This is a genomic window from Streptomyces sp. HPF1205 (assembly GCF_020400825.1).
In the GTDB taxonomy this organism is placed as follows: Bacteria; Actinomycetota; Actinomycetes; order Streptomycetales; family Streptomycetaceae; genus Actinacidiphila.
Genome location: NZ_JAINVH010000033.1, coordinates 1 through 89,588, shown reverse-complemented (window position 1 = coordinate 89,588; position 89,588 = coordinate 1). Strand labels below are relative to the sequence as shown.

General features: G+C 73.4%; 63 protein-coding genes and 4 pseudogenes. 30 read left to right on the top strand and 37 right to left on the bottom strand.

Going from position 1 to position 89,588, the window contains the following annotated elements; translation table 11 throughout:
- Nucleotides 1-65: 65 nt before the first annotated feature.
- The 3 genes and pseudogenes from K7G61_RS28905 to K7G61_RS28895 all read left to right on the top strand — a co-directional run.
- Nucleotides 66-611, top strand: a pseudogene (locus K7G61_RS28905) (DUF5753 domain-containing protein); the annotation flags it as partial.
- On the top strand, nucleotides 608-853 hold the full coding sequence (locus tag K7G61_RS28900; protein WP_225849964.1) for a DUF397 domain-containing protein: 246 nt from the start codon (nucleotides 608-610) through the stop codon (nucleotides 851-853). The pseudogene K7G61_RS28905 and the gene K7G61_RS28900, both read left to right, overlap by 4 nt.
- Nucleotides 854-1,617: 764 nt before the next feature.
- Nucleotides 1,618-3,843, top strand: coding sequence for a cellulose binding domain-containing protein (locus K7G61_RS28895; protein ID WP_225849969.1), 2,226 nt, complete (start codon nucleotides 1,618-1,620; stop codon nucleotides 3,841-3,843).
- A gap of 205 nt (nucleotides 3,844-4,048) precedes the next feature.
- Here the strand turns inward: K7G61_RS28895 and K7G61_RS28890 are convergent, their stop codons facing one another.
- Nucleotides 4,049-5,266 carry an ROK family transcriptional regulator gene (locus K7G61_RS28890; RefSeq protein ID WP_225849963.1) on the bottom strand — a complete coding sequence of 406 codons (1,218 nt, stop codon included), beginning with the start codon at nucleotides 5,264-5,266 and terminating at the stop codon, nucleotides 4,049-4,051.
- Nucleotides 5,267-5,734: 468 nt separating this feature from the next.
- Here K7G61_RS28890 and K7G61_RS28885 point away from each other — a divergent pair, with 468 nt between their 5' ends.
- Nucleotides 5,735-6,841 carry a hypothetical protein gene (locus tag K7G61_RS28885; protein ID WP_225849962.1) on the top strand — a complete coding sequence of 369 codons (1,107 nt, stop codon included), beginning with the start codon at nucleotides 5,735-5,737 and terminating at the stop codon, nucleotides 6,839-6,841.
- Nucleotides 6,842-7,097: 256 nt separating this feature from the next.
- On the opposite strand, the gene K7G61_RS28880 is transcribed toward K7G61_RS28885, so the two are convergent.
- Nucleotides 7,098-9,875, bottom strand: a complete 2,778-nt coding sequence (locus K7G61_RS28880) for an AAA family ATPase (protein ID WP_225849961.1) — start codon at nucleotides 9,873-9,875, stop codon at nucleotides 7,098-7,100.
- Nucleotides 9,876-10,089: 214 nt separating this feature from the next.
- On the bottom strand, nucleotides 10,090-10,551 hold the full coding sequence (locus K7G61_RS28875) for an SsgA family sporulation/cell division regulator (protein WP_225849960.1): 462 nt from the start codon (nucleotides 10,549-10,551) through the stop codon (nucleotides 10,090-10,092).
- Between the two features lie 512 nt (nucleotides 10,552-11,063).
- Between K7G61_RS28875 and K7G61_RS28870 the strand changes: the two genes are divergently transcribed.
- The gene (locus tag K7G61_RS28870; RefSeq protein WP_225849959.1) at nucleotides 11,064-12,089 is read left to right on the top strand and encodes an alcohol dehydrogenase; all 1,026 of its coding nucleotides are present in this window, start codon (nucleotides 11,064-11,066) and stop codon (nucleotides 12,087-12,089) included.
- 119 nt (nucleotides 12,090-12,208) lie between these two features.
- On the opposite strand, the gene K7G61_RS28865 is transcribed toward K7G61_RS28870, so the two are convergent.
- Nucleotides 12,209-12,562, bottom strand: a complete 354-nt coding sequence (locus K7G61_RS28865; protein WP_225849958.1) for a WhiB family transcriptional regulator — start codon at nucleotides 12,560-12,562, stop codon at nucleotides 12,209-12,211.
- Between the two features lie 263 nt (nucleotides 12,563-12,825).
- On the opposite strand from K7G61_RS28865, the gene K7G61_RS28860 reads away from it, so the two are divergent.
- On the top strand, nucleotides 12,826-15,600 hold the full coding sequence (locus tag K7G61_RS28860; protein ID WP_225849957.1) for an AAA family ATPase: 2,775 nt from the start codon (nucleotides 12,826-12,828) through the stop codon (nucleotides 15,598-15,600).
- Between the two features lie 57 nt (nucleotides 15,601-15,657).
- Here the strand turns inward: K7G61_RS28860 and K7G61_RS28855 are convergent, their stop codons facing one another.
- Entirely contained in the window at nucleotides 15,658-16,299 is a 642-nt protein-coding gene (locus K7G61_RS28855) for an MBL fold metallo-hydrolase (RefSeq protein ID WP_225849956.1), read from the bottom strand.
- Between the two features lie 134 nt (nucleotides 16,300-16,433).
- On the bottom strand, nucleotides 16,434-16,694 hold the full coding sequence (locus tag K7G61_RS28850) for a hypothetical protein (protein ID WP_225849955.1): 261 nt from the start codon (nucleotides 16,692-16,694) through the stop codon (nucleotides 16,434-16,436).
- 519 nt (nucleotides 16,695-17,213) lie between these two features.
- Here K7G61_RS28850 and K7G61_RS28845 point away from each other — a divergent pair.
- Both K7G61_RS28845 and K7G61_RS28840 read left to right on the top strand, forming a co-directional pair.
- Nucleotides 17,214-20,147, top strand: a complete 2,934-nt coding sequence (locus K7G61_RS28845) for a LuxR family transcriptional regulator (protein ID WP_225849954.1) — start codon at nucleotides 17,214-17,216, stop codon at nucleotides 20,145-20,147.
- Between the two features lie 204 nt (nucleotides 20,148-20,351).
- Nucleotides 20,352-21,119, top strand: coding sequence for an SDR family oxidoreductase (locus tag K7G61_RS28840; RefSeq protein ID WP_225849953.1), 768 nt, complete (start codon nucleotides 20,352-20,354; stop codon nucleotides 21,117-21,119).
- A 246-nt stretch (nucleotides 21,120-21,365) separates the two neighbouring features.
- On the opposite strand, the gene K7G61_RS28835 is transcribed toward K7G61_RS28840, so the two are convergent.
- From K7G61_RS28835 to K7G61_RS28825, 3 genes are all read right to left on the bottom strand, one after another.
- Nucleotides 21,366-24,185, bottom strand: coding sequence for an AAA family ATPase (locus tag K7G61_RS28835; RefSeq protein ID WP_225849952.1), 2,820 nt, complete (start codon nucleotides 24,183-24,185; stop codon nucleotides 21,366-21,368).
- A gap of 277 nt (nucleotides 24,186-24,462) precedes the next feature.
- Nucleotides 24,463-27,228, bottom strand: coding sequence for a LuxR family transcriptional regulator (locus tag K7G61_RS28830; RefSeq protein WP_225849951.1), 2,766 nt, complete (start codon nucleotides 27,226-27,228; stop codon nucleotides 24,463-24,465).
- Between the two features lie 281 nt (nucleotides 27,229-27,509).
- Nucleotides 27,510-28,127, bottom strand: a complete 618-nt coding sequence (locus K7G61_RS28825) for a VOC family protein (protein ID WP_308190727.1) — start codon at nucleotides 28,125-28,127, stop codon at nucleotides 27,510-27,512.
- A gap of 581 nt (nucleotides 28,128-28,708) precedes the next feature.
- Here K7G61_RS28825 and K7G61_RS28820 point away from each other — a divergent pair.
- Both K7G61_RS28820 and K7G61_RS28815 read left to right on the top strand, forming a co-directional pair.
- Complete coding sequence (locus K7G61_RS28820) at nucleotides 28,709-29,143, top strand: hypothetical protein (RefSeq protein WP_225849950.1); 435 nt, start codon at nucleotides 28,709-28,711, stop codon at nucleotides 29,141-29,143.
- 155 nt (nucleotides 29,144-29,298) lie between these two features.
- Nucleotides 29,299-30,657 (top strand): NAD(P)/FAD-dependent oxidoreductase, encoded by a 1,359-nt coding sequence (locus K7G61_RS28815; RefSeq protein WP_225849949.1) that lies wholly within the window; start codon nucleotides 29,299-29,301, stop codon nucleotides 30,655-30,657.
- 58 nt (nucleotides 30,658-30,715) lie between these two features.
- Here K7G61_RS28815 and K7G61_RS28810 read toward each other — a convergent pair whose 3' ends face one another.
- A complete protein-coding gene (locus K7G61_RS28810) occupies nucleotides 30,716-31,636 on the bottom strand; it encodes a helix-turn-helix transcriptional regulator (RefSeq protein WP_225849948.1) in 921 nt (306 codons plus the stop codon).
- 241 nt (nucleotides 31,637-31,877) lie between these two features.
- Between K7G61_RS28810 and K7G61_RS28805 the strand changes: the two genes are divergently transcribed.
- The gene (locus K7G61_RS28805) at nucleotides 31,878-32,852 is read left to right on the top strand and encodes an aldo/keto reductase (protein WP_225849947.1); all 975 of its coding nucleotides are present in this window, start codon (nucleotides 31,878-31,880) and stop codon (nucleotides 32,850-32,852) included.
- 61 nt (nucleotides 32,853-32,913) lie between these two features.
- Here the strand turns inward: K7G61_RS28805 and K7G61_RS28800 are convergent, their stop codons facing one another.
- The 5 genes from K7G61_RS28800 to K7G61_RS28785 form a co-directional block, all read right to left on the bottom strand.
- On the bottom strand, nucleotides 32,914-33,567 hold the full coding sequence (locus K7G61_RS28800) for a DsbA family protein (RefSeq protein ID WP_225849946.1): 654 nt from the start codon (nucleotides 33,565-33,567) through the stop codon (nucleotides 32,914-32,916).
- An 85-nt stretch (nucleotides 33,568-33,652) separates the two neighbouring features.
- Nucleotides 33,653-34,585, bottom strand: coding sequence for an oxidoreductase (locus tag K7G61_RS28795; RefSeq protein WP_263984980.1), 933 nt, complete (start codon nucleotides 34,583-34,585; stop codon nucleotides 33,653-33,655).
- Between the two features lie 17 nt (nucleotides 34,586-34,602).
- A complete protein-coding gene (locus K7G61_RS36645) occupies nucleotides 34,603-34,734 on the bottom strand; it encodes a hypothetical protein (RefSeq protein WP_263984979.1) in 132 nt (43 codons plus the stop codon).
- Between the two features lie 7 nt (nucleotides 34,735-34,741).
- Complete coding sequence (locus K7G61_RS28790; RefSeq protein WP_225849945.1) at nucleotides 34,742-35,629, bottom strand: MBL fold metallo-hydrolase; 888 nt, start codon at nucleotides 35,627-35,629, stop codon at nucleotides 34,742-34,744.
- 193 nt (nucleotides 35,630-35,822) lie between these two features.
- Nucleotides 35,823-36,851, bottom strand: coding sequence for a helix-turn-helix domain-containing protein (locus tag K7G61_RS28785; RefSeq protein ID WP_225849944.1), 1,029 nt, complete (start codon nucleotides 36,849-36,851; stop codon nucleotides 35,823-35,825).
- A gap of 765 nt (nucleotides 36,852-37,616) precedes the next feature.
- On the opposite strand from K7G61_RS28785, the gene K7G61_RS28780 reads away from it, so the two are divergent.
- Nucleotides 37,617-38,051, top strand: coding sequence for a hypothetical protein (locus K7G61_RS28780; protein ID WP_225849943.1), 435 nt, complete (start codon nucleotides 37,617-37,619; stop codon nucleotides 38,049-38,051).
- A 378-nt stretch (nucleotides 38,052-38,429) separates the two neighbouring features.
- On the top strand, nucleotides 38,430-39,959 hold the full coding sequence (locus tag K7G61_RS28775) for a hypothetical protein (protein ID WP_225849942.1): 1,530 nt from the start codon (nucleotides 38,430-38,432) through the stop codon (nucleotides 39,957-39,959).
- A gap of 218 nt (nucleotides 39,960-40,177) precedes the next feature.
- Here K7G61_RS28775 and K7G61_RS28770 read toward each other — a convergent pair whose 3' ends face one another.
- From K7G61_RS28770 to K7G61_RS28760, 3 genes are all read right to left on the bottom strand, one after another.
- Nucleotides 40,178-41,521: a DUF2252 domain-containing protein gene (locus K7G61_RS28770; protein ID WP_225849941.1), complete on the bottom strand. Its 1,344-nt coding sequence runs from the start codon at nucleotides 41,519-41,521 to the stop codon at nucleotides 40,178-40,180.
- Nucleotides 41,522-41,695: 174 nt separating this feature from the next.
- Nucleotides 41,696-42,658, bottom strand: a complete 963-nt coding sequence (locus K7G61_RS28765) for a LysR family transcriptional regulator (protein WP_225849940.1) — start codon at nucleotides 42,656-42,658, stop codon at nucleotides 41,696-41,698.
- Between the two features lie 62 nt (nucleotides 42,659-42,720).
- On the bottom strand, nucleotides 42,721-43,389 hold the full coding sequence (locus K7G61_RS28760; protein ID WP_225849939.1) for a DUF3592 domain-containing protein: 669 nt from the start codon (nucleotides 43,387-43,389) through the stop codon (nucleotides 42,721-42,723).
- A 340-nt stretch (nucleotides 43,390-43,729) separates the two neighbouring features.
- Between K7G61_RS28760 and K7G61_RS28755 the strand changes: the two genes are divergently transcribed.
- Nucleotides 43,730-45,544 (top strand): VCBS repeat-containing protein, encoded by a 1,815-nt coding sequence (locus K7G61_RS28755; protein WP_225849938.1) that lies wholly within the window; start codon nucleotides 43,730-43,732, stop codon nucleotides 45,542-45,544.
- A 161-nt stretch (nucleotides 45,545-45,705) separates the two neighbouring features.
- On the opposite strand, the gene K7G61_RS28750 is transcribed toward K7G61_RS28755, so the two are convergent.
- The 4 genes from K7G61_RS28750 to K7G61_RS28735 all read right to left on the bottom strand — a co-directional run bounded on the left by K7G61_RS28750 (nucleotide 45,706) and on the right by K7G61_RS28735 (nucleotide 48,134).
- Nucleotides 45,706-46,416, bottom strand: coding sequence for an ABC transporter permease (locus K7G61_RS28750; protein ID WP_225849937.1), 711 nt, complete (start codon nucleotides 46,414-46,416; stop codon nucleotides 45,706-45,708).
- Nucleotides 46,413-47,249 carry an ATP-binding cassette domain-containing protein gene (locus K7G61_RS28745; protein WP_308190726.1) on the bottom strand — a complete coding sequence of 279 codons (837 nt, stop codon included), beginning with the start codon at nucleotides 47,247-47,249 and terminating at the stop codon, nucleotides 46,413-46,415. The genes K7G61_RS28750 and K7G61_RS28745 overlap by 4 nt, the downstream gene beginning before the upstream one ends.
- Entirely contained in the window at nucleotides 47,246-47,596 is a 351-nt protein-coding gene (locus K7G61_RS28740) for a PadR family transcriptional regulator (RefSeq protein ID WP_225849936.1), read from the bottom strand. Before K7G61_RS28740 ends, K7G61_RS28745 begins: the two co-directional genes overlap by 4 nt.
- Before the next feature lie 115 nt (nucleotides 47,597-47,711).
- Entirely contained in the window at nucleotides 47,712-48,134 is a 423-nt protein-coding gene (locus K7G61_RS28735; protein WP_225849935.1) for a nitroreductase family deazaflavin-dependent oxidoreductase, read from the bottom strand.
- 277 nt (nucleotides 48,135-48,411) lie between these two features.
- Here K7G61_RS28735 and K7G61_RS28730 point away from each other — a divergent pair, with 277 nt between their 5' ends.
- Entirely contained in the window at nucleotides 48,412-49,644 is a 1,233-nt protein-coding gene (locus K7G61_RS28730) for an FG-GAP-like repeat-containing protein (RefSeq protein ID WP_225849934.1), read from the top strand.
- Nucleotides 49,645-49,663: 19 nt separating this feature from the next.
- Here K7G61_RS28730 and K7G61_RS28725 read toward each other — a convergent pair.
- Both K7G61_RS28725 and K7G61_RS28720 read right to left on the bottom strand, forming a co-directional pair.
- A pseudogene (locus tag K7G61_RS28725) lies at nucleotides 49,664-50,864 on the bottom strand (DUF692 domain-containing protein).
- Nucleotides 50,865-51,001: 137 nt separating this feature from the next.
- Nucleotides 51,002-52,039: a TIGR04222 domain-containing membrane protein gene (locus K7G61_RS28720; RefSeq protein WP_263984978.1), complete on the bottom strand. Its 1,038-nt coding sequence runs from the start codon at nucleotides 52,037-52,039 to the stop codon at nucleotides 51,002-51,004.
- Between the two features lie 286 nt (nucleotides 52,040-52,325).
- Here K7G61_RS28720 and K7G61_RS28715 point away from each other — a divergent pair, with 286 nt between their 5' ends.
- The 5 genes from K7G61_RS28715 (at nucleotide 52,326) to K7G61_RS28695 (ending at nucleotide 57,626) form a co-directional block, all read left to right on the top strand.
- On the top strand, nucleotides 52,326-54,044 hold the full coding sequence (locus K7G61_RS28715) for a carboxylesterase/lipase family protein (protein ID WP_225849933.1): 1,719 nt from the start codon (nucleotides 52,326-52,328) through the stop codon (nucleotides 54,042-54,044).
- Between the two features lie 394 nt (nucleotides 54,045-54,438).
- Nucleotides 54,439-55,248, top strand: coding sequence for an alpha/beta hydrolase (locus tag K7G61_RS28710; protein ID WP_225849932.1), 810 nt, complete (start codon nucleotides 54,439-54,441; stop codon nucleotides 55,246-55,248).
- A complete protein-coding gene (locus K7G61_RS28705; protein ID WP_225849931.1) occupies nucleotides 55,245-56,051 on the top strand; it encodes an SDR family NAD(P)-dependent oxidoreductase in 807 nt (268 codons plus the stop codon). The genes K7G61_RS28710 and K7G61_RS28705 overlap by 4 nt, the downstream gene beginning before the upstream one ends.
- A 65-nt stretch (nucleotides 56,052-56,116) precedes the next feature.
- The gene (locus K7G61_RS28700) at nucleotides 56,117-57,121 is read left to right on the top strand and encodes an alpha/beta fold hydrolase (protein WP_225849930.1); all 1,005 of its coding nucleotides are present in this window, start codon (nucleotides 56,117-56,119) and stop codon (nucleotides 57,119-57,121) included.
- A gap of 25 nt (nucleotides 57,122-57,146) precedes the next feature.
- Nucleotides 57,147-57,626 (top strand): cupin domain-containing protein, encoded by a 480-nt coding sequence (locus tag K7G61_RS28695; protein WP_225849929.1) that lies wholly within the window; start codon nucleotides 57,147-57,149, stop codon nucleotides 57,624-57,626.
- Between the two features lie 218 nt (nucleotides 57,627-57,844).
- Here K7G61_RS28695 and K7G61_RS28690 read toward each other — a convergent pair whose 3' ends face one another.
- From K7G61_RS28690 to K7G61_RS28670, 5 genes are all read right to left on the bottom strand, one after another.
- Nucleotides 57,845-60,619, bottom strand: coding sequence for an AAA family ATPase (locus K7G61_RS28690; RefSeq protein ID WP_225849928.1), 2,775 nt, complete (start codon nucleotides 60,617-60,619; stop codon nucleotides 57,845-57,847).
- 69 nt (nucleotides 60,620-60,688) lie between these two features.
- Nucleotides 60,689-63,520, bottom strand: coding sequence for a LuxR family transcriptional regulator (locus K7G61_RS28685; RefSeq protein WP_225849927.1), 2,832 nt, complete (start codon nucleotides 63,518-63,520; stop codon nucleotides 60,689-60,691).
- Nucleotides 63,521-63,694: 174 nt separating this feature from the next.
- On the bottom strand, nucleotides 63,695-63,976 hold the full coding sequence (locus K7G61_RS28680; RefSeq protein WP_225849926.1) for a hypothetical protein: 282 nt from the start codon (nucleotides 63,974-63,976) through the stop codon (nucleotides 63,695-63,697).
- Nucleotides 63,970-64,716: a class I SAM-dependent methyltransferase gene (locus K7G61_RS28675; protein WP_225849925.1), complete on the bottom strand. Its 747-nt coding sequence runs from the start codon at nucleotides 64,714-64,716 to the stop codon at nucleotides 63,970-63,972. The genes K7G61_RS28680 and K7G61_RS28675 overlap by 7 nt, the downstream gene beginning before the upstream one ends.
- A 100-nt stretch (nucleotides 64,717-64,816) precedes the next feature.
- Complete coding sequence (locus tag K7G61_RS28670) at nucleotides 64,817-65,314, bottom strand: hypothetical protein (RefSeq protein WP_263984977.1); 498 nt, start codon at nucleotides 65,312-65,314, stop codon at nucleotides 64,817-64,819.
- Nucleotides 65,315-65,485: 171 nt separating this feature from the next.
- On the opposite strand from K7G61_RS28670, the gene K7G61_RS28665 reads away from it, so the two are divergent.
- Nucleotides 65,486-66,745: a histidine kinase gene (locus K7G61_RS28665; RefSeq protein WP_225849923.1), complete on the top strand. Its 1,260-nt coding sequence runs from the start codon at nucleotides 65,486-65,488 to the stop codon at nucleotides 66,743-66,745.
- Nucleotides 66,733-67,383 (top strand): response regulator transcription factor, encoded by a 651-nt coding sequence (locus K7G61_RS28660; protein ID WP_225849922.1) that lies wholly within the window; start codon nucleotides 66,733-66,735, stop codon nucleotides 67,381-67,383. Before K7G61_RS28665 ends, K7G61_RS28660 begins: the two co-directional genes overlap by 13 nt.
- A gap of 350 nt (nucleotides 67,384-67,733) precedes the next feature.
- Here the strand turns inward: K7G61_RS28660 and K7G61_RS28655 are convergent, their stop codons facing one another.
- Nucleotides 67,734-68,084 (bottom strand): hypothetical protein, encoded by a 351-nt coding sequence (locus K7G61_RS28655; RefSeq protein WP_225849921.1) that lies wholly within the window; start codon nucleotides 68,082-68,084, stop codon nucleotides 67,734-67,736.
- Between the two features lie 568 nt (nucleotides 68,085-68,652).
- On the opposite strand from K7G61_RS28655, the pseudogene K7G61_RS37080 reads away from it, so the two are divergent.
- Nucleotides 68,653-68,778: pseudogene (locus K7G61_RS37080) on the top strand (integrase); the annotation flags it as partial.
- A 37-nt stretch (nucleotides 68,779-68,815) separates the two neighbouring features.
- Here K7G61_RS37080 and K7G61_RS28650 read toward each other — a convergent pair.
- The gene (locus K7G61_RS28650; protein WP_225849920.1) at nucleotides 68,816-69,532 is read right to left on the bottom strand and encodes a class I SAM-dependent methyltransferase; all 717 of its coding nucleotides are present in this window, start codon (nucleotides 69,530-69,532) and stop codon (nucleotides 68,816-68,818) included.
- A gap of 74 nt (nucleotides 69,533-69,606) precedes the next feature.
- On the opposite strand from K7G61_RS28650, the gene ilvY reads away from it, so the two are divergent.
- Nucleotides 69,607-70,488 carry an HTH-type transcriptional activator IlvY gene (gene ilvY, locus K7G61_RS28645; RefSeq protein WP_225849919.1) on the top strand — a complete coding sequence of 294 codons (882 nt, stop codon included), beginning with the start codon at nucleotides 69,607-69,609 and terminating at the stop codon, nucleotides 70,486-70,488.
- Here the strand turns inward: ilvY and K7G61_RS28640 are convergent.
- Entirely contained in the window at nucleotides 70,485-70,991 is a 507-nt protein-coding gene (locus tag K7G61_RS28640) for a DinB family protein (protein ID WP_225849918.1), read from the bottom strand. The two genes, ilvY and K7G61_RS28640, sit on opposite strands and share 4 nt — an antisense overlap.
- 289 nt (nucleotides 70,992-71,280) lie before the next feature.
- On the opposite strand from K7G61_RS28640, the gene K7G61_RS28635 reads away from it, so the two are divergent.
- From K7G61_RS28635 to K7G61_RS28625, 3 genes are all read left to right on the top strand, one after another.
- Nucleotides 71,281-73,302, top strand: coding sequence for a cellulose binding domain-containing protein (locus K7G61_RS28635; protein ID WP_225849917.1), 2,022 nt, complete (start codon nucleotides 71,281-71,283; stop codon nucleotides 73,300-73,302).
- A 222-nt stretch (nucleotides 73,303-73,524) separates the two neighbouring features.
- Entirely contained in the window at nucleotides 73,525-74,082 is a 558-nt protein-coding gene (locus tag K7G61_RS28630) for an RICIN domain-containing protein (RefSeq protein ID WP_225849916.1), read from the top strand.
- Nucleotides 74,083-74,223: 141 nt separating this feature from the next.
- Nucleotides 74,224-75,246: an LLM class flavin-dependent oxidoreductase gene (locus K7G61_RS28625; RefSeq protein WP_225849915.1), complete on the top strand. Its 1,023-nt coding sequence runs from the start codon at nucleotides 74,224-74,226 to the stop codon at nucleotides 75,244-75,246.
- A 98-nt stretch (nucleotides 75,247-75,344) separates the two neighbouring features.
- Here the strand turns inward: K7G61_RS28625 and K7G61_RS28620 are convergent, their stop codons facing one another.
- Entirely contained in the window at nucleotides 75,345-75,731 is a 387-nt protein-coding gene (locus tag K7G61_RS28620; RefSeq protein WP_225849914.1) for a hypothetical protein, read from the bottom strand.
- Nucleotides 75,732-76,084: 353 nt separating this feature from the next.
- Between K7G61_RS28620 and K7G61_RS28615 the strand changes: the two genes are divergently transcribed.
- The 3 genes from K7G61_RS28615 to K7G61_RS28605 all read left to right on the top strand — a co-directional run bounded on the left by K7G61_RS28615 (nucleotide 76,085) and on the right by K7G61_RS28605 (nucleotide 86,033).
- The gene (locus K7G61_RS28615; RefSeq protein WP_225849913.1) at nucleotides 76,085-77,341 is read left to right on the top strand and encodes a serine/threonine-protein kinase; all 1,257 of its coding nucleotides are present in this window, start codon (nucleotides 76,085-76,087) and stop codon (nucleotides 77,339-77,341) included.
- Between the two features lie 87 nt (nucleotides 77,342-77,428).
- Nucleotides 77,429-80,722 carry a DEAD/DEAH box helicase gene (locus K7G61_RS28610; protein ID WP_374204273.1) on the top strand — a complete coding sequence of 1,098 codons (3,294 nt, stop codon included), beginning with the start codon at nucleotides 77,429-77,431 and terminating at the stop codon, nucleotides 80,720-80,722.
- Nucleotides 80,723-80,756: 34 nt separating this feature from the next.
- Entirely contained in the window at nucleotides 80,757-86,033 is a 5,277-nt protein-coding gene (locus K7G61_RS28605; RefSeq protein ID WP_225849912.1) for a class I SAM-dependent DNA methyltransferase, read from the top strand.
- Between the two features lie 61 nt (nucleotides 86,034-86,094).
- On the opposite strand, the gene K7G61_RS28600 is transcribed toward K7G61_RS28605, so the two are convergent.
- The 4 genes and pseudogenes from K7G61_RS28600 to K7G61_RS28585 form a co-directional block, all read right to left on the bottom strand.
- Nucleotides 86,095-86,295 (bottom strand): DUF397 domain-containing protein, encoded by a 201-nt coding sequence (locus K7G61_RS28600; RefSeq protein WP_225849911.1) that lies wholly within the window; start codon nucleotides 86,293-86,295, stop codon nucleotides 86,095-86,097.
- Entirely contained in the window at nucleotides 86,292-87,164 is an 873-nt protein-coding gene (locus tag K7G61_RS28595; protein ID WP_225849910.1) for a helix-turn-helix transcriptional regulator, read from the bottom strand. Before K7G61_RS28595 ends, K7G61_RS28600 begins: the two co-directional genes overlap by 4 nt.
- Nucleotides 87,165-87,804: 640 nt before the next feature.
- Nucleotides 87,805-88,479 (bottom strand): hypothetical protein, encoded by a 675-nt coding sequence (locus K7G61_RS28590; RefSeq protein WP_225849909.1) that lies wholly within the window; start codon nucleotides 88,477-88,479, stop codon nucleotides 87,805-87,807.
- Nucleotides 88,480-88,801: 322 nt separating this feature from the next.
- A pseudogene (locus tag K7G61_RS28585) lies at nucleotides 88,802-89,588 on the bottom strand (hypothetical protein); the annotation flags it as partial.

Below are 89,588 nucleotides of genomic sequence, written 5' to 3'. Positions count from 1 at the left end.
ACCGCCCTACTCAGGATCGGATTCCCTCCCCGCCTGAAGGCGGGGATTCCCTCCGAAGAAGAGGGATGGAGGGCCACGCGATCAGCCTCTACACGTACGACTGCCGGGTCGTACCCGGGCTGTTGCAGACAGAGGCGTACGCGAGGGCAGTGTCGCTGAGCGTTCCACCGCTGCCCGAGGAAGCCGTCCTGAACGAGCGGGTCGCCGCACGGCTCGCGCGGCAAGAATTGCTGTCCGTCCGGCGCACGCCGCTCTGCTCGTTCAGCTTCATCATCGAGGAGGCCGTGCTGGAACGGCGTACCGGCGGTACCGAGGTCACGAGCGAGTTGCTGGACCACCTGCTCGACGTGGACGAGCGGCACTGGAACGTCGAGGTGCAGGTCATGCCGCTCCGTCGCCCCACGCACGCGGGCCTGGACGGACCCATCGCCCTCCTGGAGACCCCCGACAACCACTGGTTCGCGTACTCGGAAGGCCAGAAGAACGGCCGTCTCATCTCTGACCCGAAAGAGATCAGCGTCCTCCACCAGCGGTATGCAAAACTGCGCTCGCAGGCCCTCACCCCCGAGGACTCCAGCAGCCTGTTGAAGCGAATGCGAGGATCGCTATGACCACGACCGATCCGGCCTGGTTCAAGAGCAGCTACAGCGGCTCAGAAGGCGACAACTGCATCGAGGTGGCCGTCTCCTGGTTCAAGAGCAGCTACAGCGGTTCGGACGGCGGCGACTGCGTCGAGGTCGCGACCTGCCCCGGCACCGTCCACGTGCGCGACTCGAAGGACAAGGAGGGGCCGCGGCTCGCCTTCTCCCCCGCCGAGTGGGCCACCTTCGTGGAGTTCGCGGCCGCGCTCTGAGCCGGCCCGGCCGTGCTTCGCCGCTCACGCGGGGGCAGGGTACGGTCGTTCCCCGCCTGCCTCCCCTGAGCCGCCCGCGGCCGGCGAGCGGCCCGCGTCCCGCCGGCCGGGGCCACCGCGATGGGCCGCGGCCCACCGCTCGCACCTCACGCGCTCTTGACGATCGCGCCTCCTGTTGCCACGCTCCCCTTCGATACGACAGGTATCGGGCCTCCCCTTCCGACAACCTCCGCCCCCCACACCGGGCGCTTGAATTGTGAGCGCTCACAAGGATGGTTTGGATGCTTACGCCCCATATGACGAGTGACGCTCGCTCCCCTGGAGGCGCCGGCGGCGCCGGGCGCCGGCCACGCGGTCCGGCGGCGGCCTGACAGGTCGGGGGCCGAACCACCGCCTCACCCCCCATCCGCGGTGCGGACCCCGGCGAACGCGCCGGGCCCCGGCCGCTCCACGAGCCCGTGCCCCCCGTACACCGGCATCGGGCCACACCTGCGTGGCACCACCGACGGCTCCCGCGCGTACCGGCGCTCGTCACCGGTACGGGCACGCCGGCCGTGGTGGCCGCCCAGGCCGGCCACCGGCAAGGCGGCGTACCCCACGTGCGCCGGCGGCCCGCGCCGGCCGGATCACCGAACCCCCCACAACAGGCGTGGTCCCGCTCACCCGCCGCACGCCCGCGCAACGGCACACCCCGCGTCCACCGGGGTGCCGCGCGCGGCGCCGGCCGGGCGGGGTCCGTCCGGAAGGAGATCGACGTGCGCCCCATGGAAGGCACGAAAGGCACGACGGGCAGGAGAGGCACGAGGACGGACCGGAGACGAGGGGCGGCCCTGACGCTGGGCCTGCTCCTGACCGGCGCCGCGGCGCTCGGCGGCGTCGCCGTGACGCCCGCGGCCGCGGCGAACGCGAAGGCGGCCCCGGCCGCCAAGGCCGCCGCCGCCGCCTCGACGGCCACCGTGACCGTGAACGGCACCGCGGGGCTCGGCACCTTCCCCGCGGAAGGCGTCGGCCTGAACACCGCCGTCTACGACGGCTACATGAACGACACGCCCATCCCCGGCCTGCTCAAGGCCGCGGGGATCGGCGCGCTGCGCTACCCGGGCGGCTCGTACTCGGACATCTACAACTGGCAGACGCAGACCGCCGTGGCCGGCGGCTACATCGCGCCGGGCACGTCCTTCAGCCAGTTCGCCGCCACCGCGAAGGCCGCGAACGCCCAGTCGGTGATCACCGTCAACTACGGCAGCGGCACCACCGCGCTGGCCTCCGCGTGGGTGCAGCAGGCCGCGGCCGACAACGTCGCCGTGAAGTACTGGGAGGTCGGCAACGAGATCTACGGCAACGGCACCTACGGCGCCAACTGGGAGACCGACAGCCACTGCAAGTCCACGCTGAACGGCAGCGCGGTCACCATCGGCAACGAGCCGTCGCAGACGTACAACTGCGGCCCGACCGAGTACGCCCAGAACGTCCTCGCCTACAACTCGGCGATCAAGGCGGTCAGTTCGACCGCCCACGTCTGCGCGGTGCTCACCACACCGGGTTACTGGCCGGACAACGTGACCAACTCGGAGTACCCGCAGTCCTGGAACCAGACCGTGCTCTCGGCGCTGAAGTCCAAGACCGACTGCGTCATCGTGCACTACTACCCGGCCCAGAGCACCGATTCCGCGGCGACCATGCTGGGCAGGCCGAGCGACATCCCCGGCATCGTCTCGACCCTGCGTTCCGAGATCCAGCAGTACGCCGGCGTGAACCCCTCCAACGTGCCGATCGTGGTCACCGAGACGAACTCGTCGGTGGACTCGGACACCCAGCCCGGCGGGCTCTTCGCTGCGGACATGTACATGTCCTGGCTGGAGAACGGGGTCAGCAACGTCGACTGGTGGGACGAGCACAACGGGCCCACCACCCCGAGCACCGTGGGCGGCGCCCAGGACTACGGCGACTACGGCATGTTCGCCAACGGCGCCAACAGCAGCGGAGTCACCGAACCGGCCGTCGACACCCCGTTCGCCCCCTACTACGCCGTGGAGATGCTCTCCAAGCTCGGCGGCGCGGGCGACACGATGGTCATCGCCTCGTCCAGCAACTCGCTGGTGAAGGCGCACGCGGTGCGCCACGGCGGCAACCTCGACATCCTGATCGACAACGAGGACCCGACGAACTCGTACACCGTCAACCTCGGCTACAACAACTTCACCCCGACCGGCGGACCGACCGTCTACACCCTCGGCAACAACGCCAACAAGATCACCAGCACCACGCAGACCTCGACCTCGGCCGTCACGGTCGCCCCGTACAGCCTGACCGTCCTGCAGGTGCCGGGCAGCGGCGGCACCGGGACCACCGCCCCCGGCGCGCCCGGGCAGCCGACCGTGTCGAACCTGTCCTCCAGCACCTCGGGCGCGAACACCGGTACGGGCACCCTGAGCTGGCCCGCGTCGACGGCCGGCACCTACCCCGTCGCCAACTACCAGCTCTACCGGCTCGGCAGCGGCGGGAGCAGCACGCTGGTCGGCAGCCCGACCGGCACCACGTGGCCGCTCAGCGGCCTGACCATCGGCGCGAGCTACACCTATGACGTGGTCGCGGTCGACACGCACGGCAACCCGTCACTGCCCTCGGCGCCGCTCACCTTCACCGTACCGCCGCCCGCCGACAGCAGTTGCGCGGTCCACTACGCCATCAGCAGCAGTTGGTCGGGCGGTTTCGGCGCGAACATCACGATGACCAACAGGGCCGCCACCCCGATCAACGGCTGGAAGCTGACCTTCACCTTCCCCGCCGCCGGTGAGGCGGTGCAGTCCGGCTGGAACGGCACCTGGACCCAGAGCGGGCAGGACGTCACCGTCACCAGCGCCGACTGGAACGGCACCATCGCCGCGAACGGCGGATCGGTCAGCGTCGGCTTCAACGGCGTCGACACGGGCCTGGCAACGGCACCGACCAGCTTCTCCCTCAACGGCACCATCTGCTCGAACGTCTGACACCGGCTGACACCGTCGGACACCGGTCGGCACCGTCCGACAGGGAAGTACGGCGCGCGGGCGGGGGTGGGCGCACATGCCCGCCCCCGCCCGCACGACCTCGTACGGGTGCCGGGGCCACCACCGGTCGTGCCCGGCCGCCACCGGCCGCCCGCCACGGGCAGAGCACCTTCGCTGACCGTGCCAGCCGGCGCGAGGGCCGGCTCTAGGAAGCCGCGCGCATGCGTTCGGCGAGGGCCGCGGGGGAACGGGCCAGAATCAGGGCCGCGGCGCCCAGGACTTCGGCGCGGTCGCCGAGCACTCCGGTGATGACCTTGGCCGTGGTGGCCGCGCCGACGAGGCTGTGCCGGTGGACGGTGGCGCGGATCGGGTCCAGCAACGCCTCGCCCGCCGCGGCCAGTTCGCCGCCGACGACCACGAGTTCGGGGTTGAGGACGTTCACGACCGCCGACAGGGCGAACCCGACGGCCTCACCGGCGTCGGCCACGGCCCGCAGCGCCCGCCGGTCGCCGGCCGCGATCAGGCCGGGCAACTGGTCGCCGGCCGGCCGGTCGATGACGTGCTCCAGTTGCCGCGCCACCGCGACAGGGCTCGCGACCGTCTCCAGGCACCCCCGGTTGCCGCACCGGCAGATCAGGCCGTCGGGCCTGACGCAGACGTGCCCGATCTCACCGGCGATGCCGCGGGCGCCGCGGTAGGGCTGCCCGGCGAGGATGAGCCCGCCGCCCACGCCGGCCGACAGCCGGATGTAGATCATGTCGTCGACGCCCCGGCCGGCGCCGAAGACGTTCTCGCCGAGGGCGCCGGCGTCGGCATCGTTGGCCAGTTGTACGGACACGCCGAGCCGCTCCCGCATCTCGGCGGCCGGGACGACGCCCTGCCAGCCCGGGAGGATGCCGTCCGCCCTGACCTCGCCGGTGCCCGGGTCGATCGGCGCGGCCAGCCCGATGCCGGCGCCGAGCACCCGCTGCGGGGCGACCCCCGCGTCCCGCAGCGCCCGCCGGACCAGGTCGTTCGCGAGGTCCAGCGTCGCCGACGGCGCCTCGTCGACCTGGGCCGCCGACCACTGCTCGGCGACCGGTTCGCCGGCCAGGTCGCAGATGATCACGCGGACGTGCTGGTGGCCGATGTCGATGCCGATGGCGAACCCCGCGCCGGGCACGAGGGACAGCAGCGTGGGCCGTCGTCCGGTGCCGCGGCGGCGCTGCTCCTCCTCGGGGGCCTCGTACTCGCGGATCAGCTCGGCGCGGTCGAGTTCCTCGGCCACGGTCGACACGGTGCCGCGCGACAGTCCGGTCCGCCGGGCGATGTCGGTGCGGCTGCAGCCCGGATGGAGGTAGATCGACTCGATCACCCGCAGCCGGTTGAGGTCCCGCACGCCGAGCGACGGCGGTGGGGGCGGCACGCCCACTGGCTGGTTCACGGGGAGAAGGGTAGTTCACGGCCGATTCCGGGGGCGCCCCCGCGAAGGCGGCGTCACGGCACGGCGCGGACACCTCGGCGGACACCGCGGCGGGCACCTCGGCGGGCACCTCGGCGGGCACCTCGGCGGACTCAGGGTCCGGGCCCGCGCCCCACGCGTCCTTCACGGCAAGGATCCGCACAATTGAAGACTCTGGGAGCACTCTGAGCGCGGCTTTCTTTCAACTTTTGCCTCAACAACTCCTGGTCGGACGTCATAACCGTTGACCCGGCAACAAAGTTGCGCGTAACGTCCCCGCCGCCGGTCTCAACGAAGCGAAGGTGAGCCATGCGGAATGGTCGTGATTCGCGGTGGAGCGCATCCACCGATGGACGGCAAGCAGACGGTGCGGAAGGTGCGGATGGCGGGGACGGCGGGACGGCGCGCCTGAGACGCCGTGCGCTCCTCGGGGCGGGGGGAGCCGCGGCCGTGGCCCTGTCCCTGGGCAGCGCGGGAGCCGCGGTCGCGGCGCCGGCGGACTCCGGAAGGCCGCGGGGCGAGGTCCCGTTCGGTCCGGTCACGGTGGCCGACCCGAACCCGGGCGGATCGTACGCGCGAGCCGTGCGGCTCAGCGAGGGGCGGCCGGGCGGGTCGCGGACGCTGCTGGCGACGTACCAGCAGTTCGCGCAGCCGGGCGGGTTCCCGGTCCACCGCAGCGACGACGACGGCCGCACCTGGCGTCCGTGGAGCAACGTGCCGGCGGGCGGCGAGGCCGGACGGGTCTGGCTGCAGCCGTACCTGTACGAGCTGCCGCGCGCCTTCGGCGGCCTCCCGAAGGGCGCCCTGCTGTGCGCCGGCAACTCACTGGACTCCTCCAGTACGCGGATCGTGCTGTACGCGAGCGTCGACCGCGGCCTGACCTGGACGTTCCTCAGCACGGTGGCCGAGGGCGGCCCGCCCAACCCGACGAACGGCAACACACCCGTGTGGGAGCCGTTCCTGCTGCTGCACCGCGACAAGCTCGTCTGCTACTACTCCGACCAGCGCGACCCGAAGTACGGCCAGAAGCTGGCCCACCAGACCAGCCGGGACCTGCGGCACTGGGGCCCGGTCGTCGACGACGCCGTGGGCGACGTCTACGCCGAGCGGCCGGGCATGATCACCGTCGCGCAGGTGGCGCACAGCCTGTGGATCATGACCTACGAGTACGGCGTCTCGGACACCTACTACCCCATGCGCTACAAGCTGGCCCGGGACCCGGAGAAGTTCGGCGAGTCCCCGGCGATCGCACTCCTCGACCAGGACGGGTACGCCCCCTCGGCCGCCCCGACCGTGGTGTGGTCGGACTCCGGCGGCCCCATGGGCACGATCGTCGTCAGCGCCAACAGCGACGCCGACTTCTTCGTCAACCGGCACCTCGGTGACCCCAGCAAGTGGACCCGGCTGACCTCGCCGATGCCCAGGGGCTACAGCCGGTTCACCATCCCGCTGACGAGCCCGGGATCGTGGCGCCGCCCCGGTCTCGTCTTCGTCGTGACCGGCGCGCCCTACGCCGAACAGGCCCCGATCCAGGCCGGCGTCATAGCGCTGGACTGACCGCCGGCCGGCCCGGTCCGGCCGCGGATCCGGGCAGGGCACGCCCGCTCCCGGGGCGCCACCGGCGTCCCGGGCCGCGCGTGCCCTGCCCGCCGTGGCGACGGCCGTCACGTCCTGGCCGGCCCCGGGTCGCTCGGGTGCCGGCTCAGCGGCGTCGTCCGCGTGGACAGCCGCGGTGCCGGGGGGAGCGAGCCGAGGACGTGTGACGTGTGCGGCCGCTTCCGGCGTCGCGCCCGCCCGGGGCCCTCGCGCCCGGCTACCCGGCCGTGGCCTCGTACTCGCTGACGGGCAGGGCGGTGCGCAACTGCCGCCGGGAGGTGATCGCGAGCTTGGTGAAGACCTTGCGCAGGTGCCACTCGACCGTCCGCGGGCTCAGGAAGAGCCGGGCCGCGACCTCCGAGTTGGAGAAGCCGTCCCGCGCGAGCAGGGCGATCTGCCGCTCCTGCTCCGTCAGTTCGTCGCTCGACGGCGCCGCGGGCCCGCGCTTGCCGACCGCCTCGCCGGAGACGAGCAGCTCCCGGCGGGCACGCTCGGCGAACGCCTCCATCCCGATGGAGACGAACATCCCGTAGGCGGCGTGCAGGTGCTCCTGCGCCTCGGCCCGCCGCCGCTCACGCCGCAGCCACTCGCCGTACAGCAGGTGGGCGCGGGCGAGTTCCGGGCGCAGCCGCGTGCGGCCGAAGCGCTCGACCGCCTCGCGGTAGAGGTCCTCCGCGGCGGCGCCCTCGCTCAGCAGCGCCCGGGAGCGGGCCAGGATGCCCCGCGCCCAGTCGGTGTCGCACATCCCGGCGGCGTCCACCAGCCCCTGGAGCGCCTCGCGGGCGACCGTCTCCTCCCCGACGCGGGACGCCGCTTCGACGAGTTCGGGCAGCACCCACATGGCGACGAACGCCTGGTCGATCCGCCTGATGGTGCGCGCCGCGGGCAGCGCGCGCTCGTACCGGCCCAGGCCGTTGTAGAGGACGGCGGCGGCCCAGTGCGCGCACGTGACCGCGTTCGTCTGGCCGTCCGCGGACGCCCACTCGATGGTGTCGGCGATCAGGTCGGCGGCCTCGGTCTCCTTGCCCTGCACGGCCGTGAGCAGGAGCTTGGTGTGCTGCGCGATGGGCATGCCCGTCGCCGCGGCCACGGCCTCGGATTCGGCGACGATCGCGGTGGCGGCGGCGAGGTCGCCGGCCATGACGGTGGAGATCCCCAGCGACGCGAGGTAGATGGGCAGTTCCGTCAGGGCTCCGGCGGAGCGCGCCACCTCGACCGCCCTGGCGTAGGTCTCGTGCATGACCCGGTCGTCCCACAGGGCGCAGCTCACCCCGCAGGTCGCCCAGCCCCAGGCCAGGAGGTCCTGCGCGGGATAGTCCACGAGGGCGGGCATCACCTTGCGGAACGTGGGGAGTGCGGCGTTGTAGCCCTCGGTGACCAGCAGCGCGTAGCCCTCCAGGACGAGGTCGAGGGTGCCGGGACCGCCGTCGGGAGCCGGAAGCTCCCGCACCGCCCGGGAGATCTCCGTGAGCACGTCCCCGTCCGAGGCGGCGAACGTCGCCGTGGCCCACGCGACGAGATAGGTCTCCCGCGCCAGCTTCATGTCGAACCGCTCCAGGCGCCGGGCGGCCGCCAGCAGCATCGGCGGCGCCTGGTCGTTGAAGCCGGCGGCGAAGGTGATGCGGCTGCGCAGCAGATACGCCCGGGCGCGCTGGAACTCCTCCTCCGCGTCCCGCTCGGCGGCGGCGAGGAGTTCCCGCGCGGCGTCCAGGTCGCCCGCCCGGAAGGCGGCGTTCGCGGCCGCCAGGGCGCGCTCGGCACGCCGCGCGGTGTCGACGGTCAGCGCGGCGGAGCGGCGCAGGAAGGCCGCGGCGGCGGCCGGCCCGCCACGGGCCTGGGCGCGGTCGGCGGACCGTTCGAGCTCCGCCGCGACGCTCTCGTCGGGTGCGGCCGCCGCGGACGCGAGGTGCCAGGCACGGCGGTCCGGGTCGGTGTGCGGGTCGGTGGCCTCCGCCAGCGCCTTGTGCACCGCCCTGCGTTCGTCCGCCCTCGCCGACCGGTACACGGCCGAGCGTACGAGGGGGTGGCGGAAGATCACCCGCGCGCCGAACGACAGCAGCCCGTCGGTGCCGTCCACCAGCGCCGTCTCCGGCCTGGCGCCGAGCCGGCTGGCCGCCTGCCAGACCAGGGCGGGGTCACCGGTCGGCTCGGCGGCGGCGACCAGCAGCAGCAGCCGGGTCTGGTCGGGCAGGTCGGCGATCCGGGCCAGGAAGCTCTCCTCGATCCGGGCCGGCAGCATGTCGGCGTGCGGCAGGCCGAAGCCACCCGCGAGCTGCGTCACGCTCAGCCCGCGCGGCAGTTCCAGCAGGGCCAGCGGATTGCCCCTCGTCTCGGCCACGAACCGGTCACGGACGCGCTGGTCGAGGCGGACACGCGTCACCGAGTCCAGCAGCGCGTGGGCGTCGGCGTCACGCAGCCCGGTGACCGCCAGGTCGGGCAGTCCGAGCAGGTCCCGGGGCCGCTCGCGGGCTCCGAAGAGCAGGCCCATCGACTCCGCCTGCGAACGCCGGGCGACGAAGCCCAGCACTTGCGCCGAGGCGTGGTCCATCCACTGCGCGTCGTCGACCACGCACAGCAGCGGACGCTCCTCCGCGGTGTCCGACAGCAGGCTCAGCACCCCCAGGGCGACCAGGAAGCGCTCCGGCGCGGGCGCCGCGCGCATGCCGAACACCGTCTCCAGTGCCTCGCGCTGCGGCGCGGGGAGGCGCTTCGCGCGGTCCAGCAGCGGCGAGCAGAAATGGTGCAGGGTCGCGAAGGGCAGCTCCATCTCGGACTCCACGCCGACGGCGCGCAGCACCCGCATGTCCGTCGCCGACCGCTCCGCGTACTCCAGCAGCGCCGACTTGCCGACCCCGGGCGTGCCGTGCAGGACGAGCACCCCGCTCTCGCCGGAGCGGACGTTGGCTATCAGCTCGTCCAGGAGGGCGCATTCCGGTCCGCGCCCGACCAGGCCGGTCCCCCGCCCGTGCCCAGGACCGTCCACCGGATGTGTCACGATCGCCCCATCGCCGTCGCCGCCAGCCGCCCTCCCCGCACGTTACCTCAGCCCCGGGGCGTCACCGCCTCCTCGGACGGGACCGTTCCCGCCGGGGCGGGCGCCGGGTTCGCCGCCGCCCCGGCGAGCGCGCTCCGCGCCCGGGAGCCGGCCGTTCCCGGGCGGCCTCGCGAACGCCCGTGCCGCGGCGTCACCGCACGCCGCGGACCCCGGCTCAGCCCACCCCCGGGGTGCCGAGGATCTCCGCGAGGAAGGCGTCCCAGTCCAGTGCCCGGCTCTCCGCCTCGGCCGGAACCGCCCGGTAGGTTGCCGCCAGCCACTCGGCCAGCGGCTCGACGGGCAGCTGGAACAGGGCGTTGACGCCGCCGGAGTGCAGCATGAGCCACGCCAGACCCGGCAGGTCCCGCGCCGGCCACACCTGCACGTCCTGCTCCCCGCTCCCCCGCGACAGGCCGCGGTGGAACAGCTCCCGGCCGATGCTCCAGGTCACGGATGCCCCGGGTCCCGGCATGAACGTGACGGCGATGACCATGGGCGTGTCCGGGTCGAAGCGGAACCGCGCCCGTACGGGGTGGGTCGTGTCGTCGCCCAGCACGCGGCCGAGCCGCAAGGACAAGGCAGGCGGCCCCTCGTGCGCCGCCTCGCGTGCCCGAAGACCTGACTGATCACCGTTCATGGCGGGTGTCTCCTCCCGTTGCGCGAGCTGTTGTGCGAGCTGTGGCGCGAGCTGTTGTGCGAGGTCCTGGCCCCACTCTTGTGCACGGTGGCGTCCCGGAGCATCGGTCACCTGACGGGTGAGCCGGGGTGGGCACGGCGTCCGGGATGCCGGGAACCCCGGGCACGGCCGGTCCGGCCGGCCGGCGGTCCGACCTGCGCCTTCGGCGGTGACCGCCACCCGCCCCGGCCCGCGCACGGGGATCGGCCACCCTGCGCCATGTGACCGGCCCGGGCGGGCGGACGGAAGCCGGGTCCCGGGGCGGGCGCGACACGGGCGCCGGGGAAGTGCCGGAGAAATTCCGAGGAGTGCCGAGGAGTGCCGAGGAGTGCCGAGGAGGGGGCCGGAGAAGTGCCGTGGGAGGTGCCGGCAAGGCCCAAGCGCAGGTCGGACCCCCTTCGACGTGCGCGATGCGGTGGTTCGTGGTGAGCTGCGAATCGCAGCAGGTGGCATGTGAAGGGAGAGGGATCGTGATGAGTGAGACCTATCGAGCCGCACAGGTCGGCGTCGCCGGGGGACCGTTCGAGATCGTCGAACGGGAGGTGCTGCGGCCGGGCCGGGGGCATGTGCGGGTGTCCGTGGAGGCCTGCGGGATCTGCCACAGCGACGCCGGGATGGTGAACGGGGTCTTCCCCGGGCTGACGTTCCCGCTGGTCGCGGGGCACGAGATCGCGGGCCGCATCGCCGAGGTCGGCGAGGGCGTCCACAGCGGCTGGCAGGTGGGCGACCGGGTGGCGGTGGGGTGGTTCGGCGGAAGCTGCGGCCACTGCACGCCGTGCCGGCAGGGCGACTTCATCGTCTGCGACAACCTGAAGGTGCCCGGCTGGGCCTACGACGGCGGCTATGCCGAGAGCGCCATCGTGCCGGTCGACGCCCTGGCACGTATCCCCGACGGCCTGTCGGCGGTCGACGCCGCCCCGCTGGCCTGCGCGGGCGTGACCATGTTCGACGGCTTGCGGCGCAGCCCCGCCCGCCCGGGCGATCTCGTCGCCGTCCTCGGCATCGGCGGCCTCGGGCACCTCGGGGTCAGGTACGCGGTCGCGATGGGCTTCGAGACGGTGGCCATCGCCCGGGGCAAGGAGAAGGCGGAGCTGGCCGAGCACCTCGGCGCCCACCACTACATCGACAGCACCGCCGCCACCCCTGTCGCCGAAGCGCTCCAGGCCCTCGGCGGCGCCAAGGTCGTGATGGCGACGGCCGCCAGCTCCGAGGCCATCGCGGCCACCGTCGACGGCATGGCGCCGCGTGGCGAGCTCGTCGCCATCGGCGCGACGTTCGAGCCGATGGGCATCAACCCCTTGCAGCTGCTCCTGCGCGGCCGCGTCGTCCGCGGGCACCCCTCCGGGACCTCCCGGTCCGTGCAGGACACCATGGAGTTCAGCGCACGGCACGGGATCACGCCGATGAACGAGGTCATGCCGCTCAGCCGGATCAACGAGGCGTACCAGAGGATGATGTCCGGCGCCGCGCGCTTCCGGATGGTCCTCACCCGTGACTGAGGCGCTCGATCCTCGTCCCCGGCGTTCCGTCCGGGACATCCCGCTGAATTGACGGAGCCCCTCGTCACGGAAGTGCCGAACCCGTTCGGCACCCGGCGGCGAGGGGCTCCGCCGGCCGCTCAGTCCTTCGCGCCCGGTGTCCCGCGGGCGCGGGTGCTCCTCGACGTCAGGACAGGTCCGCGCCGATGACCGGCGGCAGCGGGGCCCGGCTCCGCGGCGGCGGGCGGCCGGCCGACCCGGTCGCCTTCGGTGAGGCCGCCCCACACCCCGTAGTCCTGCCGCGTCGCGAGGGCGAACCGCCCGCACGGCACGCGGACCGGGCACGACTCGCAGACCGCGCGTGCCCGCTCCTCACGCAGGTGCCGGGCCCGCCCGCGTTCGTAGGAGGGGGAGAAGAAGACGGTGACGTCCATTCCGCGGCAGGCGGCCTTCACCTGCCAGTCCCACAGGTCGGTCAGGGGCTTCAATCGCATTTTCACGGAAGACGACCTCCGGTACGTGGGCTCGGGGGCTCGGTGGTCCGCCGCCGCTCGGTGAGCGGCCGCGCGGAACGAGCTTGCGTCGGCGGGCCGGTCCGTCGAATCGGCCATATGACCGCATCGCACGTCGTGAGCCGCCCGCGGGACGCTCTGCCGGCCTCCGAACGGGGGCGTAGGCTTTTCGGCGGCGTCCTCGGGGGGTGCTTCGACGGGCCGTTTCGGGAAATCGAGGAGATGCGGTGCGCGATCCTGGGCCGGTGCGTTCCGCGGCAGCCGGCGACCTGGTGGGGCGGGAGAAATCGGTGGGTCTCCTGCGCACGTTCCTGGGCGCGGCCTCGGAAACGGGCGGGGCGCTTGTCCTGACCGGTGACGCGGGCATCGGCAAATCCGTGCTGCTGGACCGCGCCGCGCGGATGGCGCCGGCCGCCGGGGCGTCGGTGCTGCGCGGTGCCGGTGTCGAATTCGAGGCCGACGTCCCCTATTCCGGGCTGCACCAGGTCCTCCTGCCCCTCGAAGGCGAGCTGGACTCGCTCGGTCCCGGGCCGCGCGACGCCCTGGCGGTCGCGCTGGGGTTCGGCGTGGGCCCGGACCCGGACCGGACGCAGGTGTCCGAGGCGACGCTCGCCCTGTTCGGCCACGTCGCCGCCCGCCGGCCGCTGCTGGTCGTCGTGGACGACGTGCACTGGCTCGACCGGGCGAGCGCCGGTGTGCTGGGCTGGGTCGCCCAGCGGCTGGAGGGCAGCCGCGTCGGGTTCCTCGCGGCGGCCCGCCCGGCGGCCGACAGCCCCTTCGCACACATCGGCCTGCCCGAGCACGAGCTGCGCCCGCTCGACGACGAGGCGGCGGCGGACCTGCTGCGCGCCCGCTTCCCCGGCCTCGCGGCCGGCGTACGCGTGCGGTTGGTGGCCGAGGCGCAGGGCAATCCGCTGGCCCTGCTGGAGCTGGCCGGCGACGCGGCCGGCGGCGGGCCGGCCGCCGCGGACGCGTCGCAGCCGCAGTCCCCGCTGCGACGGGTCAGGACGGTGTTCGCCTCCCGGCTCGACGGCCTTCCGGCCGCCACGGTCCGCCTGGTGCTGCGCGCGGCCCTGGACGCCACCGGGGACCCGCGCATCCTGCTTTCCACCGGCCCGGGTTCACCCGGTCCCGGTGATCTGGAGCCCGCCGAGCGCGCCGGGCTGATCCGGATCGAGGAGAACCCGCGCCGCGTCGTCTTCGCCCACCCCCTGATCCGCTCGGCGGTGGTGGGACGGTCGACCAGCAGGGAGCGGCACGCCGCGCACCACGACCTCGCCGAACTCCTCGCGGACCATCCCGAGCGCCGGGCCTGGCACCTCGCCGAGGCGACGGTCGAGCCGGACGAGCGGGTGGCCGCGCTCCTCGACGACGTCGCCCGGCGTGTGCTCAGGCGCGGCGACGCCGTCGGAGCGGTCTCGGCACTCGTACGGGCCGCCGAGCTGAGTCCGCTCGGCGCCGACCGGAGCCGGCGGCTGTCCGAGGCCGCGTACATCGGCGCGGACGTCACGGGCGAGCTGCGCGGAACGCCGGAGATGCTGGCCGCCGCCCGCGCCGCAGACCCCGGCGACGACGCTCCGCTGCACACCGCGGTCTCCGCCGCGTACATCCTGCTCACCGGCGAGGGCGACATCGACACCGCCCACCACCTGCTGGTCGGGGCCCTGGAAGCCTTCTCGGCGCGGGGCGGCACGGACGAGCGGGTGGTGAACGAGGCGTTCCACACGCTGCTGCTGGTGTGCTTCTTCGGCGGGCGGCCCGCGCTGTGGGACCCGTTCCACGACATCCTCGCGCGGTCGGCCGGCGACGGCCTGGTGTCGCTGTGCATCAGCACGTTCTGCGATCCGGCCCGCACCGGCCAGGACGTGCTGGAGCGGCTCGACGGCCTGATCGCATCCTGCGAGGAGGAACTGGACCCGAGCCGGATCGTCTGGCTGTCCATCGCGGCGGTCTTCGTGGACCGGCTCTCGGGTCTGCGCCGGGCGCTGTGGCGCATCGTCCGCGACGGACGCCAGGGCGGCGCCGTCGGCTCGGCGATCAACTCGCTGATCCTGCTGGGCATCGACGACTTCCTGACCAGCAAGTGGGACGAGGCGCAGCAACTGCTCGACGAGGGCGTCCGGCTCTGCGACGAGCTCGGGTACCAGGTCATCGCGGTGCCGGGACGGTGGGGGCAGGCACTGCTGGCCGCCGTCCGGGGCGACTTCGCCGCCGCCGAGGAGCAGGCCGACGACATCACCCGGTGGGCGGCTCCCCGGGGCGTGCGGGTCGCCCAGGTCTACTCGTGGCACATCCGGACCCTGGTGGCGCTGGGGCGCGGTGACTACGAGGAGGCGTACCGGCATGCCGCGGCCATCAGCCCGGCGGGCCGGTTCGCGTTCCGCACCCCGATCGCGCTGTGGGTGGCCATGGACCTCGTCGAGGCGGCCGTCCGCAGCAACCGCCGGTCGGAGGCGGCGGCACACGTCGCCGCGATGCGCGAGACCGCGATCGCCTCCCTGTCGCCGCGGCTGGCGCTGCTCGCGGCGGGCTCGGCGGCCATGGCCGCCTCCGACAGCACCGCCACCGCGCTCTTCGAGGAGGCGCTGCGGACCCCCGGCGCCGAACGCTGGGCGTTCGAACTCGCCCGCGTGCGGCTGGCCTACGGCGAGCACCTGCGGCGCGCCCGGGCGATCATCGCCGCACGCGAGCAGCTCGGCCGGGCACGCGACGCCTTCCGGCGCATGGGCGCGCGGCCCTGGGCCGCCAGGGCCGAGAGCGAGCTGCTCGCCACCGGCCGGACCAGGTCGCAAGGGGAGCAGCTGGGGCCGGCGGCGCTCACGTCGAGGGAGCGCGAGATAGCGATGCTCGCGGCCTCCGGGCTGAGCAACAAGAAGATCGGGGAGCGGCTGAACCTGTCCTCCCGGACCGTCGGGGCCCACCTGCGGCACGTCTTCCAGAAACTCGACATCACGTCCCGGGGCGCGCTGCGTGACGCGCTCGGTCCGCTCTCCTCCCCGTCGACGGATCCGGCGGGATGACGGCCGCCCGGGTCCCGCCTTGGTGGGGCCGCGGCCCGGCGTGCCGGCGTCGCCCGCTCAGGCGTCGTCGATCGCGTCCATGGGATCCAGCCTGACGTACGTGCTGTTGATGCCGGGCCCGTGCTTGCCGAACAGACCGTCCGCCATCGCGACGCCCACGCCGTTGAGCGCGCTGTCGTGCACGGGCACGGCCCGCGCGGGGGCGATGTCCCGTACCCAGTCGATGAGTTCGGCGGTCCGGCACCAGGACGTGTGCACCGGCATCAGCAGGGTCTTGACCGGCCGGTCGGGCACGGTCAGCGCGTCCCCGGGATGGAACACGCTGCCGTCGACGAGGAAGCCGGTGTTCCTGACCGGCGGCATGTCCGGGTGCGTCGTGCCGTGCCAGGTGCCGAACGCCTCGACCTCGAAACCGGCGGCCGCGAAGACGTCGCCGTGGCCGACGACCTGGAGCCGGTCGCCCAGCCCGGTCAGCAGTTCCGCCACGGCCGGCACCGTCCACACCCGCAAGTTCCGGTTGGCCTCGGCCGCCGTGCGCACATGGGACTCGGCGAAGTGGTCGAAGTGCTCGTGCGTCACCAGGATCCCGTCCGCGTCCTCCACGGCCGCGTCCTCGGTGAGCGCCCCCGGATCGATGACCAGCCTCCCTCCGGGGCCTTCGAGCCGCACACACGCGTGGCCGAACTTCGTCAGCTTCACAGCTTCCCCCCAGCGCCCCGTCGCCCCGTCGCCCGCTGCCGGGACGCGGCCTCCTCGGCAGTCGTAGTCCGTGGTCATGGCGATTCAGCCCGGTCGTGGACTGCGCTGATCCTACGCCGCCGGGCGGGGATCCCTCAGGCCACCGGGGTGCGGCCGGCGCGCTCGCGGTGCGCGTGCGCGCACCTGAGGTACAGCGCGGACAGCTCGGCGTCCGACACGGCCGCCAGCACGGCCTCGGGGGACCGGCCCCCGCGTGCCGCCGCACGGCACACCGCCATGGCCAGTTCGCCGATCACGGCCTCCTCCGCGGGAGGGGCCGCGGCGCCGGCCGATCGGCGGTCGATGACCGAACGTTCCGTTCCGTGCGCCGGATCGCGCGTGTTCCTTGCCCTCACAGCGAACTCCTCCCAGGTGGTGCCGGCGCCCCGGCCGGTGGCCGTGACCGGCCGCGGCGGTGCCACCGGGACCCGGCGGACGCCACCGGTGTCCGCGGTCCCGGGACGGCACCGCGGGGAAAGCCGGTCACGGCGGGACCCCGCTCCGGAAGGGGCGGGGCACGCCGTCGTATCCCCAGCCTTCCACCGCTCGCGCCGCCCGGCATCGGTCATGTGACCGAGCCGGGGCGCGGTGGGGTCCGTGTAAGCGCCGTGCGGGGCGGCGCGGTGGGTGGGGTGAGGTGCGGTGGGGTGGGACGCGGGGCGACACGACGCACCTCCCCCGGCCGTCCGGCCCCACGCGACGTACCACCCCCCCGGCCGCGCGGCCCCACCCGCCAAGCCGCCCTCGCACGCGCCACGCCGTCCCCCCGCCGCGCAGCCATATGGCCGATGCAGCCGGCCCCCGCGCGCCGACATGGTGGAGGCATTCTCCCGCCGGCCGCGGCGCAGGAGTACCCAGCGACGTACGGAGACCCCATGGCACTCGGCTTCCCCGCGTACGCGGACGACGCGGAGTTCGCCCGCCTGACCGGCCCGCCCGGGCCGCCCGTCGAGCTGTACGGACGGCGACGCGAGTGGGTCCTGCTGGACGGGCTCTTGGAGGGGGCGGGCGGCGGGCGCAGCGCGGCAGTGGTGGTGCGCGGCGGGGCGGGCGTGGGCAAGACCGCGCTGGTCGAGCACGCGCTGGTCGAGCACGCGCTGCGCGCCGCGGCACAGGAGTTCGCCGTCGTGCGGGCCGCGGGTGTGCGGGCGGAGCGGGATGTCGGGTACGCCGCCCTGCACCAGCTGTGCGGACCCCTGCTCCCCCGCCTCGACCGCCTGCCCGGCCCCGAGCGCGGCGCCCTCGGGATCGTCCTCGGCCTGCGGGCGGGTCCCGCCCCCGACCGCCTCGCGGTCGGGGCGGCCGTGCCGGCGCTGCTGTCCGCGGCGGCCGGCGACGGCCTCGTGTGCGTGATCGACGACGCGCAGTGGCTCGACCGGCCCTCGGCCCAGGCACTCGCCTTCGCGGCCCGCCGGCTGCGCCCGGGGCCGGTGCTCATGGTGATCGTCACCCGCGAGCAGCGCCTGGAGTTCCACGGGCTGCCCGAACTCGTGGTCGGCGGCCTGCCGGACGCCGACGCGCGGGGACTGCTGGACGCCCTGGTGCGCCGGCCGCTGGACGCGCTGGTGCGTGAGCGGTTCCTGGCCGAGGCGCGCGGCAACCCGCTCGCCCTGCTGGAGCTGTCGCGCGGGCTCACCGCGGAACTCGCCAGCGGTTACCAGACGCCGGGCACGCCGCCGCCCGGCCCGCACGAGGCCGAACCGGGACTCCAGCGGCGGGTCGCGTACCTGCCGGAACCGAGCCGGCGCCTGCTCCTGCTCGCCGCGGCCGACCCGACGGGGGACGCGGCACTGGTGTGGCGGGCGGCCGCGCGGCTGGGCATCACGCCCGACGCGGCGGTGCCGGTTGCCGAGGCCGGTCTGCTCACGTTCGGGGCCATGGTCCGCTTCGAGCACCCCGCGATCCGGTCGGCGGTGTACGGGGCGGCGCCGCTCGCCGTCCGGCAGGAGATCCACCGGGCGCTGGCGGAGGCCACCGACCGGCGCAGCGCGCCCGACCGCCGTGCCTGGCACCGGGCCCTTGCCACCTCGGGGCCCGACGACGAGGTCGCCGCGGAGCTGGAGCACGCGGCCGGCCGGGCGCGGGCGGACGGCAACCTGGTCGCGGCAGCCGTCCTGCTGGAGCGCGCCGCGACCCTGACGCCCGATCCGGTACGCCGGGTCGAACGGGCACTGGCGGCGGCCCAGTACACGATCCTCACGGGCGCCCACGCCCGGGCACGCAGGCTGCTGGCCCTGGCCGAAGCCGGTTCCGCGGGGCCGTCGCAGCGGGCCCGCGCCCGGCGGCTGCGCGCCCGTCTGGCACCGGCTTCGGAGTGCGGCGGCGACACGCCCCTGGTGCTGCTCAAGGCCGCGCGGCAGGTGGAGGAGAGCGACTCCGGACTCGCCCGCGCGACGTACCTGGACGCGCTGACCGCCGCGATGGCCGCCGGGCGGCTCGCCGGTGAGGGCTGGTCCGCGGCGGAGGTGTCACGGGCGGCGCGCGGCGCCCCGCGGCCGGCGGACCCGTCGGCGTCCGATCTGCTGCTGGACGGCCTGACGGGGCATGTCACGCACGGGTACGCGGCCGGCGCCCCCCTCCTGCGCAAGGCCCTGGACGCCTTCGGCCGCGGCATGCCCCTGGAGGAGGAACTGCCGCGGCTGTGGCCGGCCTGCCTCGCGGCGATGCACCTGTGGGACGACCGCGCCTGGGACGCGCTGTCCCTGCGGTACGTCACGCTCGCCCGCGGCGCGGGCGCGCTCGGCGAGCTGCGGCCGGCGCTCGGCATGCGGTCCCTGGCGCTGCTGCTGTCCGGCGGGGCCGGCGGGTCGGGCGGATCCGGCGCGGCGGCGGGCGGGCGGGAGCAGGCGACGGCGGAGCCGGAGGACGGCGGCTTCCCTTCGTACGGCGCGCTGGGCCGTCTCGCGCTGCGGGCCGAGGAGGACAGGGCGCTGGCACTGATCGGCGCCATGGGCGAGTACGCGGTGACGGCCGGCCAGGGAACCGTGATCACCTTCACGAAGTGGGCCGAGGCCGTGCTCTGCAACGGCATCGGGAGCTACGACCGGGCGCTGGCGGCGGCGCGGGAGGGTGACGCGTACCCGCACGAGGTGGGTGTCTCCTCGTGGCTGCTGGCCGAGTCGGTCGAGGCCGCCGCGCGGAGCGGGGCGCCGGGACGCGCGGCGAGCGCCCTCGCGCGCCTTTCGGAGGCGGCCCGGGCCGGCGGCACCGACTGGGCCCTGGGGGTCGAGGCCCGGTCGCGGGCGCTGCTGAGCGAGGGCGACACCGCCGAGCGGCTGTTCCGGGAGGCGGTCGACCGGCTCGGCCGTACCCGGGTGCGGGTGGAACTGGCCCGGGCCCACCTGCTCTACGGCGAGTGGCTGCGCCGGGAGGGCCGCCGTACGCACGCGCGCGAACAGCTGCGCCTGTCGCACGAGATGCTGACCGCCATGGGCGCGGAAGGCTTCGCCGAGCGCGCCAGGCGGGAACTGCTCGCCACGGGCGAGACGGTACGCAAGCGCACGCCCGACACGGCGACGCAGCTCACCGCCCAGGAGGCCCAGATCGCCGGGCTCGCCTGCGACGGGCTGTCCAACCCGGAGATCAGCGTGCGTCTCTTCATCAGCCCGCGCACGGTGGAATGGCATCTCGGCAAGGTGTTCACCAAGCTCGGGATCACCTCCCGCAAGCAGTTGCGGACCGCCCTGCAGACCGCCGCCCGGCCCGGCCGCCCTCATCGGCGCGTACTGCGGGCGGCCGCTCCTTCGGCGTCCGGGCCGGGCGTCCGGCACGGTTCCCCGCAGTTCCCGCCGACGGTCCGCCCCGCGTGACCCGCGCGCCCGGGAACCAGGGACTTTCCCTGGTTCGTGCGGGCCCCCGTACGGACAAGTCTGGGGCCATGGCGAGCGCCGCGTGGGAAGAACGCATGGCCGGGGCATGAGTCCACGGTCGGCTCACCGGTGTGCGCCCTGTGCGGTGGCCGGCCAGGGCACGCGGGCACGTTGGTGGCTTCGGAGCGAGGGAGTTCAGTCGGTATGACGGAGAAGGCGTTGGACGGAGCCGTCGCTCTCGTGACGGGCGCCAGCAGCGGCATCGGCGCCGCGACCGCCCTCCGGCTCTCCCGGGAAGGCGCCAGCGTCGCCCTGCTCGCGCGCCGCGGCGCGCGGCTGCGGCAGGTCTCGGACGAGATAGCGGCACTCGGCGGGGACGTCTTCCTCATCGCGGCGGACATCACGGAGCCGGGGCGCGCGTCCTCGGCCGTGCAGGACACCCTGAACCGGTTCGGCCGCCTGGACATCCTGGTCAACAACGCGGCGGTGATGCTGCTCGGCACCGCTCTGCACACCAGGATCGAGGAATGGGACCGCATGGTCGCGCTCAACGTGGCCGCGGTCCTGCACATGACGCACGCCGCCGTTCCGTACCTGATCGACGCCGCCGCGACGTCCCCGCGCCAGGTCGCCGACATCGTGAACATCACCTCGGCGTCCGGCCGGACCGCCAGGCCGGGGAGCAGCGTGTACGACATGACCAAGTCCGGCCTGCACAGTTTCAGTGAGTCCCTGCGCCAGGAACTGATCGTGGAGGGGGTGCGGGTCGGCCTGGTCCGGCCCGGCGCGGTGCGCACGGAACTCATGGACCACGTGAGCGACGCCTCCGCGGACGTCGCCGCCTGGCAGACGGACGGCACCGAGCCGCTGCGTGCCGGGGACGTCGCGGACGCGATCGGCTACGCCGTGACGCGCGACCGGCGGGTGGCGATCAACGAGATCGTGCTTCGCGGCGGCGAACGGAACTGGTAGCCGCGCTCCCATGCGCTTCGTGCGCCGACGCGCACCGTCATGCCTCATGCGCCGACGCGCACCGTCCGGCGGCCGGCCCGGGTGGGCCGGCTTTCGCGTGCGGCCGCGTCCGCGGCATCTCCGCGGCCGGTTCCGCCGCGACCGGTCCCGCCACGGCCGATCCCGCCACGGCCGATCCCGCCACGGCCGATCCCGCCGCGGCCGGTCTCGCCGCGGCCGGTCCCGCCGGGGTCGGTCCCGCCGGGGTCAGTTCCCGGTCGCGCACCGGGCCGCGTGCGGCGGCAGCGCGGTGAGCGCTTCGCCGAGGGTGACCCGGGAGGACACACCGAGCTTGGGGTAGATCCGGTACAGGTGGGCCGCCACCGTCCGGTGGGAGAGGAAGAGTTTCTCGCCGATCTGCCTGTTGGTCAGGCCCGAGGCGGCCAGGACGGCGATCCGGTGTTCCTGCGCGGTGAGCGGGTCGGCCCGCGGGCCGCGGCCCGCCCACGCCGTGGTGCGGCCGGTCGCCCGCAGCCCTTCGGCGGCCCGCGCGGCCCAGGGGCCGGCCCCGAGGTGGCGGAAGGTGTCGAGGGCCGCGTCCAGGTGCACCCTGGACTCCTTCACCGCGCGTGCGCGGCGCAGGTGCTCGCTGTAGGCCAGGCGTATGCGGGCGAGGTCGAAGGGCCAGCGTTCGGCGTCCGGAACGGCGAGGGCCTCCTCGAAGAGCGGGCCCGCCCGGTCGTCGCCGGCAGCCATGGCGGCCGCGCCGGCGGTGACCAGTGCCAGGCGGGGGGAGATGCCGGGCAGGCCCGTCTCCCGCATCGCCGCCGCGTGGGCCCGCGCCTCGGCCGTACGTCCGGTGCGGACGGCGGCTTCCACGAGGTCCATGGCCGCCCACAGCGCCACCTGGGCATGGGGGGCCAGCACCCCGGGCGGACTGATCGCCGACGCGCCGGCGTACGCCTCCTCGTAGTCGCCGCGGCCCAGGGCGGACAGTGCCGAGGCGTACCGGGCGAGGTGCTCGACGGCGCGGGCGCCGCGGGGCGCCGCCCACGCGGTGGTGTCCCGGACCAGTCTCCGCGCCGTGCGGTCCTCGCCCCGCGCACCGGCCAGCAGGGCCCCGGCCATGCGGAACTGATGGGTCATCAGCTCGTACCCGTGGGACTCGGCCAGCGCCGTCCCCTCGTCGGTCAGGCGGGCGCACTCGTCCCACTGGCCGGTGAGGAAGTCGTCCAGGCACAGCACCGTCAGCGCGATGAGCGCGGAGGCGACCGCTCCCCCGTCGCGGCCGTCGCCGACGACGCGCCACAGAGCGGCGCGGCACCCGGTCGCGCGGTCCACGACCAGTGCCGTCACCCCGATCCGCTCGATCCAGGTCGGGTCGGGCTCGTGGTGCAGGTCGTGGATCTCCGCGTCGAGCCGGCCGAGGGCGTCGGGGCGGGCGCGGGCCGGGTCGGCGTACACGTCGACGAGCAGCTTCACGCGGGGCGGCAGCGGCACGTCCAGGTGACCGACGGCCGTGCGGAAGCCGTCCCAGAGTTCCGGCCGGCCGGCGCAGACGCACGTCCTGTGCAGGGTGCGTACGGCGTCCAGGATCGCGCGGTCGCCGCCGCCGGAGCGGCCGGCCCGGCCGGCGCCGGTGGTCAGCGCGCGGACGAGCAGCCGGTGCGCCGCGTTGACGTCGCCGTCGCGGTTCAGCAGCACGTGCGAGGCCGCGACGGCGGCCGGCAGCGATCCCCGCAGGTCCGGGTCGGCGCGGCGGGCCTCCACGAGCAGCCGCGCCGACGCGCGCAGTTCACCGGCGACCTCCGTGCCCACGCACGCGGCTTCGGCCAGGCGCCTGCTGCGGTCGGCCGGTCCGGGGCTGAGGTCGGCGGCCCGTACGAGGGCGTTGAACGAACCGGCGGCGTCACCGCGCCTGCGGATCCGCAGGGCGGACCGCTCCAGGAGCGCCGCCACCTCCTCGTCGGGATCGGGTGCCGCCTCGGCCAGGTGCCAGGCGCGGCGATCGGGCTCGGCGGCCAGCGCCCGCGCCAGGACGCGGTGCGCCGCGGCACGCTGCCCGCTGGTCGCGCCCGACACGACGGTCGCGCGGACCAGCGGGTGCCGGAAGACCAGGCGCCCGAGTCCGCGGTTCTCGATCCGCACCACCTGCGCCAGCTCCGCCGGGGCGAGAACGGCGAGGACGTCCTCGCCGGGGGCGCACGCCTGCAGCACCGGCAGGTCGCCGCCGCCTTCCAGCGCGGCCAGGAGCAGCAGCCGCCGGGTGCGCTCGGGCAGCCGCGCCACCTGTGAGGCGTACAGGTCCTGCAGGCGGCGGCTGAGCGGCAGCACGTCGGCGCGGGTGCCCGCGCCCGCCTGCCGCGAGACGGCGATCGAGCCCGGCAGCTCCAGCAGGGCCAGGGGATTGCCCTGGGCCTGCGCCAGGACCCGCTGCGTGTCCCGCGCGGCCAGCATCGGGAAGCGGGTGCCGACCAGCTGGGCCGCCGCCTTCCCGTCCAGCGGGCGGACGGCGAGCCGGGGCAGGTTCGCCGAGTCGACCACCGTCTCGTATCCGGACGGCGAGCCGCCTAGGAAGCCCACGCGGCTGCCGCCGAGCCTGCGCGCGGCGAACATCAGCACCTCCGCGCTGGCCCGGTCGACCCATTGCAGGTCGTCCACGATCAGCAGCACGGGACGGGTGAGCGCGGCCCGGCGCAGCAGGGCGAGGGCCGCGCCGTAGACCGTCAGGCGGTCCGGCACCGTGCCCTCGGTGATGCCCAGGGCCACCAGCAGCGCGTCGCGGTGGGGCGGGCCGAGCGCGTCGATCTCCCGGCGCAGCGGCTCGAAGACACGGGCCAGGCCGGCGAAGCTCAGATCCGTCAGGTACTCGACGCCGCCGAAGCGCAGTACGAGCGCACCCGCCCGCGCCGCGGCCTCGGCCGCGACCTCCAGGAGGGCGGACTTGCCCACGCCGGGCTCCCCCGACACCACCATGGCCCCGCCGCCGTCGGCCACCTCGCCGACGAACGACCGGAGCAGCCGTACCTCCTCGTCGCGCCCGACCAGTCCCTCGGCCGTACTGCGCGAGACCGGGCCCAGGTCCACCGTGTCCTCCTCTCCCCGCTCCGGATGAGACGAACGCGCGCCCACGGCCGCGCGACCCTCGTCCGCGGCGCTCCGGCTCACGTCCGACCGTCCCGTGTTCCACAGTGGCAGCCGGGCACCCTGGGCGAACCGGTTGAACCCCCTGGCCCCGTACTGGGCACGTGGTACGAGTCGCCCGGCCGGTACGCGGGCGGAGCCGTATCGGCCCAGGTCGCCGGGCCCGCCCGGGGGTACGGGCCGACCCGGGGGCACGGGCTAGTGGACGGTGGGCCGGGGGTCAGTGACCGGCGGCGGAGCGCAGCTCGTCGGGGAGGGCGTCGCGCAGTTTGCGGCGCGAGCCGACCCCGAGCTTGGCGAAGATCTTGCGCAGGTGCCATTCGACGGTGCGCGGGCTGAGGAACAGCTCGGCGGCGATCTCGGGATTCGTCCGCCCGCCGGCCGCGAGCCGGGCGATCTGGGCCTCCTGCGCGGTCAGCTTCTCGGCCGTCCCCCTTCGGTGCGCGGTCACCGCCTGGCCGGCCGCGAGCAGTTCGCGCCGGGCGCGCTCGGCGAACGCCTCGGCGCCCATCGCCGAAAACGCCGCGTAGGCGGTGCGCAGCCATTCGCGTGCCTCGGTCCTGCGGCGCTGCCGGCGCAGCCATTCGCCGTACAGGAGCTTGGCGCGGGCGAGTTCCATCGGCAGCCGGGTCCGGCCCAGGTGGTCGATCGCCGTGCGGAAGTGGAGGTCCGCGTCGTCGTCGGCCAGCAGCGCGCGGGAACGGGCCTCGACACCGAGCGCCCAGTCGGTACCGCTCGGGCGCGTGGTGCGGGCGAGGCGCTCGAAGGCGTCGGCGCCCGCCTCGTACTGCTCGCACCGGACGGCGGCCTCGACGAGCTGCGCCAGCGACCAGGTGGCGAAGGCGAGTTCCTGACCGTGGGCGGCGGCCTGCTGGGCGGACTTCATGGCGTCGTCGTAGCGGCCGAGGCCGTTGTAGAGCACGGCCTGGGCGTGCAGCACGATGGCCAGGCCGAGGCCCTCGCCGCGCTTGACGGCGCCCTCGGCAGCGGCCTCGATGAGCGGGGCGGCCTCCGCCTCGCTGCCCCGCCAGGCCGCCAGCGCGGCGGCCCCGTACGCCGGCAGCCGGCTGCCGGTGGACTCGGTCACCGCGTCGGCCTCCTCCACCAGCGTCGCGGCCAGCGTGAGCTCACCGGCGAACAGGTGCAGCCCGATGCGGGCGCTGAGCGCGATGGGCAGGATCGCGAGCGCCCCCGCCTTCCGGGCGAGGTCGACGTGACGCTCGGACAGCACCTTCCAGCTGTCGTCGTCCCACAGGTCGTGCGCCGCGTGGGTGGCGAGCCAGAGCCGGCGGATCGCGTCGGCCGGCGCCATGTCGCCGTCGCGGAAGGCGGCCACCGCGCGTTTCAGCCGCGCCGCCCCGGCCTGGTAGCCGTCGGCGAACACCGCCGTCAGGCCGTCGAGCAGCAGATCGGGCGGCTCCGCGCCGGACCTGGGCGAGCGGGCCGCGGCCGCCGCGATCTGCGTCACGCCGACGTCACGTCCGAGGCGGCCGACGAACAGGGCCGCGGCGAAGGCGTCCAGGTAGGTGTCACGCGCGACGGCCGGCCGGAGCCCCTCCATCCGCCGCGCGGCCGACAGCAGCAGCGGCGGCGCGTCCTGGCCGTTGGGCGAGCCGAACGCGAGCTGCCCGCGGAGCAGGTCCACGGTCGCCTCCTGCAGCTCGTCGAGCGGCCCGGTCCGCGCCACCGCGAGCAGCGCCATGGCGTCCCCCGACGCGCCCGCCTGGAGCTTGGCCTGGGCGGCGGCCAGCGCCCGGGCCACCTGGCGCGGCCGCTCGGGGGTGACGGCGACCGCGTGTTCGAGGAAGGCGGCGGCCGCGGCCAGCCCGCCGCGGGCCTGGGCGCGTCCGGCCGACCGTTCGAGTTCGGCCGCCACGCTCTCGTCGGGCTCCGTCGCCGCCTGGGCGCGGTGCCACGCGCGCCGGTCCGGGTCCAGCCTCGCGTCGGTCGCCGACGCGAGGGCCCGGTGCGCGCGCCGCCGCCGATCGGGCGAGGCGTGCCGGTACGCCGCCGAGCGCACGAGCGGATGCCGGAACCGGACGCGCAGGCCGAACTCGATCAGGCCCGCCGCTTCGGCCGGAGCGGCCATGTCGACGTCGATCCCCTGGTCCGCCGCGGCCCGCCACAGCAGCCGGGGGTCGCCGGTCGGCTCGGCGGCCGCGGTGACCAGCAGCTGCTGTGACTGCTCGGGCAGCTGCCGCAGTTGCGCCACGAAGATCTGCTCCATCCGGTGTACGGGCCGCATGGTGTCGAGCAGGGCGAATCCCCCGGCGGCCTCGGCCGGGTTCCACGCGGCGGCCATCGCCAGCAGCGCGAGGGGATTGCCCTGACTCTCGGCGATGATCTGGTCCAGCACCACCTTGTCCAGCGGGCTGTGCAGCGACGCCGTCACCAGGGCGCGGGCGTCGGACTCGCCGAGGCCGCCGACCGTGAGTTCGGGGAGCCCGTGCAGATCCTCCGCGCCCTCGCCCGGGCGGGTGGCGAAGACGAACGCGATCGGCTCGGCGAGCAGCCGCCGGGCGATGAAGACGAGGGTGAGCGCCGAGGCCTGGTCGAGCCATTGCATGTCGTCGATCAGGCAGAGCAGGGGCCGCTCCTCGGCGGTCTCCGCCAGCAGGCTCAGCGTCGCGAGGCCGACGAGGAAGCGGCTGGGCGGTTCCCCGGCGTTCAGGCCGAACGCCGTCGCCAGGGCCTCGCGCTGCGGTGCGGGCAGCCGGTCCAGGCGGCCGAGCAGCGGGGCGCACAGCTGGTGCAGTCCCGCGAACACCAGTTCCATCTCGGACTCGACGCCCGCGCCGCGCAGGATCTGGAAGTCTTTCGCGCGTTCGGCGAGATCGTCGAGCAGGACGGTCTTGCCCACCCCTGCCTCGCCGGTCACGGCCAGGACCTGGCTCCGCCCGGCCCGCGCGCCCGACAGCAGCCGGTCGAGGGCCTGGCGTTCGGCGCGTCTTCCCCGCAGTCTCGGCCCCGCAGCGTCCAGTGCCATCCCCACCACCCGACCGGCCGGAGAACCCGGCTCGACACCGCACCGCACCGGCACGCGACCAGGACCCCTACGAGGGGCTTTCTGCGGCGATGCTACACCCGGACCGGCCGCGTACATGGCGGAAAAAGCACCCTGTGCGGGCCCCCGCGGCCACGGCGGCGGCCGGGCGATCGCCGCCGCGCAAGGGGCGCGGCGGCCGGGCGAGGGTGAGGGCCGGCCGGGGGCGCCGGGTGCAGGTGGCGGGGGCCGGTGGTGGGGGCCGGTGGTGGGGGCCGGGACGGCTACGAGGGCAGCTCGGTGCCGGCCTGCTCGGCGACCATGTACCGCGCGTACCAATCCGGCCACTGCGGATCCTCCGCGCCGACGCGTGCCTCGTGCTCGCCGTGCGCGGCCGCGGCGCGGCCCAGCGCGGCCGCCAGGTCCTCGGCCGAGGCGTAGGACGTGGTCGTGCCGTCCAGCCGTCCCGGCAGCCGGGTGGTGATCTCCTGCAGGATCCAGCCGTTGCCGTCCGGGTCGCTGAACGACAGGAACGAGCCGTAGCTGTTGCGCCGCGGATCCGGCCCCGGCACCCGCCCGTCGGTCCCGGCGTGGTGGAAGACGCCGCCGGCGTCGTGGAACACCCCGCTCGGCCCGGCGCCGAGGCGTTCCAGTTCCTCGTGCGCGGCCTCGATGTCGGTGACGACCAACTGCAGGCCCTGCGCGGAGCCCGGCTCCTGGGTGGTGACCGAGGTGCCGAAGATGACCGACGCCGGCGATCCCGGCGGCGTCACCTGCACCACCCGGAAGTCCTCGCCGGTGGCGACGTCCGCGTCGAGCCGCCAGCCCAGCCCCGTGTAGAAGTCCTTGGCGCGGTCCACGTCCGACACCGGCACCACGACGACTTCGAGCTTCATGTCCATGGCTTCTCCATCACGTCTCTCACTCCTGCCGTCCGGGGCCCGCGGGTCTGCACCCGGGCCGCGCGACCGCCTTCCGGACCACCTTCACGCGCGGGGCGGCGCGCTCGCCCCCGTGGGACACCCCGGTCCCACTGGCTCGTGCCACGTGTCACCGGGCCCGGATCCCCCCGTGTGCCGACCGGGGTGAAGCACTGGTGCGACCGCCGTGCCCGGCGCGGAGGGTGAGGGACGAACCTCCCGCTCCACCGCACCCGTCACGCGCCTTTCCCCGGCGCCGTTCACCAGAAGGAGTCCGCGATGGGCACGAGAGAGACCACCGGCCCGGCCGGTCACGACCGCCGCCGGTTCCTGGGCCTCGCGGCCGGCGCCACCGCCGCCGCGCGGTTCGCGCTGCCCGGCGGTGCGCGCGCCGGGGCCCTGCCGCTGCCGATGACGCACGGCCGGCCCGGTTCGACCGTCGAGCTGCTGGAAGGTCATCGACCCGCTGACGAACCCGACCGCGCACGCTGTCGGCCCGCGAGAAGACCGCCTACGACCGGCTGCTGCACTTCTACCACGACGGCTTCGGCTACGCGGCGATGATGAACCAGAGCCCGCAGACGATCGGATACGCGCTGGCCGACTCGCCGGTCGCGATGGCGGCGTACCATTACGACAAGTTCGCCGAGTGGAGCGACAGCGGCGGCGAGCCCGAGAAAGTCTTCACCTACGACGAGATGCCGAACGCGATCTCGCTGTATTGGCTGACCGACACCGGCGCCTCGTCCTCCCGGTCGTACTGGGAAGGCGCCCAGGCCGGCGGCGGTCCGTTCGACGCCGTCGCCATCCCGACCGTCCCGGTCGCGGTCACCGTGTTCCCCGCCGGGATCTACCGGGCGCCGCTGAGCTGGGCCGAGCGGACCTTCGGCAACCTCGTCCACTGGAACGAGGTGGACAGGGGCGGCCACTTCGCCGCCTGGGAGCAGCCGCGGCTGCCGGCCCAGGAGGTCCGCGCCGCCTTCGCGTCCCTGCGGTAGCGAACGACGACAGCCCCCACACCCCCCGACGCGCGGTCACGCGAGGTGAGAAGGCCTCGGCGAGCACCGTGGCGAGCCGGTCGTCCGGCTCCGTGCGGCGGATCCGGTCCGCCGCACGGAGCCGGACGGGACAGGCCCTCACAGAAAGGCCCGACATGGCGCACACGCCGCACACCAGGACCGACTTCGACGTCATCGTCATCGGAGCCGGTTCCCCCGGTGAACACACCGCGGGAGAGATCGCAGAACGCGGCTTCCGGGTCGCCGTCGTGGAACGCGAACTGGCCGGCGGGGAGTGCTCCTACTGGGCCTGCATCCCGTCCAAGACGCTCCTGCGCGCCGGTGAGGCCCCGCACTCCGCCCGCGCCGCCCTGGCCCACGCCACCGTCGACGTCGACGCGGCGCTCGCCTGGCGCGACTTCATGGTCTCGGACTACTCCGACGCCGGGCAGGAGGCCTGGCTGAAGAGCGCCGGCATCCGCCTGATCCGCGGCACCGCCCGCGTCACGGCGCCCGGCGTGGTCGAGGTCGGCGGCGCCTCGTACACCACCGAGCACATCGTCGTCGCCACCGGCTCCGTGCCGGTCGTCCCGCCCGTGCCGGGACTGCGCGAGCTGGACGGCCTGTGGACCAACCGCGAGGCCACCGGGCTCAAGGCCGTCCCGCGGCGCCTGGTCGTACTCGGCGGCGGCCCCGTCGGCGTGGAGATGGCGCAGGCCGTACGCCGGTTCGGCGCCGAGGTCGTCCTCGTCGCCGGCGCCGACCGGGTGCTGCCGCGTGAGCCCCGTGCGCTCGGCACGGCCCTCGGCGAGTGCCTGCGCCGCGACGGGATCGAGGTCGTCCTGGGCACCCGGCCCACCGCCGCCCGCCGGGACGGCGAGGACTACGTGCTCGATCTCGACGACGGCACCCAGGCGCGCGGCGACAAGCTGCTCGTCGCCACCGGCCGCCGCCCCAACGTCCACGGGCTCGGCCTGGAGAACGCCGGCGTGACGGTCACCGAGCACGGCATCGCGGTGGACGCGCACCTGCGCGCGGGCGACGGCGTCTGGGCGGTGGGCGACGCGACCGGCATCTCGATGTTCACCCACGTCGGGAAGTACCAGGGCGACGTCCTCGCCGCCCACCTGGCCGGCCTCCCGGCCGAGGCCCATTACGAGGCGGTCCCGCGGGTGGTCTTCACCGATCCGCAAGCCGCGTCCGTCGGTCTCGCCGAGGACGCGTTCACGGCCTCGGTGCCGCTGAACGAAGTCGCGAAGCTCGCCACGTACGCCCGCGACTACGCCGACTCGAACGGGTTCCTCACCCTCGTCTCCGACGGGCAGCGGATCACCGGCGCCCACGCGCTCGGGCCCGAGGCCGGCGAGTGGCTGCAGCAGGCCACCCTCGCCATCCGCGCCCGGGTCGGGATCGACGTGCTCAGCGACACCATCCAGCCGTTCCCCACCTTCTCCGAGCTGTTCGTGACCGCGCTCAAGCGGCTGCGCGCGGCCATCGCGGATGCCCGGACATGAGGGGGCCGGGAGGTCGGGGGCCAGGAGGTCGGGGGCCAGGGCCGGGGGAAGCCGCTCGTCAGCGCTCCCGGGGCGCCCGGTGCTCCGGTAGCGCCCCGGTGGCGGCACGGCCCGCGGGCCCGGTGCCCTCCTGGGTGCCGAGCATCTCCAGCAGCAGCATGGTGTCGTGGTCGGGGCTTCCGGGCTCGGCGTAGTAGGCGACGAGGCGCTGGCCGGCGGTGCTTTCGAGCCGCATCGACTGGTAGCCGAGCGTCATGTCGCCGACCTGGGGGTGGTGGAAGCGCTTGGTGCCGGGGCGGTGGGCGCGGACGTCGTAGCGCTCCCACAGGCGGGCGAAGTCGGGGCTTTTCAGGAGCAGTTCGCCGACGAGCCGGGCCAGGTCGGGAGCGTCCGGCTCGGTGCCCGCCAGGGCCCGCAGGCGCGCCACGCAGCCGCGGATCTGGCCTTCCCAGTCGGGGAACAGGTCGCGGGCGGCGGGGTGCAGGAAGTAGTAGCGGGCGAGGTTGCGCTGTGCGGCCGGCCAGCTCTCGATGCCCGCGTACAGGTGCAGGCCGCCGGGGTTGGCGGCGAGGACGTCCAGGGTGCGGCTGAGGACGTAGGCGGGGCCCGGCCGCAGGTTCTCCAGCAGCAACCGCACCCCCGGCCGTACCGTGCGGCTGGGCGCGGTGGGCGGCTCGGGGGCGGTACGGGCGGCCCGGGCGGCGAGCCGCCGCAGGTGCTCGTGCTCGTCGCCCTCCAGGCGCAGGGCGCGGGCCAGGGAGTCGACGACGGCGGGGCTCGGGCGGGTCTCCTTGCCGCGCTCCAGCCTGGTGTAGTAGTCGATGCTGACCCCGGCCAGGGTCGCCAGCTCCTCGCGGCGCAGGCCCGGGGTGCGCCGCAGCCCGGGTCCCGCGGGCAGGCCGACCTCGCCGGGCGTGAGCTGCGTGCGCCGGGCGCGCAGGAACCCCGCCAGGTCGTTGCTGTGCTGCTCAGGACTCACCTTGTCAGTGTGCCAGCCCGCTGACCTGCGTGGAGAGGTCGTGGGGGGCCGTATCCCTCCCCGGAACGCCGCTCCCCCGCACCGCTCGCCCTGCCACCGGCCGCCCGGGCGGGCGACCGTGGCAGGGCAGCGCGGGAGCGGCGCACGAGCACCGCGGGCAGCACGCAGGCAGCACCGCGGACAGCCTCAAGCAGCACCGCGAGAGCACCCTCATCCGATCCGAGACGAAAGCGGACACGACATGCGCCACACCACCCTGGGGACCCGCGGGCCGGAGGTCGGCATCATCGGCCTTGGCGCGATGGGCATGAGCTTCGCGTACGACATGGCCACCCCGCGCGACGAAGCCACCTCGATCTCCGTCATCCACCAGGCCCTCGACCTGGGCATGACCCTGATCGACACGGCCGACGTCTACGGCCCCTTCACCAACGAGGAACTGGTCGGCCGGGCGCTGGCCGGGCGGCGCGACCGCGCGGTGATCGCCACCAAGGTCGGCATGGTCGCCATCGACCCCACCGGCGGGCCGGGCGGTTCCCCGCTGGTGCGGCCCAACGGCCGGCCCGAGCACGTCCGCGAGGCGATCGACGCCAGCCTGCGCCGCCTGGGCACCGACCATGTCGACCTCTACCAGCTGCACCGCGTCGACCCCGAGGTCCCGATCGAGGAGACCTGGGGCGCCCTGGCCGAGGCGGTCACGGCCGGCAAGGCCCTCCACCTGGGCCTGTCGGAGGTGAGCGTCGAGCAGATCCGGCGCGCCCAGGCCGTGCACCCGGTCACCACCGTGCAGTCGGAGTTCTCGCTGTGGACCCGCGACGTCCAGGCGGAGGTCCTGCCGTACCTGCGGGAACAGGGCATCGGCCTGCTGCCGTACTCCCCGCTGGGCCGTGGCTTCCTGCTCGGCCGCTTCACCTCGTTCGACGAACTGCCGCGCGACGACCAGCGGCGGCGCCTGCCGCGTTTCCAGCAGGACAACCTGCGGGCCAACCTCGGCATCGCGGCCAGGGTCCGCGAGGTCGCCGACCGGATCGGCGTCACCCCGGCGCAGGTCGCCCTGGCCTGGCTCCTCGCGCAGGGCCCGCACGTGGTCCCGATCCCCGGCACCAAGACCCCGAAGTACCTCGCCGACAACGCGGGCGCCGCCGACGTCCGCCTGTCCGCGGCGGACCTCGCCGAACTCGACGGCATCCCGGCCCCGGTCGGCGCCCGGTACTGAGCCCCCGCGGTACGCCAAGGTCGGCCACCGGGCCGGTGACCGGGCCGGTGACCGGGCCGGCTCAGCCGAAGTCGGGCCCGCTGGTGCGGGTGCGCTTGATCTCGTAGAAGCCCGGCGTGGAGGCGACGGCGAGCACGCCGTCCCAGAGCCGGGCGGCGTCCTCGCCCTTGGGCGCGGGGGTCACGACGGGGCCGAAGAAGGCGATCGGGTCGCCGCCGGCATCGGGACCGGGCACGGCGATGATCGGGCTGCCGACGTCCTGGCCGACCAGGGTGATCCCGCGCCGGTGCGAGGCCCGCAGCTGCTCGTCGTAAGCGTCGCTGTCGCCGGCGTCGGCCAGCTCGACCGGCAGCCCCGTCTCCCGCAGGGCGGCTTCCAGCGTGGCCCGCGTCTTGGGCTCCTGCCGCAGGTGGTAGCGGGTGCCGAGGGCGGTGTAGAGCGGTTCGAGCCACTGCGGCCCGTGGAGGAGCTCGACCGCCGTCAGGACGCGTACGGGGGCCCACGCCTGCCCCATCAGCACACGGATGCGGTCGGGCAGCTCGTCCAGCCGGTCCTCGTTCAGTACGGACAGGCTCATGACGTGCCAGGACACCGAGACGGGCCGGGTCGTGGCGACGTCCAGCATCCACCGGGACGTCAGCCACGTCCACGGGCACACCGGGTCGAACCAGAAGTCGACGGGGACGGGGGTACGCGGTGCGGCCGGCGTATGCACGGGGTGACTCCAATCGCCGCTGGTGCGCGGCTCGTTGCGGGTGGGCGCCGTTCGGCGCGGGGAACGGACGGGCGCGGCCCGTCCGTCAGTCGGTGGCGGGTGTCCCGTCCGCGGCGGTGACGTCGTCCATGGGGTCGGCAGGGTCGGCAGGGTCGGCGGCGTCGTCGTCGACGGTGAAGTCGGTGGAGTCGGTGAAGTCGGTGGAGGCCGACAGGTCGGACCATGCGGCCAGGTCGTCGGCCAGCCGCCGCTGTCCCTGCTCGACCAGGCGCACGGCGTCGCTGCCGAGTACGAGGTGGACCGGGGGCTTGTCGCTGTCGAGCACCCGCATCAGGGCCTTGGCCGCGCGCGCCGGGTCACCGGCCTGCTTGCCGTCCTTCGCCTGCCGGGCGGCCCGGAGCGGGCCGAACACGTCGTCGTAGTCCGGCACCGTGCGCGGAGCGCGGACCATCGAGCGACCGGCCCAGTCCGTACGGAAGGAGCCGAGCGCCAGCGAGGTCACGTGGATGCCGAACCCGGCGACTTCCTGCGCCAGCGAGGCGGCGATGCCCTCCATCGCGAACTTGCTCGCGCCGTAGAACGCCACGCCGGGCAGTGCCGTCAGCCCCGCCATGGAGGAGAGCGTGACGATGTGGCCCCGGCGGCGGCGCCGCATGTACGGCAGAACGGCCTTGACGACCGCGACGCTGCCGAACACGTTGACGTCGAACTGCCGCCGCAGATCGGCCATGCTCGACTCCTCCACGGTGCCCTCAAGGCCGTACCCGGCGTTGCTGATCAGCACGTCGACCGGGCCGACGGAGCGCTCGACGTCGTCGACCACCGCCACGACGGCGGCGTCGTCCGTCACGTCCAGCAGCCTGGCGAAGGCACGCCCGGGGGCGAGCGCCTCGAAGGCCCCGGCCCGCGCCGGATCGCGGACCGTGCCGACGACGACGTCCCCGCCGGCCAGTGCCTCCCGGGCGAAGGCGCGGCCCAGGCCGCTGCTGACGCCGGTGATGAGGAAGGTCCTGCTCATGATCTCGGTCTCCTGCTTCACTCGGTACTGGGTGTGGTGGCCCACGGTTCCCAGGTGCGTTCGTCCGGGTCGTCCGCGGGGACGAACCGCGCGCGGCCGGTGCTCCGTACCGCGAGGGCGATGTGCGCACCGCCGGCGGACATGCTCATGGCGTGCTCATACGGCGTGGTCCTCGGCGATGCCCGGCGGGTGGGCCGCGGAGGGGCGGCGGCCCGGCCGCCAGGGAAGGGGTACGACCCGGCGGGCACCAAGCCGCTCGGCCGCTTTTACGGCCGCTTGCGCGGCCGCTTCCTCGGCCGCCTTCATGGCCGCTTGCGCGGCCGCTTCCTCGGCCGCCTTCATGGCCGATTCCGCGTCCGCGTTCTCGGCCGCCTTCATGGCCGCTTCCGCGACCCCTCGCGTGGCTGCCCGGCTTCCGGTGGGCGCCGGGCCGCCGTCCCGCAGGGGGGCGTCGTCGACGGCGACCGGCAGCAGCGCCAGGTCGATCGGGCCGAACCGCCGCGCCACGGCGTCGAAGACCTCCGGCGAGGTGTTGCCGCCGCTGAGGTAGACCGTGCGCAGGTCCGTACCGCTCAGCACGAAACCGGTGGCAGGCCCCGCCTCGTCCTCGCGGGCGCCCCGGCCGCCAGCGGACCGGTGGTGGCCGACGGGAATCCCCGTGACCTCGGCCCGCCCGCCGTCCGGCCGCTCCAGCGTCAGGTGGTACCAGGCGGGCAGAGCCGTGGCGTTGCGGCCCAGCCGCATCGCGGCCTGCGCGGTCGTCAGCGTCAGCGGCACCGTCGCGAACAGGCGGCGCTCGTCGCAGTCGAGGCCGTCGGTGTGCCGCAGGTGCGACAGCAGGACGACGTGGATCACCCCGGGGCCGCCGGCCCCCGGGCGCCGGGCCGGGCCGGTCACGGCCGCGAGGGTGTCGGCGGTCGGGTCGGCCAGCAGCCGCAGCCCGGCCACGTCCAGCACGGCCGTCGGCCCGCCGGCGAACCGTACGGCCGCCGCGACCGGGCCGCCGCCCGGTGTCCCGGCCGTGAGGTGCTCCCCTTCTCGCATGCCTTCAGGCTGCTCCCGCCGCCCGGCAGGGGCCACGACCGGCTTCCTCGCTGCTGCGAGCCTCAGCCTCCCAAGCGCCCGCGGACGGCGGTACGGTGGGCGCCACCGCCGACGGTGACCTCGGGATCGACCCGCGGGCCGTCGGCGGCCGGGCGTTCACCCTGTGCCCTGCGGCCAACGGTCGCCCTGGGGGCTACCCCGCGAGGTCCTGGACGGGACCGCCCGGGCGGGGCCGGAAGGTACCGGGCGGGGCTGCCGCGTGGTGGCGGTAGTCACGGGGCGAGGTGCCGTAGGCGGCTTGGAAGGCGCGGGTGAACGTCGGATGGGCGGTGAAGCCCCAGCGGGCGGCGATCCGGTGCACCGGGACGTGCCGCAGGGCGGGGTCGGCCAGGTCGTGGCGGGCGCCTTCCAGGCGCTGCCGGCGGATCCACGCCGCGACCGTGGCACCGCGGGGACTGAACAGGCGGTGCAGGTGCCCGACGGAGATGTGGTGGGCGGCGGCGACGGCACCGGGGGTCAGGGAGGCGTCGGCGAGGTGCTGCTGGATGAAGGAGTCGATGCGCAGCAGCAGTGTGCTGTGACGCGTGTCGTCCGGCATGGCGGCTTGGGCGTCCATGTGGTGGGCGAGCAGCGCGGTCATCAGGTCGTGGGCGATGCCGCCGAGCCGGCCGAGGTCGGTCCGCCGGTAGGTCTCGCCCGGGCCGGTGACGTCGGTCAGGAGCTGGACGAGGAGGCCGCCGAAGCCCGAGCCGGTGCCGGCCGGAAGCGGCCGGGCGAGCACCCCGCGGATCCGGGCGAGTGGCAACCGCAGCAGGGCGCGAGGGGCGTGCGCGGACACCACCTGAGTCCTTCCGCGGGCCCCCGCGAACCGTATCTCGAAGGGCTGCGAGCTGTCGTACAGGGCGAGTTGCTGCCGCCCGACCGCGGTCTCGCGCCCCGACTGGGCCACCACCACATCGCCGTCGAGCGGCAGGATGACGGAGAGCAGCTCCGGGTCACCCCGCCGGATCAGCCGCTGGGTGCGCACCACCGCGGCCGGCGTCACCGCCAGTTCCATGACCCGCAGCGGCGCGAGGTCGACGTGCCGCACCGTCGCCTCGAAGTCCGCGCCCGCGGGCACCGCCAGCCGCATCGGCAGCGTGCCGCGGCCGAACAGTTCGTGCGCGGCCGCCAGCCGCTCCCCCGCCGGCAGGTCCCTGCTCCGAAACAGTTCCTGACGCACAGTCCTCCCTCACCCCGTGTACGGCCACGCGTTCCCACCGGGCGCCGGCGGCCGTACGAAGCCGTCGGCGGCGTACGGTCACGCGCCCGCCGACGGCCCGGACGCCGAACCCTGTGCCGCCGAACCCCGTGTCGCCGAACCCTGTGTCGCCGAGTCCCATGTCGCCGAGCCCCGGCCCCGCGCCTTCAGCCGCCGTGTCCGGCGCGCGGTGGCGATCCCGCGGCCTGCCCGGGCCGCCCGCCCAGCGACGCCCAGCGACGCCCAGCGACGCCCAGCGACGCCGGGCGTCGCCGGCACCGATGGACCGCTGCGCGTCGTCGGCCGCCCGGCACGTTCGATGCCGCCCCCCGCCTTTGACAGTTCTTGGTTCAAGTCTGCCGCAGATTTGGCCGTCGGACGGGGCGGATCCAGGCCGGATCGCGGACGACCCGGATTCCCGCAGCGATCGTCCGCGGGACGGGACTCGGGGGGCGCCCCCTCCGCGCCGTGCGGGGCTTGAGCACGGATCGTCAAATCACCGCGATCGCTGGTCAAGGACACCGCTCGCGGGGCGCTGCCACACTCACTTCGGACGCCGGGTCGTCGGCGTCACGGCGGCGGCCGGCGGGGACCGCGGCCCGGCGGAACGCGCCTGCCGGTCCCTACGCCGACGCGAACCCGTACGCCTCGACAGAGGAACCGCCGCCCGGCGGGTGTGCCACGGGGAGACGTTCCGCACCCGTTGGACCGGACCACTGTGCGCAGTTGACCGACAGGGAGAAGACCATGGCCAGACGAATGACAAGTGCGGCTCTGGGCGTGGCCGCGACCGCGCTCGCGCTGGGTGCCCTCTGCGCCGCACCCGCCACCGCGGCCGCCGCCACGGCCTACGACACGGTCGACCAGTACCTGGATCAGTTCCCCGGCTACGGGCATTCGCCCGGCTGCCACCACCGGAACATCTACCTCGCGGAGGGCACCTACAAGTGGTCCCAGGTACTGGGCGGGTACACGGGGCCGACCAGGACCATCTACCTCGCGAAGGGCACCTACTACTGGGAGGACTGCCTGGAGGTGCCTGCCGATCTGGCGTACGACCAGGACTCCTTGCTGTCGCTGCCGGGCCATCCCGATGCCTTGCTCCAGGACGACAGCGGCTTCCACCTGACGGGCTCGAGCGGCACCTACACGTGGGGATCCAAGCTCGACCCTCAGTTCTAGACCACGGCTCCGGCACGTCGCGGCACCCGTAACCGCGTACGTCACCGGGGGAACCGGGGGGGACGGCGGCGAAGGGCGTCCGGGAGGGGACGCCCTTCGCCGCTGCTCGCCGCCCAGTGGCCGGTGCTCACCTGCTGTCCGGCCGGTGCTCAAGGGCTGCCCGCCGGACGGGGACGCGATGCCGACCGGCGGGCAGCGGCCTCGCGGGAACCTGCTTGAGGGCCGGTCCCGGCGGTCACGGCGTGCGGGTGCGCGCCGCACGGCAGTGGATCGGCAGCCACGTATACCGGTGCCCGTGCCGGTCGGTGCCGGCCGATTCGTCGCGGCTGCCCGCAGGGCCAGGGGCCGTTGTCAGTGGGCGGTGTTACGTTCTGTGACATGACCGATCACGCGCTACGGCTGCTGCGCCGGGACCGCCGCTTGGCCGAACTGGCCGCCAATCCCTTCGGGTTCGACCTGGACCGTGCCGCCCACGGCCATGTCGAGGAGGTCCGCCTCGCCTCGGGCGGGCCGCTGGAGATCGTGGCCGGGGACGACACCGGCGGTTCGTACTTCGTGTGCGCGGACGGCTCGGTGCTCTACGCCGACTCGGAGGGGTCGGCGGGGATCATCGGCTCCGGCGTCGACGAGGCCCTGGAGCTCGTGATCGGCCTGCCCGGCTGGCGCGACTGCACGCACCTGTCGCCGGACGACGACGAGGAGAAGATCCTGGCGTGGGTCGCGGAGTCCGAGGACGAGATGCGCGAGTACTACGGGATCGACGAGGAGCGGGCCGAGCTCCGCGCGGCGCTGGGCTTCCCGGAACGCTCCCCTGTCGAGCTGGTGGGCAGGCTGCGTGCCGCGCTGCTGCGCACCGAGCCGGACTTCCTGCTGCTCAACGCGGAGGAGGGGTGCGCGTACGAGGGGATGGGCCCGGCCGGTCCCCCGCTGTGGGAGCCGGTGCTCGCGGCGGGCCGCGCCGATCTCGCCCGGCTGCGGCAGGGCGACCGCACGGCATGGCGTGACGTCGCCGAGGACCCCGTGCGGCGCCGGACCACCTTGCGGGCCGCGCAGTTCGAGCGTGCCGAGGGCGACCTGGACCTGCTGCGGCATCTGCTGCGGCACGAGACACGGTCGTCGATGACGGACGAACTGCGGCTCGCCGCCGTGCTGGTGGGGCTGCGCGGGGACACCGCGGATCTGCCGCTGCTGCGGGAGGTGCGGGAGACGGACTTCGACACGGCGTGCGGCCTGGCCGGCATGCCGGAACCGGGCGCGTCCGGGGACGAGTTGCGGCAGTGGGCGCGCGGGCTCGACGACTCGATGTTCGGGACGGACCCGTCGGACGAGCCGGTCTCCACATGGACCGGCCTGGCGCTGGCCCAGGGGATGACGGAGCTCGCGCGAGTGGCGCTGATCCGCGAACTCGACGACATCGTCATGGACCAGGGCAGACTCCGCCGCCCCGACAAGCCCCGCGCCCTGACCACGGCCCCGCTGAGCACCCTCGCCCGGGACTTCGAGGAACTCGGCGACCTTACCCAGGCGCTGCGCGCCCAGCGCCTGTGCGCCGACCTGCAGGAGACGGCATGGGACCGGGCCTCGGCCCGCCGTACCCTGGCCCGCCTGGAGCGCGAGGCGGGCCTGCTGCCGCAGGCGGCGGACAGCCTGGCCGCCGTGCGCGACGCCCTGGCCACCCCCGGCGACGACTCAGTGCGCCACTGGCGGCAGGTCAACCTCGGCCGGTACATAGCCGAGGAGCACTACCGGCTCACCCTCGCCCTGGCCGACGCGGGCCGCCCCGAGGAGGCCCGCGCCCTCCTCACGCACGCCGACACCGTACTCGCCGCCCTCGCGGAGAACGCCGCGAACGGCATCCGCCAGCTCGCCGAGCGTACCGCCGCGAGAGTGCGGGAGGCCCACGGCTGACGGCCCCCGCCGGGCCCGGCCGACCGGATCCGGCAGGCGGGATCCGGCAAGCGGGATCCGGCCAGCGGGATCCGGCCGGCGGGCCCGTCAGCCGCCGGCCCGTAGCGCAGCCCGTCAGCCCGGGCCCGTCAGCCGCCGGCCCGTCGCGCGGGCGGTCAGCCGCGGGCCCGTCAGCCACCGGCCCGTAGCGCGGCCGGTCAGCCGTGGGCCCGCGCGGCCTACAGGCCCGGGATCAGGCCGTTGCGGAAGAGGTCCACGAAGATCTGGTGGTCCGCGCGGGCCCGCGAGCCGTAGGCGTGCGCGAATTCGACCAGCATCGCGGCGAAGCCGGCCCCGTCGTCGCCGATGGCCTCGTCGATGGCGCGCTCGGTCGAGAACGGCACCAGCGAGTGGCCGCTCTCGTCGTCGGCGGCGGCGTGCATCGTCGCCGTCGCCCGGCCCAGGTCGGCGACGACCGCCTCGATCTGTGCCGGGTCGTCCAGGTCCGACCAGTCCAGGTCCACCGCGTACGGTGACACCTCCGCGACCAGCTGGCCCACCCCGTCCAGCTCGGTCCAGCCCAGCCACGGATCGGCGTGCGCCTGCAGCGCCCGCTGCGAGATCACCGTGCGGTGGCCCTCGTGGCGGAAGTAGCCGCGGATCGCGGGATCGGTGACGTGCCGGGACACCGCGGGTGTCTGCCCCTGCTTCATGTAGATGACGACGTCGTTCTCCAGCGCGTCGGTGTTCCCTTCCAGCAGCAGGTTGTACGAGGGCAGGCCCGCGCTGCCGATGCCGACCCCGCGCCGCCCCACCACGTCCTTGACCCGGTGGCTGTCCGGCCGTATCCGGGCGGACTCCGGCAGCGTCGCCAGATACGCCTCGAACGCCGCCAGCACCTCCTCGCGCGTCGCCGCGTCCAGCTCGATCGCGCCGCCGCCCGCCGTGAACCGGCGGTCGTGGTCCACCACCTCGGTCATCGAGTCCAGCAGCTCCACCCGGGTCCGCATGCGCGCGTCGCGCAGCGCGTCCAGCAGCGGCCCGCGCGCGGTGTCCAGGGTCAGCGGCGCCACCTGCTCACCCGTGGCCAGCAGCCGGATCCGCTCCCGGTACGCGTCGGCGTACACCGTCACCAGGTGCGAGATCACGTCGTCGGCGAGCGCCTTGCCGTAGCCGATCAGCGCCACCGAGGCGGCGAACCGCTGCAGGTCCCAGGTGAACGGCCCGACGAACGCCTCGTCGAAGTCGTTGACGTTGAAGATCAGCCGCCCGTTGGCGGCCAGATACGTGCCGAAGTTCTCCGCGTGCAGATCGCCGTGGATCCACACCCGGGCGGTTCTCGGCGTCAGGTACGGGCCGCTGTCCGGCGCCCCGGCCCCGTCGGCCTCCCGTTCCAGGTCGGCGTAGAACAGGCAGGCGGTGCCGCGGTAGAACGCGAACGCGGACGCCGCCATCTTCCGGAACTTCGTCCGGAACGCGGCCGGATCGGCGGCCAGCAGCGCGCCGAAGGCGGTGTCGAAGACGGAGAGGATCTGCTGCCCTCGGGGGCTGTCGCCCAGGACGTGAGTGGTCGTTTCGGTCACGGAGGGGGAGCCTACGGATGCTCCTATGGACGTCAAGCGGCTGGAGCGATGCGGCCGGTGCGTCGTGTGACTGCCGACGACGGCCGGGCGCTGCTCGAGTCGGGCGGTGACGTGCTGGTGCGCTCCGGCGAGTCGGGCCGCGACGGCGTCGGTGGGCTCGGGACGGACGGGTTCTCAGGTGCTCGGGTCGCGCAGGGCGGAGACACGTGGCTCGACGGAGGTCATGCCGCGGGCGACAAGGGATTCGGCGCTGTGCAGCAGCGCGGTCTGCAGGGCCTCCGCCGCTGCCTCTGCGGCGGGGAGGGGCGCGTCAGGGCCGGTGCGGCGCAGTGAGCGGACCAGGTAGCGGCCGGGGACGGGCAGGGCGGTGATTCCGCCGTGGGTGATCAGCGCGGCGGCGTACGCGGGCAGGATCGCCGGACCGAGCCGGGCGGCGAGCATGCTGTACACGGCGAACCGGTGGGCGGCGACGTGCCGCACCGAGGGCGCGATACCGTGCTCCGCGGCGAGCCGCTGGAACGCCAGGTCACGCGGTGAGCCCGCGGGGGCGCCGATCCACGGTCGCCCGGTCAGCCCGGCGGGGCTCGCGGGTGTCTCCCAGCCGTCCGGGAGTACCAGGCGGTACTCGTCCTCCAGCATCATCCGCGCGGCGACGCCCGGTGGGAGCGGGGTCGGGGCCTCGCTGTCGTCCTCGATCACCAGGACGTCGAGCTCACCGAGGCGCAGCGTTCGCAAGCCCTCCTCACGGTCGGCCTCGACGAGCCGGGATGTGATCGCCGGGTGGGTTCCGGCGAGCAGATGGAGCGCGGTGGTGGCGAAGTAGCCGATGGCCGGGCCGGGCACGCCGATGGTGACCGGGCCGGACGCGCGGCCGGTCAGGTCCCGCAGGTCGCGGGCGGCATCGGTCAGCGCGGTGCCGATACGGCCGCCGTGGTGCGCCAGCAGCCGTCCGGCCGCGGTCAGTTCGGCCCGCCCGCCGCTGCGGTCGACCAGCGGCACGCCGGCCTCCCGTTCCAGCCGCTGCAACTGCTGCGACACCGCCGACGCCGTGTGCCCGAGGACGCGGGCGGCGGCGGCCACACCGCCGCTGTCGGCGATGTGGCGCAGGATCAGCAAGCGCTTCGGATCGAGTTCCACTCCGCCCCCAGTCGCCGTGGCGTCCTGCCCCGCCGCCTCCCATCCTGGCAGGGGGAACCGCGTCACATCCCGCCCAGGTCGGATTCCAGGACCCACACCGTCACAGCGCCGAAGGGCGTGCCCAGGGCGCCGACCGCGACCCCGATCCACGCCGCCCAGTAGCCGCGGGTGACCACGGCCTGGCGGCCGGGGTGGGCCGGGTCGATCGGTACGGTGACGCGGTGCCCGTCCGGCCAGGCCCGGTCCGCGGTGTCCCGTGAGCGGTAGGCGCGGTCGCCGGCGAGCCAGTGGTAGGTGCACTCGTTGCTGTCGCCCCGGTTCTCGCAGTCCGAGACGGTCGCCGGGACCTTGAGGGTGGCGTGCCGGTCGAGCGCGTGGGCGTGGCAGAACCAGCTCAGGCAGATCGCGGAGGTCGCCATGAACGCCCAGGTGAAGACGGAGGTCAGCAGTATGAGGAGCAGTCGGCCCCGTTCCCGGTCGGCGGGCACGTCGGTACCGAGGACCACGCGCAGCGTCCCGGCGAGCACGCCGGCGGCGCCCGCCGCCGCGGCCGTGGTCCAGCCGGCGAGGGCCACGGGAGTGCTCCACCCGGCCACCGCCGCCACGCCCAGCGCCGCGGCCACCACGGTGGTCGTGGTGTGCGCCACGACCCGGGCGGCGGCCCGTACCCCGCCGGACCACAGGTGGGATCGGCGACCGCGGCGGGGGATCGTGTCCTGTGTCGTCGTCATGATTCGAGCGTGGCAGCGGCGTCGCCCCCGCGACAGCAAGCCCGGCTTGCCCCCGGTTTCAGTTCCGCTTACGGGACGTACGGGTCGTACGAAAGGAAGTTGCGCGGGCGACACGAGCGCGTACTGTGTGCACTGCTGTCACACGCCTGGAGGCCCGGCCTCCTTGTCGGCAGCGGGCAGTGCGGGCAGGTTCAGCACTGCCGGCAGGTTCGGCACTGCCGGCAGGTTCGGCACTGCCGGCAGGTTCGGCTTTCCTTGACTCGGGCGGATGACACCTGCTCGCCTTGGTCCTTCCCGCGCCCACCGCGCGGCGCATCATCACGATCCTGTGGGGGGATTCATGTTCTCTTCTTCGGCGCGCTCGCGTGCGCGCCGTGGCGGCCGCCTGCTGGCGGTCTGCACGACCGGTGTGCTGGCCGCCGGCGCCTTGGTGTTCGGCCCCGTCGGCACCGCCCTCGCGCAGACCGGCACGAACGCCGGAGCCACCGGCGCCGATGTCGCCACCATCGGCGCGAACGTCGCCACCATCGGCGCGAACGTCGGCGCCACCGGCGCGGGCAGCGGCGCCGCGCCGCGAGGCACCGCGCACCCGACGTTCACCCCGCCCACGCACACGCGGCCGTTCTCGTCGGCCGCCGCCGGCACCGCCACGACCACTCCGCGGTACGACTACGACGGGGACGGCCACGGCGACATCATCACCCAGGAGGACAGCAACGCCATCGGCGTGCTGAGCAGTGCCCAGAAGAAGTGGATCTCACTGGGCGTCTCCGAGACCCAGTACCGCGACGTGCTCACGCCCGGGAACCTGACCGACGCCCATTCCGGCGACGAGGTGCTGGGCCTGACCGAGTCCGGCCGCATGGAGATGTTCGACAGCGCCGCTTCCCTCGAGAACGGCACGCCGGAGTGGACCGGCCCCGGCTGGCAGATCTACAACCAGGTCACCGCCGTGGGCGACACCAACGGCGACGGCTGGGGCGACCTGCTGGCCCGCACGCCGTCCGGCGACCTGTACCTGTACAGGGGCACGGGCAGCAACATGGCGCCGTTCGCAGCCCGCGTCAAAGTGGGCCGCGGCTTCGGCGGCTACGACCAGCTCATCGGCGCCGGCGACATCACCGCCACCGGCGTGCAGACACTCGTCGCCCGCGACCTGAACGGCGACCTGTGGATGTACGCCTTCAGCGGCACGGGAGCCGACCCGCTGTCCGCCCGGGTGAAGATCGGCTACGGCTTCGGCGTCTTCAACCAGCTCGTCGGCTTCGGCGACGACGTGGACTCCGTGGGCGGCATCCTCGCCCGCACCGCCGCCGGCAACCTCTACTACTACGAGGGCACCGGCAAGGGCGGCCTCACCGGACGCCGGCCCGTGGGCGGCGGCTGGAACGACCGCGTGATCGCCGGGCAGGGCCACACGTCGGTGTGGGGCAAGAACGACCTGTTCGGCCAGACCTCCGGCGGCAACCTGTACTACTACTACAGCTACAACACCGGTGTGCTCAGCAAGCGGTACCAGTACGGCCAGGCCGGCGGCTGGAAGGGCGCGAAGCTGTTCAGCCCGACCTCCCTCACCGACCACGACGAGGAACCGCTGCTGGAGGTGTACTACGGCTGGCTCTACCGCGACGACGCCGGCAACGTGGCCATCAGCGGCGGCTGGGGCGGCTACAACAAGCTGCTGGGCCCGGGCGACCTGAACGCCGACGGCCACTCGGACGTGCTGGCCCGGGACGGCAGCGGCGTGCTGTGGCTGATCAGCGGCAGGGGCGACGTGTCGTTCTACAACCGCGTCAAGGTCGGTCCCGGCTGGGGCGGGTACAACCAGATCACCGGCGCCGGTGACATCAACGGTGACGGGTACGCCGACATCGTCGCCCGCGCGGGCAACGGCCACCTGTACCTCTACCTGGGCACCGGCAACGGCTACTCGCCGTTCAGGTCGCGTATCGACGTCGGCGGCGGCTGGAACGCGTACACCAAGCTCGCCGCGCCCGGCGACCTCGACGGTGACGGCCGCGCCGACATCGTCGCCGTCACCTCCGGCGGCCGGCTCTACCGCTACAGCGCCACCGGCCACACCGGCAGCTCGACGTTCAAGGGCCGCGTGGAGATCGGCACCGCGGGCTGGAACGCCTACGGCAGCCTTTTCTGATTCACCGTCAGCACCTGCGGGCGGCCACGCCCGCCGACGACGTGCCCGGTACGCCTCACCGCGTACCGGGCACGTCCCGCGTGGGGCCGGGTGACGTCGGAACCACCGACCCGGCGGGGACGACCGGCGGAGACGGCCGGCGGGACGGCCGGTGGCGTGCTTCAGGCACGGGCGTGGCCGGCCCGGCCCGGTGAGGTTCCGCGGCGGGCGCGCAGCCTGGCCGCGGTGCACAGGCTCGCGGCGGTGAACAGGACCACGGCGCAGCCGGCGCCGTGCAGCAGGCCGCGGCGCAGGTAGTCGGCACCGGTGTGGTCGACGGCGTACGTCGCCAGCTCCCGGGCGGACCAGAAGGGCAGCGCTTTGGCCGCGGACGCCCCGGGGTCGGTGATCATCTGCGCTCCGACCAGGGCCATCAGCAGCAGGGCGCCTTCGAGTTCGCGCGGCACCACCGCGCCGAGGAGCATCCCGAGCGGCGCTGCCACGGCGACGGTGAGGACCATCGCGGCGGCGATCGCGGACAGCCGGTCCGGGTGCAGGTCCACGGCGACGACGCCGAGGTAGGGAACGCAGACCAGCAGGCCGACGGCCAGCAGGGCCCCCAGCCGTCCGATGCTCAGCTCCGCGGCGCGGTAGCCGGACAGCCGCAGCCGGGGTTCGAGCGAGCGCAGCGCGCAGGACGCGAACAGCGCCGCCGTGCTGATGGTGAAGGCCAGACCGAGCAGGAGGAACCGTACGGACTGCCCCGTGTGGTCCCCGCGCCGGCCGGCGTAGAACACCAGCGGCACCAGGAACAGCAGGACGAGGACCCCGCGGCGGCGGACCAGGTCCCGCAGGTTGGTCTCGGTGATCGTCCAGGTCCTGGTCGGGTTCACGATGTCTCCTCCGTCAGGTCGAGCACCGTGTCGACCCGGTCCAGTTGCTCCAGCAGGTGCGTCACCACGACCACGGCCTTGCCCTCGTCGCGCCAGCGCCAGACCTGCTGCCAGAAGTCGAGGTAGGAGCCGTGGTCGAAGCCCTGGTAGGGCTCGTCGAGCAGCAGGACGTCGGGCTCGCCGATCCCGGCGAGCGCGAGGTTGAGCTTCTGCCGGGTGCCGCCGGACAAGTGCCGTGCCTGGACGGGCTCCCCGGCGTTCCACTCCAGCCGCGCGGCCAGTTCCAGACCGGCCCGCCGTGCGGCGCCGCGCCGCAGGTCGCGGCCGGCGCCGACCAGGACGAAGTGTTCGAGCGGGTGCAGGAAGTCCAGGGTGCCGCCGTACTGCGGGCAGAAGCCGATGGAGCCGTCGACGGTGATCTGCCCCTCGTCACAGGCCTCCAGGCCCGCGCACATCCTGAGGAAGGTGGATTTCCCGGTGCCGTTGGCGCCCACGACGGCGGCCGCCTGTCCGGCGCGTACGGTCAGGTCGACACCGCGCATGACCCATCGGCGGCCGTAGCGCTTGCCCACCCGACGCGCCGTCAGGCGGTCGGGCGCGGCGGGCCGGGGCGGCGGCGCGGGGACGTGTGCCGCCAGGCCGCCGCCCCGGGTGTGGCCGCCGGCGAGCTGCGCGGCGAACGTCTCGGGAAGACCGAACACGGACACGGCGGGCTGTCCGCTCTCCAGCAGGTGCGACTGTGCCTCCGCGGCCGCCTGCCCGATGGCGGCTCCGTCGAGTCCGCGCCGCCACAGCTCACCCGCCAGCCGCTCCAGCCACTCACTGTTGTTCACGGTAGGTCTTCCTTACGTAGGATCCCGGCCACCCGGTCGGTGAACTCCAGCCAGGCGAGCCCGCCCTCACGCAGTACGTCCCGCCCCTTGTCGGTGAGGGCGTAGTACTTGCGCGCCGGACCGGACGACACGGGCTCGCGCCACGTACTGGTCACCAGGCCGCTGCCGCGCAGCCGGGTCAGCGCCGGGTAGAGGGTGCCGCCGGGGATCACGCCGAGCCCCTCGGCCTCGAACATCCGGGAGAGCTCGTATCCGTACGACTCGTGGGACGCGAGGGCCGCGAGGATGCACAAGTCCAGTACTCCGCGCAGCCATTGGGCGCGCTGCTCCGACGACGGGCTGCTCACGCGGCGAGACGCTAGCACCCCTGAGTAGGTAGCTCAACTGACTAGTGCGGGCCCGGGTCTTACAGTCGGCCGGGGTCTTTCAGTCGGTCCGGGTCTTTCAGGCGGCCGGGGTCTTTCAGGCGGCCGGGGTCAGCGCGACGACCGGGATCGGGCGCCCGGCCCGCTCCTGGAAGTCCTCGAAGTACGGGGTGTGCGGCAGCTGCAGGGCCCAGAGCCGTTCGCGTTCCGCGCCCTGGGTCACACTCGCCGTCACCCGGTACGCCTCGGTGCCGACCTCGACGAGGGCGGTGGGATCGGCCAGCAGGTTGTGGTACCAGCCCGGGTGCCGCGGCCGGCCCCCGTTGGCGCCGAAGACCACCAGCCTCGTACCGTCCCTCAGATAGGTCATCGGCATGGTGCGGGGCTCCCCGCTGCGCGCACCGGTCGTGGTGAGCAGGAGCAGCGGCACTCCCGCGAAGTCACCGCCCACCACTCCGCCGGCGGCGCGGAACTCCTCGATCACGAGCCGGTTGCGCTCCATCCGCTCCGACACGGACATGTCTCCTCCAAGGCCTTTGTTCCGTCGGTCGACGTGATCCTCGGCCACGGTGCGGCGGAGCGTCCAATACCTGTGGCGATAGCCATCGGCCATGACGTCACGGCCGCGGCACCCCCACGGGTCCACGGCTCCCCCGGCGCGAGCCGGGATGCCGCTGGATCGCGGGCGCGTCCCACTGGTAGCTTCGGCGTGATCACGCCGGGGGGGACGATGCGTTATGCCCGGCATACGGGCCGGGAGCGACCGGCCGCACCCGCGAGCACAGGGCAGGTTTGACGTGGGGATTCTCGGACGGTTCATCGCGGCGGGCGCGGCCTTGGGCGCCCTCGCCGTCGGCACTCTCACCGCGGCCCCGCCCGCGTCGGCGTGGGAACCGGCCGGGATGGACCGCTGTCCCAAGGGCGATTTTTGCCTTTTCACCGGCCTGGACGGCACCGGCTCCCTCACCGCCTACCGCAGCTCCCAGCGCGATTTCGGCTCCGCCGGCCGGCATGCCGCCTCGTGGGCCAACCGCACCGCCGACTACTCCTGCCTGTACCCGTCGGCGGGCTACACCGCCACCTCCGCGTACTACACGACCACGCCCTGGGGCGCCGGTCCCGCCGAAGGCGCCGACTACGGCTGGGACGACGCGCGTGAGGCCACGGCCAACTGGCGCGACCACTTCGGCTCCGTCCGCCTGGCCCCCACCGGTCACGAGTGCGGCGACGGCCACCAGTACGTGGACTGGGGCCGCCCGTACGACGACCCCCTGGGGACCCCCAAGCCCTTCGGTTCCTTTCTCGACAACGGCCAGAGCCAGGCCCTGATGCGCTCGGTCGAAGGCCACCTGTGGGTGCTCCCGGGCGGCAGTGACCCCAGACCCGTCGACCTCGGCGGCGGCTGGAACGCCATGACCGCCCTGGTCCGGCACGGCGACTTCACCGGTGACGGCCGCGAGGACGTCTTCGCCCGCGACCGCTCGGGCACCCTGTGGCTCTACCCCGGCCTGGTCACCCGGCTCGGCACCCGGATACGGATCGGCGGCGGCTGGAACGCCATGACCGCGCTCGCCGGCGTGGGCGACCTCACCGGCGACGGCCGCAACGACCTCGTGGCCCGCGACCGGTCGGGCACCTTGTGGCTCTACCCGGGCACCGGCCACGGCGGGCTCGGCCCGCGCCGCGCCGTGGGCAGCAACTGGAACACCATGAGCGCGCTCACCGGCCCCGGCGACCTCAACGGCGACAAGCACGACGATCTGGTCGCCCGCGACACCTCCGGCCGCCTGTGGCTCTACCCCGGCGACGGCCGCGGCCACTACGGAACACGCCTCGTGCTGGCCACCGGGGTTCCGGCCGGCTGGCGGCTGTTCGCCGTCGGTGACGCCGACGGCGACCTGAAGAACGACCTGTGGGCCGTCGACGGATGGGCCTTCAACCTGTGGTCCGGCCAAGGCAACGGCACCCTGCGCCACTCGGTGCTGTGGGAGTACGGCGTGGGAATCGACCCCCGCGAGACGTTCTTCTGACCCGGCGTCCAGGTGATGGTCAGCGTCGGCGCCGGAGGAACGCCCACCGTGCCGGCGCCGGCAAGGCCCCCACCTTCCGTGCGTACGCCTCGAAGCCCTCCGCGTCGGCGTGTCCGGAGCCTTGGGGCCGCAGCGGCGTCTCGCGGGCGTACTCCGCGAAAAGGGCGGCGTAACGGGGAGGGCCCAGCGCCTCGGTCAGCCATGGGTGGTGCGCCGCGGCGACTCGGCGGCGCTTGGCCACGAGGGCTTGCGCCTGGACCCGCAGCCGCGCCGGGTCGAACCCCTCCGGCGGGGCGCCCCCGGCGACGAGTGCGATGAGCAGCACCTCCTGCCGGGCGGCGAGCCGTTCGCGGGCCGCGTCAGCGTCCACCGGCACGCACCGCCTGACGTATCGAGGCCAGTTCGGCCGCGAGGCCGGCGTCCGAGGGGTAGGCGCCGTCGCGTTCCAGCAGGACGCCCGGGAAGGAAGGGCGGGAGGACGACCCGCCGACGTGCCGCGCGAGGTCGGTCAGGAGGGCGAGGACGGGCTCGGTCACGGGGTGGGTGTGGGTGTCGTGCCAGACGCCGTCGCGCTCGACGCCGCCCGCCACGTGGACGTAGGCGAGCCGTTCCAACGGGAGGGCGGCGAGGACACGGGCCGGGTCGAGCCCGAGGTTGACGCGGGCGGTGTGGAGGTTGGCCACGTCCAGCAGGAGGAGGGCGCCGGTACGGTCGGCCACCTCGTAGAGGAACTCCCCCTCCGTGAAGTCCTCTTCGGGCCAGGCGAGCAGCGGCGCGATGTTCTCCAGGGCGAGCGGTACGGGCAACTGGTCCTGCGCGATGCGGATGTTCTCGGTGACGACGGCCAGCGCGTCCCGTGTGCGGGGCACCGGGAGGAGGTGCCCCGCCTCGAACTCGCCCGCTCGCGTGAACGCGATGTGCTCGCTCACCAGCGGCGCGCCCAGCGCCTGCGCGCAGGCCGCGAGATGGGCGAGCCGCCCCGGGTCGGGCCGCTCGGCCCCGCCGAGGGACAGCGAGACGCCGTGCGGCACGGCCGGGACGCCCCGCTCCCTGAGGGCCGGCAGGGACGCGGGAAGCCGCGCGGGCGCCAGCCCCTCCGCGATGACCTCCACGAAGTCCACGCCGGGCAGCCGCTCGACGGTCAGGTCGATCTCCGGCCGCCACCCGATCCCGTACCCGAGCCCGGGCACACCGGTGCCGGACACATCGGCGTCAGACATCGCGCCGCCGGGCACACCGGCGCCGGACACATCGGCGCCGCACATCGCGCCGCCGGGCACACCGGCGCCGGGCACACCGGTGCCGGGCCCGGCGCCCCCGGTTACCGCACCTCCCGGCACCCCTCCGCTCCCTTCGGTCATCCCCCGCACCCTCCCCCGCCGCAGCCTCCGCCCCCGCACCCTCCTCCGCCGCCGCACGCTCCTGCGCCGTAACCTCCGCTCCCCGACCCCGCGGACGCCGACGCGCTCATCCCCCCGTACAGCGCCTCCCGCAGCCCCGGATCGGCCACCCCGGCCGCCCCGAACGCGGCGACGGCGAACACCGCTTCCGGCACGGACGTGCCCTCGGGCGCGTGCGGGCCGTAACCCGCCTCGCCCACCCGGGAGCGCACCTTGACGATCCGCTCCAGCCACCGCTCGCCGCCCCGGGTGAGCCGGGGCGTCCTGGTCGCGGAGACGAGCGCGAGCACCGCGCTGACGAGGAGGAAGAGGAAGAGGAAGCCGACCGGCCGGTGCAGGCGGACGCCGTTGACGAGCCGGGCCACGCCGAGCCCGAGGACGGCCGCCTGAAGCAGCAGTCCGGCCGCCAGCGCCGCCCGGCGCCGCCCCGGCGGCAGCAGCATCCCGCCGCGCACCGCCTCCTCCTCGACCGCCAGAACGGCCGCGGAGTCCATGGCCAGGCGCCGCGCCCCCCGCAGGTTCGTGGTCCGCACCTTCCGCAGGTGCGTCAGCACCGCTTCCTGGACGCGGTCCCCGGCCGGGTCACCGGCCGCGACGCCGCCGGCCGCCCCGGCCGGCGCGTCACCGGCATGCCCGCCCGCGGCCGGGCCGAGGCCCGCACCCGTCCCGGCCGCCGTTCCGCTGCCCGCGCCCGCGTGCGCGCCCGCGTCCACCTCGGCGTCCACCGCCGCCTCGGAGGTGGCCACCGTGATCCGGTGGTCCCGGCTGGCCCGTACCCGCCCGGCTTCCACCAGGCCGCTCACCGCCGTGTCGACCACGCGCGCCCGGCCGCCCGCCCCCACGGCCACCGTGTACACATCGGGCATGACCCGCGGGTCCGGCCCGCCGCGCCGGAGCAGGCGCCGCGCGACCGCCGTCAGCAGGTGCGCGGCCGCCACCGCCTCGGCGTACACCCCCAGGAACTCCGGCCCGCTCAACCCCCACGGCTCGCTCATCCGCGCCTCCCCTCCCGTCGGGGCGGCCCCCCAGCCGCTCCACCGCGGACCACGCCGGACCGCCCCTTCCGGTTCCCGCGGAAAGCGTCACGAAGCGGTCGGACGAAACGTTCCGGCCATCGTTCAACGCTGGGGTCGAGGGCCTGCGAAGACGATCCGAAAGGCGTTCGCCCTCGGGGCACCTCCGGCACAGGGTCGGCCCACCTCACTGCCGCGCGGGTGAACCCTTCACGCCACTTGACACCTATTTGGATGGATATTTCCCCGCTATCCCATACTGCTGCGCATGAGACACAGACGCGCACTCGTCGACGCCGATCCCGCCGAGCGGCCGCACCGTCGACTCGGCCGGAAAAGCCGGGAAGGCCAGGAAGGCCGCAAAAGCCGGCGAGGCCGCAAAGGCTGGAGCAGGCTGCGTGCCGCCGCCGCTGCCGGGGCGCTGGTCACCGCCGTCCTGGGCGCCGCTCCCGCACCCGCGGCCGCGGCCCACGCGCCGGTCGTCACGGTGGAGCAGGGCGGCCTGCGCGGCATCGAGCAGCACGGGGTGGAGCGCTTCCTCGGGGTTCCCTACGCGGCGCCGCCCGTCGGCAGGCTGCGCTGGAAGCCGCCTCAGCCGGCTCCGCGCTGGTCCGGGACACGGTCCGCGACCGCCGCGGGCGCCGAATGCCCTCAGCCCGGGGCCGGCGGGACAGCGGTCGGCAGCGAGGACTGCCTCTACCTGAACGTCTACGCGCCGGCGCGACCCGCGCCCTCGCCGCGGCCGGTGATGGTGTGGATCCACGGCGGTTCCGACATCTACGGGGCCGGCAGCCTCTACGACGGCAGCGCGCTGGCCGCCCGCGGCTTCGTCGTCGTGACCATCAATTACCGGCTCGGCGCCCTCGGCTTCCTCGGCCTGCCGTCACTGGCCGCGGAGTCGCCCGACCACGTTTCCGGGCAGTACGGCCTGATGGACCAGCAGGCCGCGCTGCGCTGGGTGCACCGCAACGCGGCGGCCTTCGGCGGTGACGCCCGCGATGTGACGCTCTTCGGTGAGTCCGCCGGCGGAGCCGGCGTCTGCGCGAACCTCACCTCCCCGACCGCCGCCGGCCTCTTCCAGCGGGCGATCGCGCAGAGCGTCTGCATCGATCCGACGCCCAGTCAGCGCGCCGCCCAGGAACAGGGCACGAGGATCGCTCACGACATCGGATGCGGTACCGCGAAGAACGCGGCCGCCTGCCTGCGCCGCATGCCCGTGGCGGCCGTCGTCCACTACCAGGGGGAGGAATGGCACGCGGCCCAAGGTGCCCCGCTCCTGCCCCTGCCGATCGACGACGCCCTGCGGGAGGGCAGGTACAACCACATGCCGGTGCTCGCGGGCGCCACCCACGACGAGGGCACCACCTTCATCATCCAGGGCTACCAGGACAACCCGCTCCGGCCGCAGGAATACCTCCCCGCCCTGGTCCACCACTTCGGCCCGAATGCGGCCAAGGCGGTCATGCGCCACTACCCGCTCTCGGCCTACGGCGGCGATCCGGACCGGGCCCTGAGCACCGCCGTGGGCGACGGCATGTTCTCGTGCGCCGTCCACCGGGCCAACACCTATCTCCAGCGCACGCAGTCCCAGCCCGTCTACGCCTACGAGTTCAACGATCGCAGACCGCTCCCGTACGCCCCGGGCCAGGGCGGCCTGGGCGCCTTCCACGGTTCGGAGGTCATGTACGTCTTCCAGAGCTACGTGGATCCCTTCGGCCGGACCAGGCGGCCGCCCTTCACCCCGGCCCAGCAGGCGCTCTCCGACACGATGGCGCGCTACTGGACGCAGTTCGCCCGGGCCGGCGACCCCAACGGCCCCAGGGACCCGTACTGGCCCCCCTTCACCGAGCGGAGCCAAGCGGTCCAGTCACTCAGCCCCCGTGCCGTCCACCCCGAGCACCACTTCGCAGCCGAGCACCAGTGCGGCTTCTGGATCGAGATGTTCGAACGTCACCTCATCGATGGGCATTTGACTCTTCTGCGGTGACATGATTCTCCCCGCCCCACCCTTACCCGCTCGCTGTCCCTCGGGGAGAGCGAGCGGGTCTTCGGCTTTCAAGACCGGACCGCAGACCGCCGGGCGCCGGGCGCCGGGCCCGACGTTCGCGGCCGGTTCCGCTTCGGGGCCGGTCCCCAGTCGTGCCGTGTGGCCGGGGCAGCACCGTGACTGGGGTCTTTCCACGGTACGAGGGGACGGGGCCGGGTGGTGTCCTGGTGGCAGTACCCGGCCGTCGCGAGGAGTCCCGATGACATCCGTGCCCGTGGCGGAGCCCAGGCGTCGGCCCGGGGCCGCCCGGCCCTTCCCGCGTCCGCCTCTGACCCGCGGCTGCGTCCGCTGACCGGCATCCGCCGGTTTCGCTCCCGAGAAAGGCCCGACAGCCATGCCCCGCTCGATTCCGGTCCTCTTCATCCACGGCCTGTGGCTGCACAGCGCGTCCTGGCAGCCGTGGATCGACCTTTTCCGCCGCGAAGGCTACGACCCGTCCGCGCCGGGCTGGCCCGGCGACCCCGACACCGTGGACGAGGCGCGGCAGAACCCGGAGAGCATCGCCGACCACGGCATCGACGACGTCGTCGACCACTACGCGGCGATCATCCGCGGTATGGACACGCCGCCGATCCTCATCGGCCACTCCTTCGGCGGCATGATCGCCCAGAAGCTTCTCGGCCAGGACCTCGCCGCGGCCGCGGTGGCGGTCGACGCGGCCCAGATCAAGGGGGTCCTGCCGCTGCCGCTGTCCGCGCTGCGGGCGACGCTGCCGGTGTTCAAGAACCCGGCGAACAGGCACCGCGCCGTGTCGCTGACCGCCGAGCAGTTCCGCTTCGCGTTCGGCAACGCCCTGTCCCAGGAGGAGTCCGACGCGCTGTACGCGCGGTGGGCCATCCCCGCGCCGGGCAAGCCGCTGTTCGAGGCCGCGGCGGCGAACTTCAACCCCCACTCGCCGGCGAAGGTCGACACCGCGAACTCCGGGCGCGGCCCGATGCTGCTGATGTCCGGCGGCAAGGACCACACCGTCCCCGAGACCGTCACCCGCGCCACGCTCAAGCAGTACCGGCACTCCGAGGCCGTCACCGAGTTCATGACCTTCCCCGACCGCGGGCACTCGCTGACGATCGACAGCGGCTGGCACGAGGTCGCGGACGCGGCCCTGGCGTGGCTGGGGCGGCAGAACCTGGAGACCCCGCGATGACCACTCCCGCCTTCGATCTCGGCCTGACGGGTCAGCGCGCCCTGGTCACCGGCGCCGGCCGGGGCATCGGCCTGGCGGTCACCGAGGGCCTCCTGGCGGCCGGGGCCCGCGTCGTCGCCGGGACCAGGAACCGTACCGAGGCACTCGACGACCTGGTGGAGCGGGGCGCCGAGTTGACCGTCGTGGAGGTCGACCTGTCCACCCCCGACGGCCCGGGCGCGCTCGTCGCCGCGGCGGCCGACCTGCACGGCGGGATCGACGTCCTGGTGAACAACGTCGGCGCGGTGCGGCCCCGGGTCGACGGCTTCCTGGCCACGACCGACGCGGACTGGGACTGGACGTTCACGATCAACGTCATGGCCGCCGTCAGGGCCACCCGCAGCGCGCTGCCGCACCTGATCGCCACCGGCGACGGCCGGATCGTCACCGTGTCGTCGGTCAACGCCCGGCTCCCCGACCCCCTGGTCATCGACTACAGCGCCGCCAAGGCGGCCCTGTCCAGCTTCTGCAAGGCGCTGTCCAAGCAGGTGGGGCCGCAGGGCGTGCGCGTCAACTCGGTGAGCCCGGGGCCGGTCGAGACCTCGTTGTGGAAGGGCTCGGGCGGGGTGGCCGAGACCGTCGGCGCCGGTCTGGGCCTCGATCCGGGCGCTGTCGCCGAGGCCGCCGCGGCCCAGGCCGTCACCCACCGTTTCACCCTGCCCTCCGAAGTGGCCGACCTGGTCGTGTTCCTGGCCGGCCGGCGTTCGGGCAACGTCACCGGCGCCGACTTCCCCGTCGACGGCGGCATGACCGACACCCTCTGATCCCGGGCGCCGTCAGGCCGCACCGGCTTCCGCCACCCTCCGCCCGTCCCAGCCTGGAGTCACTCGTGAGATTCCCCCTGCCCGGAAACCGCCGCCTGCTCGGCACAGCCCTCGCCGTGGCCGTCGCCATGGGCGCGGCGACGATCACGGCCTCCGCAACCCCCGCGGGCCACGCACCCCACGTGTCGGCCAGGTCCGCCGGCGAGCGCATGCCCGCCGGGTTCAGCGAGCACAGAACCCGCGTCGCCGGCATCGGCCTGCACTACGTCATCGGCGGCCACGGACCGACGCTGCTGCTCATCCACGGCTACCCCCAGACCTGGTACGAGTGGCACGGCATCATGCCCGCCCTCGCCGAGCACTACACGGTCGTCGCCCCCGACCTGCCAGGAGCCGGGCAGAGCGACGCCCCGCGCTCCGGCTACGACAAGAAGACGATGGCCGCCGAGCTGCACGCGCTGCTGGCGTCGCTCGGCAAGGACCGCGACGTGCGGATCGTCGGCCACGACATCGGCACGATGGTCGCCTACTCCTACGCCGCCCAGTACCCGGCCACCGTCACCAAGCTCGTCCTGAGCGAGGCGCCGATCCCGGACCCGGGCATCTACACGATCCCCTCGCTGACCGCGCGGGGCCCCGGCGTGTGGAACTTCGGGTTCTTCAACCTGACCGACGGCCTGCCGGAGGACATGATCAAGGGTCGTGAGGTCGCCTGGACCGCCGGCTTCATCGGGGGCTTCGAGGGCGTCCCCGGCGCGGTGAGCCCGGCCGACATCCGCGTGTTCGCCCACTACCTGCGTGACCCCGCCCATCTGGAGGCGAGCCTCGCCTGGTTCCGCGTGTTCCCGCAGGACATCCGCGACGACGAGCGGTTCCGGAAGACGCCGCTTCCGATGCCGGTGCTCGCCATCGGAGCCTCGGGCAGCCTGGGCAAAGCGGAGGGCGACCAGGTCCGGCAGTACGCCACCGACGTCACCGGCGTGGTCGTCCCCGACTCCGGCCACTGGATCTACGAGGAACACCCCGCGGAGCTGACCGCCATGCTGCTCGGCTTCCTCAGCCGCCCCTGAACCGCCCACAACCCCAGGAACGACCGTGATCAAGAATTTCCCCGCCTTCGAGGACACACCCGAGCGCGAGCCGTTCTGGTTCCTCGGGGGGCAGGCACGAGTCCTGCTCCCCGGCTCCGCGACCGGCAACGCCATGAGCCTCATGGAGTTCTCGGACCCGATCGGCCACGCGCCGCCGTTCCACGTGCACGAGAACGAGGAGGAGCTCTGGTTCGTCCTCGACGGCGAGGTGTCGTTCTTCGTCGGCGACGAGCGCCACGACCTGACACCGGGGCAGGTCGCCCACGGCCCGCGCGGCGTGCCGCACAGCTACCTGGTCCGCTCCCCCGAGGGGGCGCGGCTGGCCGTCGTCTTCAGCCCGGCCCTCATAGAGGAGTGGTTCAAGGCCAACGGGACCCCGGTAGCCGAGGCCGGGGGCGCCCCGCCGCCCTTCGACCTGGCGGCCCTCGTGGGCTCGGCCGAGGCCTTCCGCCTGCGCGTCAGCGGGCCCCCGCCGACGCTGTGACCCGCCCCGGGAGCCGCCACCCCGAAGCGGCCCCGGAGCTCATGGAGGCGGCTGCGCGAGGCACCGCCTGATCCGAGATCTCGACCCGTCCACCGGCCGGGACCGCGTACGGTCCCGGCCGGTCGCCGCGGTCCCGGCCGGTCGCCGCGGGATCGCCGCGGGACCGCCGATCCGTGGGCACGTCGCCGATACCCGGGCCGGCGAGCACACGCCGGGTTTCAGCCCTCCGTGCCCAGCACCGAGCGCAACTGCCGCCGGGAGGTGATGTCCAGTTTCCGGAAGACCTTGTTGAGGTGGTACTCGACGGTCGACCGGGTGATGAACAGGCGAGCCGCGATCTCGGCGTTCGTCGACCCGCCGGCGGCGAGTCCGGCGATTCGCCGCTCCTGCGGTGTCAGATCGTGCTCGGTCCGCACCGTCCGCTTCCGCGCGCGTTCGCCGGTGGCCAGCAGTTCGAGCCGGGCGCGTTCGGCGAAGGCGGCCGCCCCCATTTCCGCGAACATCCCGTGCGCGGTCCGCAACTCGGCCCGGGCGTCGGCCCGGCGCCTGCACCGGCGCAGCCACTCTCCGTAGAGGAGGTGCGTCCGCGCCAGCTCCGTTCGCACCCGGGTGCGGCCGAGCAGGGCCACGGACTGCGCGAAGAAGGCCTCGGCCTGGTCGTCGTCGGACATCAGCGCCCGGCTGCGGGCCAGCAGTCCCAGCGCCCACGCGGTGCCGGCCACCGGCGCGCGCTCCTCCAGCCGCCGCAGGGCCTCCTTCGCCGTCCGGTGGTCGCCGCAGCGTACCGAGGCTTCGACGAGGTCCGGCAGCACGCGGGCGACGGCTCCCGCGTTGTCGTTGACGAAGGCCACGCGCGCACGGGCCGCGGCCTCGGCGTAACGCCCGAGGCCGAGTTCCAGCACGGCCAGGCAGTGGCGGGCCCAGTCGCCCAGGGCGCCGTGCGCGTGGCGCGTCACCAAGTCGCGTACGAGGACGTCCGCGGCGGCCCGGGCCCGGGCCTCCTGTCCGCTCCACGCCAGCATCTCGACCCGGAAGGCCAGGCCCGACGGCTGTCCGATGACGGCCGCGAGGTCCTCGGCCTCGTCGAGGCAGGCCGTGGCCGCGGCGAACCGCCCGGCCCGCAGTTCCCAGGTGGACCGGACCACCAGCGTGGACGGCAGCGCGCCCAGGGCGCCGATACGGCGCTCGTGCGTTTCGACGAGCCTTGCGGCCTCCGCTCCGCCGGCGTCGTCCCAGACCTCGTCGGCGGCGTAGAGAGCGAGCATCGCCCGGCGTACGCCGTGTTCGGCCGCCTCACCGTCCCGGCCCATGGCCGTGAGCGCTGCCTGGAGCACCGGCGCCGCGGCCGGGTAGCCGCGGGTCATCCGCAGGCAGAAGCCCCGCAGGAGGAGCCCGGCGCTGTCCGACGGGGCCGGCCGCACGGCCGGCGAGGCCAGGACCGCCGCACCGAACCGCGCGCGCGAGACCGTGTCCTGGTCGCCTGACAACGCCGCCACGAGCCCTTCCAGCAGCATCGACCGGGCCAGGGCGGGATCGGTGCCGGCGACCGTGCCGGCCGCCCCCAGCAACCGCGACGGGAGACCCCCGACCCGCTCGAAGTAGATGTCGGTGGTCGCCCTGGTGTGCAGGGCCCGGGCGCCAAGCACCGGGTCACCGCGGTCCAGGAGCGGCTCGGCCTGATCGAGCATGGCCTGCGCGGTGACGGGGTCCCCGAGGACGAGGTGCGCCCTGGCGGCTTCGACGAGCCGGGCCGCCCGGTCGGCCACCGACAGTTCCGCCGCACGTGCCAGGAACGCGGCCCACGCGGCATAGCCGCCCCGGGCCCGGGCCCGTTCCGAAGCCGCGTCGAGTTCGCGAGCCACCTCGTCGTCGAGCCCGATCGTCGCCTCGGCGCGATGCCAGGCCCGGCGTTCGGGGCTGTGGACCGGATCGCTGACCGCGGCGAGCGCCGCGTGGGCCCGGCGGCGCTCGGCGGCGTCGGCTCCGCGGTACACGGCCGACCGGATGAGCGGGTGCCGGAACTCCAGGCGGCGGCCCTGGGTGAGCACGCCCGCCGCCATCGCCGCGTCGGCCGCCCTGGCGGGAACACCTAGCTCCCCCGCGGCGCGCCACAGTGTCAGCGCGTCGTCCGGCGGCGCGGCCGACAGCAGCACCAGGAAGGTCCGTGTCTCGTCGGGGAGTGTGCGGACCAGCCGCCCGAAGTGGGTCTCCAGCCGCGCCCCGACCGGAAGCGGCTCGGGCAGCAGTGCCGTCCCCGCCAGGTGGGCGGGACCGAGCGCGTCGACGCTCTCCATCAGTGCCAGGGGATTGCCGCCGGTCTCGGCCACGATGCGCGCGGCCACCGCCGGGTCCAGCCGCCCGGCGACGTTGCGTCCGAGCAGCTCGTGCGCGTCGGTGTCCTCCAGGCCGTTGACCGGCAGTGCGGTGAACCCTTCGAACGCACCGGGTCCCTGGGGTTCCTCGCGGCCGGCGACGACGAGGCCGACGGCCTCGGCGCCGAGCCGGCGGCCGACGAACGCCAGCGCGTCGCGCGACTCGCGGTCGAGCCACTGCACATCGTCGACCAGGCACAGCAGCGGCTGCGCGGACGCGGCGTCGGCCAGCAGGGTCAGGGCCGCCATGCCGACGAGGTAGCGATCGGCCGGCGGCGCGGTGAGCAGCCCGAACGCCGACGCCAGGGCCTCGCGCTGCGGAGCCGGCAGCGCGTCGATGCCGCCCGCGAGCGGGCGCAGCAAGCGGTGCAGGGCGGCGAAGCCCAAACGCGCCTCGGACTCGGTCCCGGCGGCGCGGACGACCCGCAGGTCCGTCGACGTCGCCGCCATGTGGTCGAGCAGCCTGGTCTTGCCGATGCCCGGCTCGCCGACGAGGACCAGCGCCGAACTCATGCCGTCGCGGACGCCTGCCACCAGGTCGGCGAGGACTCGCAGCTCCTCGTGTCGACCGGTGAGCGGAATCCGGCGGGTACGGGCCCCGGCGGGAGGGTTTTCAGCCATCCCGTCCAGACAAGCACCCAGGCGGCCGGGGGTCCCTGGGGATGAACCCTAGTCCGGTCGCCGGCCCGGCTACGGCTGCCGGGCCCGCAGCGCGTCCCCCAGCTGACGACGGGACGAAATGCCCAGTTTGGCGTAGATGTTGGACAGGTGGTACTCCACGGTCTTCTGGCTGACGTAGAGCTCCGCCGCGGCCTCCAGGTTCGTCCGCCCGCCGGCGATGAGGTGCGCCACCGAGAGCTCCCGCTCGGTGAGGGCGAGCACGCGGCCGCCGGCTCGCGCGGGGGCGGTGAGCCCGATCGCCGCCAGGTCCGCGTCGCAGCGCTCCAGGAACGGTGCCGCCCGCAGTGCGCCGAACCGGTCGTGGGCCGAGGTGAACCACCGGGCGGACTCGCGCCGGGAGCCGGAGTTGGTCGCGACGAGAAGCCTGCCGTAGCTGTGCTCCAGCATCGCGCGGAACAGGGGGGCGGTGTCGCCGCCGTGTTCCGGCTCTCGCGCGACGGCCCGCTCGTAGATCGCCAGCGCCTCGCGCGGCCGGCCCTGGGCCTCGGCCAGTTGGCCGCTGAGCCGGGCCACGACCACCCGCATGTAGCCCATTCCGTCGTAGCCCCGCCGGAAGTCGTCGAGGGCGAGGGCGGCGGCTGCCAGCCGCCCCGTTCCGATGAGCGCTTCGACCAGCAGCGACTGCTGCCACAGCCGGAAGGGCGTGAAGCGCGCACGGAACGTCTCGTACCCGTCGACGACCGTGCGGTCGAGCAGCGGCTCCAGCGATACCAGTACGGCGGCGTGGTCGGCCCGGGCCTGCGCCACCATCGCCCGGGCCAGCGCGGCGTAGACGGTCTCCGCCGGCGGCGATCCCAGCGCCTCGGTCATCCGGGACAGGGCATCGACATGGCGCTGGGCGGCGTCCCACCGCCCACGTCCCGCCTCGACGCACACGGCCGCGAACCAGGCGGCCGCGTCACCCAGCACGTGGTCCTGGATCGCGGCGACCGCCAGCGCCCGGTCCGTCGCGGACTCGCTCGCGTTCCAGTCGCCCGACAGGTATTCCACGATCGCCAGCAGCGAGAGGGACAGATGGCTGAGTTTCGACCCCGCGCCCTGCTGGTCGCGCCGCCCCACCGTCGCCAGGTCCGCGCGAGCCGCGTGGAGCCGGCCCAGGAACAGGTGCATGACCCCGCGCGTCGCCAGCGTCGCGAGCTGGTGGTCCGCGGCCTCGGCGGCGTCGGCGGGCAGGTGCGCCACGTCCCGCAACGCCGCGCCCGGCCCCTGGTCCCACATCCGGCCGGTGGCCAGCACCGCGCGCGTGAAGTCGGACATGGCGGGGTCGAGGTCGCCGATCGCCAGCGTCTTGCCGGCTATGTCCACGGTCTCGGCGCCGCGGCAGTGCCGGATGGTGATGACGGAGAGAAACGTTCCTGCGAGGACCGCGACCCAGCCCGAATCCGGGTCGGCGAGCGCCTCCTGCCACGCCTCGGTGAGCTGTGCCTCGGCGGCGGCGAACCGGCCGTCCAGCAGGTCCATGACGCCGAGCACGCACGTGCGCAGGACGCTGGGCGCGCAGTCCTCGACCTGCGTCCTCAGCTTCACGGCCGCCACCGGCTGCAGGGTGAGCAGCGACTGGGCGCAGGCCGTCACCAACCTCCGCTCCCGGTCCGCGCGATCGCCGGACAACGAGGAGGCCCACAGCAGTCGTGTGGCCGCCAGCGCGTTGCGGCCGGCGACGGCCTCGGCGTTCCCGGACCGCTCCAGCTCGGCGGCCAGAACGGGATCGGCGGACGTGGCCGCGGCGACTCGGTGGGCCCAGGCCGCGGCCGTGCCGACCACGTCGGCGGCAGCCGCGTGCAGGGCGCGGCGCCGTTCGGGGTCGATCGCCTCGTAGACCGCGTCCCGCTGCAGGGCGTGCACCATGGCGACGGGGCTCTGGGACTCGGTCGGCCACCACTGCGCGAGCCCGGCCGTCAGCGCCGGCATGAGGGCCCGGGCCGGGTCCGGGAGCCCCGCGACCTGCGCGACGGCCGCGAGCGGAAGCCGTACGTTCAGTACGGCCATCGCCTCCAGGAGGGCCACGGAATCCGGGGGGAGGCGGTCCAGCAGCGTCCTGATCCCGACCCGCAGCGTGCGGGGAACCGGCCACCGCTCCGCCTCCTCGTCGCGGAGCGTCTCGACGGGCACCTCGGCCAGGACCGTCCGCAGGTGGAGGGGATGGCCCTTCGTGTAGCCGTGCAGACGCCGGACCAGCCCCGGTGTCAGGCGCACGTCCAGCAGCCGGCGGGCCATCCGGTCCACGTCGTCCTGTTCGAGTCCGCCGATCCCGACCCGCACCGCCCGCTCCAGGGAGCGGACCAGCCTGTCGAGGGTCTCGACGGTGTGCTCCGCGTCCGGCCGGGTCAGCAGAACGGTCAGCACCCGGTCCGCCCAGAGCCGGCGCAGGACGAATCCCAGCACCCGCAGGGACAGCGGATCGGCCCAGTGGACGTCGTCGACGACGATCGCGACCGGGCCCCGGGACTCCTGCAGCGCGCCGAGCAGCAGCAGCAACTGCCCGCCGATGGCGTGCGGTGACACCCCTGCCGGGCCGTCCGGCGCCAGCAACGGGAACCGGGCCGCCAGGTCGCGGTCCACTCGCCGCGTCAGCTGGCCGAGCACACCGCCGGGAAGGTCGGTCTCCGAAGGATCGCCGGTCGCCCACAGGACCGTGAAATCCGTCAGTGAGGCCGCCACCCGGCGGGCGAAAGCGCTCTTGCCGATGCCGGCCTCGCCCTCGACGACCGCCAGCCACGCCTGCCCGCCGCGCGCTTCGGCGGCACACGCCGCGAGCCGGTCGAACTCGCCGCGGCGCCCGACGAAGACCTCGCCGTGGTTCGCGTCCGCCGCGTCCGCCGAGTCGATGGCCACGCTCATGGTTCGAGCCTCCAGGGACGGCGGACCCGGTGCGGGCGACGCGAGCACGAGGCGATGACGAGAGCGGTCGCTCTGTTTGAGGATTGTACCTTTCAGGTGCGGCACCCGCCCTCACCTGCACGATGTGACCGGCGGCCGGCCGGCTCCCGTCCATGGCGGGCACCCTCGGGTGCCTCACGGGGACGGGCGCCGGCCGGACCCTGTTCCCGGCCGCCCGAGCGGCCCGCACGGCTGCACGAGGTGGAGGCCGTAGGCGTGGACGGTGAGCCAGGCGTCGACGGCGCCGGTCGCGGTCAGGAGCGGACAGTCGTCGCGGGCGTCACCGCTGACGTCGGCGAACACGATCCAGTCGCCGAGGCCGGCGGTGCCGGCGCCCTCGGCGATGCGCCCCTGGGCCGACCAGTCGGGCGTACCGGTGTTGAGCCGGATGTCCGCCGAGCCGTTGTCGTTCAGCACCCAATAGTCGGCCTTGCCGTCCCCGTCGTATTCCCGTCGTCGTTGTCCCGGTCGCCGTCGGCGAGGTGCTCGCCTTGGCGAACGGGCGCGTGGGCTGCACAGGGTCGGAAGCGGGCGAGGTACGCCGGGCTCGGACCGCGGCGCTCGGTCAGGTGGAGGCCGGCGGTGTCGGCGAGCCGGTGCAGCCGGCCGAAGGGGATCCAGTGCCGGTCGAAGAACTCGCCGATCACCAGCCGCCCGCCTGGTGCCAGCACCCGTGCCGCCTCGCGCAGTACCCGATCCGGCTCGGGGATCTCGCCGAGCGCGGTCACGGCGTATACGGCGTCGAATGTTCCGTCGGCGTAGGGGAGTTCGCGCGCGTCCGAGCGGGTGGGCCTGATCGTCGCCAGACCGTCGCGCTCGGCGCGGCACATCACGTGGTCGAGCATCTCCTGCTGGATGTCGAGCACATCCAGCCGTCCCTCCGGCCCGAGCTGCGGGGCGACGTGCAGCGACTGCAGGCCGGTCCCCGGGCCGATCTCCAGGATCCGCTCCCGCGGCCGCGGCCGCAGTACGGCGTCCATCCGGTCGGCGGTCAGGAACGGCAACGGCACGTCGAGCAGGCCGCGTTGGGCGTACGGATAGGGCGCCGTGTCGCCCAGCCACCAGGCGGCGGCCAACGCGGCGCCGACGCCGGCGGCGACCGCCCAGCGGGTCCGGCCCTGGATCGGGGCGACGGGGGCGGGGGTGATGCGGTGCATGGTGTTCTCCGGTGGATCGATTCGGTCCGTGGTACCTGGTGGGGCGTTCGGGGGACGGGTGGCCGGGCGGCCGGGCGGTCGGGCGGTCGGGCGGTCGGCGTCACGCGGGCCGGCGCAGCGCCCGCAGCGCCAGCCGGCCGCACAGCGCGGCGAGCGGCAGTTCGGCGCCGAGCGCCATGGCGACCGCGGTGGCGAAGTCGCCGCCCGGGGCCGCGGTCGTGGTGTCGAACCAGGCGTCCACCACGAGCAGCGTCGCGGTCGCGGCGGCTGCCAGGGCGTGCCGCCGGTCGCCGCGGGCGGCGAGGAGGCCGGTGGCGATCAGGCCGAGCGCCTCCAGCGCGTCGAGCCCGACCCAGGCGACCGGCCAGTGCGCCGCGGTCGCGGTGGCCGGCAGGCCGGTGGCCAGCACGTACAGCCACGGCAGCAGGGCGAGCCCGCAGGCGACCAGCAGCCGCCCGGCCCGCCGCATGCCCCGCGCCGGGCGCGGCTCCTCCGCCTCTCCGTGGAGCGGGACGACCTCGGCCCGGTCGAAGCCCTCGGCGCGGTCGAAGCCCTCGGCGCCGGCCACTTCCCCGTCGCACAACGTCAGTTGACGCATCGTCTTCCCCCGCTCCCCGTCGGCTCTCCCCGTCACGTGCTCCACCCTCCGCCGCGCACCAGGGCGCCGTCAGTCACGCAGGGTTCCGACCCGGGGTGGAGAAAAGTGCAGCCCCGAACCGGGCGGGAGCGTCATGGCACGGGGATGGCCTGCGGCTTTAGCGTTTGACGCATGCAATTCACGACGTGGCCGCAACTGGTGCCGGGCCGGCCGTTCCGCGGGGCGGGACGCCGGACCGCGCTCGTGGCGGCCGGCCTGCCGCTCCATCTCGCCGCGGTGCCGATGTGGCTCTGGCTGGCCGGCACGATGGCGGCGTTCGCGTGGGCCCTGACTCCGCTGCCCGTGCTGTTCACGCTCGTGGTGACACCCCTGCTGACCGCCGGGCAGCGGCGGCGCTACCGGGCGCTCGTCGGCGAGGACCTGCCGCGTCCCGCCGTACCCGGGCCGGGACGCGACTGGACGTCGGCGGTGCGCCGGCTGACCACGCGGGCCTTGTGGCGGCAGGTCTGCTACCACGCCGTGGCGGGTCCGCTGCTCGCCGTCCTGGACCTGGCCGTCCTCGCCGTGTGGGCCGCCGCTCTCGTGGCCGCCTCCCTCTACGTGTGGATCTGGGCGCTGCCCCCGCAGTGGCGGGTCACCGACCTCGGATACACCACGCAGGCCGCGTACATCACCGCCGGCGGCCTCGCCCTGCTGTTCCTCGGGCCCCGGCTGACCGGCGCTCTGGTGCGGCTGGAGACCCGGGCGGCCGAGATCCTGCTCGGCCCCAGCCGCACGGAGAAGCTGGCCCGCCGGGTAGCCGACCTCGCCGAGAGCCGGGCCGGCGTGCTCGACGCCGCCGACGCCGAGCGGCGGCGGATCGAGCGCGACCTGCACGACGGCGCGCAGCAGCGCCTCGTCGCACTCGCCGTCAACCTGGGCCTGGCCAGGGCCACCCTCGGCGACCTGCCGGCGGACGCCCGCAAGGTGATCGACGAGGCGCACCGCGAGGCGAAGGAGGCGATCACCGAGCTGAACAACCTGGTACGCGGCTTGCACCCGGCCGTCCTTGAGGACCGCGGCCTCGACGCCGCGCTGTCCGGGGTCGCCGCCCGCCTCCCGATCCCGGTGCGCGTGGCGGTGAACCTGCCGCAGCGCCCCTCACCCACGGTCGAGGCCATCGCGTACTTCGTGGTCTCCGAGGCCCTGACGAACGTGGTCAAACACGCCCGGGCGACCAGGGCGGACGTGACGGTGGAGCGGATCGGGGAGACACTGCTGGTGGTCGTCGCGGACGACGGAGCGGGCGGCGCGGATCTCGCGGCGGCCGTCGGCGGCACCGGGCTCGCCGGGCTCGCCAAGCGCGTCGCGTCCGTCGACGGCACGTTCTCCTGCCGCAGCCCCGCCGGGGGCCCGACCGTCATCACCGTGGAGCTGCCGTGCGCGCCGTGATCGCCGAGGATTCCCTCCTGCTGCGCATCGGCGTGGTCAAGGTGCTGGAGGCGGCCGGCTTCGAGATGTGCGCGCAGGTCACCGACGCGGAAGGGCTGCTGGCAGCCGTCGAGGAGCACCGGCCCGACATCGCCGTGGTCGACGTGCGCATGCCGCCCGGCTTCACCGACGAGGGAGTACGTGCCGCGCTGGTGATCCGCCGCCAGTACCCGCGTACCGCCGTGCTCCTGCTGTCGCAGTACGTGGAGGAGCGGTACGCCGCCGATCTGCTCGCCGCCAACACCTCGGGCGTCGGGTATCTGCTCAAGCAACGCGTCGCCGACGTCGAGGAGTTCACCGAGGCGGTACGCCGGGTGGCGGCCGGCGGCACCGCGCTCGACCCGCAGGTCGTCGCGCAGTTGCTGGTACGCCGGCACAGGGATCCGCTCGACCGGCTGACACCGCGCGAGCGGGAGGTGCTGGAGCTGATGGCGGGCGGCCGGTCCAACTCCGGCGTCGCCGCCGAGCTGGTCGTGAGCGAGAGCGCGGTCGCCAAGCACATCAACAGCATCTTCACCAAGCTCGACCTGCCCAGGGCCGACGCCGACCACCGCCGCGTCCTGGCGGTGCTGCGCTTCCTGGGCGTTGCCACCGCATAGCCACCGCATAGCGCGCGAGCACGCCCGCGGTGGCCGCCGTGCGTGGGGCCATGGCACGGGTGGGGCTGGTCATCACTGGTGTCCGGCCGGTCGGCGCGGCCACCGTCCGCGACGCGGCAGCCGGGGCGGCAGCCGACGCGCCCGGCCGGGGCGGCAGGCCACCCGCCTGCGACCGCGAGACCTGGATTTCGTCGCGCTCGCCGAGCGGGACGCCGGGCGCTCGCCGCGCACGGGTCTTCCAGCCGTGGCTGTACGGCCGATCCAAGCCTCCGATGCAGCCGTGGTCCGCGAAGCGGTGCGCTTCGCGGACCACGGTCATGCCGGATCTCGCCCGATCCGCCGATCGAAGGTCAGCCGACGGGCTGACCGCTCGGCTGGCGGCCGCCGGCCGGGCCGTCTTCGATGTAGGAGCTGGAGTAGTGCGGCGACTGCATCCCGGACTCCGTGGCGGTGGAGGTTCCGCCGTCCAGGAAGGCCCAGTTTCCGACGAAGGTGTAGCACCCGTCGTAGTAGCTGCAGAAGGTGGCGTGAATCCGGAACGTGCCGGTGTTCGTGTATCCCGAGCACGATGCCGAGGCGGAGGTGTTGCTGTACGTCGTGCTACAGCCGCCCGCCGTGGCAGGCGTCGCGGTCAGGAGCGCCGCCGCGAGCACAGAACCGATGCCTGCTGCAGCGAGGGTCAAGCGTTTCCCCGTGGTCATGAAATAACCTCTTCCCGAATGGCTGGATCGATGGCCATGAGATTCTGCGCCGGTCATCTGCTCATGGGCGCGGAAAAAATATCAGCGCCCTTTTGTCGTCAATCCTGCGTTCCGCGGCTCCGCGTCGACGCAGTCCGCGGATCTGGGCTGTGAGCTGGGCAAACACCGGTGGGCACGGTGACCTGGCGTGTCACTGGGCCGGGGCGTTGTTGCAGGTCAGGAGGTTGGCCTCAGCCCTTCGTCAAAAGCTCCTGACGTGATCTCCGGTCGGTCCATTTGATCAAGCGGCCCCTTACCGGGGCAGCTGGTTGGTCCAGTTGGCGCCGAGCGGCGGGGGCTTCCGGATTCACAGCGGCTCTCGCCGAACTCGGCCCCGAGCCATCGCCCCCGATCGCCCGACGTGACGCTACGGTCACGAGGCCTTGGTCCGTCCTGGATTCGTCCTAGTACGAGGTCGGCCAGGGGATCGGCGCTCATCGTGAAGTGCCCCGAGCGCGGCCGGAAACAGCGCGGAAGAATGGCCGACCCGGCGGGCCACATAGGCATGGAGATCGGAACATCGTGAGACCTGCACTGGCGCGACAACAACGCCCGCCACCCCGACGTCCTCGCCGCCCAGCGACGCGAACGCGCCCGCATCCGCGGAGAGAAGGGCATCCGCTGGGGCGGACGCCCTCCTGCCGATACAGGCTGACCAGCCAGGATCCTCAGCCGACCGGAAGCGGAAGAAGCTACCGGCGGCGGCAGAGAAATTCACCGTGCGTCGGCGTGCGGGATGCACGCGAGATGATGTCGAAGCCGGCCCGGTGCAACATGCCCTCCAGGATCCAGGCGTATGTAGAGAACTCCTCCCGAACGTGCGCCTCGAAGTCCGCCCGGGTGAAACCCCGGCCCTCGGGCCGGCCTGCGGTGTCGAGCCACCGCTGCAGATGCCCAGCGGCGTCCGCGGGCGGGAAGCTGAAGATGACGTCCCACAGGTAGAAAGTGCCGCCCGGCCGCAGTATGCCGGCCGCGTTGATGAGCGCCTGCTGCTTCCAGAAGTCCGGCAGCTGGTGCAGGGCCGACTTGGTGGTGACCACGTCCGCGGGCCCTGCCTGATGGGCGTAGTCCAAGAATCCGGCCCGGTGCCAGTGCGCGGTGGCACCGGCCCGTTCCGCCCTGGCCTGGGCGAAGGCCAGCATCTCCGCCGAGACGTCGACGCCGTGGGCCTCTGCTCCGCGTGCCGCGGCCTGGACCACCAGCGAGCCGGTGCCGCAGGCCAAGTCGACCAGGCGGGTGCCCGCGACGACGCCGAGACGGTCGAGCAGGGTGTCGTCGGCGTCCGGGTCGGTGCCCTGGTTGCGGTCGTAGGCGGCCACCGCGGCCGCGCTGCCCAGGTCGATGCCGACAGGCTCGTACTCGCGGAAGAACCATGCGGGGCGGTGACGGGTGCTCTCGCTTCGTGACATGACCCGTTTGTAGGGTCCGGGCAGACCCGGCGGCAACAGCGACATCCGCAGCATGGCGTTCCGGAAGGTGAAAGATGCAGGACCACGACCAGTACCGGCTCTTCCTCCATCTCGCCTCCACGCTGAGCTTCACCCGAACCGCGGCGGACTGCCACGTCAGCCCCGCTACGTTGTCCCGTACCGTGCAGCGGCTGGAGACCTCTACCGGGCATCGGCTATTGGACCGCGGTCCACACGGCGTCGCACTGACCGAGCACGGTCACCGCTTCCACCACTACGCGGCCGAAGCCCTGGAACTGTGGGACCGCTACCGCGACAACGACCTCACACGGGACCAACTCGGCGGACGACTACGAGTGTTCGCCTCGGTCACCGCCTGCCAGAGTCTGTTGCCCGACCTGCTCGCACCGCTACGAGACGCCCATCCCCGGGTGCAGATCTCGGTGCGGACCGGTGACGCCGCAGCCGCCCTCGCGCTCCTCGACGACGGCGAGGCCGACCTCGCCGTCGCAGCCCTGCCCTCCCGGGTTCCGGCCACCCTCCTTGCCCGCACCGTCGCCCACACCCCCCTCGTCCTCGTCCGAGCCGACCCACCACGGTCAAGCGCGCTTCCGGATCCCGACGAGCCGTTCGTGCTCCCCGGACAGGGCCTGGTCCGGGACATCGCCAACCGGTGGTTCCGCCGCCTCGGCATCACCCCGCGCATAGCCGCGGAGGCCGACGGACACGAAGCCCTGCTCACGCTGGTCGCTCTCGACTACGGCACCGGCATCATCCCCGACCTCGTCCTACAGCACTGCAGCATCCGAAACCGGCTCCACGTCGTCCCCACCCCGTCCGGCCCCGGCGAACTCACCATCGGCACATGCGTCCGGCGCGCTGATCTCCACCGCCCCCTGGTCGCCGCCGCCTGGGCTGCCGCAGGAACCGGTGAACCTTCACGGTCGGAGCACTAACTGCCGGTCGTGCCGTCGAGCATCTCGCGCAGGATGTCCAGATGACCGTTGTGGCGGGCCGTCTCCTCGATGAGGTGGTGGAGGATCCAGCGCAGGTCGACGTGGAGGCCGTCGCGGACGGCTCGCCGGGCCCGCTGGTCCAGGCCGTTCGCGGCGACCAGTTCGCGGTAGCGGGCGCTCTGTTCGGCGTACTCGTCGAGCAACCGCGTGAGCGGGAAGTCGACGGCGATACGCATCTCGCGGTCGGGGTCCTCCTCGGTCCAGGGACCCTGGTCCTCCTCGCCGAGGAAGACCACCTGGAACCAGTAGTACTCGACCCAGCGGAGGTGGTTGACCAGTCCGCTCACGGTCATCAGCGGGGAACCCGGCAGGAGCGCCCTGCGTGCGTTCTCCGCGGAGAGGCCCTCGCACTTGGCGCGGGCGGTGTCGCGTGCGTAGTCGAGGAAGTGGGTGAGCTGGGTGCGCTCGTCCCACGCGGGCGGTGTGTCGTCGATTCTGGTCATCGCGCGAAGGGTCCCCCATCACCGCGACCGATGTCGAGGCAATTGTCGACGGACCCGCCCCGTTCCACCCGGTTGTCGCCCCGCAGGAACGTGTCCGGGCCCCTGTCCCCGAACGCCGGGCGGCGGCAGCCGGTCGCGCGCGGGCCGTCGTCGGCCGCCCGTGCTCCTTGACGGCACGCCAGGGGCCCCTCATCGTGGTGCGGGATTGTGGGAGCGCTCCCACAGCGCGCAGTCGACCTGGCCGGGCCGCCTCCCCCGAGGCGCGCCCGGCACCACGAGGAGATTCTTGATGCGCAATCCCCCCACACCCGCACCCGCACCCGCGCCCGCGCCCGTCCGGCTGTCGCTGCGCCGCGCCGGCGCGGCGGCACTCGCGGTACCGGCCGCCCTGCTGCTCGCCGCGATGCCGGCCGCCGCGTCACCCGCCGCGCATACGGCGTCCGCCGCGTCACCAGCAGCGCATACGGCGTCCACCGCGGCCTCCGGCACCACCACCGCCACCGCCTCCGCCACCGGCACCGCCTCCGTCAGCGTCGACGCCGGCACCACGTCGGCCACCGTCCCGTCCACGGCGATCGGGCTGAACGCCTCGACGTACGACGGGAAACTGACGGACGCCGCGGTGCCCGGCCTGGTCAAGGGCGCCGGTATCGGCGTCATGCGCTTCCCCGGTGGCACCTCGTCGGACTCCTACGACTGGAAGACCAACACCGACGTCCTGTCCGGGCAGCGGCAGGCCGCCGACTTCGACCAGTTCATGACCATGACGGGCCAGGCCGGCAGCGAGCCGATGATCACGGTCAACTACGGTACGGGCGACACGCTCGGCAAGACCCGCTCCCCGCAGGAGACCGGCGCCCAGGTCGCCGCGGACTGGGTGCGGTACGCCAACGTCCAGCACGGGTACGGCGTGAAGTACTGGGAGATCGGCAACGAGGTGTACGGCAACGACACCTACAACGCCTACTGGGAGCCGGACGAGCACTGCGGCAGCACCTTCCCGCCCGCCGCCCAGCCCACGACCTGCGGGCCGGAGGTCTACGCCGAGACCGCCGCCCAGTACATCGCGGCGATGAAGGCCGTGGACCCGACGATCAAGGTGGGCGTCGTCCTGACCGCGCCCGGCAGCTGGCCGGACGGCGTCACCGCGCCGGGCAGCCCGCAGCCGTGGAACCAGACCGTGCTGAGCACCCTCAAGAGCCTCGGCACCGCCGCCGACTTCGCCGACGTCCACTGGTACCCGCAGAACCCCAGCAACGTCACCCCGCCCGGCCCGACCGACGCCGGCCTGCTCGCCGACACCGCGCAGATACCGTCGATCACCGCGACCTTGCGCTCGCAGTTCGCCGAGTACGCGGGCACCGCCGACCTGCCGATCATGCTCACCGAGACCAACTCCGTCTCCTCGAACCCCGGCAAGCAGACCGTCGGCCAGGTCGACGCCCTCTACGCGGTCCAGGACTACGCCGGATGGATCGGCAGCGGCGTGGCCAACGTCGACTGGTGGCAGCTCCACAACGGCATCGTGACCAGCGGCGACAACGGCTCGGACCTGTACGGCACCGCCTCCTACGGCGACTACGGCGTCCTGTCCGACGCGTCCTGCGGCACCTCCGGCGACCAGCCGGTCTGCGAACCGGCGGCCGACACCCCCTTCCCGGCGTACTACGGGCTGAAGCTGGCCGGCGCCTTCCTGCGGCCCGGCGACACCGTGGTCAAGGCCGCCTCCAGTGAGCCCCTGGTGCAGGCCTACGCGGTGAAGTCCGCCGACGGCTCGGTGAAGGTCATGCTCGTCAACGACGATCCGGCCACCACCTACACCGTGGGTCTGGACTACGCGGGCTTCACGCCCGCCGCCGGCGCCCCCGACACCTCCGTACTGGAGCCGCCCGGCAACGGGATCAGCACGGCGCCCCGCGGCACCGCCACCGCGCAGACCCTCGCCCCGTACACGGCGGCCCTGGTGACCGTGCGGCCGGCCGACACCTCGACGGGCGCCTGCAAGGTCAGGTACGCCGCCGGCGACTGGGGCAGCGGCCTGACCGCCACCATCGGCCTGACCAACACCGGCACCGACCCCGTGACCGACTGGACCCTCGGCTTCACCTGGCCGGGCAACCAGCAGATCACCAACGGCTGGAGCGCGGCCTGGACCCAGACCGGCAGCCAGGTCACCGCGGCCGGCCTCTCCTGGAACCGGGTCATCCAGCCGGGCGCGACCCTCACCCTCGGTTTCAACGCCTCCTACACGGGTGCCGATCAGCCGCCGACCGCCTTCACCCTGAACGGTCGGTCCTGCGCCACGGGCTGACCTCCGCGATCACGGTGCCGGAGCGGGGCCGCCGCCCGTCCGGCACCGTGCCGGCTCCCCGACGAGCCGGGACCTGCGCGACCCAACGCAGCCTGTGACCTGCTGTGACCTGCCCGGACTTGACCGGACTTGACCGGAAAACTGGCCCCCGACAGCCCCCACGGAGACAGTGGTCGCACGAAGCGCTCCGGCGCATGAACAGCTGAAAAGGGGAACCGCATGATGAAGGCGCTGTCCAGATCCGCACTCGCCGTCGCCGCCATGACGGCCACCGCCCTCGTCGGAGTGACGGGGACGGCGAACGCCGCGATCATGGTCGAGAATCAGCAGCTGGTCAACCTGGCGGAAAGCAATGACGGTCCGGCGTGCGCGATCGACGTGAACGGCAGCTTCATCGACTACTGCGGGCCGAACTGGGGCGCTGCCGGCCTGTGGAATTTCGAATCCGTCTACCCCGACGCCCCGAACCACGCCTACGCGAACGTCCAGATCCGCAACACGTCGACGAACCTGTGCCTCACGGTTCTGGACCAGATCGGCCCGGGTGGGGTCGTCGGCAGCAAGGAGGTGTCTCCGCGGACCTGTACGCAGGCGCCCAATCAGGAATGGGCCAGCACCCGGAGTGCGGCCGGCTACCTCAACTACTTCAACTTCCAGTACCGCGTGTGCCTCGACGGCGGCCACGGGGACACCTACGGGTATCCGGAGAACGGCTGCAACGCCCATGGGGAGAACGACTATCAGGACTGGTACTACCTCGCCCCGGGGCAACCGTCGTAGCCCGGGCCTTGCGGCTGCGTGCCCGCGGGCACCGCTGCGACTCGTAGAGGCTGGGTGACCACTCCACGTCGAGGGGTTCTTCGTCCTCGTGACCTGCCGCGGCCGGGAATCGGAGAAGGCTGTCCAACGCTGTAACAAGATGTGAAAAAGATCGGGTTTCTCTCCTTCGGGCATTGGTCGCCGAGTGTGCACTCGCGGACGCGCTCCGCTGCCGACTTCCTGCACCAGTCGATCGACCTCGCGGTCGCGGCCGAGGAGCTGGGAATGGACGGCGCGTACTTCCGGGTGCACCACTTCGCGCAGCAGGCGGGCAGTCCGTTCCCCCTGCTGTCGGCCATCGGAGCGCGGACGTCGAGGATCGAGATCGGTACCGGCGTGATCGACATGCGGTACGAGAACCCGCTGTACATGGCGGAGGACGCCGGTGCCGCCGACCTCATCTCGGGTGGCAGGCTGCAACTGGGCATCAGCCGTGGGTCACCGGAGCAGGTGATCGAGGGCTGGCGGTACTTCGGGTACGCGCCCGCCGACGGCGAGACCGACGCGGACATGGCCCGGCGGCACGCGGAAGCCTTCCTCAAGGTGATCGAGGGCGAGGGCTTCGCGCGGCCGAACCCGCGGCCGATGTTTCCCAATCCGCCGGGGCTGCTGCGCGTCGAGCCGTACTCCGAGGGGCTGCGCGACCGGATCTGGTGGGGCTCCGGTTCGAACGCCACCGCGGTCTGGGCCGCGACGCTGGGGATGAACCTGCAGAGTTCCACGCTGAAGGACGACGAGACGGGCGAGCCGCTGCACGTCCAGCAGCGCAAGCAGATCGAGGCGTACCGCGCGGCGTACAAGGAGGCCGGTCACGAGCGCGAGCCGCGGGTGTCGGTCAGCCGCAGCATCTTCGCGCTGACCAGCGACACGGACCGCGCCTACTTCGGCCGCGACCGCAACTCGCGCGACCAGGTCGGCATGATCGACGACACGACCAGGGCGATCTTCGGACGCTCGTACGCCGCCGAGCCGGACGAACTGGTCAAGCTGCTCCAGGAGGACGAGGCGATCCAGGCCGCGGACACCCTGCTGCTCACCGTTCCGAACCAGCTCGGGGTGGACTACAACGCCCACGTCCTGGAGAGCATCCTCACCCACGTCGCCCCGGACCTCGGCTGGCGCTGACCCTCCCCACACAGGGACGTCCAGGCCGAACATGGCGAACTCGGTACCCGGTCGGCCCCCGCCGCCTTCCGCGGCGGGGGCAGCGTCACGGGGACCGGTCAGGACACGCCCCACGCTGAGGTGCGGCAGAAGTACGTGTAGATGCCGCCCTTGTAGAGGCACACGGTCAGCCGCACGCCGAGCCCCTCCGGGAGGTCCGCGTAGTTCCCGACGCAACTGGGGTCGTTGTCGTAGGCAGTGGCCGTCTTGAGTACGGTTCCCGCGCTGTTGTAGAGCGTCGCACGGGTTCCGTAGCCGTCCGACTGGTTGTCGCAGGCGACGAGGATGTCGCCGTAGCTCTTGAACTCGGCCGACCCGCCGGGGTTGCCGTCCGTCGTCACGGTACGAGGGATGTCAAGCCCGGCTGCCTGCGCGGCCCCCGTCCCCAGAAGCAGACCGCCCGCGGACAGCACCGCGATGACCGCGGCCCCCACGCTCTTCCTCATACTTCCTCCAGATGTATGGATAAGCCACGAATTCATGGCCCCGTCATAAACGCCAGAGCAATTCGGGTGACACCGGATCCGGCATCGAGAGTTTTGCAGCGCACCGTGAGCGGTGTCTTTGACATTCCGTGCCCGGAAACTTGACGATCCGCAGCCTGGTCACGGCCGCCGCTCCCCCAATGCCCGGCGCCGCACCCACTCCGGGGATCCGTCGTGCCTTCGCCACGGCCCGGATCAGGGTTCGCCCGTGTCACCTGAGCCGAGTGGCATGCCCTTCCCTCGTGGCGTGGGCTAGCTTGGCAGGGGCGGCCCGCCCCCGTTCGGCTGCCCGCCCCCGTTCGACCGTGCCGAAAGTGAGACCCCACGTGCACATCGCCCCCCTCGGCCCCGGAGATCCCACCGAGCTGGGCGGGTACGAACTGCTCGGCCGCATCGGGCAGGGCGGGATGGGCCAGGTGTATCTGGGCGAGTCGCCGGGTGGGGAACCGGCCGCCGTGAAGGTGATCAAACCGTCCGTGGTCGACTCCGAGACGCGCATGAGGTTCGCGCAGGAAGTGGAGATCCTCAAGACCATCTGGGGTGCCCGGATCGCCGCGCTCCTGGACGCCGACCCGGAGGCGGAGCGCCCCTGGCTCGCGACCGAGTACGTCGAAGGTCTCGACCTGAGCCGGCACGTGGCCGCCCACGGCCCACTGCCGGCGCTGCTGACGGCGGCGCTGGGCGCGACCCTCGCCGAGGCCCTGGCCACCGTTCACCGTCAGGGTCTGCTGCACCGTGATCTGAAGCCGGCCAACGTGCTGCTCGGCCCGAACGGGCCGAAGGTGATCGACTTCGGCCTCGCGGTGTTCGCCGAGTCCACCGTGTCGCTGACCGCGCCGCACACCGTCGTCGGCACACCCTCCTGCATGCCGCCCGAGCAGGCGAACGGCGAGCGGCCCCTGACGCCCGCGGTCGACGTGTACGCGCTCGGCGCCGTCCTGCTGTTCGCGGCCTCGGGCCATCCGCCCTACCGCGCCGACAACATCCACCTGCTGTTCCACCAGGTCACCGACCCGGCGGTCGCACCGGACCTGTCCGGCGCCCCGGACGAACTCGTCACCCTGCTCACCGGCATGCTGGCCCACCGCCCGCAGGACCGGCCGGATCTCGCCGAGGTCGTCCGGCGCTGCCGCGCCCTGATCGAGGCGCAGGGGCTGAAGGTCGCCCAGGCACGCCGCCGGCTCACCGCGTACACGGCCGCCCCCACCCACATCCTGGACGACCTCCTCGCCGTCGGCCCCGCGTCCGGACCGCACGTACGCGCGGAGCCGGGTCCGCTCGCGTCCTCCTCACCGGCCGGCGCTGCGCCGGAGCCGTCCGCCGGAGCCGGAGCCGGAGCCCGAGCCCGTACGGATGCCACGCCCGCCTCCGACGCCCGGGCCGAGGCCGGGCCCGCCGGGCCGGACCAGGACGCGGCCCCCGCCCGAACCGCCGCTCCTTTGTCCCCCGGCCGCGCGTCCGGGGGACAAAGGAGCGGCGGGTCGGACCGGCCCTCCCCGCGCAGTTCCGCGCAGGCCAGGATCACCGCCCGGCGGCTGCGTGAGGCGTATGCGGCCAGTACACCTTTCTGACCCGTACGCCCCCTGGCACCCGCGATAATGGGCGGGCCCCGAAGAGGGCCGCGCCCGCCCGACCGACCCGCTCCAGGAGGCACACCGGTGACCGCCGTCCCAACCGTCGCGGAGGATGCCGGTGCCATGGACGGCCGGGACCGGAACCAGGACCGGAACCGGAACGAGGGCCAGGACCGGAACGAGGACCGGAACCAGGGCCAGGGCCGGAACCAGGACCAGTACCCGGCGGGCGCCCTGGTGGTCGTGCGGGACGAGGAGTGGCTGGTCAGGAGCTCCGTACCGACGTCCGACGACGGTACCCGCATCGAGGTCACCGGGGTGTCGGAGTTCGTCCGCGACCAGGAGGCCGTGTTCTTCTCCGGCCTGGACCGCATCGAACTGCTCGACCCGGCGGCGACCACGCTCGTCATGGACGACTCCCCGAACTACCGCCGCTCCCGGCTGTTCCTGGAGGCGGTGCTGCGCCGCACCGCGCTGCCCCAGTCGGAGCACCGCCTGGCCCTGGCGGACTCCTTCCTGATGGACCCGCTGCCCTATCAGCGCCGCCCCGCCCAGCTCGCCCTGTCGGGCGCCAATCTGCGCCCGCGGCTGCTGATCGCGGACGTGGTGGGGCTCGGCAAGACGCTGGAGATCGGCCTGACGCTGGCGGAGCTGATCCGCCGCGGCCGGGGCGAGCGCATCCTGGTGGTCACCCCGCAGCACGTACTGGAGCAGTTCCAGCACGAGTTGTGGACGCGGTTCGCGATCCCGCTGGTGCGGCTGGACTCGGTGGGGATCGAGCGGATCCAGCGGGAGATCCCGGCCGGGCGCAATCCCTTCACCTCGTTCAAGCGGGTCATCGTCTCCATCGACACCCTGAAGAACACCGACCAGTACCGGCACCACCTGGAGCAGATCCGCTGGGACGCGGTCGTCATCGACGAGTCGCACAACCTCATCAACCGCGGTTCGCTGCGCAACCAGCTCGCGCGCACCCTCGCCCCCCGCACGGACGCCCTGATCCTGGCCTCCGCGACCCCGCACAACGGCGACGCGAAGTCCTTCGCCGAACTGATCCGCCTCCTGGACCCGGTGGCGATCCGCGACGCGGAGAACTACCGCGCGGCCGACATCGCGCACCTGTTCATCCGGCGGACGAAGATCAGCCCTGAGGTCCGCGAGCAGATGAAGGGCCAGTGGGCGGACCGGGGTCCCTCCCGTTCCGTGCACTGCCCGGCCGGCCCCGCGGAGGAGCGGATCTTCGAGGAACTGGCCGCCGTCTGGCTGCCCGGTGACGGCGGCACGTCGGTCAGCGCGGTTCCCCTCTTCCCCTACACGTTGCTGAAGTCGTTCCTCTCCTCCCCCGCCGCGCTGCGGGCCACCGTCTCCGCGCGGATCAGAACGCTGGAGAAGGCGCTGGACAAGGCGCTGGAGAAGAACGAGGACCGGCGCGCTGCCGGGGCGGAGCCCGAACTCGCCGCTCTGCGCCGGCTGTCGGAGCTGGCCGCGGGCCTCACCGAGGCGGACTCCGCGAAGTTCGCCGCCCTGGTGCGGCTGCTGCGCGAGGAGATCGGGGTGGGCCCCGGCAGCGAGACGCGGGTCGTGGTGTTCTCCGAGCGGGTCCAGACCCTGGAGTGGCTGGCCGGGGTGCTGCCCGCCGCCCTCGGCTTCCGTGGCCGCGCGGCCCGCGACTGCGTCCGCGTCATGCACGGGGGCCTGTCGGACGAGCAGCAGATGGCCCGCGTCGAGGAGTTCGGCCTGGCCGACACGCCCGTGCGGGTCCTGCTCACCGGCGACGTGGCCTCCGAGGGCGTCAACCTGCACCGGCAGTGCCACCAGCTCGTGCACTACGACGTGCCGTGGTCGCTGATCCGGATCGAGCAGCGCAACGGCCGTATCGACCGGTACGGGCAGGCCCGCCCGCCGGAGTTCCGGGCGCTGATCCTGACCAGTGGGGTGGCGGGCGCGAAGGACGACACGGCGGTGGCCGAGCGGCTGCTGGAGCGTGAGGACCAGGCGCACCGCTCGCTGGGCACGGCGGAGGCGGTGACCGGCCTGTACCGGGCCGAGGCGGAGGAGAGGTCGCTCATCCGGGACCTGCTGCACGGCAGGACCGTCGACGAGTCCCTGGACACGCCCCGCGCCGGTACGGAGGGGCAGGACGCCGGCCTGGAGGACTTCCTCGCCGACTTCTTCGGCTCGGTGGACGCGACCGCGCACACGGCGCAGGACCCGGGTGCCGACGAGCGTGCCGCCCCGGCCCCCACCGCAGCACCGACCTCCACCGGAGCACCGGCCCCCACCGAAGCGCCCTCACCCACAGCACCGGCCGCCCCCACCGCAGCCCCCTCGCCCGCCGCCCGCGCCGACGCGAGCCCGGTGCTGCCCCGCCTCTTCGACTCCACCGCCCACTTCGTGGACGAGGCGCTGCGCGAGGTGTACCCGGACGCCCGCGACCGGCTGGACCTGGACCGCGACGAGCAGTCCGGGCTGATCTCCTTCCGCCCCCCGGCGGAGCTCGTCCACCGTCTGAAGGCGCTGCCCTCGGACTACCTGCGCGAGCAGCGGCTGCGGGAGCGGCTGCTGGTGACCTTCAACCGCCGTCTCGCCGAGCACTCCCTCCAGCGGGCCCGGCAGTCGTCCACGTCGAGCTGGCCCGAGATCTCCCTGCTCACGGATCTGCACCCGGTCGTCGAATGGCTCACCGACAAGGTCCTGGTCGGGCTCGGCCGCCAGGAGGCGCCGATGATCACGGCGAACGTGGCGGAGCCGGTCCACCTCGTCCAGGGCGTGTACTCCAACAAGCTGGGCCGGCCCACGGTCGTGAAGTGGATGGGCGTGACCTGGCGGGAGGCCGCCGGGGAGGGGCTGGCCGTCGACGACATGGTGTCCCTGCTGCGGCGTGCCGGTGTCGGACCCGCCATGGCGAACAAGCGGGGCTACCGCGACCCGGCGCCGCTGTACGCGGCCCTGCCCCGCGTCCTGGAGACGGCCGAGGCGTTCCTCAACGCCCACCGCGACGCCTGGGACGAACCGCTGCGGCGGCCCGTCGAGGAGTACAAGCTGCGGCTCGGCGCCTGGGAGCAGCCCAGGCTGGACGGGGACCGCACCCGCGAACGCCTCGCCGGTCTCGCCGACTCACTGCTGACGGCGGGCAGGCCCCTGCTGCGCGTCCTCGCGGTGCTGGTCCCCGACACCGAAGCCGGCACCGAAGCCGGCACCGACCGCGGAGCCGACCCCGGCGCCGAAGCCGGCACCCGCGCCCGCACCCGCGCCGGCCGGGGCAGCGGCGACGCGGCGCCCCCCGTCTCCCTGTCCGCCGCGCCGTCCCCCGCGGCCGAATCGTCCCCCGCCTCACCGTCCCCCTTCCGCTGGTCGCCGCCGCCCGCCGCCCTGTGACCCCGGTCTGTGCCCCTCCGAGAGAAGCCCTGTCATGACGTACGACTCCCTGGTCAACCGCGGCGACTACTTCTCGGCCCACTACCTGGCCGAGGTGCTGCCGAAGGATCTGAGGTCGGACCTGCTGCAGAAGTGGAAGGAGCGCGAGGAGGAGGCGAATCCGCCCGCTGCGGAAGACGGCGGAACCGAGGAGGCGACGTCCCCGGCGCCCGTGCCCGGCCGGGCACGGGCCGTGCTCCCGGTGACCCCGCGCGCGGGACTGCGGGCGCTGCGCCGGGACTACTTCCGCGCGCGCTCCTCCTTCGCCCTCCCCGAGGACGAGGACGGCATCATCACCGTCCGCGACACCGACGACGACCGCCTGACCTACCGCGAGCCGAAGTGGCGGGAACAGGTGCGGTCCCTGAATGCCGAGGTGCTGCGCGCGCTCGGCTACGACGCGAAGCCGCGCGTCCTGTCCGTGGTGCGCGCGGGCCAGGCGTACGAGGTGCCGGTCGCCCACGCCGAGAAGGGCCTGGTCGCGCTGGACTGCGGCTGGGCCGCCGAACCCGATGCCGCGCTCGATCCGAAGGGCCGCGGGCGCCTGCTGGAACCGGTGCCGCTGGACGGCCCGCACCCGGTGGAGACCGGCGCCAAGCTCGCCTCCTTCCTGTTCGCCTGCGAGGAACCGCCCCGGTACGTGCTGCTGCTCGGCGGCGGCGTGATCGTCCTGGCCGACCGGGCGGTGTGGGGCGAGGGACGCTACCTCGGGGTCTCCCTGGACACCGCGCTCCAGCGCAACGACACCCGTCCGGGCGGCGAACTCGACACCGTGGCCGCGCTGTTCGGCGCGGACTCACTGCGCGCCCCCGAGGAGGGCGGCGAGAACCCGCTGGCCGAACTCGTCGGCAAGTCCGCCAAGCACGCGGTCGGGGTCTCCGGCGACCTGCGCGACGGCCTGCGCAAGAGCGTCGAGCTGATCGCCAACGAGGTGCTCCAGCGGCTGCGCGACCAGGGCGTCCGCCCCGAGGACATCGGCGAACTCCCCGAACTGGGGCGCCGGCTGACCCGGGAGTCGCTGCGCTACCTCTACCGGATCCTGTTCCTGCTGTACGCGGAGGCCCGCCCCGAGCTGGGCATCCTGCCCGCCGACTACCCGGAGTACCAGCAGGGGTACGGGCTCGGCCGGCTCGGTGAACTGGTCGCCGAGCGCGAGCCGGTGAGCGACACCGCCCGGAACGGCTTCTACCTGTACGAGTCCCTGGACCTGCTGTTCCGCAAGGTCCAGGACGGCTACCGACCCCGCCGCACGCACGGCGTGGAGGCAGCCGGAGCGGACGCGGGGAACGCGGCGGCGGACACGGCAGAAGCGGGGGACGCGGCGGAGACGGCAGAAGCGGCAGCCACGGCGGACGCGCGGATCAGCGAGGACCTCGGCCTGCGCTTCGAGCCGCTGCACAGCAAACTGTTCGAACGCGACGCGATCCGCCTGATCGGCGCGGACACCCTCCCCGACCCCCGCCACGACTCGGACGAGGCCCTGGCCCGCGGGGAGTCCGTCCGCTTCCTCGACACCCGGCTGCGCAACGCCACCCTCCACCAGGTGCTGCACAGCCTGATGATCACGCAGGGCAGGCGCGGGGAACGCGGTGGCTTCATCTCGTACGCGCAGCTCGGCATCAACCAGCTCGGCGCGGTCTACGAGGGCCTGATGTCGTACGGCGGCTTCATCGCGGGCGAGGAGCTGTACGAGGTCGCCCGGCACGGCGACCCCAAGGACGGTTCCTGGCTCGTGCCCGCGTCGAGGATCGCCGACTACGACGACTCGGTGTTCGTACGGCGCCGGGACCGGCACACCGGTGAGGACCTGCGCGTGCGGCACGCGCCGGGCACGTTCGTCTACCGCCTCTCCGGCCGCGACCGGCAGACCTCCGCCTCGTACTACACACCCGAGTCGCTGACCCGGGTCACCGTGCAGCTCGCCCTCCAGCAGCTCCTCACCGACGCCACGCGGGCCAAGGACCTCCTGGACTGGCGGATCTGCGAACCCGCCCTCGGCTCGGGCGCGTTCCTCAACGAGGCGATCAACCAGGTCGCGGCGGAGTACCTGCGGCGGCGGCAGGCCGAGCTGGGCCGGTCGGTCGACACCGATCAGTACGCCGTCGAACTCCAGAAGGCCAAGGCGTACATCGCGCTGCACAACTCCTTCGGCGTCGACCTCAACGACACGGCCGTGGAACTCGCCGAGGTCTCCTTGTGGCTCAACACCATGCACCCCGGCATGGAGGCCCCCTGGTTCGGCCTGCACCTGCGGCGCGGCAACTCCCTCATCGGCGGCCGGCGCGAGGTGTACGCGGCCGACCGCCTCAAGAAGGGCGGCTGGCTGGGCACCACCCCGGAACGCTTCCCCCTGGCGGACGCGCTGGCGGGCACGCCCCACCCGGAAGGCGCGGTCCACCACTTCCTGCTCCCGGCCAAGGAGTGGGGAGCGGTCGCCGCCGAGAAGGAGGCGAAGGCCCTCGCCCCGGCGGAGTCGAAGGCGCTGGCCGCCTGGCGGAAGGCGGTCACCAAGTCCCCGACGCCCAAGCAGACGGCCCGCCTCCAGGGCCTGGCCCGCCGCGCCGAGTACCTGTGGGGCCTGGTCGTACGGCGCCTGCAACTGTCGGAGCGGGACATCTCCCGCGACATCCGGGTGTGGGGCGCCGAGGACGACTGGCTGCGCCGCCCGAAGACCGCCGTCCAGCGGGACGCGATCCTCGCCGACCTCACGGCGGAGGACACCCCCTACTGGCGCCTCAAGACGCTCATGGACACGTGGTGCGCGCTGTGGTTCTGGCCGGTCCGGAACGCGGCGCTGCTCGACGGTACGGACGAGCGGTACGCGCGGGCCCGCGCGCTGGCCGCGCGGGCGGCGGAGTTGGAGGCGGCGCGCGCGGGCGCCGGGGGTGACGAGGGTGACGCGGCTGCTGAGGGGGGTCGTCACGGTGAGGAGAGCGGCGGCGATGATGTGCTGCTGACCTGGGAGGCGGACGCGCTGCCCGGCTTCGCCGCCGAGCCGCAACAGATGACGCTGACGCGGGACTCCGTCTCGCGCCGCCGCGCGGGCTACCACAAGGAGCAGATCAAGGGCGGGCGCCGCGACGTCATCGCCCTCGCCGACCTGACCGACTGGATCGACTTCGCCGAGGCGCTGCTGGGCACGCAGGACGTGCCGAAGGAGTCGCTGGTGTCGACGTTCGAGGACCTCGACGACCTGTCCCGGTACGAGGACGAGCTGCCCGAGTGGATGGGCATGGACCGGTTCCAGTCGTTGGAGGGCCGGTTCCTGTGGGCGGGCGCGGCCCGGGACGTGGCGCGGGCGCAGGGCTTCTTCCACTGGGAGCTGGAGTTCGCGCAGGTGTTCGCCCGGGGTGGGTTCGAGTTGCAGGTGGGGAACCCGCCGTGGGTGCGGCCGCAGTGGTACGAGGACCAGGTACTTGCAGAGTTGGAGCCATGGTTCGTGCTTGCGGAAAAACCAAGCGCGGCGGAATGGCGGCTCCGGAAGGACGATTTACTGGCTTCGCATGCGGGCGGCGAGGCTTTCCTGCTCAACGAGCTGGCCATTCATGCCGGGTCAGTGAGCACGTTGGGCAGCCCGGCCACCTATCCGCTACTGGTTGGTACTCAGGGCGACCTCTATCGGGCCTTCATGACTCGGGTGTGGCAGCAGATCGTACCTCACGGCAGTGCTGGTCTGATCCACCCGGACACGCATTTCGCCGGCGCGCGCGAGGGCACTATCCGGGCTGCGGCATACCGGCACCTCCGTGTTCATGCGCATTTCGTGAACTCGGCACAATGGGCGTTCGCCGATCTAGACTGGGCTCAACAATTCGGGATGCACATTTACGGCGCGTCACAAGAACCTGGCTTCTTGCATCTCAGCGAACTCCGCGACGCCGAGGTCCTTCCCGGCTCGCTAGCACATGACGGGCAAGGCCCTGCACCTGGTATCAGGAACAACGGCTCGTGGGACATCCGACCGCACCGCGACCGCGTCGTGCACGTGGACAAGACCCTGCTTGCCAGTTGGCAGGCCCTTACAGGGGCGACGGGAGGAGTTGAACAAACCCCGCTGCTGTATCCCGTCCTGATTAGCGAGCAAGGGGCGATCGAGGCACTAGCCTCTTTCGAAAGCACCCTGAGCGACCACACGCCGATGGTCTCAAGCGGATATCATGAATCAGCCGCCAAGAAGAACGGGGTGATCCGCTGGGGCAATCAGAGCGTCGCCACACTCTCGGAGGTGATTCTCCAGGGGCCCCATATCGCAGCGGCCCTCCCCTTCTCCAAGGAGCCGATGATCCCCTGCCTAAGCAACAGGCACTGGAATACGCTTGCATCGACCGAGCTCCCCGAAACATACACCCCCGTGACCAACTACGTCCGGGCCACCGACGAGACGACGTATCGGCAGGCCCAGGACACTTGGCTCGGCAAACCGTTCACCACGTTCTTCCGGCTGGCCTGGCGAGTCATGATCCCTTTCAACACCAGTCGCAGCCTTCAAGCTGCCCTCATTCCGCCCGGCCCTGCCCACATCCACAACGTGCAGTCGATGGCCCTGGATGATGAGCGCCTGACCGTCCTCAATGCGGGCTTCTGGGCGTCGCTACCGCTCGACTACTTGCTGCGCATTGCCGGGCGCTCACATCTCCAGACCAGCGAAGCCAGGAAGATGCCGGCCCCTGACCCGAAACATCCCCTCGCCTCCGCCCTACTCCTCCGCGCCCTCCGCCTGAACGCCCTCACCAGCCACTACGCCCCCCTCTGGGCAGAGCTGTTCGACCCCCGCTGGGCGGGCTACGAGGACTGGGCGAACCCCGACTGGCCGTACCTCAAGCCGCTCGCCGCCGGTCTCACGCCGACCTGGCAGTACGGCACTCCGCTCCGGACCGAGCACGAGCGGCGAGCCGCTCTTGTGGAACTCGACGCCCTCGTCGCCGTCTGGCTCGGGATCACCGCAGACCAGCTCACCGCGATCTTCAGGTCCCGATATCCGCAGCTGTACGACTTCGAAATGGCCACATACTTCGATGCCAACGGTCGCAAAATCGCGGCCAGCTCCTTCAGTTACGGCCACGGCCAGACCAAGCAGGATTACCTCGACCTCATGGCCCACCTGGACGACCCGGAGCGCACCACGCCCCCCGAGGGCTACCAGGGTCCGTTCTACAAGGCCGACCGCGAGGCCGAGATGCGGGCGGCACACGCGCACTTCCAGGCGCGGCTGGACGCCGAGATCGCCGCCGGGCGCTGGGCTCCGCCCGCCCGTGAGAAGGCGACGGCGTAGGCGGCCAACGCTGCCTGACATGCGTCTGCCCCCGGTGCAGAACCGGGGGCAGACGTGTCTCTTACTGAGCGGCGAAGCCGACGAACGCCGTCCAAGCCTCTGCGTCGACCGCAAGGCCGGGGCGGGCTATGTCCTTCGAGTCCCGTATGTGGACGACATGGGGGCCGACGGCGACCTCCACGCACTCGCCGCCTTCCTCGCTGCTGTAACTGCTCTTGATCCAAACAAGCCCAGATGCGTGCTCCCGTACCTTGGCTTTCATAGCTCTCCCAGCAGCTTCTCAACGTAGGTGAGCGACGCCCGAGGGGTGAGTGCCTGTGCACGCAGGATGCCGTACTTGACCTCAAGGCCCCGCACAAGCCGTCGCTCAGTGTGTACGTGGCTAACGTTCTGAACCTCAACGTAGGCGATCCTGCGCCCTTCGTCCGTCTCGATCAAGCTGAATGGGCCAGCGAGTCCAGCGTGCTCCTCGCTGACCAGAGGCATCACCTGGACCTCAACCGTCCGCTTGTGTCCGACCAGCAGGATCTGCTCCAACTGGCCGCGCAGCACAGCGCGACCGCCGATCGGTCGTCGCAGTACGGACTCGTCGATGACGAAGCTCATCATCGGCTCGGGTCGCCTGGCGAACACCTCCTGCCGCGCGAGGCGAGCCACAACCCGCTCGTTGACGGAGTCCTCGTCCAGCGGCGGACGCATCATCCCGAACACCGCCCGCGCGTACTCCTCCGTCTGCAACAGGCCCGGCACGGCCTGGTTGGCGTACACGTGCAGCTCGACCGCCTCCGCCTCCAGCCGGGCCGCGTCGCGGAAGAACGCCGGGTACTGGGCCCGGGCCACCTCCTCCTTCATCTCCTGGAGGACGCCGCCCGCGTCCAGGACCCGGTCCGCCTGGTCGATGAACCTCGGGGGCGGCACCCGGCGGCCCTGTTCGTACGAGGCGATGGTCGCGACCGAGTAACCCGTCAGCGAGCCGAACTCGGGCCGTTCCAGGCCCGCCCGCGTGCGGAACCGTTTCAACTGGCGCCCGAAGACGCGCAGGATGCCCGAGGCGGCCTCGGGTCCGGGGGGCCGTTCGTCACCGTCGCCGTTCTCGGGCGCCTCGTCCACCAGTTCCGTCGGTTCGCTCATCCCCGTACCGCCTCACCCGGCCGCCGCGCCCCCGCGCCGGCCGTCGCACTCCGCCCGCCCGCACCCGCACCCGCGCAACCCCGCCACGTACAGCGACTTCCCGCGCGCGCACCGTATCCGATCACGCTAGGACACCAACCGCGGCGCAGGCCACCTGAACAGCCGAATCCCACTCCTGGGTGCACGCTCCCAGAAGCCAAGGCCTAGGGTGCCCGCTTCCCCGCTCGTCCCCGCGCGGCACGCGCCCCGCCCCGGGGCGTGCCTCACCGACTCGTCTCACGGGCACCCGTACGGCACGGCCCCGGACTCCCACCTCTGTCCCGGGGGACGCGCCCTTGCGGCGAGCCGCTCCAACTCTCCGCTAGGCCCCGGTCCTGACCCCCTGACGGCGGATCACAACCAACTCGCTTGTGGCGCCACCTCGGGCTCCGGCCAGTCGCCCAAGGTCATGACACCCAACAAAGGTCATATCCTGCGCCGTGACTCCCGTGGCACCCTTCTTCGTCACCTGCCACGGCAAGCTGCACGGTCAGGGCATGCGGAGGTCCACCCCCACCACTCCTGATGAGTGCCGCACTCAGGTGGCCTTGCCTCCGAGCGGAACGAACCGCTCTGTGAGAGACGAACCCGGCGGGCGATCCTATGCCCAGCGCGTCAGGTCGTATACGGCGTCGCAGTAGGGATCGTCGGCGGCGGGTACGACGTGTGCCGCGAGTGTGGCTGCGTCGCGCAGGATCGCCACGACCTTGGTCGATGCCCACCATCCCGTACTGCGCGGATGACCACTGGTGCGATCCAGGACCGAAAGCCCGACGCCGATCACCTCGGCGTCGTAACGCAAATAGACTCTGACACTGTTCTCGTTCAGCAGTCTGAATCCGACCAGGGTATAAATTTCGGGCGCAATGGACGCTGCCGCGTCGTGCCAAAGCGGGTCACCCACAAGGTCGGCGATGACAAAATCCAACGCGTCATCAAGAGTCGGGCTGATCTCTTCGCTGACGATTCGCCGCGAAAAGAGAAATTCGGCCTCCAGGGCTTCCGGCTCCGCGTCGGCATCGTTCCGCCCGGACATCCAGACCGCGACATCGCGGATCGCGGTCACATACCACCATGGCGGAAATTTCTCGGGTCCGTCACCCCGGTGCAAGGGCAGATCCACGGGACGCTGCGCCGCTCCCTGGGTGCCGAGCAGCACCCGGATCGCGGATTCCGGAAGGCTTATCAGGCCGTGGACACGTAATTCCGTTCCGGGAAGCGGGACACCGATGAACCGCCGCAGCGCCAGCAGGGTACGGGAGAAGTGGTCATCCATGTGACGAGGCTCTCACACGCGCACCCGCCGGCGCCGGAGCAATGAAAGCGGCGGCCAGACGTTGATCTCGTACGGGCACCAGGTCATGCCCTGGCAATAGGACGTGACGGTGCCGATCGCTCGCCCGTCAGGCGGAGCCGCCCCATTGGGGCCGCTGTGGCCGAACTCCGCGACGCTTGTGATCTTGATTGTCGGTTCATTGTCGATGACGACGACCCCGTAGTACTCGGCCCGAGTTGAATTCGTCCACTTGTCCGGATACCCGTGGGCATCGCCTGCCCCACGCCGGGCACAGTGCGGCTCCGCGACCGCCTTGTGCCGGTCAGGGCCAGACGCGGACATCGATCGTCAGAATGCCTTTGCTGCCGCCGGGCTTGCCGGTATTGCCGATGACGGTGACCAGAGCGTCGAAGCCGCCGGGAATGACGCAGAAGCGATCACCGGGGTCGAGCCCGTCGACGCTCGGGTCGCCGTTGGCACGAGGGTTGCCCTCGCAGGCAGCGCGCGTGTTCGGTGCGGACGAGGGCAGGACTGTGACACTTTCGGGAAAGCCCTTGATGCTCAAGGTGTCCCCGCCACGGCCGTCCTTGCCCCACCAGCCGAAGTTCTGCGTGGTGAGCGTGCCGTTCGTCGCGCCGTGGGTGGCGCTGTGAGAGGCCAGGTCGATGGCGTAGCCCTGAGCGAGCCCGTACCTGTAGTGGTACTCGCTTGCCGACGCGTGCGGGCTTGGGGGAGCGCCTGTGCCCGGGGGGGGATGGCCCACGCCTCTGGGAACGCCGACAGCCCCCGACCCGTCCGCGGGTTCGGTGGAGTCCGGCGGCCCAACGGAAACAGCGTAATCGCAGCCATACGTGGTTCCGCAGGCATCGGCGGATCGCCTGTCCGCAATGAGGCTGCTGATGGCGCCGACAGCGGCGGCCAGGAGCGCTGCCACGAGGCTTGCCAACAGCAGTCCTCGCGTCGATGTGCCGGGGTCCTTGTTCCTCGGCGCGGAAGCCCTTTGCTTTCGGAGCGTCGCGATGCGACGAGCGAGCCGGTCCGTCGATGTGCCGTATGCGCGATCACGATATTGCCCCGCGTGGGAATCAGGTTGTGCCCTGCGCCTGGCC

Excerpts from the sequence above, each read along its gene's own strand:
- K7G61_RS28790 (WP_225849945.1), bottom strand. The coding sequence starts at position 35,629 with ATGCGAGAAGGGGAGCACCTCACGGCCGGGACACCGGGCGGCGGCCCG.
- K7G61_RS28900 (WP_225849964.1), top strand. The coding sequence starts at position 608 with ATGACCACGACCGATCCGGCCTGGTTCAAGAGCAGCTACAGCGGCTCA.
- K7G61_RS28780 (WP_225849943.1), top strand. The coding sequence starts at position 37,617 with ATGGCCAGACGAATGACAAGTGCGGCTCTGGGCGTGGCCGCGACCGCG.
- K7G61_RS28870 (WP_225849959.1), top strand. The coding sequence starts at position 11,064 with ATGAGTGAGACCTATCGAGCCGCACAGGTCGGCGTCGCCGGGGGACCG.
- K7G61_RS28805 (WP_225849947.1), top strand. The coding sequence starts at position 31,878 with ATGCGCCACACCACCCTGGGGACCCGCGGGCCGGAGGTCGGCATCATC.
- K7G61_RS36645 (WP_263984979.1), bottom strand. The coding sequence starts at position 34,734 with ATGAGCATGTCCGCCGGCGGTGCGCACATCGCCCTCGCGGTACGGAGC.
- K7G61_RS28755 (WP_225849938.1), top strand. The coding sequence starts at position 43,730 with ATGTTCTCTTCTTCGGCGCGCTCGCGTGCGCGCCGTGGCGGCCGCCTG.
- K7G61_RS28775 (WP_225849942.1), top strand. The coding sequence starts at position 38,430 with ATGACCGATCACGCGCTACGGCTGCTGCGCCGGGACCGCCGCTTGGCC.
- ilvY (WP_225849919.1), top strand. The coding sequence starts at position 69,607 with ATGCAGGACCACGACCAGTACCGGCTCTTCCTCCATCTCGCCTCCACG.
- K7G61_RS28605 (WP_225849912.1), top strand. The coding sequence starts at position 80,757 with ATGACGTACGACTCCCTGGTCAACCGCGGCGACTACTTCTCGGCCCAC.
- K7G61_RS28840 (WP_225849953.1), top strand. The coding sequence starts at position 20,352 with ATGACGGAGAAGGCGTTGGACGGAGCCGTCGCTCTCGTGACGGGCGCC.
- K7G61_RS28705 (WP_225849931.1), top strand. The coding sequence starts at position 55,245 with ATGACCACTCCCGCCTTCGATCTCGGCCTGACGGGTCAGCGCGCCCTG.
- K7G61_RS28815 (WP_225849949.1), top strand. The coding sequence starts at position 29,299 with ATGGCGCACACGCCGCACACCAGGACCGACTTCGACGTCATCGTCATC.
- K7G61_RS28845 (WP_225849954.1), top strand. The coding sequence starts at position 17,214 with ATGGCACTCGGCTTCCCCGCGTACGCGGACGACGCGGAGTTCGCCCGC.
- K7G61_RS28685 (WP_225849927.1), bottom strand. The coding sequence starts at position 63,520 with ATGAGCGTGGCCATCGACTCGGCGGACGCGGCGGACGCGAACCACGGC.
- K7G61_RS28795 (WP_263984980.1), bottom strand. The coding sequence starts at position 34,585 with ATGAGCAGGACCTTCCTCATCACCGGCGTCAGCAGCGGCCTGGGCCGC.
- K7G61_RS28690 (WP_225849928.1), bottom strand. The coding sequence starts at position 60,619 with ATGGCTGAAAACCCTCCCGCCGGGGCCCGTACCCGCCGGATTCCGCTC.
- K7G61_RS28670 (WP_263984977.1), bottom strand. The coding sequence starts at position 65,314 with ATGCGTCAACTGACGTTGTGCGACGGGGAAGTGGCCGGCGCCGAGGGC.
- K7G61_RS28875 (WP_225849960.1), bottom strand. The coding sequence starts at position 10,551 with ATGAACGGTGATCAGTCAGGTCTTCGGGCACGCGAGGCGGCGCACGAG.
- K7G61_RS28735 (WP_225849935.1), bottom strand. The coding sequence starts at position 48,134 with ATGTCCGTGTCGGAGCGGATGGAGCGCAACCGGCTCGTGATCGAGGAG.
- K7G61_RS28760 (WP_225849939.1), bottom strand. The coding sequence starts at position 43,389 with ATGACGACGACACAGGACACGATCCCCCGCCGCGGTCGCCGATCCCAC.
- K7G61_RS28675 (WP_225849925.1), bottom strand. The coding sequence starts at position 64,716 with ATGCACCGCATCACCCCCGCCCCCGTCGCCCCGATCCAGGGCCGGACC.
- K7G61_RS28655 (WP_225849921.1), bottom strand. The coding sequence starts at position 68,084 with ATGACCACGGGGAAACGCTTGACCCTCGCTGCAGCAGGCATCGGTTCT.
- K7G61_RS28620 (WP_225849914.1), bottom strand. The coding sequence starts at position 75,731 with ATGAGGAAGAGCGTGGGGGCCGCGGTCATCGCGGTGCTGTCCGCGGGC.
- K7G61_RS28830 (WP_225849951.1), bottom strand. The coding sequence starts at position 27,228 with ATGGCACTGGACGCTGCGGGGCCGAGACTGCGGGGAAGACGCGCCGAA.
- K7G61_RS28595 (WP_225849910.1), bottom strand. The coding sequence starts at position 87,164 with ATGAGCGAACCGACGGAACTGGTGGACGAGGCGCCCGAGAACGGCGAC.
- K7G61_RS28640 (WP_225849918.1), bottom strand. The coding sequence starts at position 70,991 with ATGACCAGAATCGACGACACACCGCCCGCGTGGGACGAGCGCACCCAG.
- K7G61_RS28650 (WP_225849920.1), bottom strand. The coding sequence starts at position 69,532 with ATGTCACGAAGCGAGAGCACCCGTCACCGCCCCGCATGGTTCTTCCGC.
- K7G61_RS28720 (WP_263984978.1), bottom strand. The coding sequence starts at position 52,039 with ATGAGCGAGCCGTGGGGGTTGAGCGGGCCGGAGTTCCTGGGGGTGTAC.
- K7G61_RS28635 (WP_225849917.1), top strand. The coding sequence starts at position 71,281 with ATGCGCAATCCCCCCACACCCGCACCCGCACCCGCGCCCGCGCCCGTC.
- K7G61_RS28820 (WP_225849950.1), top strand. The coding sequence starts at position 28,709 with ATGAACCAGAGCCCGCAGACGATCGGATACGCGCTGGCCGACTCGCCG.
- K7G61_RS28895 (WP_225849969.1), top strand. The coding sequence starts at position 1,618 with ATGGAAGGCACGAAAGGCACGACGGGCAGGAGAGGCACGAGGACGGAC.
- K7G61_RS28600 (WP_225849911.1), bottom strand. The coding sequence starts at position 86,295 with ATGAAAGCCAAGGTACGGGAGCACGCATCTGGGCTTGTTTGGATCAAG.
- K7G61_RS28715 (WP_225849933.1), top strand. The coding sequence starts at position 52,326 with ATGAGACACAGACGCGCACTCGTCGACGCCGATCCCGCCGAGCGGCCG.
- K7G61_RS28710 (WP_225849932.1), top strand. The coding sequence starts at position 54,439 with ATGCCCCGCTCGATTCCGGTCCTCTTCATCCACGGCCTGTGGCTGCAC.
- K7G61_RS28630 (WP_225849916.1), top strand. The coding sequence starts at position 73,525 with ATGAAGGCGCTGTCCAGATCCGCACTCGCCGTCGCCGCCATGACGGCC.
- K7G61_RS28665 (WP_225849923.1), top strand. The coding sequence starts at position 65,486 with ATGCAATTCACGACGTGGCCGCAACTGGTGCCGGGCCGGCCGTTCCGC.
- K7G61_RS28825 (WP_308190727.1), bottom strand. The coding sequence starts at position 28,127 with ATGGACATGAAGCTCGAAGTCGTCGTGGTGCCGGTGTCGGACGTGGAC.
- K7G61_RS28865 (WP_225849958.1), bottom strand. The coding sequence starts at position 12,562 with ATGCGATTGAAGCCCCTGACCGACCTGTGGGACTGGCAGGTGAAGGCC.
- K7G61_RS28590 (WP_225849909.1), bottom strand. The coding sequence starts at position 88,479 with ATGGATGACCACTTCTCCCGTACCCTGCTGGCGCTGCGGCGGTTCATC.